Raw genomic sequence first — 115,343 nt, forward strand, 5'->3', positions numbered from 1 at the left:
CAACTTCACGGCCCTGTTCACCTTGGCCACGCGGCTGGTTCCAGCCATGGCAAAGCGCGGATGGGGGCGCGTGGTGGCGACCGGCAGCGTGATGGCGAGGCGGCCGCGCGCCGAAACGATCGTCTACGCGTCGCTGAAGGCGGCGCAACTGACGGCGGTGCGCGCCATGGCGCGTGACGTCGCGCCGCACGGCGTCACCATGAATGTGGTATCGCCCGGCGCGATCGAGACGGAGGCCACCGCCGAGCGGTACCGGGACGCCGCTTTCCGCCAGGCGGTTGCGGCGAAGATTCCCGCCGGACGCCACGGCCAGCCCGACGACGTCGTCGGCGCTTTCGTTTTCCTGTGCAGCAACGCCGCCCGCTACATCACCGGTGCCGACATCCCCGTCGATGGCGGTTGGACGATCGGTGACGCGCCCGGTGCCTTGCCAGGAGCGACAGCATGACCACACGCCGCCGGCCGGGCCATTGATATCGCGCCCACAGTTGTTGAGTGACCATCAGCGTTTCGGGAGGAAATCATGAAGACCGCAATCAAGCTCGCACTATCGGCCGTGGCGCTGTGCGCCCTATCGGCACAGTCGATGGCCCAGGAACTCCGGATGACGGTGTGGACCGGCAACGAGGCCCATCTCAAGATGCTGAACGGCATCGCCGCGGGTTTCATCGCCAAGCACCCGGGCGTCACGGTGAAGTTCGAGACCGTTCCGGTCGCCGACTATACGCAGAAGCTCACCTTCCAGGTCGCCGGCGGTAACGCCCCCGATATCGCCTGGATGATGGAAGATGCCGCACCGGCCTTCGAGAACGCCGGCCTGCTCATGGACATCGGCCCGACGCTGAAGGCGACCGAGGGATACAATTTCGAGGATTTCTCCGAGCCGGCGATGGCGCTCTGGCAAAACGACGGCAAGGTCTACGGCATGCCGTTCTCGACCTCGCCTTTCCTGATCTACTACAACAAGGACATGTTCGACAAAGCGGGTCTCGAAGATCCCAACCAGCTTGCCGCGAAAGGCGAGTGGAACATGCAGAAATTCCAGGAGGTCGCCAAGAAGGTCACCGACGCCAATCCCGGCAAATGGGGCTTCGAGTTCAAGGACGGCGAAGGCTATGCATCGCGCATGACGCACGCCTTGCTGCCACCCGTGCGCGCCTATGGCGGCGATCTGTGGGCCAACGGCCAGTGCGGCCTGGACAAGCCGGAAGCGGTGGCCGCCGTCAAGCAGCTCCACGACATGGTGTTCAAGGACAAGTCGATCGTGCCGCCGGGGGAACAGGGCGACTATTTCTCCGGCAATTCGGCGATGACCGTGAACCAGATCTCACGGGCCTCGAAGATGCCCGAGGCGGGTTTCAAATGGGGCATCGCTCCGCTGCCTTCGGGACCGGCCGGCGAGGCTCCGGTCATCGGCCAGGCCGCGCTGACCGTCTTTGCATCGGGCAAGAACACGGAGCTCGCCGCCCAGTTGGTCGCCGAGATGACCAGCAAGGACAATGTGGCTGTCATGGCGCAGTTCTTCCCGCCGGCCCGCAAGAGCGTCCTGGAGAGCGACGCCTTCGTCAATTCCAACAAGCTGATCCCGCCGGAACAGATGAAGAGCGTGGCCGCCGCGATCGTCAACGGCCGCGTCCATCCCTCGCATGAGCATGTGCCGCAGATCTTCGCGGCGATGGCGCCGCGCGTCGACGCATTGTGGCGGGCCGACGCCAATGTCGAAGAGGCGCTGAAGGGCGTCTGCGCAGCCATCCAGCCGCTGCTCTGACAGGGGCTCCGCTTCGTGGCCGGCAAGGCATTCCGGGACAATGCGGCGCGCGCTGCGGGCGCGCCGTGGCTGACCTTGAAGACCAGGGAAATGCTGGAAGCGTGGCTGTTCGTCAGCCCGACGCTGATCGGCTTCCTGATCTTCTTCCTCGGCCCGCTGGTCGCCATTTTGTACTATTCGACGACCGAGTGGAACCTGCTCAGCCAACAGGCGACGTTCGTCGGGCTCCGCAATTTCCACAACGTCCTGCTGGAGAACCCCGACTTCTGGCATGTCGTGCGCAATTCCGTGATCTTCGCGCTGGGGCTCGTGCCCCTGAACATGGCATTGGCGCTCTCGCTTGCGCTGGCGCTGTCGCGGCCGTTCTTCGGCGTCGTCTTCTTTCGCACGGTATTCTTCGCGCCGGTGGTCACGTCGGCGATTGCCTGGGCGATCGTCTGGAAATTCATGCTGCAAGGTGAAGGCGGCGCCGTGAACCAGATGCTGGCCTGGATCGGCATAAACGGTCCGAACTGGCTGCGCGAGCCCAACTGGGCGATGGCGGCGGTCATCGTCACCCGCGTCATCAAGATGGTCGGGCTCAACATGATCCTCTACATCGCGGCGCTGCAGTCGATACCGCGCGACTACGAGGAAGCGGCGACGCTGGAAGGCGCTTCGCGCTGGCAGGTCTTCCGCATGATCACCTGGCCGCTGCTTGCGCCAACGACGCTCGTCATCATGGTTCTGACGACGATCGGGTCGTTCAAGGTGTTCGACCACATCTACCAGATGACCGGCGGCGGCCCGGAAAACGGCACGCTGGTACTGGCGTTCTACATCTACCAGCAGGGCTTCAAATTCTTCAACGTCGGCTACGCGGCCGCACTGGCGCTGATCATGTTTATCATCGTCATGGCGCTGACCCTGGTGCAGGTGATGCTGCGGCGGAGGGATATGGAGTGACCGCGCGCCGGACCGAAATCCTCTATCGTATCTGCTGGACCGTGGCCCTGCTGCTGCTGGCGGTGCCCTTCGTGTTCCCGTTCCTGTGGATGATTTCCGGTGGCTTCAAGAGCACCACCGAAATCTTCGGCACGCCGACCTTGATCCCGCGCGTCTGGCGCTTCGAGAATTTTGCGGAAGTGTTCACCTATCAGCCCTTCGCGCGGCAGTATTTCAACTCGCTCTACATTGCCGCGACGGTGACGGCGTTGACCCTGTTCATCGCCTCGCTGGCGGGCTATGCGCTGGCGCGCATCCGTTTTGCGGGTGCGGGCCTTTTGATGCTGTTCCTGGTGATGGCGCTGATGGTGCCGGAAGAGGTCACCATCATCCCGAACTTCTTCCTGATCCGCGCCATGGGCCTGATCGACACGCACTGGCCGCTCATCCTGCTGCCGGTCTTCGGCCCGCAGGGTGTGGTGGCGACGTTCCTGATGCGCCAGTTCTTCCTGGCGCTGCCCAAGGAACTCGAGGACGCCGGCAAGATGGACGGGCTGTCGCGCTTCGGCGTCTGGTTGAAGATCGCGCTGCCCATGTCGCGGCCGGCGCTTGCCGCAGTCGCGATCATCACTTTCCTGCATTCGTGGAACCTGTTCCTCGAACCGCTGATCTTCCTCAGTTCGCTGGAGAAGTTCACGCTGCCGCTGGCGCTGTCCAATTTCAACGACAGCTACGGCCTGCCGCTGTGGAACCTGCAACTGGCGGCGACGAGCCTGGCGGTGGTTCCCATCCTCATCATCTATCTGATCGCCCAGCGCCAGATCATCGAGAGCTTCGCCCTCTCCGGCGTCAAGGGATAAGGGACGTCATGACAAAGGTTCTGCTCAAGGACATCCGCAAGAATTTCGGTACTGTCCAGGTCATCCGCGGCGTCGATCTCGAGATCGAGGATGGCGAGTTCGTGGTCTTCGTCGGTCCCTCGGGATGCGGAAAGTCGACGCTGCTGCGGCTGATCTCCGGCCTTGAGCACATCAGCGACGGCGAACTCCACATTGGCGGCCAGTTGGTCAACGAGGTGCCGGCGGCCAGGCGCGGCGTGGCCATGGTGTTCCAGTCCTACGCGCTTTATCCGCATCTGACGGTCCGCGACAACATGGGTTTCGGTCTCAAGGTCCGCAAGGTGCCGGCCAGCGAACGCGCCCGCCGTGTTTCGGAAGCCGCCGCGACGCTGAAGCTCGAACCGTTGCTCGACCGCTTTCCTCGTCAGTTGTCGGGCGGACAGCGTCAGCGCGTGGCCATCGGCCGGGCCATCGTCGGCAATCCGGACGTCTTCCTTTTCGACGAGCCGCTCTCGAACCTCGATGCCGAACTGCGTGTCCACATGCGCTCCGAGATCGCGGCGTTGCACCAACGCCTGTCGACGACGATGATCTATGTGACCCACGACCAGATCGAGGCCATGACGCTTGCCGACAAGATCGTGGTGTTGCGCGACGGCAGGATCGAACAGGTCGGCTCGCCCCGCGACCTCTACGACAGCCCGCGGACCATCTTCGTCGCTCAGTTCATCGGCAGCCCCAAGATGAACATTCTGCCACTTGCCGACGGACAGCCGATCGCGCTTGGCGCGTCGGTCCCCGCGACGGCCACGTCGGTCGGCATTCGACCCGAGCACCTGTCGCTGGGCCAGCCCTCGAACAGCACGTTGCGCGGCAAGGTAGGGCTGGCGGAATATACCGGCGCCGTCACGCTGCTCCATGTCGCGCTGGATGGGGGCCAGACCTGCCTCGTCATCCACAATCAAGGACCGGCGCCCGAAACCGGCGCCGAGGTCGGCCTGCGGGCCGAACCCGGACATCTGCATTTCTTCGACAAGGAAGGACGGGCGGTCTGATATCTGCCGCGCGATCAAGCAGCGCGACGCTCCTGCGATCCGTGCCTTACGATCTATCCCGCCGCCAGCGCCGTGACTTCCCGCCGAAACGGCAATGCGTCGCCGATGTCGGGTTCGTCCAGCTCGCGGGCGAAGCGGTGGCCGGCATAGGTTGCCCATGCGATGGGCCCCGGTGCTTCGGCGTCGCCGATGACCTTGACCGAACGGATGCCATTGTCGGCCCACTCGTTTTCCCGGACCTTGAGATCGCGCCAAACGGCGTCGTCCTGATTGCGAGAGGTGACCAGGACGACGGCGTCCGCCGCCAGATTCTGCGTTGCGCCGGTGTAGACGCAAGCCGTCACGACACCGCCTGAAGCGACACTCACGACGCTCCTGTTGAGCACGATATCGACCCCGAGCTCCGCCAGGCGGCGGTGGATGGCACCCTGCTCCAGCGTGTTGCGGGTCCAGTCCGAGACATAGGCCGATGGCGTCACCAAGGTCACCTTCGTTCCCTGACGGGCCATCAGCTCGGCGAGTACGCCGCCCATGTAGTAGTGGTCGTCGTCGAACAGCACGACCTTGCCGGAAGGGACCTTGCCGTCCATCAGATCGTCAGGCGTGTAGACCGGCATCGCGCCGTCGATCGGCATCGGCACGACATGGGCACGCGCGACGCCATCGCGGCGCCACGTCGATCCGGTGGCGATGGCGATGTTCTGGAAGCCGAAGGATAGGATGTCATCCGCCGTCAGTTGGCTTTCGAAATAGATGTCGACATCAGGCATCTGGCTGAGCTGATACTGCCGATAGTCGCGCACCCTGCCCCAGGCCGACAGGCCCGGAAGTTTGCTTTCGCGCGCCACGCGCCCGCCAAGCTCGGTACCGGCTTCCGCGATGGCCACCTTGTAACCGCGCAGGCCGAGCGCACGCGCGGCCTCCAGTCCGGCAGGCCCGGCGCCGACGATCAGCACGCTGTCGCTGTCGCCCTTGGCCTGCATGCGCTCCGGATGCCAACCCTTGCGCCATTCCTCCATGAAGGTCGGGTTTTGCGTGCAGCGCGAGATCGACATGGTCATGTCGCCGGTGATGCAGATGTTGCAGCCAATGCATTCGCGGATGTCCTCGATGCGGCCCTCCTCGACCTTCCTCGGCAGGAAGGGATCGGCGATCGACGGGCGGGCGCAACCGATGAAGTCGAGCGTGCCTGACCTGATCATTCTCACCATCACGTCGGGCGAGGTGAAGCGGCCGACGCCGACGACCGGCTTCGAGGTCAGCTTCTTGATGCCCGACACCAGGTTTTCCTGCGCCGCCTCTTCCTTGAAGCGCGACGGGCCGGAGCAATCCTCCCAGGCGCCGTGCGCGAGATCCCACAGATCGGGCAGGTCGGCATGCATCTCGATCATGTCGCGGACTTCCGAATTGGCAAAGCCGAGCTCGCCGATCATCTCGTCCAGCGACAGCCTGAGCGTCAGGCCGCAGGTGTCGCCGATCGCGTCGCGCCCTTCCTCGATCAGCTCGCGCATCAGCCGCGAACGGTTTTCCAGCGAGCCGCCATATTCGTCGCCGCGTTGATTGGTGGCCGTCGACAGGAAATGCTGGATGATGCCGAAACCGTGCGCGCCATAGAGGCACACCAGGTCGAAACCCGCCTGCTTCGCGCGTTTGAAGGCATTGCGGTGCCAGCGACGCAGGTCGCGGATGTCCTGCTTGTCCATGGCGCGTGCCTGCACCGGATCGTTGGTGAAGGTGCGGATCGGCAGGGCCGACGGCCCTCGCGGCACCTCCTTGGTGTAGAGGTTGGGACCGTTGATCCCGGAATAGGCGAGCTGGATGCCGGCCAGCGCGCCGTGTTCGTGCATGGCTCTCGCCATCTTGGCCAAGGCCGGAATGTCGGCGTCGTCCCATAGCCGCAATTCGATGAAGGGCGTGATCTCGGAAGTGTGGTGCATCTCCGTCTGCTCGGTGAAGATGACGCCCCATCCGCCTTCCGACTTGATGCGGCGCATCTCGGCCGCGGCCGACGGATCGCGATAGCCGCCGCCATTGCAATGCGGAACCTGATAGAAGCGGTTCTTGGCCGTTACCGGACCTATCTTCATCGGCTCGAACAGGATGTCGTAGCGTGGGTCGCGCATGGTGCTTCCTCCGTGCAGGCCCGGTACCGCCGGTCCCGCCGAGACTACTCATAAGTTGGAGCCGGCGCGGGAAAACTACGGATTTCTTCTGCGCCGATTAGGACGCGCCTAATCGCGCGCGCCGGCGCGGATTAGTCTGTGTTGAACCGGGGCTGAGTGAAATGCGACTTCAGGGCATTGGCGGCATGGTGCTAGACAGCCAGGACCTCACAGCGAGACTGGAACATGGACAGTATCAGGATACTCGAAAGGCTGATTGCATTCCCGACGGTGAGCCGCGACTCGAACCTCGACCTGATCGGCTATGTGACCGACTTGCTCGAAGCGAACGGCGTTGCCTGCCAGATCGTCCGCAGCGCGGACGGACACAAGGCCAACCTCTTTGCCACCATCGGCCCGGCCGACCGGCCCGGTGTCATGCTGTCGGGCCACACCGACGTCGTTCCCGTCGACGGCCAGAACTGGACGCTGCCGCCGTTCGAAATGACCAAGCGCGACGGCAAGCTTTACGGACGCGGCGCTACGGACATGAAGGGTTTCGTGGCCTCTGCGCTCGCGGCCTGTGTCAAGGCCTCCAAGATGGCGCTTCGGACGCCGCTGCATTTGGCGCTCTCCTATGACGAGGAAGTCGGCTGCCTGGGCGTGCGCGACCTGATCGAAATGCTGAGCGCGGCGCCGCAACGCCCGCTGCTGTGCATCGTCGGCGAGCCAACCAACATGCAGGTGGCGACCGGGCACAAGGGCAAGCTTGCCGCTCGCGCCATCTGCAGGGGACGCGAAGGCCATTCGGCGCTCGCCCCACTGGCGCTCAATGCCATCCATCTCGGCTGCGATTTCGTGCGCGCCTTGCGCGACGAACAGGAGCGGCTGGCCCGCGACGGCGCCCGCGACGGCGACTACGACATTCCCTACACGACGGTGCATGTCGGCAAGATCAATGCCGGCGTCGCGCTCAACATCGTGCCCAACCTGTGCCAGGTCGATTTCGAGATCCGCAACGTTGCCGCCGACAATGCCGCCGGCATTCTCGACAGGCTGCGCATTGCCGCGGCGCGCATCGCCGAGGACGCGGCTTCGATCGCGGCCGAGGCCGCGATCGAAATCGAGATCACCAATACCTATCCGGGCCTCGACACGCCGGCCGCATCGGCGGCGGTGGCTTTCGTCAAATCGCTGACTGGTGCCAACGACACGATGAAAGTCGCGTTCGGCACGGAAGGCGGCTTGTTCAGCCGCGATCTCGGCACGCCTGCCGTCGTCTGCGGGCCGGGCTCGATGGCGCAGGGACACAAGCCGGATGAATTTGTCAGCGTCGAACAGCTGCGGGGTTGCGACGGGATGCTGGACAGATTGCTGGAACGGCTCACGGACGGCTGGCCGTGACCCGAATGGCAGCCCCTCACTTCACGATGCGTTCGGTGCCGAAGACGCCCTGCTCGACGACGAAGCGGCGGCAGTGGTCGATGAAGGCCTGCACCGTCAGCGTGCGATGCTCGGCGTTGGGCAAGGCAATGCCTATGGTCAGCGGCCTGAGGTCCCCCAACAAAGGCACGAAGACCAGCAATTTTCCGTCCGGCGACATGGTGTTGAGCGGCCGCATATTGGCGATACCGTAGCCGAAGCCATTGGCAACCATCGAGCGCATCACGGCGATGTCGCCGGTGCGCTCGACGATCTTGGGCCGCAGGCCCCTGGGCTGGAAAGCCGACAGGAAGTATTCGCGGCTGTAGGGCAGATCGAGCAGCACCATCGGCTCATCGACCAGTTCCTCAGGGGAGATGCCTGCCTTCGCCGCCAGGCGATGCGCGGCCGGAAGCATCACATAGGCCGGCAACTGCATCAGCGGCTCGAAGGTCATGTCCTGCGACAGCTCGAGATCATAGGTCAGCGCGGCGTCTATCTCGCCACGCTGCAGCATCTCGAACAATTGGCCCTGGTTGCGTTCGAATTGCCGGACGCGCACATCGGGATAGGCATCCTCGAATTTCTTGCGCAGCGCCGGCAGCACGATCTGCGCGAAAGTGAGCAGGCAGCCGATCGCCAGCGGTCCGCGCACCTTTTCGGCGATGTCGCCGGCAATGTCGTGCAGCGCGTCGGCGTCGTTGAGCAGGCGCGCGGCTTCCTTGAGGAACAGGCGCCCGCCCGCGGTGAGCGCCAGGGCATGCGAGTGCTTGCGCACGAAAAGCTGGACACCGAACTCGGCTTCGAGCTGGGCGATCGACGCCGAGATCGACGGCGGCGAGACGTTCACCTGCTCGGCCGCCTTGGCGATCGAACCCGCTTCGCCAACGGCGACGAAATATTCGAGCTGTCTGAGCGTGAAGCGGAGCGGCATGGTTCTATGTTGCCGGTTTGCGGCTGGTGATCAAGTCGCGCCCACTCCTCAGTACTTGATCCAGGTGGTCTTCAGCGCGGTGTATTTGTCCAGCGCGTGCAGCGACAGGTCGCGCCCGAAACCGGACTGCTTGAAACCGCCGAAGGGAGTCATCGGGCTCAGCGCATCGACGGTATTCACGGAAACCGTGCCCACGCGCAGCCTTTCCGCGAGGCGATGCGCCCGCGACAGGCTGTCGGTCCACAGCGATGCAGCCAGGCCGTAGACACTATCGTTGGCGATGCGAAGCGCCTCGTCTTCGGTGTCGAAGGCGATCACCGACAGAACCGGACCGAAGATCTCGTCGCGGGCAAGCGGGTCGTCGGGCGAGACGTTGTCGAAGATCGTGGGCTGCACAAAACTGCCGCGCCCGTCGACGGCGACCCGGTCGCCACCGGCCACCAGCCGTGCCGACTTCCTGCCGCCATCGATGAAACGCATGACGGTCGCGGCGTGGCGCGCGTCCACCATCGCACCCATCCTGGATGCTGGGTCGAGCGGATCGCCGGGCTGGGTCGCGGTTGCGCGCTCTGCCAGTTTCTCGACCAGCGCATCCTTGATGCCGCGTTCCACCAGAAGCCGGGAATTGGCCGAGCAGACCTGTCCCTGGTTGAAGAAGATGCCGAAGGCGGCCATGTCGGCGGCCGCATCCAGATCGCCGCAATCCGCGAACACCAGATTGGGGCTCTTGCCACCGGTCTCCGGCCAGACCTGCTTCATGTTCGACTGGCCGGAATATTGCAGGAACATCTTGCCGACAGCGGTCGACCCCGTGAAGGCAAGGCAATCCACATCCATGTGGCGGCCAAGCGCCTGGCCAGCCGTCTCGCCGAGGCCAGGCACCACATTAAGAACGCCGGCGGGCAGGCCCGCTTCCATGGCAAGCTCGGCCAGCCTGAGCGCCGAGAATGGCGATTGCTCGGCGGGTTTCAGCACCACCGAATTGCCCGCCGCCAGCGCGGGCGCGCATTTCCAGGTCGCCATGTCGAGCGGAAAGTTCCACGGCACGACGGCGCCCACGACCCCAAGCGGCTCACGCCGCACCAAGGCGAGGTCGCCCGGGCCCGTCGGCGCCACCTCGTCATAGACCTTGTCTATCGCTTCGGCGTACCACTGGAAGATCGCCGCCGACCCCGGCACGTCGATTGTCGCCGCGTCCTTGACCAGCTTGCCCATGTCCAGCGATTCCAGCAGCGCCAGCTCCTGCAGGTTCTCGCGCAGCGATTCCGCCAGCCGCAGCAGCACCTGCTTGCGATGCTGAGGGCTCGCTCGCGACCAGACGCCAGCCTCAAAACTGCGCCGCGCCACAGCGACTGCGAGGTCGATGTCCTCTTCGCCGCAGGAAGCAACCTCGGCGAGCGTTGCGCCCGTGGCCGGATTGATGCTGGCGAAGGTCCGGCCGGAGCGGGCGGGCACCGCCTTGCCGTCGATGAACGCCCTGTCGCGAAAGCGGATCGCCGACGCCTTGCCGATCCAATCCTTATGACTGAGTTCGCTCATGCCGGCTCCAGATGTCGGACTATTCGTCACCCGGAACGCCATAGCTCGGCGCACCGGACGGATTGAGAGCGCGCGTGACATAGGCGTCGAGCTGGGGCTTGTAGATCTCCCACAGCGCCGCCAGCTGCTCGATCGGACACGACTCGGTCCAGTCGCAACGCAGGTCCGCGACCGGCCATGAAACATCGCGCACCAGCTTCATGCCGGCGGAGCGGATAGGTCCCGCCTCCCCGCCTGCATCGAGCGCGGCCCGCATGGTGGCGATCAGCCGGTCGCCGAGATCGCCTTCGGAGGCGAGAAAGGCGTCGACCATGGCTTGCGGAACCCTGTCGCTGGCAAGCAGGTTGCCGCCGCAGGCGACGTCCTCGCCGCGCGCCTCGGCCCAGATGCCGAGTGCTTTCGGTCCCGAATGGATTGCGCTGCCGCCGGCCGCGTCGACCGCCAGCACCTGCCGGTATTCGCTAAAAGCGGCCGTGCGCTTCAGAATCGCGACGGCTTCAGCGGCGGAGGCACCCCGCGCCATCAGCTCCAGCGCCCGTGGCCCGAGCGTCGGGTCCGTGACGTTCTGGCTGGCAACCGCGCCGACGCCGGCCCGCGCATAGGCGCAGCGTGCCGCGACGGCGGGAGACGACGAGGATACCGCCACCCCGAACATGCCCGTGCGCCGGCAGCGCGCTACTATCGAGAAGGTCATGGCCTAGTCCGGGATGATGGCTGTGCATCATCCGGGATTACGGCGGTGCCGTCGATCTCGACCAGCCATTCCGGCCGCGCCAAGGCCGATACGACAAGGCCGGTCGAAACCGGATGCACGCCTTTGATGTATTCGCCCATCGTCCGGTAGACGGCTTCGCGATGGCGCACGTCTGTCAGATAGATCACCACCTTGACCAGATGCTCCATCGTGCCGCCGCATTCCTCGATGAGCTGCTTGATGTTCTGCATGACCTTGTGGGTCTGCTCGACCGGATCGTGGCTGCCGATGTTTTTGGCGGTGTCGAGATCCTGCGGGCATTGGCCGCGCAGATAGATCGTGCGGCCACCTCGCGTGACGACCGCCTGGCAAAGATCATTGTCGAGCTTCTGCTCGGGATAGGTATCCTTGGTATTGAAGGTGCGAATTCGCGTATGCGCCATATTGGTCTCCATCAGGTCGGGCTCGCGGCGTCGTCGGCTTTGGTCAGGCGTCCACGGGCTCGCGTTTCGCGGCGGCGTGATAGGCCAGATATTTGCGCTGCGTCGAAATACGGTCGGCCACGTGCTTGGCGTCGTGCCAGACGCCCCAGATAAAACTGGAACCCCTTCTCGATTGCCAGGGCAAGCCCAGGAAATAGATTCCGGGCTCGGTCGAGACGCCGCGGTGGTGCCTTGGCCTTCCCTTCTCGTCAAAGGCATCGACCTTCAGCCAACTGTAATCGGCGGCAAAACCCGTCGCCCAGATGATCGCCGCTATCCCCGCCTCGGCCAGGTGCAGTTCGCGGATCGGATTGGTCATGCATTCGGGATCCGGTTCGATCCGGCGGGCAGCGGGCTCTTCGGGAAGGTCGAGACCGTTGCGCGCCACATAGGCGTCGGCCTCGTCCAGCAGCGACATCAGATTGGCATCACCGCGGGCAATGTTCTTCGCAAGATCAGGCGCGAAGCTCATCAGCCCGTCCTGATAGGTCCTTGTCATGCCGACCAGGGTGAGCCCTTGCTTCGCCAGTCGGCGGAAATCGATCGTTTCGCCGCCGCGCGCGCCGCTCACCGCGATCGTCACATGTTCCGTGCCGGGTCCAGGGGTTTCGAGGTCCCATTTGCCGAGAACGCCCAGCCACCAGCAGAAGTCGCGCCCGCGATAGGCCCGCGGCGGGCGATCGTGCGGGCCGACCGAGAGGTAGACGCGCTTGCCAGCGCGCTGGAGTTCGTCGGCGATCTGCACGCCCGAGGATCCCGCGCCGACCACCAGCACCGAGCCTTTTGGCAGCTGATCGGGATTGCGGTAGGCGCTGGAATGGATTTGCAGGATGCCTGCCTCCTTGGGGACGAGAGGCGGGATGACGGGGACCTGGAAAGGTCCGGTCGCGGCGACGATGCTGTTTGCCTCGATCAGGCCATCGGACGTCTCGACGCGGAATCCGGGCCGGCCGACATTTCTTTGCACAAGCCTGACCTCGACGCCGCTACGGATCGGCGCATCGATCTGCTTTGCGTAAGCGACAAAATAGTCGGCAACCTCCTCCTTGGAGGGAAAGCCATCGGGACCCGTAATCGGAAACTCCATGCCCGGGAAGCGGTCGTGCCAGGCCGGGCCATTGGCAACCAGGGAATCCCACCGCTGCGAGCGCCAGCGCTCGGCAATGCGGCCGCGTTCGAGAACGAGATGAGGCACCCCGCACTTGCTCAGGTGCTCGCTCATGGCCACCCCCGCCTGGCCACCGCCAACGACAAGCGTGTCTATCGTCTCAACCGACATGCCCAGTCCTCTCCTGACCATCCGACAGCTCCTGCCGCACGGGACGAAAGCCGATTTCCGGCGGCTGGCAGACGCAGCCCGGCGTGATCCATTTCGCCGTGTTCCGGACAAGCCGCTTGCGCCATCCGGTCTCCCTATTGGCGCTCACAAGTAGCAGCACGTGGCGGTGGGCGCCCATAACGAATCTCCGAAGTCACGCGTAACCATTTCCGAATTTCTCGCGCCGACAGACGCATCTACAGTTTCAGCGATCGGGTCCGCGGCGCCGCATGAGGTGGCGGGCGAAGCCGGGCACGGGTCGGCACGGAACTGGTTGCGGAACAGGATGCGCTACCGCGGCGGCCCGTTCCGCAATGCCTCGCGCGCCGGCATTCTCGAGGGGCTGCCATGAAGGCTGAACGCTATGATCACATTGTCGTCGGCGCGGGTTCGGCCGGCTGCGTGGTGGCCAATCGGCTGAGCGCCGATCCGTCGGTCAGAGTGTGCCTGATAGAGGCAGGCGGCAGCGACAACAGCCTGCGGATAAAGGTGCCGGCAGGCATTCTGGCGCTCTATGGCAACCCGAACTACGACTATTGTTTCGTCGGCGTGCCACAGCCCCATCTCAACAACCGCAGCATTCCAGTCAACCGGGGCAAGGCGCTGGGCGGATCGAGTTCGATCAACTCGATGGTCTATATTCGCGGCGCCGCTGAGGACTATGACGAATGGGCCGGGCTCGGCTGCGCCGGCTGGGCCTATGGCGACGTGCTGCCTGTGTTCAGGAAACTGGAGCGCAATCTGGTCGCCCAGGACCCGCGCTATCATGGCACGGACGGCGAGCTTATGGTCGACAACCCGCGCGATCCGAACGTGCTTTCGGGCATGTTCGTCAGGGCCGGCGAACATGCCGGCCTGCCTGCCAACGAAGATTTCAATGCCAAGAGCCAGTTCGGCGTCGGGGTCTACAACGTCACGCAGAACCGGGGCCAGCGCCTCAGCAGCTTCACCGCTTTCATGCGCCCGGTGCTCAATCGCAAGAACTTGACCCTGCTCAGCGCATGCGAGGTGATCGACCTTGTCATCGCCGAAGGGCGCGCGACTGGACTGCGCGTGCGCCATGACGGCCAGGAGAAAATGCTCTCGGCCAGCCGCGAGACCGTGCTCTGTGCCGGGGCCATCAACTCGCCCAAGATCCTGATGGCGTCCGGCATCGGCCCCGCGGACGAGTTGCGGCGGATCGGCATCACGCCGGTTCTCGACCTGCCCGGCGTCGGCAAGAACCTGCAGGACCACATAGACGGCATGATCACCGTGCGCTCCAGGAGCACCAGGACGCTCGGCCTGTCGCTTGCCAACCTGCCCCGCATCGCGGCAGCACCGTTCCAGTATTTCGCGCGCCGCAAGGGCATGCTCACCACCAATTATGTCGAGGCTGGCGGCTTCGCGAAAACCAGGCATGCGAACGGCCTGCCCGACATTCAGTTCCACTTCGTGCCGGGCTATCGCAGCCACCGCGGCAGGCTCATCGAATATGGCCATGGCTATGCCATCCACACCTGTGTGCTGAGGCCGAAAAGCGTGGGCGAGATCAGGCTGTCACGCGACAGCTCCCGTAGGGACGTCCTGATCGACCACCGCTTCTTCACGGATGAAGACGACGCCATGGTGCTGGTCGAAGGCATCAAGATCGCGCGCCGGATTTTTGCCTCGTCCGAGTTCGACGCGGTGCGCGGCAAGGAGATGCTTCCGGGCAAGGACGTCCGCAGCGACGACGAGATCCTCGCCTATCTACGTGCCGAGGCGCTGACCGTCTACCACCCGGTCGGGACCTGCAAGATGGGGACCGACGCGATGGCGGTCGTCGATCCGGCGACGCTGAAAGTGCGTGGCGTGGATGGCCTCCGGGTGGCGGATGCGTCGGTCATGCCGAAGCTGATCCGCGGCAACACCAACGCGCCAAGCATGATGATCGGCCAGAAGGTTTCGGAGATGATCCTCGGCTCGGGACATCGCGGTGGCAAGTAGGCCATCGCTGTTCTGGTGAACCGTCGCAAACGTCCAGAATTGTCTTAAGCCCTCCAAACGTCGTCATTCTATGGCGGAGCAAGGAGCGAAGCGACGCGCGCAGACCATAGAATCCATTCCGTTACGCTAAGGCGTTGCTACCGTGCAGAATTCTGCTCCGCTGCGTCGCTCGGCCAAGGTCACGGAATGGATCCTCGGGTCTCCGCGTCCGCTTCGCTCCCGCTCCGCCCGTGGATGACGAAGCAGAGAGGCTTCCGCCAATTCCCAGCATCCGCGCTGAAAGCCTGCAGCCTTTTCAGAGGCCCCATGTCGAGAGACTGGTTCAGTGGTCCTCGTCGATCTCGTCGTGCAAGAGGCCGAGGATGCGGCGCTTGAGCGCGATGAACTCGGGTTCGAGGATCACGTCCATCGAGCGCGGCCTGGGGATCTCGACCTTGATCTCGGCCTTGATCTTGCCGGGCCGGGCCGTCATCACCAGGACGCGATCGCCCAGGACGAGCGCCTCGTCTATATCGTGGGTAACAAACAGCACCGTCTTCTGCTGCCGCTCCCAGACGCGCAAGAGCAGTTTCTGCATGGTGCCGCGGGTCTGGCTGTCCAGGGCGCCGAAGGGCTCGTCCATCAACAGAACTGCCGGGTCGTTGGCAAGGGCACGCGCAATCGCCACGCGTTGCTTCATGCCGCCGGAAAGCTGAGCGGGGTAGTGGTCGGCAAAGGGCGCGAGGCCGACCTCGTCGAGATACTGGTCGACGATCTGCTTGCGCTGCCCCGCCGGCAGACCCTTGCGCCTGGGCCCATATTCGATGTTGGCGCGCACCGTGAGCCAGGGAAACAAGGTGTAGCTCTGGAACACCATGCCTCTGTCGGGGCCAGGCTCGATCACTTCCCTGCCATCGACCTTGATGCTGCCCGAAGTCGCGTCATTGAGGCCGGCCGCAAGGTAGAGCAGGCTGGATTTGCCGCATCCCGAAGGGCCGACGATGACGCAGAATTCATTCCTTGCCACCCCCAGCGACACATCGTCCAGCGCCAGCACGCCGTTGGCGTCGCCGTAACGCAATGTCACGTCTTCGATGGCCATCGTCGTGCCGGTCGGGCGCGGATCGCCGGTCGTCGAGGCCGTGCCGGCCAGATTTTTCGCCTTGATGGTTTCGGTCATTGCCATCCTTGATCCGACTGCGGTTTGCGAGCTTGCGTTCAAAATCAGGGTGCCCATGGCGCGACCCTTGCCCGCACGATGCGGAACGCCGTGTCGGTGATGAGCCCGAGAAGCCCGATCGCGGCGATCGCCATGAAGATCACATCGACCTGGAAGCCTCGCATCGCCTTCAGGCTGATATAGCCGAGGCCGCTCGACGCGGCGACGAGCTCGGCCACCACCAGATAGGTCCAGGCCCAGCCCATGGTGACGCGAAGCGTGTCGAGGATCGCTGGAAGCGCGGCCGGGAAAATGACGTGCCACACGGCTTCGCTGCGCTTGGTGCCCAAAGTGTATGAGGCGTTGACCAGATCCCTGGATACGCTGCGCGCACAGTCGGAAATCATCACGAGTTGCTGGAAGAAGGTGCCGAAGAAGATGACCGCTATGCGCTGTTCGATGCCGATGCCGATCCAAAGGATGAACAGAGGCACGAAGGAGGTCACAGGCAGGTAGCGGATGAAGTTGACCAAGGGCTCGAGCGGCGCCTGCACCACCCGGTAGGTCCCCATCCACAGTCCCAGCGGCACCGAGATCAGCGAGGAGACGATGAAGCCCAGGATCACCACCTTGGCACTGGTCAAGGTGTGGTAGAAAAGGCTGCCGTCCAAAGACATGCGATAGGTCGTCTGCAGCACGGTTCCGGGCGTCGGCAGGAACATGTTCGGCACGACGCGGCCATAGGACAGCAAAGCCCAGCCGCCGATCACGACCACCCACATCGCCAGGGCCAGCGTTGTCGCCGTGCTGGCGGGAATGTTGGCGAATGGGGTCGTCAGGCGCGTCCACGCCGTCCGCCTCTGTGCCATGGGATGGTCTCCGTTGATCTTCTGAAGCGCGAAGTTCTGGCCTGTCGGAAACCGGGTTCGGCCCACACGGACCGACCCGGCTTCCCGAAGGCTCACTGTTCCCTGATGAAATCGGTGTCGAGGATTGTCTTCGCGTCGATCGTCATCTTGAGCTTGCCGGCCTTGCCCCAGATGTCCTGCGCGAAGTTCACCAGGTCGGACGCCTCGCTCTTCTGCGGCGTGCCGAAGAATTCCAGGTTGCGATCGCGGTCGTAATAGCGCACGCCCTTGGCGCCGGCGGCGAAATCCTCGGGCTTTTCGAGATAGCCGCCAATGCCCTTGGCCATGATCTCATAGGCCTTTTCCGGATTGGTCTTGATGTATTCGACCGCCTTGTAATAGCCCTTGACGAGGGCCTTCACGTCTTCGGGATGCTTTTCGATCAGATCGCATTTGAGGGCGATCACATCGACGATCAGGCCGGGGGTGGTCGTGGAATCGATCAGCACCTTGCCCTTGCCGCCCTTGCGGACTTCGGTGAGGTGAGGCTCCCAGGTCACCGCGGCGGGAACCTGGCCGGCGATGAAGGCGGTCGCCGCGTCATCGGCGGTCATGTTGGTGATGGTGACGTCGTCCTCGGTCATGCCTTCCTTTTTCAGGAGCACGTTGAACCAGAATTCGGAAACGGAGCCCTCGTTCAAGGCCACTTGCTGGCCCTTCAGATCCTTGAGCGCCTTGACGTCGGGCTGCGTCACGACGCCATCACCGCCATGGCTGTCGTCCAGCGCCAGGACGTATTTGAAACAGAGATCGTCGGAGCGGTACTTCATCAGCTCGTCGACGGTGGAGGCGGCGCCATCGAGATCGCCGCCGGCGACCGCCGCCATGTAAAGTGCTGATTCTTCTATGATCTTCAGGTCGACATCGACGCCGGCCTCCTTGAAGTAACCAAGGTCGCGGGCAAGAAACAGCGGCCCGTATCCAACCCAGGTCGTCATGCCAAGACGAATGGCGCCTGCGTTGGCTGGCGCCGCAAGCCCCAGGCCCAGCAGGCCTGCGCCGACCGCGCCCATCAGGCAATTTCGGAATGTCTTCATTGTCGTCGTTCCCCTATGGCTGTTGCCGACATCGGCCTCATGCAAACGGCGTATGCCGGCTGTGTTTCGGCAGCCGCTCTTGTTTGGGCGTCGCCTCCCAGCGAGCCTTGCGTGTTTTAAGGTCCGCAAGAGAGCATCCGGACCGGATCGCAAAAAGAAGTCTTTTTCTGCCCATTGCTTCGTCGAAACCGAAGCGCGGTCGATAGCCAAATCGGCGACCTAGTGCCGGTCTTCATGCATGGATTGCGGGAGCCAGCCGTTTGGTTATTTTCGTACAAATGTTTTTTCGTGACACGCTGGGCGGGTGGTTTTATGAATCCGGTGATCGATCCGCGCGTCCGGCATGCCTTCTGGTGCGCAATGCCTGATCGCTTCGGGCCGGTTCGAGACCAAAGGTGACGCCCATGCGGGAATTGCCGAAAGACATTGACGCCGATGTGGTGATCGAAATCAGCAGGTTGCTGGACGACAGCGCTCTTTTCGCGCCTGTCCGGGTTCATGAACTCACAGCAAGGGTAAGGCAGAAAGTGAAGACGGGTTTGCCGGACCGTTCAATTGAAGAGCTGATCGTGGAAATGGCCTCCTTGCGTCGGTTGGCCATGGCCTTCGAGCTGCCTGGATCGGAAAATGTGGTGCAAATTCCAGAGCGACTCCTACGCTGACCGGGTCACGCGCTCCACAAGGCGGTCAGGACAAGCGACGCCTCGAGCACCTGGGCACCGGTCTCATTGCGCACCTTGACGGTGATCTTGACCAGGTCGCGATCCGGCATTTCGTCACGGGCGACATCCTGCAAAATGCGAATGGCTTCTGCTCTCGCTTGTTCTCGCGATTCGAACGGCTGGCCATCGTCGTCCGGCACGAGGCCATCGCCGTTATAAAGATCGAAATGATACCGTTTCATTTTCGGGCAGCCTTGGACATCTCTAGCGTGCTAAATACTTGGCGACGCTGGAGGTTCCCTGTCGGCTCCGGCGTTTGCGCCAGAATGGGCGCAGGCTGTCAAATGATAGTGTCCGCCATCTTCCGAAGGCCTAGGGTCCGAGCGCTATCCTTGCGTCCGAGACAGTTGGCGATCGGCGTTTCAACCCCGATCCCTTCGAGGCCATCATGTTAGAGTCTCTCTATCTGCAACTCGGCCAGCACGACACAGTGTCGGACGAAGAGAAGGCCTTGTTGGCCGAAACGGTTTGTTTCGGACGGGAGTTCGAAAAGGGGCAGGATCTGGTCAAGGCGGGGTCGCGGCCAACCTATAGCACCATGCTGCTGGATGGCTTGGCGGCACGCTATAAGGTGCTCGAGGACGGCGGCCGGCAGTTCACGTCCTTGCAGGTGCCCGGCGACTTTGTCGATCTCCACGCCTTTTTGCTCAAGACCATGGATCACGGCATCGTCGCGCTGTCGCCTTGCCGGGTGATGTTCGCGGATCACAACAAGCTGAAAGCCATTACCGAACAGGCCCCTCACCTGACCCGGTTGTTGTGGCTGGACACGCTGGTCGATGGCGCCATTCATCGCGAATGGATCGTGGCGATGGGCCGCCGTTCCAAGACCTCGCACCTGGCCCATCTCATGTGCGAATTGTTCGTGCGCCTGCAGGCGGTGAAACGCACCAACGGCATGAGCTTCCATCTACCGCTGTCACAGGCCGAAATGGCCGACGTGCTTGGGTTGTCGGTCGTGCACATGAACCGGGTGATCGGGGGCTTGAAAAAGATCAAGGTGATCACCTGGACGAACCATGTGGTCACCATTCTGGACTGGGACCAACTTGCCAGGCTTGCCGAGTTCGATCCCACCTATCTGAGCATCAACAACGAACCGAGATAAACAGGCTTGGCTCAATTTGCGGTGCTGCTGTTCTCGTCAAAAAACTGAATGCCCCGCACAGCAGCCTTCTTGGTGATCAAGCCTTTCAGATCCGCATCCGATCGCTCTGTGCCGGTCCGCTCCCGCAGCATGGCTATGGCGGCTTGCATCGACGAAAAGGGACGGTCCTGCAACTCGTCGAGGATGGCGTCCACCGACGCCGCGACGTTTGTCGGTTCGGGATTTATCGACATGGCCTTACGTCCGACTCGCCTGCCTAATCGGCATGGCAGGTGTTTAAAGGCGCTTGATACCACCCAGCTTCAAGCGAAGCCTTTGGCCCTCGGCATAGGCCAGGGCAAAGGATTCGAGGTCGAATTGGCAGGTCGTTTCCTCACCGCCGCCGATCACACGGACGAACCATTCACCGCAGCCTTCGACGACCTCGATCCGGGTTCCGACTTTGCTTTTGTGCTGGGTATCGTGCACGGCTTTCCTCGCAAGCATCAGCCAACGCGGGATTCTCGCACCAGAACGAGGTTCCGTCATTTAAATTTGATGTCTTTGCGCTGTACGAGTTTTGCCAAACCGTGCCGAGCCAATCTGTCGCGCCGGCGGCATAAAACGCGGCTCGCACAGGATTAGGCTCGGGAGCCCTAAACAGAAGATCCAATAGCTTGGCAAAGCCGATGGTACCGTTGGCTGGGATCGAACCAGCGACCTCCGGATCCACAATCCGGCGCTCTAACCATCTGAGCTACAACGGCACGTCTTAACGTTGGTAGCAGGATCGAGGTGGAAGGTTCACTCTCCGCGATCCGCTCTGTCGTTCGGCGATGCGTCCATACGGGCTTATGGATTCTAATTCAAGGCTTTTGCAAAGCAAAGGCCACTTCCCCACAGCGGTGCAGCTTTCGCCGGGCAAAGAAAAAGGCCGGCGGGAGGAGGTGCCGGCCTTTTCCTGTTACGAGCCAGCGGGAGGAGGTGCTGGCTGGTCACCCCGGAGGTGGAGGGAGGAGGTTCCACCCGCCGGGTATTCGCTCGACCGTCACTATCTCACATCTATTTGTCCGACAAAATGCGACCTTTTGTTGCATCTGCGGACGATGCGCAATTATTAGGCGGCCTTGATTTCCTTGATCGCCTTCTCGAAAGCGGTCTTGATCGGCTTCGAGACATCCTCGGCCGCCTTGGAGGCGACAGCCTGGAAGTCCTTGGCCTGCTCGACGGTCAGTTCGACGCGCTTGCGCAGGAAGGCGGTCTGCAACTCGACGACTTCCGACAGCGACTTGGCGCCGATCAGGGCTTCGAGATGCGAGAAGCCGGCCTCGGCATTGGCGCGCAGCGCGGCAATGGTCTTGAGCGACAGGTCGCTGGAAACAGTCTTGGCGGTCTCGTAGGTCGACTCCAGAGCCTTCTGGGTCTCCTCGGCACCGGTCTTGAGCTTGGCGTAGGCCTCTTTCGACTGCTCAACGCCCTTTTCGGCGAAAGCGCGCATCTGGTCGGTGGCCTTGGAAGCGTCGAAGCTCGGGAATTCAACGCTTTCGATCGTCTCGGCAGTCTTGGTCCTGGACATTTTCCATCCTTTTCAGCGGCAGCGGCTTTGACAGAAAGCCGTCTCGTTCATGTATGATGGCAATATAAAGGCAAATTTTGTGCATTGCAATATCCTTGTTGCAGTGCACAAAAAAATGTTTTTGGCCGTTAACCAAACAGCCAGAATTCAGCCTTTGCACGTTCTGGCTTGTGGACCTTCGTGGCTGCGGCTTTTATTAACAAAGCGTTAACTGCAAATCGCCGCTCCGTAAGGGTCCGCCAAGCGCATGCCGTCCGAATATTCCTTCCTCGACGTCGCCGTGCTCGACGCGGTCCGCCAGCGGTTTGCCGCCGGCGACGCGATCGCGATCCTGTCGGTGGACCTCGAGCAGGTCATCTGGGCCAATGGGCCGGGCGCCGACATGTTCGGCTATCCCGATATCGAGGCGATCATCGGCGCCTCGGCGCGGCTGCCGCTGGTCGCGCGCCGCCAGATCATGGCGACCAGCGGTTTCCCGCAGATCGGCGGCGATCGCTCGATCACGGTGCGCCTGGCGACCGGCATGACCAGCCGCGCCGTCGGCTTTCTTGCCAGTGCCCTGACGCTGCCCGATGGCGAGCATGCCATCATGCTGGCCGTGCCGGCGGCGCAGACCGGCTCGCGCAGTGCCGCCGAGATCGCCAACCGGGCGATCAGCGGCCTTACCGAGGACGGCCATTTCATTGCCTTTATCGATGCCAAGGGCAATGTCGAGGCCGCCTCGCAGGGATTTTCGGCACTCGGCATCCAGCCCGCGACACTGGCGGCCCTGGTGGCCGACGTCGCGGCCGAGGGCGAGCGCATCGTCAAGCGCCTCGTTCCGGGCGGCAGAACCTCCTACCCGGCGGGCCTCGCCCGGCTGACGCCGGAGCGGCATCTGCTGGTGGTGATCGACGAGGATCAACTCGAGGACAGCGCATCTGGCGCTTCGGCGGACGGCTTGTCCGCGGCAACGGAACGCCCTGCCAAGGAGATTGACCGCACAACGGAGGCGGCGGAAACCGCCACGGTCGAATCCGGGTCTCGGCAGAACAATCAGCCGACGGCCGATGTTTCGCGGACGGAGGCGACCAAACAGCCCGCTGCCGCTGCCGAGACCGAACAGGCGCCCGCCCCTTCCGGGCCCGTGGCTGACGATAGGCCGGAACAGGCAACGCGGGAGATCGAGGAACCGACAGGCCCGACACCGGTCGCCGCCGACAATGATCAGCCGGCGGCGGGCACGCCGGCACAGCACGATCATTGGTATTTCCATGCTGGGGAAGACGACGCGTCAACCGCGCCGGAACCGAAAGGCGGGACCGAAGCGGTTGGCCCCGAAACTTCAGCGGACAGCGTGAAGCAGGCCATCTCGCCTACGGCCCCGGCCGCAACCGTGGCCACCCGCAGGATAGACCGCTCGGCGGCACCGTTGCGTTTTGTCTGGCGTACCGACGCCGAGGGCAAGTTCAGCGCGCTGTCGCCGGAATTCGCCGATATCGTCGGCCATCCGGCAGCCGACGTGATCGGTCGACGCTTCAGGGATGTCGCGGCGGCCTTCGGTCTTGATGCGTCCGGCGAGATCGCCGGCCTGCTGGAGCGGCGCGACACTTGGTCCGGCCGCTCGGTGCTGTGGCCGGTCGTCGGCACCGACCTGAAGATACCCGTCGACCTGGCGGCATTGCCCGTCTATGGCCGCAGCCGCGCCTTCGAAGGTTTTCGCGGCTTCGGCGTCGCGCGAACCGGGGATGCGGTCGTCGATCCGGAAGCGATCGGCATGGCACTGGTGCCCAATGGCGCAATGCCGGCGGGACCGAAACCCGAGGCCGTGAAGACGGCGCCTGAACAACCCGAGGCCGAGGGGCCGAAGGTATCGGACCCGTTCAAGGGCGAAGTGCCGGCGCTGACCATCGTACCGAAACCGGAGCGGCGCTTTGCCGACAAGGTCATCCGGCTGGCCGAACACCGGCAACCGGCCAATGACAAGGGACTGTCGACGCTGGAACGCAGCGCGTTCCGCGAGATCGGCGAGCGGCTGAAGAAAGAAAGTTCGCCGGAGGCTGAACCGGCCGAGCCGGCAAGGCAGGCGGACCCAGATGCCGGGACAGGCCCTTTGTCGGAGCCGCACCACGCGACCAAGCCCGCGACCGATGCGACGCCGCCGGCGGACATCGCCACCCCAGATACCAAACCAGCAGACTCGAGCCAGGAACCGGCGACCGGCCAGGCGCATGGTATGCCAACGCCTGATGCGCAAGACGCACCGGACGCGGGCGAACCCTCCCTGAGCGATGCCGAGGATCAAAGGGATCTTGCGCGGCTCGACGGTGCGCAAGCGGACCAGGTCGAACAACAGGCGCCGAGCTCCGAATCCTCGCCGCCGGCGGCCTCGGGCTCCCTGCTCGACTACGCCGATAAAGAGGACAAGCCTGCTGATGTCGCCGACGGCAGCGACGAGGCCACAGCGCCCGAGGCACAAGAGATAATCGCGACGAAAGCGATGGCCGAGGATCGCGAGGCGCCAGCGCAGGCAGGATCCGCCAAGTCACCGCCAGCTGATGACGACGACATGACGGCGGACGATTTACGCGACGCCGAAGACAATGAGGATTGGACCGACGAGGACGCGACTGCATCCGGCGAGGAACCGATTGCTGCCCCCGGCCGAAGCGGCGGCCCGGATGATGCGGCCGGGACATTTGCCGAGCGGCCACGCCTGCAAGTGCCACCACTCAAAACCGAAGGATTCATGCCGTCGGCCTTTTCCGTCGGTAGCGAAAACAAGACGCCGGATACATCGCTGCTCGGCAAGCTGCCCGTGCCGCTGATCATCCATTCGGGCGACCAGTTGCACTATGCCAACGACGAATTCCTCGACCTGACCGGATACGAGACGCTGGAGGACCTGGAGGAAGCGGGTGGCCTCGGCGCTTTGTTTGCCGATCCTTATGCCGATGACGGCGCTTTCGACGGCAGCGACCGGGCTCTGCGGCTGAAGACGCGCGACGGACAGGAATTTCCTATCGACGCCATCCTGCGCTCCGTGCCCTGGCGCGACGGCAGGGCGCTGATGCTGGTCGTTCGCCGTTCCGGCGAGGATGATGCCCCCGCGGCGGCGCACGCGATTGGCGAGGGGCCAACGCAGCCCGACATTTCCGAGCTCAAGGCACGCATCGCCGAGATGCGTACCATCATCGACACCGCCACCGACGGGGTCGTGCTGATCGGCAGCGACGGCACCATCCGTTCGATCAGCCGCCCAGCCGAGGCGCTGTTCGGTTTCGACAGCGACGAGGTGACCGGCAAGCCTTTCGCCTCGCTGTTTGCCATCGAGAGCCAACGCGCGGCGCGCGACTATCTCACCGGCCTGTCGGAGCCTGGCGTGGCGAGCGTGTTGAATGACGGCCGCGAGGTGATCGGCCGCGAAGCACAGGGGCGCTTCATCCCCCTGTTCATGACCATCGGCCGGCTGCCCAACGACAGCGGCTTCTGCGCCGTGGTACGCGACATCACACAGTGGAAGCGGGCCGAGGAGGATCTCACCCAGGCGCGTGCGGTGGCCGAACGCGCTTCCTCGCAGAAAACCGATTTCCTCGCCCGCATCAGCCACGAGATCCGCACGCCGCTCAATGCCATTATCGGCTTTTCCGAGCTGATGGTCGACGAGAAGTTCGGGCCGGTCGCCAATGACCGCTACCGCGACTACCTGCGCGACATCAACCGCTCGGGCAACCACGTGCTCGACCTAGTCAACGATCTCCTGGACATCTCGAAGATCGAGGCCGGCCAGCAGGAAATGGCTAATGAGGCGGTGTCGCTCAACGATACGCTGGCCGAAACCGTGGCGATGATGCAGCCACAGGCCAACCGCGAACGCGTCATCATCCGCTCCAGCTTCGCCTCGCGGCTGCCGGAAGTGGTGGCGGATTTGCGCAGCGTGCGCCAGATCGCGCTCAACATCCTGTCCAACGCCGTCCGCTACACCCAGGCCGGCGGCCAGGTGATCGTCTCGACCGCCTATGAGACCTCGGGTGACGTCGTCATGCGGGTGCGCGACACCGGCATCGGCATGAGCCAGGCCGAGATCGAGCAGGCGCTGAAGCCGTTCAAGCAGATCAACGCCCTGAAGCGCGGGCGCGGCGACGGCACCGGCCTTGGCCTGCCGCTGACCAAGGCGATGGTGGAAGCCAACCGCGCCCGGTTCACCATCAATTCGACGCCCGGCGAAGGCACGCTGGTCGAAGTCGCCTTCCCGTCGACCCGGGTGCTCGCCGAGTAAGGTGAGCCTCCGCGGCAGCGGTTCTGCCGCAAGCTTTGCAGTTTCCGCGCGGTGATATTGGCTGCCCGCCGAATCCGGGACCGTCGGGAAAATCGTTCGGCCGCCGGAACAAAGCCTGCAGGCGCTTGTTAGGCACACAGCACGATGTGTGCCTAACAAGGATCTATTCATGAAAAATCGGCTGTTACTGGCCGCGCTCGGCGCGGCCACGGCAATCACCTTTGCCATGCCTGCCCTGGCCGCGGACAAGGCGCAGGACTTCATCGACAAGGCGGCGTCCGGCGGGATGTTCGAGGTGGAATCGAGCAAGATCGCCGAAGGGAAGGCGCAGGATCAAAGCGTCAAGGACTTCGCCCAGAAGATGATCGCTGATCATGGCGCGGCCAATGCTAAACTCGAGACGATCGCCGGCGAGCAGAAGCTGCAGGTGCCGTCGGCAACGGACGCCAAGCACAAGAGCGATATTGACGCTCTGCAAAGCGCGAAGGATCCGGTCGACAAATCTTACGTGCAGATGCAGCGCGATGCCCATGCCGATGCGGTGAAGCTGTTCGACGGCTACGCCAAGGACGGCGACAACGCGCAGTTGAAGACGTTTGCGCAGCAGACCTTGCCGACGCTCAAGATGCATCAGGACATGATCGAGAAGATCGCTTCCACGATGGATGACAAGTCTTCCGCGACGGGTTCGACGACCCCTGCCGTCACCACGACCGACACGGCAAATCCGTCCGCCCCGGTGCCGGGCGCCAACAGCTTCACCGAAGATCAGGCCAAGAGCCGCATCCAGGATGCCGGCTTCTCGGATGTGTCCGCGTTGAACAAGGACGAACAGGGCATCTGGCGCGGACAGGCGACCAAGGACGGCAAGAAGACGGCCGTCGCGCTCGACTACCAGGGCAACGTCGTTGCCGGCACCAACTGAACAGCAAATCTGGAGATCTTGACCATGAAAACCGTGACCGGACTTTTCGACAATTATGATGACGCTTCCGATGCTGTCGGCGAGCTGGAGGCAAGCGGAGTGCCGCACGCCGATATCAGCATCGTCGCCAACAATTCGACCGAATGGTACGACGGGGATGACGACCGCTCCAATGCCGCCGAGGATGCCGCCAGCGGCGCGGGTGTGGGTGCCGTCATCGGCGGTGCGGGTGGCTTGCTGGCCGGGCTCGGCATCGTGGCCATTCCCGGCGTCGGCCCGGTGGTGGCCGCCGGCTGGCTGGCCGCCACTGCTGTCGGCGCCGTTGGAGGCGCTGTCGTCGGCGGAGCTGCCGGCGGAATCGTCGGGGCACTGACGGAGTCCGGAGTCCCAGAAAGGGATGCCCATGTTTATGCGGAAGGTGTGCGCCGTGGCGGCACGCTGGTGACAGCCAAGGTCGATGATCAGTTGGCTGGCCAAGCCGAGCGGATTCTCGGACAAGCCAATTCGGTCAATCTGGAAGACCGCCGCAGCGCATACGAGGCCGACGGCTGGACGGGTTTCGACAGCAGCGCCAAGGCCTTCACACCCGATGAGATCGAAAGCGATCGCGGGCGCTACGCCAATCGCCCTTGATCCCCTCGCCCGCCGCCAAAGGCGGCGGGGGAAAGTCTGCCGCGCGCAAGCCCGCATCGAAGCTCGAAGGAACACGCTAAATGGCCAAGGCACCACGCCGCAACGGCAACACCGCCGCTATTCACGATCAGACCTTGACGAGAGGTGATGGCGGTGAATTGCACCAGCGCGCCGAAAGCGACGGCGCGGTATTGACCACGGCCCAGGGCGGACCGGTCTCGGACGATCAGAACTCGCTGAAGATCGGACCGCGAGGACCGACGGTCCTCGAGGATTTCCACTTTCGCGAAAAGATTTTCCACTTCGACCATGAACGCATACCCGAGCGGGTCGTGCACGCGCGCGGCTACGGAGCGCATGGCTATTTCGAGACCTATGACTCGCTCGCCAAATACACCCGGGCCGACATTTTCCAGCGCGCCCGCGAGAAGACGCCAGCCTTCGTCCGGTTCTCGACGGTTGCCGGGTCGAAGGGCTCATTCGATCTGGCGCGCGACGTCCGCGGCTTCGCGGTGAAGCTTTATACGAAGGAAGGAAACTGGGACATTGTCGGCAACAATATACCGGTTTTCTTCATCCAGGACGCGATCAAGTTTCCGGACATGGTGCATGCCGTCAAGGAAGAGCCCGACCGGGCGTTTCCACAGGCCCAGTCCGCACACGACAATTTCTGGGATTTCATCTCGCTGACGCCAGAGTCCATGCATATGATCATGTGGGTCATGTCGGACCGCGCGATCCCGCGTTCCTTCCGCTTCATGGAAGGGTTTGGGGTGCACACGTTCCGGTTTTTGAACGCCAAGGACGAATCGACATTCGTCAAATTTCACTGGAAGCCGAAATTCGGCCTGCAGTCGGTGGCCTGGAACGAGGCGGTGAAAATCAACGGTGCCGACCCGGACTTCCATCGCCGCGACCTCTGGCAGGCCATCCAATCCGGCAATTTCCCGGAATGGGAACTCAGGGTTCAGCTCTTCGACCAGGATTTCGCCGACAGCTTCGATTTCGATGTCCTGGATGCGACCAAGTTAATTCCGGAAGAGGTGCTCGAGCCGATCCCGGTCGGCCGCCTGGTGCTCGACCGCATGCCCGACAATTTCTTCGCCGAAACCGAGCAGGTGGCGTTCATGACGCAGAACGTCCCGCCTGGGGTCGACTTTTCCAACGATCCTTTGCTGCAGGGCCGGAACTTCTCGTATCTCGACACGCAGTTGAAGCGCCTGGGCGGCCCGAACTTCACGCACATCCCCATCAACGCGCCGAAGTGCCCGTTCAACCACTTCCAGCAGGATGGGCATATGGCCATGCGCAATCCTGTGGGCAGGACAAACTACCAGCCAAATTCATTCGATGAAGGCCCGAGGGAATCGCCTCAGCGCGGCTTTCGTTCCTTCGCCGACGCCGAAGCCGGACAAAAACTACGCCTGCGCGCCGAGAGTTTCGCGGACCATTACAGCCAGGCGCGGCAGTTCTTCAACAGCCAGACCCCGCCCGAGCAGCGGCACATAGCGATGGCTCTGACCTTCGAGCTGAGCAAGGTCGAGACACCGGTCATACGCGAGCGAATGGTCGCCCATCTCATGAATATCGACGAAGGACTTGCCGTAACCGTTGCCGACAGGCTGGGCATCAAGGAATTGCCCAGACCGGCGGACGCCGCAATCGTGCCGAGGAACGATCTCGCACCGTCGCCGGCGCTCAGCATCATCCAGAACGGACCGGAAAGTTTCGCGGGCCGCAAGGTCGGCGTGCTTGTCAGCGCGGGCGCGGATGCCGCGCTTCTGAAGCGGCTGCAATCGGCGGTCGAGAAGGAGGGAGCCACCATGGAAGTGGTCGCCCCCAAGGTCGGTGGCGTCGAGGCCAGCGATGGAAGCTGGATCGAGGCCCGGCATATGATCGACGGCGGTCCCTCCGTCCTGTTCGACGCCGTCGCCCTCGTCCTGTCGGACGAGGGGGCGCAACGGCTGACCGGCGAGGCAGCGGCGCGCGACTTCGTCGCCGACGCATTCGCCCACTGCAAGTTCATCGCCTTCACGGCCGCTTCTGTGCCGCTGCTGCAGAAAGCGGGCGTCGACCCGAAGGCCGATGAGGGCATGATTGACCTGACCGACCCCAAAGCTGTTGCCGGCTTTGTGGAATCATGCCGCAAACTCCGTCTCTGGGGGCGGGAAATGGCTGTAAAACTGTGATCAGCCTGCGCCCTTCTGCGAGCCGAGTGCACCGACGAAGCCTTGGGAAGAGACTGCTCCGGTAAAAGAAAAGGCGCCCAAAGGACGCCTTAAGAGATGGGATTGCTGTCACAACGGGGGCTTGAGCTGAATTCAGCTCCTCGGGGGCTGAGGAACGGGATTTCTCCCTCAAGTTACATGCGACTATCGACGCCGGCCCTTAACAAGTCCTTACCGGGTCGCCAAAAAATTTACGAATGTGTACCACTCGTGAAATCTAGGTAAATTCGCGCGACATATTTCGTTAACCATGCCGGTTGCGGTCACTGCGCAAGTTGCGGCAGGTTCCTGAATAGCTCCAGCGCTTCCGGGTTGGCGAGCGCTTCCTTGTTCTTGATGGCGCGGCCGTGCACGACATCGCGCACCGCAAGCTCGGTGATCTTGCCCGACTTGGTGCGGGGGATGTCCGACACGGCGACGATCCGGGCCGGAACATGGCGCGGGCTGGCGCCGGTGCGGATCTTGGCGCGGATGCGTTTTTCCAGATCCTCGTCGAATTGGACACCAGCGGCCAGCCGCACGAACAGCACGACGCGCACGTCATTGTCGAAATCCTGGCCGATGCACAGCGCCTCCAGGATTTCGGGCATCTGCTCGACCTGGTTGTAGATTTCCGCCGTGCCGATGCGCACGCCACCTGGATTGAGCGTCGCGTCCGAGCGGCCGTGGATGACCATGCCGCCATGACCGGTCCATTCGGCGAAATCGCCATGGCACCAGACATTGTCGAAACGCTCGAAATAGGCGGCTTGGTATTTCTTGCCGTCGGGATCGTTCCAGAAGCCGATCGGCATGGACGGGAAAGCCTTGGTGCAAACCAGTTCGCCCTTCGCCTGCCTGACCGGCTTGCCGTCATCATCCCAGACGTCGACGGCGAGGCCGAGGCCCGGCCCCTGGATCTCTCCTGTCCAGACCGGCTCGATCGGCACGCCGAGCACGAAGCACGAGACGATATCGGTGCCACCGGACACCGAGGCCAGGTGCACATCCTTCTTGATGCCGTCATAGACGAAGCGGAAATCCTCGGGCGAAAGCGGCGATCCGGTGGAGGAGATGGCGCGCACCGTCGACAGATCATGGCTGCGGATCGGCTTGAGACCGGCCTTGCGCACCGAATCGATGAACTTGGCCGAAGTGCCGAAGAAGGTCATCTTCTCGGCATCGGCGAGGTCGAACAGCACATTACCGTCGGGATAGAAGGGTGAACCGTCGTAGAGCAGCAGCGTGGCGCCGGAGGCAAGACCCGATACCAGCCAGTTCCACATCATCCAGCCGCAGGTGGTGAAGTAGAAGAAGCGGTCGCCATCACCGAGGCCGGCATGCAGCCGGTGTTCCTTGGCATGCTGGATCAGCGTGCCGCCGGCCGAATGGACGATGCATTTGGGAATGCCGGTGGTGCCGGACGAAAACAGGATGTAGAGCGGATGCGAAAACGGCAGCCGCTCGAAGGTGACTGGTTTGACGGCGAAGGGCGACAGCGCCTCTTCCATCGCCACGGCCTTGTCGATGGTATCGGCAACATCCGCGGATGTGCCGAGATAGTCGACGAGCAGAACCTTGCGGACGCTGCCGAGCCTGGCCGCGACCGCCTTGACCTTGTCGGCGACCTCGATCGCCTTGCCATTGTACCAATAGCCGTCCGGCGCGATGAAGACGACAGGCTCGATCTGGCCGAACCGGTCGAGCACACCCTGCTCGCCGAAATCAGGAGAACAGGATGACCACACCGCCCCGATCGAGGCCGCGGCCAGCATGGCGGCGACGGCTTCGGGCATGTTGGGCATCATTGCCGCGATACGGTCACCCTTCTTCACCTTAAGCGACAGGAAAAGCTGCTGCAGGCGCGAAACCAGGCCATGCAATTCGTTCCACGACAGCCGCCTCTCGACCTTGTCCTCGCCGCGAAAGACGATTGCTTCGCCGGCACCGGTCTTCTTCAGAAGGTTTTCGGCGAAATTCAGCGACGCGTCCGGGAAGAACGAAGCGCCGGGCATCTTGCCGCCATCAAGTAGCAGTCGCTCGCCCTTGTCGCCTTCAAGTCCGCAGAAATCCCAGACGAGATCCCAGAACGCCTCCCGGTTCTCGACCGACCAGCGATGAAGATCGGTATAGGACGAGAACGGACTGCCGGTAGTCGTTGCCGCGGCCTTCATGAAGGCGGTCAAGGGGGAGGCATCAATCTGGTCTTGCGTCGGGGTCCAGAGCGGTACTTCGCCAGCCATGATCGATCCTCCCACGGTCGCCATCGCTTATGCATATCGCAGCGCAGCAGAGCAAGATTTTGTTGGGCCGATGCGCCCAGGTGTGCGCAAATGCCATCGCTGGGCCATAAAGACTTGAAATGCGTCAGCCCTAAGTCGTAGTGACGACAGGGTTACACCCGTCGGACGATCGGTTTTTATCGGAATGGAAGCATACGGGGCTATATGCCATCATCCTTGATCCGCCGCGGAGTGTGGGCGATCGGCGTTGCCGCCATCGTCATCGCGCTGGTGGTCGCGGCCCTGCCGCTGATCGCCTCGACGCGGATCGTGCGTGACCGCATCGCGTGGGAGTTAAGCGCCTGGAGCGGCTTTCGAGTTGCCATCGAAGGGTCGCCGCGCATCGAGGTCTGGCCGAAATTCCGCGCGATCCTGACCGATGTGACACTGTCGAAGTGGACCGACGGCGATGCCCCGCCGGTCGTCGAAGCCGAAAGGGTCGAGGTTGACCTCTCGGCCATGGCGGCATTGCAGGGCGATGTGGCGTTTTCCACGGCACGGCTGGTGCGGCCGACAATCCGGGTGCAGCGCACGGCGGATGGCCTGTTCCTGCCCACGGCGCCGACGGGCGGGCGCATCGCGCGCTCCATCGACGCGGCTCGCGGCGTGGTCAATGCCGACCCCGCCAAGCCCGATCTCGACAAGCTGCCAGCCGACACTTTCGGCACCGTCGAGTTCAGGGATGGCCGCATGGTGGCGTCCGTCAACGGCAAGGATGTGGAGATCCTGAGCAGTCTTAGCGGCCAGGCCACCTGGGCGGCGATGAACAGCAATGCGACACTGTCCGCGACCGGGATCTGGCGCGGCGAAAGCGTGACGGTGGATGCCGCCTCGCCGAGACCGCTGGTGCTGTTTGCCGGGGGCACGGCGCCGCTCACCCTGTCCTTCAAGGCAGCGCCCGCCACCTTCTCCTTCGACGGCACCGCCAGCATGTCCGAAAACGCCTATTTCGACGGCCAGGTGAAATTCGCGGCCCCATCGCTGCGCCGCGTACTGGAATGGTCGCAGGCCGGCATCGCGCCGAGCGCGGCAATCGGCTCGGTCAGCATTTCGAGCAAGGTCACGGCGTCGGCCGGCCGCATCAAATTCGAGAACACGGCGCTGGCGCTGGACAATAACCCGGGCATGGGCGCGCTGGACGTGTCGCTCGGCGAGACGCAGCCGGTGATTTCGGGCACGCTTGCCTTCGACACGCTCGACCTCAGGTCGTTCCTGTCCGCCTTCACGCCACTGGGACCGGCGACCAGCGCCGAGCCGGGCCAGGTCGACACGAGTTTCGCCGACCGGGTCAACCTCGATCTCAGGTTGTCGGCGGCCCATGCCACGGCGGGAAGCATCCAGCTTGCCGATGTCGCGGCCACCGCCCAGGTCAAGGACGGTCTTTCCGTCTTCGATATCTCCGACGCCTCGGCTTTTGGCGGCAACGTCCAGACCAGCCTTCGCTTCGACCGCAAACCCGAAGGCACCCAGGTCGAGATCCGGCTACTGGCCTCCGACGTCGATGGCGGCGCGTTCGGTACCGCGGCCGGGATGACCCGGCTGGTGCCGGTTGGCACGGGCACCGTTTCGGTCATCCTCAAGGGACCGGGAAGGACCTGGGATTCGATCTTCGAAAACGCCGACGGCTCGGTCTCGGCGACCTTCGGCCCTGGCGCGCTCAGCAAGTTCAACCTGCCGGCGTTTCTCAAGCATACCGAACAAGGCGGCTTCTTCGCGCTCGACGACGTCTCGGACGGGACGCTGCCCATCGATGGCGCCGAAGTGAAGGCAACCATTTCGAGAGGTGTGGCGAGACTCGACAAGGCAGAGGCCAATTCGGCGAAATACAAGATCTGGCTTTCCGGCATCGCATCCTACGCAGGACGCGGACTGGCACTGTCGGGCGGTGTTATCCAGCCGGATCAGCCTGCAACGCAAAAAACTGGCCAGCAAGGCCCCAACCAGTCGTCGTTTTTCGTCGGCGGAACGTGGAGCACGCCGTTCATTTCACCCATCAGCCGCGGCGTTTCGGGCGAATAAACGCGGCTTCCGCCGTGCTTTCGCTTGGCTGAGGATGACCTTGAGAAAGCCGGCTGCCACTTTTCGGAATCATGCTCACCCGCGTTGCGCCGCCTGTTCGTCGAGCTGGCGCTGCACCTCACGCCGCTTGTTGGCGAGCGAAGCGATGATCACGCCGACCGCGACGACGGCGATCAGGATGGTGCAGGCGGCGTTGATCTCCGGTGTCACGCCGAGACGGACCTGGCTGTAGATCTTCATCGGCAGCGTGGTGGCGCCCGGTCCGGAGGTGAAGCTGGCGATGACCAGATCGTCGAGCGACAGCGTAAAGGCCAGCATCCAGCCGGATACGATGGCCGGCAGGATGACCGGCAGCGTGATCTGGAAGAAGGTCTTCGCCGGCGTTGCGCCAAGGTCCATCGCCGCTTCCTCGAGCGAGCGGTCGAAGGAGACCAGGCGCGACTGCACGACGACCGCCACGAAGCACATTGTGAGCGTGATGTGGGCGAGCGTCACGGTAAAGAAGCCGCGGTCGAGACCGACCGCAACGAAGAGCAGCAGCAGCGAAAGGCCAGTGATGACTTCCGGCATCACCAGCGGCGCAAAGACCATGCCGGAAAACAGCATCCGGCCCCTGAACCGCGTGTAGCGCGTCAGGGTGAGTGCCGCCAGCGTGCCAAGCACGGTCGCGACCGTGGCCGAAATCACGCCGACGCGCGCCGTGACCCAGGTGGCGTCCATCAGGCCCTGATTGTGGAACAGGGACACATACCACTTGGTTGAGAAGCCGCCCCAGACGGTGACAAGCTTGGATTCGTTGAAGGAAAAGACGATAAGCAGCACGATCGGCAGGTACAGGAAGGCAAAGCCCAGCACGATCGAGGTGACGTTGAAGCGGCTCCAGGTGGTGTTCATTTGTCCTGCTCCTGGGCCTTGGCCTGTGCCTGCTGGAAAAGCATGATCGGCACCGTCAGCAACAATAGCAGGATGACGGCGACGGCCGAAGACACCGGCCAGTCGCGATTGGCGAAGAACTCGTTCCACAGCGTCTTGCCGATCATCAGCGTCTGCGAGCCGCCGAGCAGATCGGGGATGACGAATTCGCCGACGGCCGGGATGAACACCAGCAGGCAGCCGGCAATCACGCCCGGCAGCGACAGCGGGAAGGTGATCTTCCAGAAGGCACTGGTCGGTGGGCAGCCGAGGTCCTTGGCCGCCTCGATCAGCGAATAGTCCATCTTTTCCAGCGACGAATAAAGCGGCAGCACCATGAACGGCAAATAGGAATAGACGATGCCGATGAAGATCGCCGTATAGGTGTTGAGGATCACCAGCGGCTGATTGATGATGTGCAGCGACAGCAGCAACTGGTTGAGCAGGCCCTCGGGCTTCAGGATGCCGATCCAGGCATAGACCCGGATCAGGAAAGAGGTCCAGAACGGCAGGATGACCAGCATCAGCAGTGTCGGGCGGATCGTGGCCGGGGCGCGCGCCATGCCATAGGCGATGGGATAGCCAACCAGCAAGGTCAGCACCGTCGAGACGGCAGCGATGACGACGCTTGTGAGGTAGGCCCTGAAGTAGAGCGCGTCCTGCGTCAGCCAGACATAGTTGTCGAAGTTGAGGTCGCGAAAGCCGGCGAAAAAGCCGGCAACACCGTCTCTGAAGTCGAGCACCGGCGTGTAGGGCGGCATCGCGATCGCCGTCTGCGACAGCGAAATCTTGAAGACGATGACAAAGGGGATGAGGAAGAAGAACAGCAGCCAGAGGTAGGGGACGATGATGACGAGCCGGTTGACGAAGCCGGCGCCCAGCCGTGTCAGGAACGGTTTGGCGGCAGTCGAAGGCGCGGCGGCGTGGGTGACAGCGATGTTGGACATGGCCGCCACCTTAGCGTGCCAGCACGACGCCGGCGTCGGGCCGGAAGGACACCCAGGCGCGATCGTTCCAGGTCAGCGGGTCCTCGGTCACGCGCGCCGCGTTCAAGGCGCTTGCCCGCACGATCTGCCCGTCGTCCAGCCTGATGTGATAGACGGTCATGTCGCCGAGATAGGCGACGTCGTAGACCTCGCCTTCCAGCGCGTTGACGGCATCGGCCGGCTTCTTCGACGACACCTTGATCTTCTCCGGCCTGATGGCGAAGACGATATCGGCATTGGCGGCGGCGGCGCCGCCATTCTCGACGACGATCTGGGCTCCGCTCGATCCGGTGATGCGGGTGGTGTTGGCCGACCGCTCGGCGACCTTGCCCTCGAACATGTTCACGTTGCCGACGAAATGAGCCACGAAGCGCGACGCCGGCGCTTCATAGATTTCCGCCGGCGTCGCAACCTGCATGACCTCGCCCTTGTCCATGATGGCGATGCGATCGGCCATGGTCATCGCTTCTTCCTGGTCATGGGTGACGACGACGAAGGTGAGGCCGAGCTCTTGCTGCAGATCCATCAGTTCGAACTGGGTCTCCTCGCGCAGCTTCTTGTCGAGAGCGCCCAGCGGCTCGTCGAGCAGCAGCACCTTCGGGCGCTTGGCGACCGAGCGGGCGAGCGCGACACGCTGGCGCTGGCCGCCGGAGAGTTGGTGTGGCTTGCGCTTGGCGAACTGCTCGAGCTTGACCAGCTTCAGCATGTCGGCAACGCGCTTTTCGATATCGGGCTTGGCCATCCCTTCCTGCTTGAGGCCGAAGGCGATGTTGTTCTCCACCGTCATATGCGGGAACAAGGCATAGGACTGGAACATCATGTTGACTGGCCGGCGATAAGGCGGAATGCCGCGCAGATCCTGGCCATCGAGCAGGATGCGGCCGGCTGTCGGTTCCTCGAAGCCCGCAAGCATCCTGAGCAGGGTCGACTTTCCGCAGCCCGAGGCACCGAGCAGGGCGAAGAATTCGCGCTCGAATATGGTCAGCGACAAATTGTTGACGGCGGTGAAGTTACCGAACTTCTTGGTGACGTTGTCGAACTGGATATACGGCCTGGCGTTCGGGTCGTTCCATGGCGCGAAATCCCTGCGGATGCTGCCAAGCGATTTCATATCCCCACTCCGTCGTACTTTTGATGCCCCAAAAGAAAAGCGACCCCAGCAGTTGGCTGCCGGGGTCGTGTCATATGGCTTACTGACCGGTGACGATCTTGGTCCAGGTGCGCGTGATGATTCGCTGGGTCTTGGGATCGTAAGGCTGGATGGTATAGAGCTTCTGCAAGGTCGCGGCGTCCGGATAAACCGAAGGATCGTCGAGCAGCGCCTTGTCGACGAATTGCTGCGATGCCTTGTTGCCGTTGGCATAAAGGACATAGTTCGACGATTTGGCGATCACTTCCGGCGTCATCATGTAGTTGATGAATTCGAGCGCCTCGGCGACATGCGGCGCATCGGCGGGGATCGCCATCTGATCGAACCACATCTGGGCGCCTTCCTTCGGCACGGAATAGCCGATTTCCACGCCTTGCTTGGCCTCGACCGCGCGGTTGCGAGCCTGGAACACATCACCCGACCAGCCGACCGCCAGGCAGATGTCGCCATTGGCAAGCGCGTTGATGTATTCGGACGAGTGGAACTTCCTGATGTAGGGACGGATCTTGAGAAGAGCTTCCTCGGCCTTGGCGATATCGTCAGGCGAGGTGCTGTTGGGGTCCAGACCGAGATACTTCAGCGCCGCTGGTATGATGTCGGACGGAGAATCCAGCACATAGACACCGCAATCCTTCAACTTGGCCAGGCTGTCCGGATTGAAGAAGGTATCCCAGCTGTCGATCTTGTCGGTGCCGAGCGCTGCCTGCACTTTCTTGGTGTTGTAACCGATGCCGACCGTGCCCCACATGTAATTGACCGAGTATTCGTTGCCGGGGTCGTATTTGGCGGTGCGCTCCGTGACCGTATCCCACATGTTGGAGAGGTTCGGCAGCTTAGACTTGTCGAGCTTCTGGAACACGCCGGCCTGGATTTGGCGGGCGAGGAAACTGCCGCTCGGCACGACGACGTCGTAGCCGCTGCCGCCGGCGAGCAGCTTGGTTTCGAGGATTTCGTTGGAATCGAAGGTGTCGTAAACGACCTTGATGCCGGTCTTCTTGGTGAAATCATCGATGATCGAACTGTCGATATAGTCCGACCAGTTGAAGACGTTGACGACGCGGTCCGCGGCGTGACCGGCTGGCATCGAAAGCGCCAGAAATACCGAGGTTGCCGAAAGCCAGAGCGCTTTGCGGATCATGCTATTCTCCTTTGGTGAGTGTTCCATTGCCGGCGCGTCGCGACATGCTCGCGCGGCCGGGCATTTGCTTCAGACTATTGAGCTTTCCGGGGGCCGACAAGCGCCAACCGGCACGCCGCCCGCGGCCACCAGGTTGTTCGGGGCGGGAAGGAATTGCGGTGCCGTCAGAAGCTTTCGCCGCCGCGCGGACAGAGATACAAGAATGTGGTCCGGTCTCGATCGAGCCGCCGGGGAGACTTGGCAAGATACGCCTGTCTTGTTGTTGCCGTAGTCCCAGCCTGCCCGGGCGGCAGCGACATTGTCAATGGGCAAAGCTTCGGCGCCGGCATCAATTAGGCGAAGGCACTCCGGTGACCCCAGCCCGCTGCGGCCGCGCCTGGCGTTTGAATTCGAGCCCGATATGGACAAGCAGCGCCGTGACCACCACCGCGCCGCCTATGATGGTGCGCCCGGACGGCACCTCGGAATGGATGAGCCAGACCCATATCGGCCCCAGGATCGGCTCGAACGTGCCGAGCAGTGCCGCGATCGCCGCCGGGATCAGGCGCGCGCCGGTGGCGAAGAAAGCAAGGCCAAGGCCGAGATTGACCACACCAAAGACGAAGAGAAAGCCCATGTCGCCGGCCGATACCGTGAAGGTCGAGGCCTGCGAGGCAGCGAAGCCCGCGGCCAGGATCGTGCCGAGACAGGTCGCCGGCGTCATGCGCACGCTGGAGAAGCGCCGGGTGATGACGGTGGCGGTCGAGAACATGAATGCGATCAGCAGCGCCAGTCCGTCGCCTATGGGCGAGACGGAGCCGTCAAGAGATTCAGACACCATGATGGCGACGCCGGCGATGACGGCGGCAATCGCCATCCAGGTTGCGACGGTTACTCTTTCGCGAAACAGCGCCCAGGCAAACAGGGCCGCCAGGAGCGGCACGCCAGCCTGCATCAGGAGGATATTGGCGACTGTGGTATAGGCAAGCGCCACGACGAACGAGGTCGACGCAATGGCGAAGCAGAATCCCACCGCAATGCCCGGCAGGCCCATGTCCCGGAACGACTTCACCATGCCGCGCCAGCCGTCACGCCAGGCCATGAAGCAGAGCAGGAAGGCGGCAGCCCAGACTGAGCGCCAGAAGATAACCGTCCAGCTGTCGCCAACGCTGATGAAGCGGGCGATGGTGCCGCCGAAACTCCACATCAGCGCCGACAGGAAGACCAGCAGCATGCCGACGCGTTCCTCGCGCGGCGAGACTGTCGCGGTAGCAAGGCCGGGCGATGATGCTGTGTCTGTCATGGCGCGACTGTCGAGCTTTTGTGGACGGGACGATGCGCAAGGGGCGACAATAAACTGCTCTGTTCGCGTAACGCAAAGACTTGGGCCGCGGGTGATCCAGAGACCGGCGACGATTGTGGCACCTTTGCTGCAGCGTTACTGGAAATCGAACGCGCTCAGGCCGGTCACCATCTCGTCGAGGCCGAGCGGTCTGGTCACCGGCGGCTCTGCGCGCGCCAGGCAGCCGACACGCTCGCAAAGCCGGCAGGCCGGGCCGACTGGCGTCGCCGCGATGCCCGCCCCTACCTTTGCACCGACTGCCGTGCCGGGCAGGGCCGCACCATAGACCATGTCGTCGCGAAAGCCGATGTCGCAGCCGAGCAGCAGTGCCGTGCGGCGCGGGCGTTCGGAGAACGCTCCTTGCGGCCCCTCCAGGGTGCGGGCCATGCATAGGAACTCGGCGCCGTCGGGCATTTCCACCGCCTCGACGAAGATCTGGCCGGGCTGGGTGAAGGCGACATGCACGGGCAGCTTGGGACAGCCGCCGCCAAACCGGCTTTGCGGAAACCCCTGGCTGCCGGCCTTGCGAAAGCGGTTTCCGGCATTGTCGACCTCCAGCATGAAGAAGGGCACGCCAGAAGCCCCTGGCCGCTGCAGCATGGTCAGCCGGTTTGCCGCTTGCTCGAAGGAAACGCCAAAGCGCGAGCGCAGGACGTCGATGTCGTAACGTGAGCGAATAGCCGCCGCGTGAAAGGGCTGATAGGGCATCATCAGCGCATGGGCGGCATAGCGGCCGAGTTCGAAGCGGGCAAGGCGGCGCGCCTCGTCCGTACCCAGTCTCAGCGCCTGAATCTCGCCGGCGACCGCGACCGTCATGCGGATCAGGCAGGCCTCCATCGCGACTTCACGCAACTGGTCGAAAGGCGACAGGCGCTCGGAAAGGAACAGGCGCTGCGAATGGCGGTCGTAGCGACGGCGCCAGTTCGGCATGGTGGCGACCGGCAGAACCTTGACCACGATGCCGTATTCGCGCTTCAGCCATGCCTTCAAGGCGCCAGACAGGTCGTCACCGGGATCAAGCACCGAGGTGAACGCCTCGGCCTCTTCCTCGAGCGAGGAAAAATGGTTCGGTCGCCGCTCGAAAATCTCGTGCACCTCGTCGATCGGCAGGCGGGCGCCGGAGAGCGCGGTCGCCCGCCCTTCGCGCGCCAGAAGCTCGTTGAGGTCGGACAGCCGCTCGGCCTGCTCGCGATAGGCGCGGAACAGTTTTATCACCGCGGCGGAGGCATTGGGCGCCGCCTCGGCAAGCTCGATCAGTTCCTGGTCTCCCGGCAGTTCGCCGACAAGCAACGGATCGGAGAACACCTCCTTCAGGGCAGCGACCGAGCCCCTCGCCTCGCCCTGCAGCTCATGCGGATCGACCTTGTAGACGGAGGCCAGCTTCAGGATCAGTTGCACCGTCAGCGGCCGCTGGTTGCGCTCGATCAGATTGAGGTAGGACGGCGAGATGCCGAGCCCCTCGGCCATCGCCGTCTGGGTCAGGCCCTTGGCGCTGCGGATGCGGCGAATACGCGGCCCGGCGAAAATCTTCTGATCAGCCATCGACTATCCTTGACAAGATTTACACGACATCCGCCGCAATCCCAAAGCCGCTTTCCTTTACAGGATTGACAAATTTACAGTGCCTTCCTGTCAAACACAACACAGATTTTCTCTTATATCCGACCGGTTTTCCTAATTTTTCTGGCTCATCTCGCGCCAAAATGTAAATTCAGTCACATAGAAGCGCCCCAACAAATTGGCGCGCAGACATCATACAGAACCCTCCGGAGTGACCAATGACTGATTTTTACAACCTCGTTCCCTCGGCGCCTGAAGGTCGCTTCGACGGCATTGAACGCCCTTATTCGCCGGAGGACGTGAAGCGGCTGCGCGGTTCGGTGCAGATCAGGCAGAGCCTTGCCGAAATGGGGGCCAACCGGCTGTGGAAACTCATCCACGAGGACGACTTCGTCAACGCATTGGGCGCCATGTCCGGCAACCAGGCGATGCAGCAGGTGCGTGCCGGGCTGAAGGCAATCTATCTATCGGGCTGGCAGGTTGCCGCCGACGCGAACACCGCCTCGGCGATGTATCCCGACCAGTCGCTCTATCCGGCCAATGCGGCGCCCGAACTGGTCAAGCGCATCAACCGCACGCTGCAGCGCGCCGACCAGATCGAGACCTCCGAGGGCAAGGGGCTTTCTGTCGAGACCTGGTTCGCACCGATCGTTGCCGACGCCGAAGCCGGCTTCGGCGGTCCGCTCAATGCCTTCGAGATCATGAAGGCATTCATCGAGGCGGGCGCCGCCGGCGTCCACTATGAGGACCAGCTGGCGTCGGAGAAGAAGTGCGGCCATCTCGGCGGCAAGGTGCTGATCCCGACCGCGGCGCATATCCGCAACCTCAACGCGGCGCGGCTCGCGGCCGACGTGATGGGCACACCCACACTGGTCGTGGCACGCACCGACGCGGAGGCGGCAAAGCTGCTCACCTCCGATATCGATGAGCGCGACCAGCCCTTCGTCGACTATGATGCCGGCCGCACGGTGGAAGGCTTCTACCAGGTCAGGAACGGCATCGAGCCTTGCATCGCACGGGCCATTGCTTACGCGCCCCACGCCGACCTGATCTGGTGCGAGACCTCGAAGCCCGACCTGGCGCAGGCCAAGAAATTCGCCGAGGGTGTGCGCAGGCACCATCCGGGCAAGCTGCTCGCCTATAATTGCTCGCCGTCGTTCAACTGGAAGAAGAATCTCGACGACGCCACGATCGCCAAGTTCCAGCGGGAACTAGGCGCCATGGGCTACAAGTTCCAGTTCATCACGCTGGCCGGCTTCCACCAGCTCAACTACGGCATGTTCGAACTCGCCCGCGGCTACAAGGCGCGGCAGATGGCGGCCTATTCCGAGTTGCAGGAAGCGGAATTCGCCGCGGAAGCCAATGGCTATACCGCGACCAAGCACCAGCGGGAGGTCGGCACCGGCTATTTCGACGCCGTCTCGATGGCGATCACCGGGGGCCGGTCATCGACCACCGCCATGCATGAATCGACCGAGCACGCGCAGTTCAAGCCGGCAGCGGAGTGAGTTCGCAAAAAGACGACCAACAGAGGAACGCCCGAGAGGGCAAGGACATAGGAGAAGACCAATGGCATCGATAAGCCGTGTCAAGGAACGGGCGGAAGAGCAATCGACCACGATGAGCGTCGACCAGCAGGCGACGATCCGCATGCTGGCCAACGATCTGCACAGGCTGAACCAGTCGGTGATGAAGGCCGTCGAGGCGGGCGTCTCGGTGGAGCTCGTGCGCTCTGCAAGGCACCATGGCGGCGACGGCAATTGGGGCGATCTGCTGATCCCGGTGATCGTCACGCAGCAGAGCCACAGCTGATCGGAAATGGTCCAGGCGACCCTTCACCTGCGCAATGTATGCGCAGGTGAATTTTATTTTTACGTAACCAAGCCATGGACAGAGCAGTACAGTACTGTTGCTTGAATCCACTGTTGTGGAGAGTGCCATCCGGTTCTTTTATTTCAACTTGACATAGGGTCCGATCTCACGCCAATTGTCGCCCAGATTCAACTCTGCATTGAAATAGGGGCGAACTTCTTGGCCGACTTGGGTGCCCCGTGAAACGAGACGGCGAGACCGCAAAACATGTGAATCTGGTGACCCGGGATTCAAGTACCGAGACGATCCACGATCTCTCCCGGGTGCTTGTCGTCGGGAAGTCGCCGATCAACCGTGTCGTGGTATCGAAGATCGTCGAGCGATCCGGACTCAGACCAATCTCGGAATCGCCTGATATCGCGGCGAAAACCTTGCGAACGCTAGTGCCGGGCGCGATTGTGCTCGACGGCGGCCCCGACAACAAGGATTGCGACAACCTGATGCCCGGCATCGAAAAATTGCGCCGGGCCTCGGGCAAATCACTTCCTCCCGTGATCCTGCTTTCAACCAAGAACGGCACGCCGGAGAGCCTTGGCCTGGCGAATATCATCGATGCGGTGGTGGCCAAGCCGATCACGCCCGAACGGCTGCAACCGGTGATCGATCGTCTGATCAGCCGCTGAGGCAATTGCGGGAAAGTCGTGCAGCGGTTTTTCCCTCCGGAATTATGCAAAAAGCAAATAATCGAAGTCGCGATCAGCCCGGCTTCGCGATGCTTTCTATCAGTTCCGGCAATTGGCCGAGATCCGATATCTGGCGGAAACGCGGCTCGGCAACTGGCGCCTCGACGTGTTCGAGCACCCAGGTCAGTTCGTGTGGCACATGGACACCCCAGCCGCCGGCCTCGATGGCGGGCACCACGTCCGACTTCAGCGAATTGCCGACCATCATGCTCCTTGCCGGACCATCGCCATGGCGGTTGAAAAGGCGCGCATAAGTCGCGGCGGTCTTGTCGCTGACGATCTCGACGGCGTCGAACAGGTCGCCCAGACCGGAGCCGACCAGCTTGCGCTCCTGATCAAACAGATCGCCCTTGGTGATCAGGACGAGGCGGAAGGTGCCGGCGAGTTTCTCGACCGTCTCGCGTGCATGCGGCAACGGCTCGATCGGATGGCGCAGCATCTCGCGCCCGGCGTCCAGAATCTCCGCTATGACCGAAGCCGGTACGCGCCCGTCGGTGACCTCGATCGCCGTTTCGATCATCGAGAGCGTAAATCCCTTGATCCCGAAACCATAGATCGCAAGGTTGCGCCTCTCGGCCTCCAACAGCCGCGCCGATATCTGCTTTTCCTCGCCATGATCGGCCAGCATGGCGGCAAAGCGCTTTTCTGTCGTGCGGAAGAATTGTTCGTTCTGCCAAAGCGTGTCGTCGGCATCAAAGCCGATCGTGGTCAGTTCGCTGCTGGTTCGCATCGCCGGCTTCTCGATTGCGGGAAGGCGCCAAACCTAAGCCGACCGGCAGGCGGTTTTCAACCTGCACCGGCAATTGCCGGCGGCGGCTCCCCTTCCCTTCCATCACGCGGCACGGCTATACTCCGAAATCCGCAACCCAATCTGGTGAATGATGCCGCCTGCAAAAAAGGAAGTCCGTCCGTCGAGCCGCGGAGGACGGGCGCGCACGCCTGCCTTTGTGAAAAACCTGCGTGGTGTGAAGAACTGGAAGGAAGTCAGCGATTGGCTGGAATGGCGCGGCATCGAGGATATCGAATGCATCACGCCTGATCAGGCCGGCGTGGCGCGCGGCAAGATGATGCCGTCGAAGAAATTCACCTCCAACACCTCACTGGCGCTGCCCTCGGCCGTCTTCATGACGACGATTTCCGGCGGCTATCCAGAGGACGGCAACGGCTTCCACTATCCGGAAGACGACGGCGACCTCAAGCTGATGCCGGACCTGTCGACGCTGACAGTGGTGCCATGGGAAGAAGACCCGACGGCGGCCGTCATCTGCGACCTCGTCCACCAGGATGGTCGCTCGGTCGAGTTCACGCCGCGCAATGTGCTGAAGCGCGTCATTGCCGCCTACGACAGACTTGGGTTGAAGCCGGTCGTCGCGCCCGAGATCGAGTTCTACCTCGTGCGCAAGAATCCAGACCCGGACTATCCGTTGACCCCGCCCGTCGGCCGCTCCGGGCGCGCGATCGGCGGCGGCGCCGGCTATTCGATCGCCGGCGTCAACGAGTTCGACGAACTGATCGACGACATCTACCATTTCTCTGAAAGCCAGGGGCTGGAGATCGACACGCTCATCCACGAAGAGGGCGCCGGCCAGCTCGAGATCAATCTGCGCCATGGCGACCCGGTCGAACTTGCCGACCAGGTGTTCATGTTCAAGCGCACCATCCGTGAGGCGGCTCTCAAGCACGAGATCTACGCGACCTTCATGGCCAAGCCGATCCAGGGCCAACCGGGCTCGGCCATGCATATCCACCAGTCGATCATCGACAAGAAGACGGGCAGGAATATCTTTTCGGCCGAGGATGGTTCCGAAACCGAGGATTTTTTCCATTTCATCGGCGGCATGCAGAAGCACGTGCCGAACGCGTTGGTGATGTTCGCGCCCTACGTCAATTCCTACCGGCGGCTGACGCAGGCGGCATCGGCTCCCGTCAACAACAAATGGGGCTACGACAACCGCACCACGGCGTTCCGCGTGCCGCGTTCGGACCCCGCGGCGCGGCGCGTCGAGAACCGTATTCCGTCCTCCGACGCCAATCCCTACCTGGCACTTGCAGCCTCGCTCGCCTGCGGGCTGATCGGCATCACTAGGAAGATCAAGGCCGAGCCGCCGGTGCTGACGACCGCCAACGCCGACGAAATCGACCTGCCGCGCAGCCTGCTCGAAGCCGTCGACCTGTTCGAAGGCGACGAGGAACTCTGCGCGTTGCTGGGCAAGTCCTTCGCCGCCACCTATGCAGCGATCAAACGTGCGGAATTCGAAACGTTCATGGAAGTGATCAGTCCGTGGGAGCGGGAATACCTGCTGCTCAACGTCTGACCAGTCATGAACTATCAGTCCCCAATTTCTCCCGGCCGCTCCTGGTATGAGGACACTGCCGGCCCACGGCCTGAATATCCGGTGCTCGATGGCGACCGGACCTGCGATGTCGTCATCATCGGTGGCGGCTTTACCGGCCTGTCGGCAGCGGTTCATTTGGCCAAGGCCGGAGCGGACGTGGTGCTGATCGAGGCGCATCGCTTCGGCGACGGCGCTTCCGGGCGCAATGGCGGCCAGCTCGGCACCGGCCAACGCGCCTGGGCGGAGGATCTCGAGGCCGAATATGGCCTTTCCCGCGCCAAGGCGCTGTTCGATCTTGCCGAAGAGGCCAAAGCCCACCTGCTCGAATTCGCCGCCATCAACCACATCGATATCGACTACATACCGGGTCAGCTTTCGGTTGCGCACAAGCCGCGCTATGTCGACGACTACAAGGCGCATGCCGAACTCATGGCCGGCCGTTTCTCCTACCCGCACATCTCATTCATGGATGCGAAAGAGACCGCGGAGCGGCTGGGTTCGAGCGCCTATTTCGGCGGCACGCGCGACACCGGCACCGGCCATATCCACCCGATGAAACTGGTGATCGGCACGGCGCGGGTAGCGGCACAAGCCGGCGCGCACCTGTTCGAAGGGACGCCATCAACCGGCATCATCTCCGCCGGCGGCAAGGTCAGAGTTTCCACACCGAGAGGGACGATCTCGGCGGAGAAATGCCTGATCGCGGTCAATGCCTATGGCGGAACGCTCGAGCCGGTGAGTGCCGCGCACATCATGCCGATAGGATCCTTCATCGGCGCGACCGTGCCGCTGGGGTCGGATTCGAAAGTGCTGCCAGGGGGCGAATCGGTCGACGATTCCCGTTTCGTCGTGCGCTATTTCCGCAAATCCCGGGATGGCCGGCTGCTGTTCGGCGGACGCGAGGTCTATGGCGTCAACGATCCAAAGGATATCCACATCCATATTCGCCGTCAGATCGCAGAGCTCTATCCGGCGCTGAGCGATGTCGAGATCACCCATGGCTGGGGCGGTTATGTCGGCATCACGGTGCCGAGAAAGCCGTTCGTGCGCGAAGTGATGCCGAATGTGATCTCGGCCGGCGGCTATTCGGGTCACGGCGTGATGCTGTCCAACTTCTTCGGCAAACTCTATGCCGAAACCGTCACAGGTAACCGCGACCGGCTGAAGCTGATCGAGGACCTGAAAATTCCGCCCTTTCCTGGCGGCCGCCGGTTCCGAGCGCCGCTGCTTTTCCTGGCGCTCAACTGGTTCGCGCTGCGCGACAGGATTTAATGCGTCGCGCAAAAGTGCCCTCGCCCAGGACGAACGACGAGCATCAAAACAGATCTAAAGTGCGTTGTTATAAGTCCGGTTCGAGGCGACGTGCTTCAGGCAGGGATCGGATCGCCGTCATCTGATGCGATCACGATCTCATGTAATATTGTAATATCCATGTAACATTTGTTGCCCGGGCGACACATTGCGGAATTGCCGGCGAAGGCGCAGAATCCTCGGTAATGGCGTACTGATGCCACAATCGCGGACGAAAGGTCCGCATCTGGGCGATTGTTCGGGGATTGTTGCGGGCCTGCCCGCGTTTTGGGACCGATGCTGATCGAACGCATGATTTGCGAGATTTGATCGAAAGAACACCGGCCCGCTTATGGAGGTGGCAAGAGTGAGAGAGCCCTTCAGTTTCGGTGCTCCGGAACGTCGGCGCTTTGCCATGCAGTTCGGCTATGACATGCGCCCGTCATTCTGGCAGGGTGTCCGTTCGAACTCGCACCTGGTCATTGCCGCGGTCGGCACCGCCGCACTGCTTGGCGTTGCCGCGGTTGCACTCTGGCTGGCATTGCCGACCAGCGAGAGGCAAGCGGCCGCCAGCCCCGAGCAGAGCATTCCGGCCATTCCAGTGAAGACGACGAAAGTTTCCCCTTCGGGGACTACGGTCACCGCAGCTGCCGTGACACCGCAGGCGGAGCGCAAGTCCAGCCAGGTGTCACCGATCATGGCAGCGGCGGCGGGCAACATACAAGCGCTTGCGGCCAATGATCCCCGCTGGACCGGGGCACAGCCAAAGGCTGCCGCCGCGGCAGCTGATCCCGATCAAGCGGCTGCCCCCAGCCAGATAGCCAAGCAGCCCGAGCCGTTGCCTGACAAAACAGCGGCATTCGCCCAATCGTCTACCGATACCGATGCCACCGACGAGCTTGCCAAGGTCGCAGCGCCGAGCCCGCCTGCGAACAGCAGCAATCCCGATGGCGCGCAGACCGCCGGCATTCCGGAGACGCAGCCGCAAGTACCGGAACAAAAACCTGCAAATGCACAAGGCGAAGATAACGCAGCCAAGGCGAAGCCGCGCAAGGTGGCTGCGGCGGGCAGCGGCCGTATTCTCAGGACTGTCACCATGCGCAGTGCTCCGAAGAAGGGCGCAGCCTCCATCGGCACGGTGCCTGCCCGGACTTCAGTGCAACTGATGGGCTGCAAGCAGTGGTGCGAGATCGTCTACAACGGCAAGCACGGCTGGGTGTACAAGAGCTACGTCAAGCCCGACGCGTAACACCCGACGATCGCCGCATTCAGATGCAGCGCCCGCCATCGACTTCCAGCGCCACGCCGGTGATGAAGGCGGCCTCGTCCGAGGCCAGCCATAGAGCCGCATTGGCGATATCGAGCGGGGTCGACAGCCGGCCGAGCGGGATCGAGGCGCGGAATGTCTCGCGGATTTCGGGCGTATCGGCGCCCATGAATTTCTCCAGCATGCCGGTCTCGCCGGCGACCGGGCAGAGGCAGTTGACGCGGATATTTTTGGGCGCGAGTTCCACTGCCATCGATTTGGTGGCGGTGATCGCCCAGCCCTTCGAGGCATTGTACCAGGTGAGGCCAGGCCGTGGCCGCAGGCCCGCGGTGGACGCCGTGGTCAGGATGACGCCGCCGCCCTGCCGCTCCATGATCGGTATGACGGCAAGGGCGGCGTGATAGATCGCCTTCATGTTGACTGAGGTGATCAGGTCGAAGGTTTCCTCGTCGACCTTGAGCATATCGCCGTTGCGATGGGTGAACCCGGCATTGTTGACCATGATGTCGATGCGGCCGAAGGCGCTTTTGGCCGCATAGACCATCTCGTCGAACTCGGAGCGCAACGAAACATCGGTCTGCGTCCAGATCGCCGCCGCTCCGATCTCGCCAGCGACACGTTCCGCCCCCTTGGCGTTGAGATCGGCAACGACGACCCTGGCGCCCTCTTGCGCAAAGCGCTTGGCCATGCCTTCGCCGAAGCCGGATGCCGCACCGGTGATAATAGCGACCTTGTTTTCCAGACGCATGCGTCTAACGCTCCTTGGGTTCATCGCGCAGCCTGCACGAAAGGGCTGACAGCCCGGCCGGCGCCGGCACATACAGCGCCGATTTCTCCCTTAGCTTTCGTCACATTCACGTTCTATGCTGCAAGTGCGAAAGCTTCCGGAGTCTTCGTTCATCGACAAGCCTCCCGGCGGCGCCAGTGTCAAGCGCACAGGTGGATCCAATCGATCTCCAGCGATTGGTCCTCGATGTGACACCATGGCACTGGAAAATTTAAATCGATTAGAATATATCAGCCGCGTACTCGCGACCGGCGTCAAAGCGGACAGACCATGACCAGCCAGATCATCCCCGTCGACCCTTTCGACTTCATCATCTTCGGTGGTACCGGCGACTTGTCGGAGCGCAAGCTGCTGCCGTCGCTCTACTACCGGCAGCGCGACCATCAATTCTCCGAGCCGACGCGCATCATCGGCACGTCGCGCTCGAAAATGAGCGACGAGGAGTTCCGGGCCTTCGCCAAGCAGGCCATTTCGGACCACGTCAAGCCGGCCGATATCGATGCCAAGGAGTTGAAGACCTTCCTGGCAAGGCTTTCCTACGTTCCGGCCGATGCGACGAACGGCGCCGGCTTCGACAAGCTGAAAAAGGCGATCGGCGAAAGCGATCACATCCGCGCCTTCTACCTGGCCGTTGCGCCGGCGCTGTTCGGCGATATCTCGCACAAGCTCAAAGAGCACAATCTGATCACGCCGAATTCGCGCATCGTGCTGGAGAAGCCGATCGGCCGCGACTTGGCCTCAGCGCAGGCGCTCAACGACCTGGTCGGCGACGACTTCCACGAAAGCCAGATCTTCCGCATCGACCACTATCTCGGCAAGGAGACGGTGCAGAACCTGATGGCGCTGCGCTTTGCCAATGCGCTCTACGAGCCGCTGTGGAATTCCGCCCATATCGACCACGTGCAGATCACCGTCGCCGAGACCGTCGGCCTGGAAGATCGCGTCACCTATTACGACAAGGCAGGTGCGCTGCGCGACATGGTGCAGAACCACATGCTGCAGCTGCTTTGCCTCGTCGCCATGGAGGCGCCGTCGTCGATGGACGCCGACGCCGTGCGCGACGAGAAGTTGAAGGTGCTGCGGGCGCTGAAGCGCATCAACGGCAACGAGGCGCCCAAGCACACCGTGCGTGGCCAGTATCGTGCCGGTGCGTCGGCCGGCGGACCCGTGAAAGGTTATGTCGAGGAACTCGGCAAGGACAGCAACACCGAGACCTTCGTCGCCATCAAGGCCGAGATCGGGACCTGGCGCTGGGCCGGTGTTCCCTTCTATCTCAGGACCGGAAAGCGGCTGGCGACCCGGGTTTCGGAAATCGTCATCGAGTTCAAGCCGATCCCGCATTCGATCTTCGGCGACAGCGGCGCAGGACCGATCTTCGCCAACCAGTTGGTCATCCGGCTGCAGCCGGACGAAGGCGTCAAGCAGTTCATCATGATCAAGGATCCAGGCCCGGGCGGCATGCGGCTGCGCCAGATCTCGCTCGACATGAGCTTCGCGCAGTCTTTCGACGGCCGCGCGCCGGACGCCTATGAGCGGCTGATCATGGATGTCATCCGTGGCAACCAGACCCTGTTCATGCGTCGCGACGAGGTGGAAGCCGCCTGGAAGTGGATCGACCCGATCCAGAATGCCTGGGAAGGCGCCAAGCAGGAAGCACAGGGCTATACGGCAGGCACATGGGGGCCGTCGGCCTCGATAGCGCTGATCGAACGTGACGGGCGGACATGGCACGAGAGCAATTGAACAGCGCCAGATACAACTGGAATGCCTTTCCCGACCGTCCGCAACTGGCCTCGGCGCTGGCTTCAAAGGTGGCCGATCGCCTAGCGAGGGCGATCGACCGGCGTGGCACGGCGTTACTGGCTGTCTCCGGCGGCACGACGCCGGCAAAGTTCTTTGCCGCGCTCTCCGCGGCGCCGATCGCCTGGGACAAGGTGATCGTGACGCTGGTCGACGAACGCTTCGTGCCGGCCTCCTCGCCGCGATCCAATGCCGGGCTGGTTGCCGCAAACCTGCTCCAGAACGCGGCCAAGGCAGCCCGTTTCGTTCCGCTCTACCACGAGGCATCAGGCATCGAGGATGCCGCGGCTTCCGATGATGCGGCATTGCGATCCCTGCCCTGGCCGCTCGATGTCGTGATCCTGGGCATGGGACCGGACGGCCACACCGCCTCGTTCTTTCCTGACGCCGACGATCTGCCGAGGCTGCTCGACCCGGCCTCCGACAGGATGATCCTGCCCGTCCATGCTAAAAGCGCCGGCGAGCCGCGGCTGACCCTGACGCTCGCCCGCATCATCGATGCGGGTTTCCTCGCCTTGCACATAGAGGGCGAGGACAAGCGCATCGCCTTCGACAACGCTGTCGCGCCCGGACCGCGCAAGCCGATCCGCGCCGTGCTCGACGCATCGCCCAGGCCCGTGGAGGTTTTCTGGGCGCCCTGACTTCAAGTTTACAAGTGGTCCCGGCAACGGCGGGAGGATGTTTCCGGGACCTCGCCTGAAAGGACCTGATGCCATGACCGCAAGACGCGACATCGAAGCCATCACCGAGCGGATTCGCCAGCGCTCCAAACCGGGCCGAGAACGCTATCTCGGCCGTATCGCCGAAGCGTCGAACCAGACCGCCAACCGGTCGGTCTTGTCCTGCGGCAACCTTGCCCACGGCTTTGCGGTGTGCAGCCCCTCGGAAAAGCTGGCGCTCGGCGCGGACAAGGTGCCCAATCTCGGCATCATTACCTCCTACAACGACATGCTGTCGGCGCATCAGCCCTTCGAGAGCTTCCCCGCCCTGATCAAGGAGGCCGCGCGCGAAGCCGGTGGCATCGCCCAGGTCGCCGGCGGCGTGCCGGCGATGTGCGATGGCGTGACACAAGGCCAGCCGGGCATGGAGCTGTCGCTGTTCTCGCGCGACGTGATCGCCATGGCGGCCGCGATCGGCTTGTCGCACAACATGTTCGACGCCGCCGTCTATCTCGGCGTGTGTGACAAGATCGTGCCGGGACTGGTGATCGCCGCGCTCACCTTCGGCCATCTGCCGGCGGTCTTCATTCCGGCCGGGCCGATGACGACTGGCCTGCCCAACGATGAGAAGGCCAAGGTCCGGCAGCTATATGCCGAGGGCAAGGCAGGACGGGCCGAACTCCTGGAAGCCGAGTCCAAGTCATATCATGGGCCGGGCACCTGCACCTTCTACGGCACGGCCAATTCCAACCAGATGCTGATGGAGATCATGGGCCTGCACACGCCGGGCGCGTCCTTCGTCAATCCAGGCACGCCGTTGCGCGATGCCTTGACCCGCGAGGCGACGAAGCGGGCGCTGGCGATCACCGCGCTTGGCAATGCCTATACGCCTGTCGGGCGGATGATCGACGAACGCTCGTTCGTCAACGGCGTCGTCGGCCTGCACGCCACCGGCGGGTCCACCAACCACACCATCCACCTGATCGCCATGGCGGCGGCCGCCGGCATCGCGCTGACCTGGCAGGATATTTCCGATCTTTCGGAGGCAGTGCCGCTGCTGGCACGGGTCTATCCGAACGGGCTGGCCGACGTGAACCATTTCCATGCCGCGGGCGGGCTCGGCTTCCTGATCCGCGAGCTGCTCGACGAAGGCGTTCTGCACGAGGATGTGCAGACGGTGTGGGGCGAAGGCCTGCGGCCCTATGCGGTCGAGGCAAAGCTCGGCGCCGACGGCAGCGTGGTGCGCGAGGCGTCACCGCGTGCCAGCGGCGACGAGAAGGTGCTGGCGCCGTTCAACAAGGCGTTCCAGCCGACCGGCGGCTTGAAAGTGCTGTCGGGCAATCTCGGCCACGCGGTCATCAAGACTTCGGCCGTCAAGCCGGAGCGACGTCTCATCGAGGCGCCGGCCAAGGTGTTCGACAGCCAGCAGGGGCTGAACGACGCCTTCAAGGCCGGCACGCTCACCGGTGATTTCATCGCCGTCATCCGCTTCCAGGGGCCGAAGGCCAACGGCATGCCGGAACTGCACAAGCTGACCACCGTGCTCGGCATCCTGCAGGATCGCGGCCAGCGTGTCGCGCTGGTCACCGACGGGCGCATGTCGGGCGCTTCCGGCAAGGTGCCGGCGGCGATCCATGTGACGCCGGAAGCGGTCGAGGACGGGCCGATCGCGCGGATCCATGACGGCGACATCATCCGCCTCGACGCCGATGCCGGCACGCTGGAAGTGCTGGTGCCAGGGACCGAATTCGCGCTGCGCCGCACGGCCGAGGCCGACCTGATCGGCAATGAATTCGGTTTCGGCCGCGAGCTGTTCGCTGGTTTCCGCCAATTGGTGGGCCGCGCCGACCACGGCGCCAGCGCCTTCGGAACCGCCTGAGGCAATCTGTGCGGCATGAAAAAGGGCGGCTCGCGGCCGCCCTTTTTGCCGGTCGAAATCGCAATCCTTATTGCACCGTCAGTTCAACCCGCTCTCCAGCCTTCACGGTCACGGTGCCTTCCTTCTTGCTGTTGTCCGGCTTCTCCGAGACCACCGCGTAATCGCCCGCCGCTATCGCCGCCTGATACTTCTCGTCATAGGCGTAGCCGATCGACTTGCGATTGCCATTGATGTCCTTCTTGGTCTCGAAAATCTCGATCTTGGAGGTGCCGGGAGCCGTGATTGCCAGCACGCCGGCATTCATGGCGACCTTGAGATCCTGGAACTCGCCGACCTTGACGCTGAAAGGCTGTTCCACGACGGCGAGGTCAACCGTCGCGATCAACACATAGTCGTCGGGCGGCAAATCGAACTTGCTGTCGGGGCCATAGGCATACGTGACCTCGTCGCGGGTGCCATCGATCTTCTTCTTGGCCTTGAGCACCTTGAAGCCGACGCCTGAACCATCGGCCTTGTCGCCACCGGCCGCATAATAGGCGTTGGCAACGACATGGCCGACGCCGACGATGATGTCCTTGTCTATCACCCGGCCGGCAGCGAGCGGAATCGTTTCGGTGACCGCGCCCTGTCCGATCGTGACGGTCACTTTCTGGTCGCCGGCCGGCAACACTGCTTTCGTGTCTCCATAATAGGTCGGGGGGTTGTCGGCCCCCGGATAGGCGATCACGACAGCCGCCCCACTGGCCACATCGGCACCTTGGCTGGGACGCGGATGCAGGATGAGCGTGCCGGCATTCAAGGTGAACAGCGGCTTGTAGACCTGGCCCGCCTCGATCTTGATCTTCTGCTCCGCCTTGGCCTCGCCGTCGCGCGCGACGATGACGTAGTCGCCGGGTTCCAGATTGGCTTTGTACTCGCCGTATTCGGTGGTGATGTTGTCGCCGCGCGTGCCGTCCGATTTGGCCTTGTAAACTTCCCAGGCATTGCCGTCAGTGACGGGATCGCCGCCCTCGGCCAGCACCACGGTCGGCATGAAATTGAACTCGGGCTTGGCCGGCTCCGGCGCTGGTGCCGGAGCGGGGGCCGGTGCCGGCTCGGGCGCCGGTGCCGGCGCTGCGACGGTCTCGACCAGCGCTTCCTGCAGCGCCTTCTCGTCGGAAGCCTGGATGTATTTGCCGCCGGTGCTGTCGGCGAGGCAGGCAATCTGCTTGCCTTCGTCGGCGGTCAGGCCGAAGCCGACGACGTCGGCGGTGAAATCGACGCCGGAGGCTTCGAGTTCCTTGCCAAGCGCACAGGGGTCGCCGCCGCAGGTTTCGAGCCCATCGGTGATGAGGACGACCGTCGCCTTGTCCTCGGTGTATTTCAGCGCTTCGGCCGCCTGCTTGACGGCTGCCGTCAGCGGCGTCTTGCCGAGGAATTTCATACTGTCGGCGGCTGCCGAGATGGCGCTTGCCGAGCCAGCCTGAGGCGGCACGATGAGCTGGATGTCGTCGCAGCTGCCCTTCTCGCGATGGCCATAGGCCATAAAGCCGATCTCGTCGTCTGCGGGAACCGATTGAAGCACGGTCCTCAGTGATTCACGGGCGATTTCCAGCTTGGGCTTGCCATCGATCTGCGCCCACATCGATCCCGACGCGTCGAGGATGATGATGACCTTGTTGGCGGCAAAGCCGAATGTCGTCATCGACAAAAGGAGGATCGCCGCAGCAACGCTCCGTGCAAGTCCCGCCATCGAAATCTCCTGAGTTAGCCCCCTCGTCGGCACGTGAAAGCTATTTGACGGGGCGTCGGGACACAAGCCCGCAGGCATGGCCCCGGCATGCCCGACCAAGCAAATCACTCAGTATGTCGTACGGCGCTCTTCCGAGGGCGGGCGGCCAAATTGCAGCCGATAGCTCTGGGCAAAATAGGAATGCGAGGTGAAGCCGGTCGCGATCGCCACGTCGAGGATCGGCATGTTGGTCTGACGCAGCAATTCACGCGCCCGCTCCAGCCGCAGCCGCATATAGTAGCGCCCGGGCGTGACGTTGAGATGGCGCAGGAACAGCCGCTCCACCTGGCGCACCGAAAGGCCCGCCGACTTGGCGAGCTGTACCGCCGACAGCGGTTCGTCGAGATGGTCGGCCATCAGTTCGACGATGCGCCTGAGCTTCTCCGACTTGCCGGTCAGGTCACGCTCCGGCCCGACGCGCTGGCGGTCTCCGGCGGAGCGGATGCGCTCGTGCTGGAACTGGTTGGCGACGCCATTGGCAAGGTTGGAGCCGAAATCGCCACGTACGATCTCCAGCATCAGGTCGATAGAGGTGGTGCCGCCGGCGCAGGTGTAGCGTTTGCGGTCGATCTCGAAGACATTGCCCGTGCAGTTGATATCGGGAAAGCGCTCGACAAAGCCGGCGCGGTTTTCCCAATGGATGGTGCAGCGATAGCCTTCGAGCTGGCCGGCCTCGGCCAGCAGGTAGGATCCGACCGACAAGGCGCCAAGCGCGTTGCCGCGCCGGCCCCAGCTGCGCAAGGCCGCCAGAACCTTGCTCTTGCCCGGAAATTCCGTCGTCAGGCCGACCGAAACGAAAAGAATATCAACCGGCGGCAGGTCGGCGACGGCGTAGTCGATCTTGAGCGGCAGACCGTTGGAGGCCATCACCGGATCGCCATCGGCGGAGACCGTCGTCCAGCCGTAGAAATCGCGTCCAAGCAGGCGGTTCGCCGACCGGAACGTGTCGATCGCGGCCGCCAGCGAGAACATGGAAAACTTGTCGACCAGCAGGAAGGCGAACTGCCGGCCACCTTGAACGGGATCATTCGTGACCGGCCGTTCCGGGGAAATAGTGGGATTCGGCAAAGCTGCGGCTTTCAGGGTCAACCCGGGCTCAGAAGGAAGGCCGCTTCAATCCGGCCGCAAGGTAGGCCGAAGCTAACGTATTGGCCATCAGCATGGCAATGGTCATCGGACCGACACCGCCGGGCACCGGGGTGATCGCGCCCGCCGCCTTGGCCGCTTCGGCATAGGCGACATCGCCGACGAGACGCGACTTGCCCTCGCCCTTCTCGGGCGCGGGAATGCGGTTGATACCGACATCGATGACGGTGGCGCCAGGCTTGACCCAATCACCCCTGATCATTTCCGGCCGGCCAACCGCAGCGACAAGGATGTCGGCCGTGCGGGCAAGCGCCGGCAGGTCCTTGGTGCGGCTGTGAGCGATGGTGACGGTGCAGTTGGCGGCAAGCAGCAGATTGGCCATCGGCTTGCCGACGATGTTGGAGCGGCCGACGACGACGGCGGTGAGGCCGGACAGGTCCTTGCCGCGCACGCGCTCGATCAGGAGCATCGAGCCGGCGGGCGTGCAGGGCACGAAGGCCGTGTCGAGTTCACCAGTGCCGAGCTTGCCGACATTGATGAAATGGAAGCCGTCGACATCCTTCTGCGGCGCGATGGCCTGGATGATCTTGCCGGCATCGACATGGGCGGGCAGCGGCAGCTGGACCAGGATGCCGTTGATGGCCGGGTCAGCGTTGAGTTCGGCGATGAGCTCGAGCAGTGCCGCCTCGGACGTCTCGGCCGGCAGCGTGTGCTGGAGCGAATGAAAACCGCATTCCTTGGCGGTGCGGGATTTGGAAGCGACATAGACCTGGCTGGCCGGATCCTCGCCGACGATGACCACGGCGAGACCCGGCTTGGCCTTGCCCTTGGCGACCAACTCGGCGGTCAGCGCCTTGACCGATCGCACCACGTCTTCGGCAACGCTCTTTCCGTCAATCATTTCGGCCATGGACCACCCTCAATATCGTTCCGCTCAACGCTGCCTTCGGAAAACACAATGCAGCGGCGCAGGCAATCTGCAGCGCGGCATTGTCATGAAAATTCAAGTTCGCAATCCCGTCAAAGCGCCGTTCCATGCCGTTTACGTGAAACCGGCACGGTTTTGTTCGGCCTCCACACCCTATCTGGTGGCTCAGAAGTAGCGGCGACGGGTGCGGTTTTCCGTGAGTTCGCGGACCGCTTCGCGGAATTCACGCAGGCTGGCGCGAATCTCTTCGACCGATGACTGTTCGCCCCCCTCCTCGACCGACCTGGCATGGGGAGCGGCTGGATCGGCCGGTGGCTGCGTCGGGACGGGCGGCAGCGGGTACGGCATCGGCGCCGCATAGGGTTCCGCCAGCGCTTGCGTATAGGGATGACCCGCCTGTGACCGGGGCTGCGCCGGGGGATAGCCCATCGGCTGCGCATAGGGAGAGGACGGCAAGGGCGGAGCCGGATACATTGCCTGTTGCGGCATCAGCGGCGAGCGCGAGGGCGACGCCATTTGCCGCCCATATCCTGCCTCGGCGCCTGGCTGGAAAGGTGACTGCGAATAATCCCGGCCGGCCGTCGCACGAGGGCCGAAACCGGGCTCCGGATAGCCAGGGAATATCGGAGCGTTGGCCGGCCGTCCGTTGTCGGCAAAGGCGGGTAAGGCGAACTCGCTGGAGATGTCGCCGTCGGCTTCGGCCGAGGGTTTGCGGGACATGGCCTTGCGCAGTCTCGATATGAGTGCGCCGATCCTCCCGGAGCCTTCGGCGGGAGCGGCCTCGGTCCTCGTGGCCGGCGGCGGTGGCGCGGGAGGCGGCGCTACAGGCGCTGTCGGCATTGGCGGAGCGGGTGGAGGCTCCGTCCGGAATGCCTGCGCCTCTAGAGGCGCCCTCTGTTCATCCAACTTGCGTTCGTCCAGCTTGCGCTCGTACGGCTTGCGCTCGCGGCGTGAGCGCGAGCTTGCCGTCTCGCGCAGGCTGTCATAGGTCCCGCGCAAGGCGCCGAGACCAACACCTGCGCCAAGGCCAAGCAGCAGCCCGGCCAATGCCACCAAGGCACGCGAGGGTCCATTTGGCTCAAGTGGAGCTTGAGCGGAGGTGATCACGTTGATGTTGGTCGTGTTGATACCCGTCTGTTCACCGGTCTCCTTGGCGCGCAGAAGATATTGCTCGTAGACGGAACGCTTGGCGGTGGCCTCGCGCTCCAGTTCGCGCAGGGCAACCAGGTCGCTGTTGACGTCGCCGCTTTGGACCTTGGCCTGAGCCAGCCGAGACGCGAGGTCCTGTTCGAGCTGGACCGCGCGCTTCAGGTCGACCTGTAGCGAAGAGGCGATGCGGCGCAGTTCATTGGCAATGCGCTCGCGCGCGCCGGCAATCTGGGCGTCGAGAGCCTGGAGCTCGGGATGGCGCGGCCCCAGCCGAACCGCGGCGCGATCGGCCTCCTGCTTCAGCGTCGCATATTGCGAGCGCAGATCGCTCATGGTGTTGGAGTTGATTTCTTCCGGCAACGTGCCGGTCAGAACGGAATTGACGTCCAGCGAACGCGCCGACGCCGCCCGGGCATTGAGTTCCAGCGTGCGGGCGCGGGCGACGGAGAGCTGCTCGTTGAGCTTCAGCATCTGATCGTCGCTGATCAGATGGCCTTGCGCATCGACGAGACCATGCGTGGCCCTGAAATCCTCGACCTTGCGCTCGGCCGCCTCGACCCCCTTGCGCAGATCATCGAGCTTGGACGTCAATTCGTTCGTCGCGCGTCCGGCCATGTCGGACTGGTATTTGGCGGCCTCCTGCTGAAAGACGGTCCTGGTCGTATTGGCGATGAGCGCCGACTTCTCGCCGTTCTGGGTTACAGCGCTGACGGAGATGACAAAAGTCTTGCCGGTGCGTTCGACCGACAGGCTCTTGGCCAAATTGCCAACGGCCAGCGCCTGGCGGCGAACCTCGTCGACACCGCCCGGCCCATCGTGGCGTGACACAATCGAGCGGATAAGCGACATGACGCCAAGGCCGCCGGAACCCTGGCCGTTGAACTCCGGATCGTTGACTAGATTGAGATTCTTGACGACCTGATCGAGAACGGTGCCCGAGGTGAGCATCTTGATCCGGGTTTCGACGACGGCCAACGCGGCGTCGGGCTGGCCTACCGGTTGCGTGAGATCGCGGTCGGAGAGCTTCAGGTCGCCCGGCTCGATGATCAGTTCGGTCGTGGCTTCGTATTTCTTCGGCATCGACAAGGCGATGGCAATGCCGAGCCCGGCGCCCAGTATCGTGGTCGCAACGATCAGCAGCTTCGACCTGGCGACGCCGCGAACGACCAGCATCGGATCGATCAATGGCTTCCATTGCTGACCGTCCGCACCGCCATCGGAGGAGGTATCGGCTCCGTCCGTGGCGCGGGATCCAATTGCATCACGAGCGCGACCCGTCCCTGAAGGTTCTTCCGGCGCCGGCCTTGCGCGCGGCATGTCGGGAGGAAGATCGCCGGCGCCGGTCTCCGCCCGGGAACGCCAGGCGCCGTCGGCTTCAAACGGCTGCTCCCCGTCAGGAGGGAACGGCACGGCATCACCGGCGGCAAGCGGCGACGGGCTCGCCTTGGTCTCGCGCCGGGAACGGGCCAGGCGATGGCGCGTGGCGGCATCCTCGCGCCATGAAGGATCCGCGCGATCTCCTATCGACACCAGCGAAGCGTCGTCCTCGCCACGCACGGCGTCGCCAAGCGCCAGCAAGGAGCGCTCGCGCTTCCAGTCCTCACGGTTTTCCCTGTCGACCATTATCGTGGAGCTTTACTCTTGGCCGCTTGGGAGCGGCGGTCGGCCATTCGTTAAGCCACGCTAAACAGGCATAGGAAACAAAAGGTTAATTTCCGGAAGACGATGGCAGGAATTCACGTCATGATTGCAAGACCTTTCAACACAGCTGAAAGCTTCAGAACGGCACGTTAAACTTTCCGGCCTATGCATTTCCTTGACCTATGACTGAGGCGAGCGACATACCGCAAAGGCGGACCTTCGCGCGGATCGGCACCTTCATGGCCGAACGACGCGGGCTGGTGCGCGACTATTTCTCGGCGATCAGCGGTGCCGGCGGGCGACTGGTGTTTTCACTCGCTTATTTCATCGCGCTCGCCAATACGCTCTCGATCGCCGAATTCGGCATGTTCGCCACTGCCTCGGCGGCCGGCGTCATGCTGTCGCGAATCCTCGCCTTCGGGTTCATTTCGGCGCTCTATCGCACCGCTACCATCCGGCCCAATCTGATCGGCACCTTCACCGCCGGCTTCCTGGTGCTCGGCGCCGCCTCGCTGCCGCTTTTGGCCACCGCCTCGTTCGGCGTCTACCTGACCTTCTTCGCCGGCACCGTGCCGCTGTCGGTGTTCACGGCGATCGTCTTCGCCGAGGCGCTGCTGTGGCGACCGGTGGAAGTGGCGCTGATCGTCAACAACGGGCTGGGCAAATTCGGCCGCGCCGCCATACTGGCGATCCTGGCCACGGCACTGCGGGCGCTTGGTGCGGTGTTATTCATGGTCTCGGCACAGCACGGCATCTGGGTGTGGTCGTGGTTCTACATCGGCGCCAACGCCGCCTCGCTGCTGCTCGCGTTTGGGTGGTTTTATCCGCGCCAGAGGCTGCGGCTGCGCGTCGAGCTCTATCCGCGGCGGCTCGCCGATTCCATCTATGTGGCCGGCGCGGAGGTGCTGTTCTACCTGCAGATGGAGTTCGACAAGCTGCTGGTGCTGGCGATCGGCGGACCACATCTGGCCGGCATCTATGCCATCATCATGCGCCTGGTCGACCTGACGGCCATTCCCATCCGCACCTTCTCGATGATGCTCGTGCAGCGCATGATGCGCGCGCCCGAACTCCTCTCACGGCTGGCGGTCAAGAGCGGCATCGAGGGCGGTGTGTTCGCGGTCTCGACGCTGGCGCTGGCGGCGCTCGGCATCGTGCTGCATTTCTTCCCCAACGCGCTCGGCAGGAATGTCTCCGAGGCCGCGCCCCTGGTGGCGCTGGCGATCTGCGTGCCGGGACTGCGCAATCTGGTCGAATACCAGGCCGAGCTTCTGTTCGCGCGCGGCCAGACGCTGGTGCGGGCGCTCAATCTGGGCCTGCTCGCCGCCCTCAAGGCGCTGCTGCTGACCTATGTGCTGACCACCATTACCGAGACATCTGATCTGGTGCTGTCGCTCAACATCGTCTTCCTGCTGCTCTATCTCGCGTCGATGCTGCTGACCTATTCGGCGCTGCGCCGACCGGCGAAGGCAATCTAGGACAAGTCAGCGATCAAGCCCGATCAGGCGGCGGATGCGGCCGATATCCGTGCCGATAAAGGACTGCATGCCGATCGCCACCTGCTCCGGCGCCATGCTGGCGACGAAGCGGCGGAACTCATCGTCCGACAACGCCTCGCCCGTCCAGTGGACACGGCAGAATTCCTCCGAACCGTGGAAATGGCCGGCTCCGTCCAGCAGATCATCGACATAGCGGCCGTAGATCATGCATTCGGAGAATTTGCGCGCCGAGCCGATGACCTCGACCCAGTCGCGACCATGGACCTTTTCGATCCGGCCGCACATGGCCAGCACCGTGTCACGGCGCCAGGCGATCAACGTCGAGATATAATCATGGACCGACGCCTGGGACCGGTCGATGCCGAGTGCGGCGCCGGCATTGCGCGACCACACGCGATGCTCGTCATGGCCGTCATCGGCGAGCACGCCATCGCGGCGGAACAGGCGCGCGCTGCCATCGCGCCAGAAGACACCGCAATCGAACGCCTTCAGGAAAGCGACGTCGGAATCGCAGAAGATCAGCACGTCTTCCCCGGCGTGCGCCGATATGGCGATACGGCGCAGTTGCTGCACGTGCCAACCGCGCAGCGGCTGGGTCTTCATGCTGAGCCAGACGCGCCGGCGAAACAGGCTGAACGGATCGTCGAAGGCTCGCAGCCAGCGCGGCAGGAGATCCCGCTCATCGACGATCGAGCGGCGGCTGGTCGCCAACTGACGGAAAAGCGCGAGGTCGCGATGTTCGACCAGAATGTAGTGGTGCGCAGCACCCGAGACATGGCGGTCAAGCGTTTCGCACAGCAGGCGGCAGCGCTCGAAATCCGGGGCGTAGCTTGCCGTCACCACCGCCGCCGTTGGCGTCTTCGGCAACAGGCCCGGGCCGGCAAGCGGGTCTGGGACGAAGCGCTTGTTCAACGAAACTCTCCGGGAGCATCTGCGGCGGCCTCGGCGCCGCGCGACCATTTCTGCTTGACGACCCGCCAGAGGAACAGGGGGTTGCCGACCACGTAGCGGCGCCAGAGCCGGCCGGGCTCGACCGCCAGCCGGAACAGCCATTCCAGCCTCAGGCGGCGCATCCATAGCGGGGCGCGCGGCACCGAGCCGCTCAGGAAATCGAGCAGCGCGCCGACCGCGACGGGCAGCGTGCAATGACGTTCGTCGATGTGGCGTTCAATCCACAGCTCCTGGCGCGGCACGCCCATCGCGACGAGCAGCATGTCAGGTCGCAATTTTGCGATCCGACCGATGATCTCCGGCTCCTGCGCGGCGGAGAAATAGCCATCGTGAACGACCACGAAGCTGTGCTGCACGGCAAGCGCCGCCAGCTTCAGCGACGCCGCCTCGGCGTTGACACGCGTCGCACCGAGCAGCCCCACGGTCAGCGGCCGCTTGGAAGCCTGCAGGAATGCGGGCACGAAATCGGTGCCGTTGAGATTGTCGGGAAATGCCGCGCCGTAGAGAAGCTTCGCGGCGAGATCAACGCCGATGCCATCCGGCAGGATGAGGAAATCGTCGAGCGCCTCGGCGAAGACCGGGTCGGTATAGGCGATGTTGGCATTGTGAGCGTTGAGGAAGCTGACCTTGGTGAAGCGCTTCTCGGCAAGCAGGCGATTGAGCAGGGCGATCGCATCGTTCCAGCGGATGGCGAGCACCGGGATGCCGAGGATCATTTTCAGACTGTCGAGCCCGAACGCGGCGCGGGTGGCGTGCATGTTCATGCAAACACCTCCCGCCGGACGGCGCCGATTTTTTCGAGACCGACACGAACCGCGGCGTCGAGCGCCTTGACCTGCCGGCGATGGAAGGTGGTGCCATCGACATCGTCGATATCGGCCGCGGCAGCCTCCAAGGCCTGGGCGAAGCCGGCCGGATCGTCGGTGACCACGCAATTGGCCGGGCGGTGGTCGATGCCGCGCAGCGAACGGCTGGTGGCGACCGAGGGCAGGCCAAGCTCGAAGGTCTCGATGGTCTTCAACTGTACGCCGCTGCCCGCGGTGCTGATCAGCGGGATGACGGCCGCGCCACAGACGAAAGCCCGGGCATCCGGAACGCGGCCGACGAATTGGACGCCCGGATGCGTCGAGGTGACGCCGGCAGGCATGTGGCCCGCAATGCGGATACGGAAACCAGGCCGCAGGTGCGGCACCACCTTGCCCAGGAACCAGTCGAGGCCGATGCGGTTTGGCTGCCAGGTCCAGGTGCCGATCAGGGCCGCGTCGCAGTCGATCTGGCGCCGGCCTTTCCGGACCGGCGCCGTGTCCCCGGTTACCAGCGGCAACACGGCCGAGCGGTCATCGGAGGCGACACCGAGCGCCACGCGATCCTCCTCGGCCAGCGTGAAGACGAAGCGCGCGCGGCGGCAGAGACGCTCTTCGACGAGCTTGAGCAGCCTTGCCTCGCGCCGGAACAGCAGGCGCTGGAAAATGCCGCCGGCGGCAGCGGCATTCTCGCGGGCGGAGAGATGCTCGACATTGTGGGCGACGAAGATCGAAGGCCGGTCGTCGAAGAGCTTTTCGAAAGCGCCGGCGAACTGCACGGAATTCAGCACATAGCCATCGAATGGACCGGCTCGTTCGATCGCGGCCTGAACGTCGTGGTCGGACACCGCACGCAACTTGACCGACGCGAAGGTGAGGCCCGAAAATATCGCCTTGCCGACCCAGGCGAGTTTTTGCAGCGGTGAAGCACTTTCGGTGCGCACGTCGATCGCACCAAGCACCACCGTGTTTTCGGGATCTATCGCGGCTTTCCCGGGCCAGGTGAAGCCGATGACCGTCACGCGCGCGCCGGCGCGCCGCAAGGCGGCGATGATCGCGGCGTTGGCGATCTCGTAGCCCGAGGCGAGAGCACCGTCGGGCACGATCGATGTGGCGAACAGCAGATGCATCTCACTATCCTGTGGTGTAGCCGGTAGCAAAGCGCGGTGAACCCTTGATTAAACGAGCACGGTCAACGCCCCAAAGCCCATGCCTGGCGGGCCTCTCCGTGCAAGGTGATTAACGAAACCTTATCATCGTGGTGCTACCAGAACGCGACTCAAGACGCGGCTGGATACGGATGATCCCTTTGCCATCGGACGGTTCGGTATCGATCGCGGGACGGTCTCCCCGGCTCGACGCGGAGGCCGTCGAAGCGATCGTCACCTTGCCGACTTTCAAGCGGCCCGAACAGGTGCTGGAGACGCTGGCGTCGCTGCGCCAGCAGCAAACCGGCAGGCGCTTTGCGGTCATCGTCATGGAGAACGAGGCCGAGGCGCGTGACGGTGCCAAGGCCGCGCTGCCGCTGTTCGAGCGCGGCGAGATACCGGGCATGGTCGTCATCGCGCATGAGCGCGGCAATTGCAGCGCCTACAATGCCGGCTGGCAGACGGCGATCCTGCATTTCCCGAACTTCAGGCATCTGCTGGTCATCGACGATGACGAGATCGCCGATCCGCAATGGCTGGAGCGGATGTGCCGCGCGGCCGAAACGCTCGGCGCCGATATCATTGGCGGGCCGCAGGTTCCCGTCTTTGCCGATCCTGCCCACGCGACATGGGCCGAGCATCCCGTCTTCGCGCCTCCCTACCGGGAGACGGGAAAGGTGCCCGCACTCTATTCGTCCGGCAATCTTCTGGTCGGGCGTAGCGTGCTGACCGCGATGGGGCCGCCCTTCCTCGATCTCAGGTTCAATTTCATGGGCGGCGGCGATGCCGACTTTCTCAGCCGGTCGGCGCAAAGGGGCTTCGCGCTGGGCTGGTGCGCCGAAGCCAAGGTGCGGGAGACCGTTCCGGCCCGGCGCGTCGAGACCGACTGGATCCGTGCCCGCAGCCTGCGCAATGGTGTCATCTCGACGCTGGTGGAAAGGAAGAAGCGCGCCGGCACGCCCTTCGCAGGTGCCAAAGTGTTCGCCAAGAGCCTGGCGCTCCTTGCCGTCTCGCCACTTCGCGGCATGATGCGGCTGGCGCGCACCGGATCGCCGGCGATCGCCATCTACCCCGTCCATGTGGCGCTCGGCCGCGTGCTGGCCGAATTCGGATATGCCAATGAGCAATACCGCCAGCCTGAGAAAAACTGAGCGCGCGCCGCTCGGCGCCGCGTTCACGCGCGAGGGCGTGGCGACCGCGATCGCGGCGCTGCTGTTCACCGTCGTCATGGTGTCCTTCCGCCCGTTCCAGCCGGCCGGCGCCGAACTCACCGGCGAAGGTGGCGACATCGTCAATCAACTCGGCTTCGGGTCGCTCGGCGCGGTTTCGATCTTCGCGCTGATGGCCTTCGCCGATCCGCGCGTCGTGCGCTCGCTGCTCGGCCCGTCCTGGATCCTGATGCTGGGTTTCTTCTTCCTGTCGGTGGTGCTGGCAACCGATCCGCCCTCGGCGATGCGCGCGGCGTCCTTCACCATGATCGGCATCCTGACGATGGCAACGATCCTGGCGCTGCCCCGTGACGCCGAGTCTTTCTCCAGGGTCATCATCTTCACCGCCGTCGTGGTGATGGGCCTATCCTATCTCGGCCTCATCGCCTTCCCGCACGAGGCGATGCACACCGCCGACTCGCAAGAGCCCGAACATGCCGGCCTGTGGCGCGGCGTGTTCACCCACAAGAACATCGCCGGACCGATCATGGCCTGCTTCAGTTTCGCCGGCCTTTATCTCTATCGGCGCGGTCAGCGCTGGTGGGGCGCTGGCATCTTCTGCGCGGCGATGATCTTCATGCTGCACACCGGCTCCAAGACCACCGCCGGGCTGGTGCCGTTCTCGATCCTGATCGTGATGTTTCCGAGCCTGATGGGCATGCGGCTCGGCACGCCGATCCTGTTTGCGCTGGCGATAATCGCCACGGCGGTCGGCACGCTGGGCATCGTCTTCCTGCCGCCGATCAAACATCTGGCGGCGATCTATTTTCCCGACATGACCTACACCGGCCGCACCACATTGTGGGAGTTCGCCGGCTCGATGCTGGCGAAGAAGCCGTGGACCGGCTACGGCTATGAGAGCTTCTGGGGCACGCCGCTGCTGTTCAACCAGGACCAGCCCTTCGATCGCCCCTGGGACATCAGAACCATCGTGCACGGCCATGACGGCTATCTCGACATTGCCGTGCTGATGGGCATCCCTGCCCTTTGCGTGGCGGTCTACACTTTCCTCATCGCACCGCTGCGCGACTACATGCGCATTCCGCAGCGCAAGGAAAACATCTTTCTCGGCGACTTCTTCATGATGGTGGTGCTGTTCACCGCGCTCAACGCCTTCCTCGAAAGCTTCTTCTTCCATCGCGGCGATCCGGTCTGGCTGTTCTTCGTGCTCGGCGTGCTGGGTCTCAGGCAAGTGTCGCTGCGGCCGATCGCGATGCGCACGCCCGTCCACCGGTCCTGAGAGGGCTTCCCCACCGATCCGCGAGCGTCTATGTCATGGCCTTTCCTCGGAGGGCTCTCGATGACGATCAGGCTTGTTCTCGCCGGCTGCGGCAATATGGGTTACGCCATGCTCTCGGGCTGGCTGAAGTCCGGCAAGCTCGCACCCTCAGCGGTTTTCGTGGTCGAGCCCAACGCGGACCTGCGCAATCGCGCCGCCGCACTCGGCTGCGGCACCGCGGCGGAAGCCGAAGCCATTCCGACGGATGCCGTGCCTGAACTCGTCGTCATCGCGGTGAAGCCGCAGGTGATCCGTGACGTCACCGCCGCCTACAAGCGCTTCGGCGATGGCCGCACCACTTTCGTCAGCATTGCCGCCGGAACGCCTTCCGCCACCTTCGAGCAAATCCTCGGCAACCGCGCGCCGATCGTGCGCTGCATGCCCAACACGCCGGCTGCCATCGGCAAGGGCATGATGGTGGTGTTTTCCAATCCCCTGGTTTCCGACGACGCCAGGCGTTTCGTCGCCGACCTGCTTTCGGCCAGCGGCGAAGTGGCCACCATCGATGACGAGAGCCTGATGGATGCGGTGACCGCCGTGTCCGGATCGGGTCCGGCCTACATCTTCCATTTCATAGAAGCGCTGACCGTGGCCGCCGAGAAGGCCGGCTTGCCGGCGGCGACCGCCAGGCTGCTTGCCATGCAGACCGTCTACGGCGCCGCGTCGCTTGCAGCGGAAAGCAGTGAGGACCCGGGTGTGCTGCGCCAGCAGGTGACCAGCCCCAACGGCACGACGGCGGCCGCGCTTGGCGTGCTGATGGGCGAGGACCGGCTGACCAAGTTGCTCACCGACGCGGTGGAAGCGGCGCGGCTAAGGTCGATCGAACTGGGGAAATAAGCGGGGACAGCTCGGGGTGTGTCAGGAATATCCCCACATGTCGCTGATCTCGTCCTTATCCATAGTTCGGCCACCCGCTCCTGCCTTGGCTCTAAGATCGTGAGCTATGATGGCAAGCCTTTTGGCGAGCGAGAGTTGCTTTCGCTGCAGTTCGGATTCAAGCGCTTTGAAGACCGCCTTGGCCATCGACGTATTGCGCAAGTCTGCAAGCCGTCTCGCCAATTCGCGTGCGCGCGGATTTCTGATGTAGAGTTTCATCTGGGTCCTCGACGCTATGATTTTGACAGAATAGAAGCCTGAGCGGTAGTTCCTAACGTCGTCATCCTAGGGCGAAGCAGGAGCGAAGCTCCGTCGCGGAGACCCTAGGATCCATGCCGGGAGCTCAATGGAAGGGCGCAGCGGAGCAAAATTCTGCCACCGCTGCAACGCCTCTAAATCACGGCATGGATCCTGGGGTCTGCGCCGCGTCGCTACGCTCCTTGCTTCGCCCCAGGATGACGAAGTTGCGGTTACCGCTTTCCCGGCAATGCGAGGCTAGCTTCCGTACAGCATTTCATCCTGCAGACGGCGCAGCGCAAACAGCCTGGTCGTCTGGTCGGGCGCGGCATTGTCGGCCGTCAGCAGATCACCTTTCCTGACTGGTTTCAGCACCTTGCCGCCCTCGAGCAGGCCGACCGGGACGGCGCGCTGAGCGCGGGCTTCGCGAACGGTCATCGTCCAGGAGCGATAGCAAGTTTCGCCGATCGCATCGAAGGTCTCGCCGACGGCGAGATCGCGCTTGGCAACGGCGCAGACCTCGGCAACCGGCCGCGGCAGCGGCACCATGTCCGGTTTGCCGAACAGCACGATGCGGGCGGCGGTGAGCGGCACTTCGAGCGACGTCAAATGGTAAGGCCGGAACAGGCTGTAATAAGGGCCGTGGCCGATATGCAGGTCGTCCATGCGTTCGATGATGCGCGGATGCGTCGCCTCGACGATGACGAAGACGCCGGGCGCCACACCCTTGCCGATGGTGTAGTCGACGACGCCCTTCTTCAGCAGGAGGCCACCGTCCTCGCGCGGGATCAGCACCTTGACGAGGTCGTCGCGGTCGGCCTTGGGACCATGCATGCCGGGCACGTCGGGCACCAGCCCGGTGGCGTTGGCGATGGCGCACATCTCGACCATGGTCTTGGAGCCGTCGACGAACTCGACCAGCATGCGCGGGTTCATGTTGCGGCGGATCGCTTCGTCGCGATAGTCGTCGGGCACCGCATCATGGTTGAGCGGGTTGTTCTTGCCCTTGCCGGCCGAGACGATGGTCAGGCCGAGGGCCGACGCAAATTCGATCAACTCCATGCAGCTCGACGGCTCGTCGCCGGCGCCGACCGAATAGACGACGCCAAGCCGGTCGGCCTGCTGCTTGAGATAGCAGCCGATGGTGACGTCGGCCTCGACATTCATCATCACCAGATGCTTGCCATGCTCCATCGCCATCAGGTCGAAATCGGCGGCAACGCCCGGCTTGCCGGTCGCGTCGATGACGACGTCGATCAGTGGATTGGTGACCAGCATCTCGTTCGAGGTGATGGCTATTTTTCCCGACTCGATCGCCGCAGTGACTTTCGATGCGGTGTCGGCTTCAACCGCCATCGCCTCGTCGCCATAGGCGATGCGGATGGCATCGCGCGCGGTGTGCGGGCGCCGGGTCGAGACGGCGCAGACCGCAATGCCCGGCATCAGCATGCCTTGCGTGACCAGGTCCGTGCCCATTTCGCCGGAGCCGATGACGCCGATGCGCACGGGGCGGCCCTCGGCGGCGCGTCTGGCGAGATCGCTGGCAAGTCCCGTCAAGGCGACATTGGTCATGCAGGGATGTCCACAGCTTCTTGATTCGAGGCCGGATTAGCAGGGACGGGTCCGCTGTGCCAATAAAACCGCTCGCGGCCGGCGATTTCCAATGGAATCGCCGGGAAACGGCGCATTCGCCGCGAATTATTGGCCCAAAGGGTTGCAATTGACATTGTCGTGAACAGCCACAATAAAACATTCGTTTGCTAACAAAGGCAAATGTTCACTCCGAAACACCGCTCGGACGAGCATTTCGCCTCTCGTTAGATTTGGGGAGGCCTTTGCGCCAAGGCGCGGCAAAGGCGTGGACGAGACAACGGAGCACCTTCGGGCAGAGCCCGTGGCTCCAGGGGAGGAAGAATGGATACTCTACTCGCTGGCCTCAAGGGGGCCATCGACACGCTCGGCGCGACAATCCTGCTGCCGATCGTCATTTTCATCATCGCCGTGGTTTTGGGCGCCAAGGTCAGCAAGGCCTTTCGCGCCGCCGTCACCATCGGCGTCGCCTTCATCGGTATCAACCTCGTGCTTGGCCTGATGTTCACGTCGATCGGCGACGTGGCCAAGGCCATCGTCACCAACACCGGCATCCATCGCGACATTATCGATGTCGGCTGGCCCTCGGCGGCCGCGATCGCCTTCGGCTCATCGGTCGGGCTTTGGGTCATCCCGGTCGGCATCCTGGTCAACATCGTGCTGTTGCTGACGCGCATGACGCGCACGCTCAATGTCGACGTCTGGAATTTCTGGCACTTTGCCTTCGTCGGCTCGCTTGTCGTGGCCGCCACCGACAATCTGGCCTACGGCATTGCGATCGCGGCGCTCGTCGCGGCGCTTTCGCTGCTTTTCGCCGACTGGTCGGCGCGCGCGGTGCAGCAGTTCTACGGCGTTCCCGGCATTTCGGTGCCGCATCTCGCCTCGGCGCAGATCCTGCCGATCGCCATCATCCTGAACTGGATCATGGACCGTATTCCCGGCATCAACCGCATCAACATCAACACCGAAACCATCGAGCGCCGCTTCGGCGTGTTCGGCGAACCGGTCGTGCTCGGCCTCATCATCGGCCTCGTGCTCGGCGCCATCGCCTTCTACAATGCGGGCGATCTCAGTGTGGTCCTGGCCAAGGTGCTGGGCACCGGCATGACGCTGGCCGCGGTGATGCTGCTTCTGCCGCGCATGGTGAAGATCCTGATGGAAGGCCTGCTTCCGGTTTCCGACGCGGCGCAGGAATTCGTGCGCAAGCGCACCGGCGACCGCGAGCTTCTGGTCGGCCTCGATTCGGCGATCCTGATCGGCCATCCCGCGGCGATCTCGTCGTCGCTGATCCTGGTGCCGATCGCGATCATCCTGTCGGTGATCCTGCCGGGCAACCGCGTCATCCTGTTCGCCGACCTGGCGGTCATCCCGTTCATCGTCGCCATGACCGCGCCGCTGGTCAAAGGCAATGTGTTCCGCATGGTGGTGATCGGCACGGTGACCCTGGCGATCGGCTTCTATGTCGCCAACGCGCTGGCGCCGCTGTTCACCAGTGCGGCCGTCGCATCGGGCTTCAAGCTGCCGGCGGATGCGCTGCAGATCACCTCGGTGGTCGACGGCTTCCTGTGGGTGCCCTACGTGATCATCGAGGCGATCCAGGGGCTTGGCCTTATCGGCATCATCATCATCGCGGTGGTCATCGCAGCGCTGTTCGTGCTCTACCGGCGCAATACGCTCGGCTGGGAGCGGGCGGCAGGCGCCGAGGACGAGCCGGCCGAACACACCGCCTGAGCCTTGGCGGCTTCAATCTGAAACGATCGTGCGCCCTCCCCGGGAGCACGATTCATCGACGGAGCAAGACATGTCCGACGGCCTCATGCAGCTTCTGGATCCTGAGGCGATCGTGCTCGGATCCGATGCCTCGACCAATGAGGAGATCATCCGCATCCTCGCCGGGCGGCTCGAGGCGCTTGGCTATGTCAAAAGCTCCTATGCCGACGCGGTCGTTCGCCGCGAAATGACCATCCCGACAGGGCTGCCGCTGGAACGCGCCGACAATGTCGCGGTGCCGCACACCGATCCCGAGCATGTGCTGAAGCCCGGCATCGCAATGGGCACGCTGAGAAAACCGGTGACCTTCGCCAACATGGAAGATCCCGACGAGAAGTTGCCGGTCGGCTTCGTCTTCCTGCTTGCCATCAATGACAGGGATAAGCAGATTGAAGCGCTGCAATCCGTCATGGAGACCATCCAGAACCCGCAGGCATTGGACGGCTTGAGGTCGGCCAGCAACCTCGACGACGTGCGTGCCGTGCTCGGCTGATAACCAAGGAGGAGCAGCAAATGTCCAAACAGAAAACCATTCTCTTTGCCTGCGGCACCGGCATCGCCACCTCGACGGCGGTCAACGTCGCCGTGACCGAGGCGATGAAGAAGCGCGGGCTTACCTTCAACGCGCAGCAGGCCAAGGCGACCGAAGTCACGGGGCTGGCCGACAGCGTCGACTTCATCGTCGCCACCACGCCGATATCGGCTTCGGTGACCAAGCCGGTCATCAAGGGCCTCGCCTTCCTCACCGGCATCGGCAAGGACAAGGTGCTCGACGAGATCGAGGCGCAACTGCGCAAGTAGGTCGCGGACGGCGCGGCCTTGTCGATATAGCCTCAGACCACTCTGAGGTAGCTGGTCATGCCTGATTTCTGGTGCTCGATGATGTGGCAATGCAGCAGCCAGTCCCCGGGATTGTCGGCGACGAAGCCAAGGCTCACCTTCTCATTGGGCTGGATGAGGTAGGTGTCGGAAATCAGCGGCTGAACCGCGCGCGTCGACGACGACAGCACCTTGAAGCTCATACCGTGCAGATGCATCGGATGCGATTGCGGCGTCAGGTTCTCCATGTCGATGATGTAACTCCTGCCGAGCTTCAATTCGGCCAAAGGCGCGGTTGGATCGGATGTATCGCCCGGCCACGGCACTTTGTTGATCGCCCAGAAACTGTAGCCGAGCGAGCCGCATATGCCGTCGCTCGGGACGTTCTCCGCCGTGGCGCTGAGCGTCAGCGAAATATGCCGGGCAGCGGTGAGATCGACCTCGGCCACCGGATTGGCCTCCAGCGGCGCGAGATCGCGAACATCCCGCTTCAGCGAACTGCCCGTCGCGCGCAACGTCGCGAGCACCTTGGGCTTGGTGCCCCTGACGTCTCGCAAGCTGACGATCGCGCCCTCTTCGTCGGGCATGCGGATTGCGAGTTCCATGCGTTGGCCCGGCCCCAGCAGCAAGGCATCGGGCGAAAAGCGCAGCGGCACCGGATTGCCGTCCAGCGCGATGACATCGGCCTCGGCGCCGTCGACGCGGAAAGCATAGATCCGGGTCACATCAGTGATCGCCAGCCTGAGCCGCACCAACCCGCCGGCCGGCGCGTCATATTGCGGCTGGTCGAGCCAGTTCGCGGTGCGCACCGTGCCGTAGGTGCCGGTTCTCGCCGCATCGCGCGGCCGGAACTGGTCGATGAACTGGCCGTCGTCGCCAAGGCGCCAATCGCGCAGATTGAGGACAAATTCGGCGTCGAATTTCGGATCGTTCGGGTTTTCGACCACGATCACGCCAGTCAGGCCGCGCCCCATCTGCTCCAGCGTATTGCAATGCGGGTGATACCAGAAGGTGCCGGCATCGGGCGGGGTAAAGGCGTAGTCGAAATGATCGCCGGTGTAGACGTAAGGCTGCACCAGGAAGGGCACGCCATCCATCTTGTTCGGCAGGCGAATGCCGTGCCAGTGGATTGTCGTCGGATCGTCGATGGCGTTGATCAGGCGGGCGGCGAAGGGCTCGCCCTTCTTCATCCTCAGCACCGGCGGCATTCCAGCGTTGCCATAGGTCAGTACATCCCTGGTCGGGCCAACATCCATCAGCTTGGCCTGGATTTTTGCCGTCCGCAGCACCACCGGCTCGGGCGTGGCCGCGGCCGAGCCGCCAATCCTGGCGACCGCGGCAAGCCCGACACCGCTCGCGCCAGCGATGGCGGCGGTTTTCAAAAGCCTGCGGCGTGTGATTAGGGTCATTCAGCGCTCCAACTGCAGGGTGACCCGCATCCAGTGCGCCTTGGATCACAGGCGAGCCACCGGCGCAAACGTCGACACATTGCACATTGGCGATTGCTTGCGCCATCACTTCGAAACCGAAGTCGGTTTCGTGCCCTCTGACACCAGGGCCGAGTCATTGCCTCCCCAGGATCCCGACGACTTATGCCTGATCGACGCTCGCCAGGAAACGAGCGAAGACAGGGTTGAAGCGGTCGGGCGAATCCCAGAACGGCGCATGGCCCGATTTGTCGAGCAAATGCGCCTTGCCTTCCCACAGGTTGGAAAACTTGACCGCCGCGACGAAATCGGTGTTGACGAAAGGCTCGTCGATGCCGTTCAGAACGGCGATCGGCGGTGTCTTGCCGGCGACGATCTCGCGCTGGTTGCGGCCGGTGCCGGCGGCGAATTTCTCGAACATCAGGCGTCGCGCCCGCCCGTCGGTGCGCGCGACCGTGTCGATGAGGAACGGCTCGAACGGTTCGCCGCAGGTGCTGCGCGCATAAGCCTCGACGTCGGCGGCGGTGAAGACCTCCTGTCCGGCAAGGTGCATATGCGGGCTCGGCTTGAAGCCGTTGCCGACTTCCTCGGGCGACACCGGCGGGGTGCCCGTTATCATCAGGCCGAGCAGGCCAGGATACCGGTCGATCATCTCCAGCCCGATATGGCCGCCGAGCGACCAGCCGAAGACGATGGCCTTGCCGACACCGAGCAGGCCGAGCACTTCGGTCATCGCGTCGGCGTAGCCCTCCATGCTGTAGGAGCGGTCCGGATCGATGGCATCGCCGGACGCGCCGTGCCCAGGCAGATCGGGAGCGATGAGGTGGTAGCGCTCGCCGAGCGGGCTCTCGAGCTGGTTGCGGAAGACCGCGCCGGAAGACGAATTGCCGTGGATCAGCAGCACGGCGGTGCCTTTGCCGTCGGTCTCGCGAACGGCGATCCTGCCGTGGCTGGTTTCAAGGGTGTTCTGCGAGATCGTCATCTTTGGCTCCGTCTGGAATTGCCCTGTTTCGAGGCAGTTGCACAACAAAGCGCCGCCACCTCCCCTAGCCCTGCCATAACATTTTCCCGGTCTCATGCCGTTGAAAAATCCTTTTCAAATAAGAACAATTATGCGTAGATTGTCAATTATCCAACTCCCGATGAACGGGAGGAAAACAGGGAACGGCACGATGAAATCCAAATCCGCAGGCAACAGAATCCGCCATATGCTGATGAGCACAGCGCTGATCGCAGCGTTTGCCACGGCGAGCGCACCGGCCTTCGCCGATGTCGTCAAGATCGGCCTGCTGGCGCCGATCACCGGCCCTGCCGCGGCGGACGGCCAGGAATTCCAACGCGGCGTGCAGATGGCGATCGATGAGGCGAACGCCGCCGGCGGCGTTGCCGGCAACACGTTCGAACTGGTGGTCGGCGACGTCAAGGATCAGTCCGCCGGCAACGTCACCAGCGCGGTCGAACGCCTGCTTGGCGATCCCGGCGTGCAATTCATGCTCACCGGCTACGCCAGCCTGACGAATTTCGAGATCGACAACATGGCGGAGGCCGAGATGCCCTACATGCTGGCGGCCACCTCTCAGCAGACCAGGGACATCATCGCGCCGAGCCCCGACAAATACATGTGCTGCTGGTCCCTGACGCCATCCTTCGACGCCTACAATACCGACGTCACCCTGTTCGTCGAGAAGCTCGCCGCCGACGGCAAGATCACCTTGCCGACCAAGAAGGTCGCCATCATCTCCTCCGACAATGCCTATTCGAAGACCATCTCCGAAGGCATGAAGAAGACCTTCAAGGAGAAGGGCTGGACCATCACGGTCGACGAGATCGTGCCGTTCGGCGAAGTGACCGACTGGCGCCCGATCCTGGCCAAGGTGCGCGAGAACGTTCCCGACGTCGTCATCAACACCGACTATCTGCCGGGCAATTCGGCGTCCTTCCTGAACCAGTTCCTCGAGCAGCCGACCAAGAGCCTGGTCTTCCTGCAATATGCGCCGAGCGTTCCGGAGTTCGTCGAACTCACGGGCAAGAAGTCGAACGGTGTCATCTACAATCTTCTGGGCGGTGCCCTGACGACGCCGAAGAACCCGCGCGCCGACGAGGTAGCGGCCAAATTCAAGGCCAAATACGGCGTCGAAAGCGGCACCTATGGTGTCGGCCTCTATGAAATGACCAATGTCTATTTCGACGCGGTCAAGAAGGTCGGCGGCGCATCCGACCATGCGGCGATCATGAAGGCGCTGTCGGAGACCGACAAGCAAGTCGCTGAAGGCCGGCTGAAATTTGATCCCGCCACGCATCTCGCAACGCAGGGCGACGACTATATCCCGATCACCTTCTTCCAGATCTGGGACGGCCAACGCACGCTGATCTCGCCGGAAAAATACGCCACCGGCGCCTTCAAGCCGCAGCCCTGGATGCAGTGAGGCATGGCTCTGCTTGAACTGGACGACGTGTCGAAGGCCTTCGGTTCGCTGAAGGCCGTCGATGGCGTGTCGTTCAAGGTCGAGGCCGGCGAAATTTTTGGCATCGCCGGTCCGAACGGCAGCGGCAAGAGCACGCTGTTCAACATCATCACCGGCATCCCGTTCGGGCCGGACAGGGGCCACATCCGTTTTGACGGGACCGCGATCAACGGCAAGCCTGGACATGCCATCGCGCGCCTTGGCCTTGCCCGCACCTTTCAGCGCGAGACCAGCTTCGACGGGCTGACCGTATTCGAGAACGCGTTGATCGGCGCCAGCTACGGCCGGCAGGAGAAAGCGGCGGCCGCCGCCCGAAACGCGGCGGCCGAGGCATTGGAATTCGTTGGGCTGGGGCCTGCGTCCTTCGGGCGGCTGGCCGGCGAGCTTTCCGTCTTCGAACGCAAATGCCTGATGCTTGCCACCGCCATCGCCATGAAGCCCCGCATGCTTCTGCTCGACGAGCCGGCGTCGAGCCTGACCAAGCCCGAGATCGAGACGTCGATCGGGCTGATCCGCCGCACCGCCGAGCGCGGCATCACCATCCTCCTGATCGAGCACGTGCTGACCTTTCTGATGAGCTTGTCGCGGCACCTTCTGGTGCTCAACAATGGTCGCGTGCTCGCCTCCGGTGAACCGGAGAGCGTGATTGCGGACCAGCGCGTCATCGAAGCCTATCTCGGAACCCGGAGGGCGGTGGCGTGAATCCCATCCTCACCGTCGAAGGCGTCACCGCCGGCTATGGCCGCGTCACCGTGCTGCACGACATTTCGATGGAGGCCGGCCGCTTCGGCAATGTCGGCCTGTTCGGCCCGAACGGCCATGGCAAGACGACGCTGCTGCGCGCCATCTCCGGTCTCCTGCGGCCGAAGAGCGGCCGCATCCTGTTCGACGGGCAAGACATATCAGGCCTCAGCGCCCGCGCCATCGTCGGCACCGGCCTGATCCACGTGCCGCAAGGCAACCGGCTGTTTCCCGACCTCTCCATCGCCGACTGCATGAAGCTGGGCGCCTATTCGCCGCGTGGCCGCCCACATGAGGCGGAGAACCGCGAGAAGGTGATCAGGCTGTTCCCGAAACTGGCGGAACGCTGGCGCCAGCGCGTGCGCACGCTGTCCGGCGGCGAGCGCCAGATGGTGTCGATCGGCACGGCGCTGATGAGCCATCCACGCCTGCTGATCCTCGACGAGCCGACGCTTGGGCTGGCGCCCAAGATCAAGGACGAGCTCTGCGCCTCCGTCATGGACATTTCGCGCGGCGGCGTGCCGCTCATCGTCGTCGAGCAGGACATCGAATTCCTGCTGGAGCTGACGCAGCAACTCTACCTCGTCAACCATGGCGCGGTGGCGACCGAGATCAAGCCGGGCGAAAGCCTCGACCACGGCGAGATCATGTCGATGTATTTCGGACACTAGGAACGTCGAATGAGCGCATTGGCGGAAATCCTGTTCGGCGGCCTGTTCCAGGGCTCGCTCTACGCCATGATGGCGGTCGGTCTGGCTTTGGTCTGGACGACGATCGGCGTGTTCAACTTCAGCCATGGCGTGTTCATGATGCTGGGCGCCTATATCGCCTGGCAGTTGGTCGAGCTCGGCCTGCCCGCGGCGGTGGCCTTTCCGATCGCTGTCGTCGTCATGGCCGGCGTCGGCTGGATCCTGCAGGCGAGCGTCGTGCGGCCGCTGATCGGCCGGCCCAACATCGTGCTGGTCGTCGTCATCACCACCCTTGCCGCCGGATCTCTGATCGAGAACGGAGCGCTCACCATCTGGGGGCCGCGTTCCAAGCAGATCCCGGCGCTGATCGACGGCAACGCCACCATCGGCGGCGTCGGCGTTTCGCTCCACCAGATCGCCATCATCGTCATCACGCCGCTGATCCTGGCGGCACTGTGGATGTTCCTCAACCGCACGCGGCTCGGATTGGCGTTGCGTGCGGTGGCGCAGAACGAGGATGCCAGCCATCTGGTCGGGCTGAACGTCACCGCGCTCTATGGGCTCGCCTTCGCCATCGCCGCATCGCTGGCGGGGCTCGCCGGCATCTTCATGGGCGGTTATCGTTTCATGTCGCCCGTCATGGGCAGCGACCCACTGCTCAAGGCGCTGATCGTCGTCGTGTTCGGCGGCATATCGAGCATATCGGGACCGATTTTCGCCGCCTATCTGATCGGCTTCTTCGAGGCCGCGTGCAGCTATTATTTCGGCCTCTACTGGACGCCGGCGCTGCTGTTCGGCGTGCTGATCCTGACCCTGATGGTGCGCCCCGAGGGCATTTTCGCCAGCCGCTCACGAGGCCTCGCATGACCGACATGACCTCACCGATCACCCAGATCCGTACAGCGGCGGCAACCCCGATCGCACCCGGCCGCACGCCGTGGAAGCACGAAGCCGTCGGCTTCGTGCTCGGTTTCGTCGTGCTGGCGCTGCTGCCGCTCGTCTTTGGCGACACCTATGCCCGCCACATCCTGATCATGGCCTTCATCTACGCCATCGTGGCGTCGAACTGGGACCTCAGCCTCGGCTATGGCGGCGTCTTCAATTTCGGCCATCTGGCGCTGTTCGGCATTGGCGTCTACGCCTACAGCCTGCTCACCAAGCTGGCCGGGCTCGACCCGTGGATCGCGCTTCTTGCCAGCGGCATCATCGCCACGCTTGCCGCGATCGTGGTGACCATCCCGATCCTGCGCCTGAAAGGCATCTATATCATCCTGGTCACCTTCGGCTTCGCGCAATTGGTCATGCAGGTGATCCTCAGCCAGTCCGACATCACCGGTGGCACGCAAGGGATCGTGCGTATCCCCGGCCTCTACTGGTTCGACCACAACATGGTCCGCGACGCCAAATTCGCCTATTTCTACATCGCGCTGGCGCTGCTGGTGGCGAGCACGCTGTTTCTGCGCGTGTTCGTGCGCTCGCGCGCCGGCGCCAGCATCGTGGCGTTGCGCGACAATGAGGAATATGCCATCAGCCGAGGCGTCTCGATCGTTCGCCAGCGCATGCTGACGCTGGCGGCAAGCGCCTTCTTCACCGGCATTGCCGGCGCCTTCTACGCCGCCTACCAACGCAATGCCTCGATCGACGTGTTCGGCATGAGCCTGGCGACCATCATCCTGTCGATGGTGCTGCTGGGCGGCACCAGCACCATCTATGGTGCCGTCGTCGCCTCCTTCGTGCTGACGATCTTCGCCGAGTGGATGGCCGATTTCGGGGCATGGCGCCCGATCATCACGGCGGTGCTGATCATCGGCGTCATGCTGGCCTATCCCAGCGGACTGGCCGGCATGATCAGGTCGGCATGGGGTGCGGTCGCCGGGCGGGTCAAGCGCCCGGCCTGACCGCCCGAAAAGTTAGCTCCGCTCAGCGCACGCCGCACCAGTCGATCACCGAAGCGGCGATCACCTTGGCGGTCTCGACAACCGATTCCACCTCGACATATTCGTTGGCGCCATGGAAGCCGTCGCCCGACGGGCCGAAGATGACGCCGTCGACGCCGGCGCCGGCATAATGCGCGGCATCGCACACGGCGACAAAGCCGCTTGCCTTCGGCGTCTTGCCGATAGCGGCCTTGCGTTTCATCAGCGACGTCACCAGCGGATGGTCGACCGGGGTGTTCATGGGCGGGAAATGCAGCCCGCCGAGCTCCCATTGGATGGTCGGCGGGTTGTCGCGCAGCCAGGCGTCGGCCTCGGCGAAATGATGGACGAACTCCTCGAAGTCGCGGCGGTATTCCGACGAGTTTTCGTCCGGCAGGAATTTCATGTCGAGGTCGAGCACCGCGACATCGGGAATGATGGCCGGATTGGTCATCACCGTCGGCAGGCCATGTTCGCCAAGGCCCGTTCCGCCATGCATGACACCGATGTTGATCGTGTTCATGCCGACCGGCAGCAGCGGATGAGATTTCGCCCGTGTCCGGTCCAACTCATATTGGCGGACGGCGGCGATGAACCGCGCCGCGATCTCGATCGCGTTGACGCCCGGCTTCAGCCGGCCCTTGTCGTGCCTCTGCGGATAGATTTCGTTGTAGCGCAGCGCCGAATGCGCGTTGCGGCCACGGATCGTCACCCGCGCCCACTCAAGCCCGCCCTCGACCGGCAGGACATCGCCCCAGGTCGGCTCGGCGACCAGCACCGCCTTGGCGAGCTTGCCCTTCTTCACCGCATCCATGGCGCCGAAGCCGCCGGCCTCCTCGTCGACGACAGAGTGGATCGCCAGCCGCCCCTGCAGCGTGATGCCTGCCTTGCGGATCGCGTGCGCGGCGGCGACGCAAGCCGCGACGCCGCCCTTCATGTCGACCGCGCCCCGGCCATAGAGCCGGCCGTCAGTGATCTCACCGCCGAACGGATCGACCGACCAGTCCTTCATCTCGCCGACCGGCACGACATCGATGTGCCCGCACAGGATCAGGCTGCGGTCTTCGCTTCCAGCCCATTCGCCGACCAGATTTGGCCGGCCGGGCAAGGCGTCCCACTGCTCGGTCTTGAAGCCATCGTGCTTCAAGATCGGCTCCAAGAGCGCCTGGACGTCCGCCTCGCGATTGATCGCCGGATTGGCTTCGAATTTGGGATTGACCGAAGGGATGCGGACCATGTCGCGGACCAGGCCGATCAGCCAGTCGCGGTCGGCCTCGATTTCAGCCTGCGCGGCATCGATGATGGTCTGGATATCGGCCATGATTGTTCCTTCCTCGCATCGCCGCGCCGGGCGCTTCGACGCTATTTCCTCGGGGTTCTTGGTTTGGTGGTTTCGGTGTCGAAGGGCGACAGGCCGGCATCGAGGGTAACGGCATTGGCGCTGCGGATCTTCTCGATGTCCTCGATGCGCTTGCGTACCCCGGCGCCATGGCCTTCCAACGCATGGGCAAAAACGGTTTCCATCTGCGCGACGGCGGTCGCCAGCGTGTCGAAGGGCGAGTTGGCGTCGATCGCCGCGACCATGGTCAGGTCGGCTACGTCAGCGATCGGCGACAGCCACACATCGGTGAACAGCAGGACGGAGACGCCGCGTTCTTTCGCCTGCTGTGCAAAACTCACCACGTCCGACTGGTAGCGCCGGTAGTCGAACACGACGAGAAGGTCGCGCTTGCCAAGGTCGATCAACAGGTCGAAATCGGCGGGGCTCAGCGAACCGATGTCGCGCACGCCGGAGCGGAACTGCAGGAGGTAACCGGCAAGCATGGAGGCGATGTGGCGGCTGAAACGGCCGCCGAGCAGCACGACCTGGCCCTTGGTCTCGAGCAGCAGGTTGACGGCGCGCGTATAGGCCTGCAGGGGCACCGCCGTGCGCGTACGCTCCAGACTGTCGGAAACCGAATGGAAATAGGCCAGTGCCGTGCCTTCGCTGGAGCCGCCCGGGCGCTTGGCCTCCATCATCAGCAGCGGCGAATGCAGCCGGGATTCCACTTCCGTGAGCAACCGCGCCTGGAAATCGGCAAAGCCGACATAGCCGAGCTTGGTCATCAGCCGCGTCACGCTCGGGTCGCTGACGCCGGCGCGACGCGCCAGCCGGGTCGCTGTTCCCAACCCCGACATCGGATAATCGGCAAGCAGGACCTGAACGATCTTTTCTTCCGCCGACGTGAACGCCAAGGTGGCGTTGGCCAGTTCTTCGCGGATCGACATGGTCATCGCCTCTCGCCGGGGAAAGAGGATTATCTTACAATTTCATGCCTGATTGTCAAATTTGGAAAATATCTTACAGCCTTGCGCGGTCGAGCTATTTGAAACTGGCGATGGGCAGGAATTTCACCGCGGAGCCGGTGAAGCGGCGGTGATCGGACGTCTTTCCTCGTGGCTGGAATCCATCGAGATAAACCTGCTCCGGCGCCGTGCGGATGAAATTGGCGGCAACGATGGGCGCCGCCATCGAGCCGGCTCCTGCGCTGCCGCGACCGCTTTCACGCGGACGGCCAGTCAATGCCGCAGGTACAATGACGGCGGTGCCCTTGGGGTCGAGACGTGGCTGGACACGGTCGGCCTTGGGGTTTGTCCTGGCACGATGTTCGGGTTTCGACGCCGGGACCGCAATCGGCTGGCCAGCCAGCGGATCGAGATTGTCATCGGCGTGATGCGTGGCGAGCAAGGCGCCGATTGCATCGGCGGGTTTGGCCGCCTCCGGCTGTCGCGCAGGCCCCGTCTGGCCTTCGGGCCGCCATGTCGGGACAGGGATGTTGAGCGCCACCATGTCCGGACCGGCAATCGCGAGAGCGGCGCCAGCCTTGCCCGAGGCAGTTTCGGCGCCGGCCGCCGGTTCAGCCCGCGCCGGAGATGCGCTGGCTACGCCGAGCGGCACGGTTTGCGGGGTTGGAATGCTGGCAGCGAGCCCGGTGCGCGGTGCGAAAGCGGGTACCGGCACCGTGCCGGGCGCCATCGCCATGACGATCGCTTCAGGCGTCCTCGCGGGCGTTTCTTCGGGGGAAACCATCTGAATGTCCGCCCGCTGGGCTGCCTCCGGCGCCACGATAGCGATGCCCAGTCCGGCCATCTTCGGTTCATCGGCCGTCTTGGGGTCACCGGCTGTCTTGGAGTCAACCGGCTTCGCCGGCTTGCGTGGCGCAGGCGCCACTTCCGCGGCATCGTCGGCTTCGTCCGTGCCGCGCCCACCTAACAGCGACGCCAGCAGGCCACGCGCCGGCCTGCGCTGGCCGCCGTCGGCGCTTGCCAGTTCGATGTTGGGCGTGCCGGCGGCCTTGCGCGATTTGTAGGCGGCAAACGCCTGCTCGTAGCCAGGCAGCGGTTTGCCGTCGCTCGGCACATGCAGCGTATTGCCGTTGGGGAAGACCCTGGCCAGTTCCTGGCGGCTGATGCCCGGCCAATGCCGCACATTGCCGACGTCCATGTGGATGAAGGGCGAACCGGAAGTCGGATAATAGCCGACGCCGCCGCCCTGCATCTTCAGGCCGATGTCGCGCAGCTTCTTCAGCGGCACATCCGGCAGGAAGAAATCCATGGCGCGGCCAACCATGTGCTGGCTTTCGCGGGCCACCCCTTTCGAGCGGCCGCGCAGCATGGCGTTGGTCGCCGGCGAGCGATAGGCGCTGACCACATGGATATAGCTGGTCGAGCCGCTGGCGCGGTAGGCCTGCCAGACGAGGTCGAGCAGGCGCGGATCCATCCTGGTCGGCTCGTTGCGGCGCCAGTCGCGCAGCATGAAGTTGATCTTCTTCAGGCCCGCCTGATCGTAACGCCCGTCGCGCTTGAAGACGATCTCGGCCTTCTCGCCCGTATGGAGATGCTGAATTCGCAGGGCGCGCGTCTCGGCGAACGCATCGGTGATGCACATGCAAAAGAAAGCGACCATGAAAGCCGGCAACCGGGTCCAGAAGCGGTAACCGCCGGGCGCGTTCTGTTGGCTTTCAATCACGTTCATGCCTTGCACATCGTTCCTGTTTCGGGCGATTTGACGTCCTCGCCGGAGGCGGAGCCTTCTTTTCAGCACCCTTCCCGGCGCTGCTGACCAGGCGGACAGGCCAGACTTGACCAGGCGGACAGGCCAGCCATTCCACAACACGTCATGTCGAAGAACAGCATCTTGGTTAACGAATCGTGTCATGCGGCTTTTCGACTGGAGGTTGCCGCCCCCCGCCTTTGGGGAAAGCCACGTTGTCTTCCGGCTGAACGCGCCAACACAGGCAGGCCGACCGACAGGAAACCTTTCATGCAAGTTGGCCGTTGTAGCTGGAAGAGAGGAGAAGTTGAATGGCATCCGTCCGGTACATCGTTTCGAACGTCGACAAGGCGGTCGCGTTCTATCGAGACAATCTCGATTTCAAGATCGACAAGCACAATCCGGGCAAGTTCGCCGCGCTGTTGCGCGACGACTTGACGCTGTATCTCAGCGCGCCTGGTGCTGGGAGCGGTGGTCAGGCGGGCGGCGATCCAAAGCCGGGCGGGTGGAACCGATTTATGATCATTACGACCGAGATCGATGTCCTCATCGAGCGGTTGCGCCGCACTGACGCAAGATTCCGCGGCAAGATCAGCGACGGCGGTGCCGGCCGCGCCATCTTGCTCGAAGATCCCTCCGGCAACGTCATCGAGCTATTCGAGTTCAAGAAGGATTGAGCCTGATTTAAAGCTGATGGCGGCGGCTGGCTTGATCGCCTTCACCGTGCTGACAATGTCAAGCTCATGTGTACCACCCGGCGTACCAGACAGGCGGCAAAAAGACCAAGGACGTCAGGTAGGTGTGCCCAATCAATGGGATAGACTGGTGCTGCGAGAGAGGATTGAACTCTCGACCTCTCCCTTACCAAGGGAGTGCTCTACCACTGAGCTACCGCAGCCGCTGATGGCGGGGCTTCTGCCATATCGAACCGGCAAGCGCAAGGCCAAGAACAACGCTTCTGTGAAAGCCTTTGCCGGATAGCTTTCGATGACATGGCGGTGCCACAATGTTGGCTATCCCTGAATGGCGGGTTGGCTGGCTGCCAGCCGGGGCAGGACGATGAACGACACGACAAATCCACCGAAAAGCAGCGGAACGACCCGCAAGGACCGGCTCGCCGAGCAGTTGCGCGCCAATCTGCAGAAGCGCAAGGTGCAGTCGCGCTCGCGCCGTAGTGGCGACGCCGACAAGCGGCGCGCCGGGGAGGCCGACCAGCGGCCCGACGGGCTTGGCGCGGCAAAGGAAATGCAGAAAGATTAACTCAAATCGGCCACTCTTGGACCGGGGTGGGCGAAATCCTATTTCTTGAACCAGATTGGCCAATGGTCTAGACGGGCCGACACTCAAACGATTGAACCGGCCTTTTCTGGCCGAGAGGGACATTCTCCAATGGATCGCATCAGAATCGTCGGCGGCAACAAGCTTGCCGGAAGCATTCCGATCTCGGGCGCGAAAAATGCCGCCCTGCCGCTGATGATCGCCTCGCTTCTGACCGACGACACGCTGACACTCGAAAACGTGCCGCATCTGGCCGATGTCGAGCAACTGATCCGCATCCTCGGCAATCATGGCGTCGACTATTCGGTCAATGGCCGCCGCGAGAAGCAGAATGAGGGCTATTCGCGCACCATCAACTTTTCCGCCCGCAACATCGTCGACACGACAGCTCCTTACGAGCTGGTGTCCAAGATGCGCGCCTCGTTCTGGGTGATCGGGCCGCTGCTGGCCCGGATGGGCGAGGCCAAGGTGTCGCTGCCCGGCGGCTGCGCCATCGGCACGCGCCCGGTCGACCTGTTCCTCGAAGGCCTGCAGGCGCTGGGCGCCGATATCGATGTCGACACCGGCTATGTCATCGCCAAGACCCGCAATGGCCGCCTCGTCGGCAACCGTTACATCTTCCCCAAGGTCTCGGTCGGAGCAACCCATGTGCTGATGATGGCGGCATCGCTCGCCAAGGGCGAGACGGTGCTGGAAAACGCCGCCTGCGAGCCCGAGATCGTCAATCTCGCCGAATGCCTCAACGCCATGGGCGCCAGGATTTCCGGCGCCGGCACGCCGACCATCACCATCGACGGCGTCGAAGCGCTGTCGGGGGCGCGCGTGCGCGTCATCCCCGACCGCATCGAGACTGGCACCTATGCCATGGCCGTGGCGATGACCGGCGGCGACGTCGTGTTGGAAGGCGCACGGCCGGAGTTGCTGCAGACCGCGCTCGACGTGATTTCGCAGACGGGCGCGGAGATCACGCAGACCAATTCCGGCATCCGCGTGAAGCGAAATGGCGCCGGGATTTCGCCGGTCGACGTGACGACGGCGCCCTTCCCGGCCTTCCCGACCGATCTGCAGGCACAGTTCATGGGCCTGATGACCATGGCCAAGGGCAAGTCGCGCATCACCGAGACGATCTTCGAAAACCGCTTCATGCACGTCCAGGAACTGGCGCGGCTCGGCGCCCACATCACGCTTTCGGGCCAGACGGCGATCGTCGACGGCGTGGCGAAGCTGAAGGGCGCGCCGGTCATGGCGACCGATCTTCGCGCTTCGGTCTCGCTGGTCATCGCCGGTCTGGCCGCCGAAGGCGAGACCACGGTCAACCGCGTCTACCATCTCGATCGCGGCTTCGAGCGGCTGGAGGAAAAGCTTTCCAATTGCGGCGCGGTGATCGAGCGGATTTCTGCCTGACGATCCGCGGTCGCTTGGCGAAATCATCTGCAAAGCGTTCCTTCTCCCGTCACCATACGGGGAGAAGTGCCCGGCAGGGACGATGAGGAGTGCGCAAAACCTGCGGCAAATGCCTCTGGCGGTATTCCTGTCGCGGTTGCACCGATCGGAAAGACCGCCTAACAGAAAGGCTGATTGCCAACCTCTGGGTGTGAAATCCGCATGGCCTTAAAACTCATTGCGCTCGACGATCAGGATCTGGGCATCGTCTCGGCCCACCTCCAGGACGCCGTGATGAAGGTCTCGGACCTCGAATTCCTGCCCAAGGCCAAACGGTTCGTGCTGACCATGAACCGTTTCGTGTGGGAGGCCAAATCCGGCCTGTTTCGCCAGCACAATGAGCGGCGGCAGGCGGTGCTGCATTTCGACCGGGTGCTGGGCGCCAAGACCAACGGCATTGCCCGCGACAAGCCGGCCGAAATCCTCTCCCTGCTGGCGATCAGCTTCATCGAGATCAGCAAGCCGGCCGGCATCGTCGAACTGATCTTCTCGGGTGGCGGTACCATCATGCTCGACGTCGAATGCATCGAGGCCCGCCTTGCCGATATCGGCGGTGCGTGGGAAGCCACGTCGCGCCCCATCCACAGAGCTTGAGCATACAATGGCCATCACGCTTCGCCAGTCCGACGCCGATTTCGAGCAGCGTTTCGCCGCCTTCCTCATGACCAAGCGCGAGGTATCGGCCGATGTCGACGCCGTGGTGCGCGACATCATCGCGCGCGTGCGCGCCGAGGGCGACACGGCACTGATCGACTACACGCAGAAATTCGGCGGAGGCGACCTCGCCGCGCTAGGCATTGCCGTCTCGGCGGAAGACATCGCCCGCGCCTATGCCGAGGCCGATCCGGCCACGGTCGAGGCGCTGAAATTCGCACGTGACCGCATCCGGTCCCATCACCAGCGGCAAAAGCCGCAGGACGAACGCTACACGGATGCCGCCGGCGTCGAGCTCGGCTCGCGCTGGACCGCGATCGAGGCGGTCGGACTCTATGTGCCGGGCGGCACGGCAAGCTATCCGAGTTCGGTGCTGATGAACGCCGTGCCGGCCAAGGTAGCAGGCGTCGAGCGCATCGTCATGGTCGTGCCGGCACCGCACGGTGTCGTCAACCCGCTGGTGCTGGTGGCGGCGGATATATCAGGCGTCTCCGAAATCTACCGCGTCGGCGGCGCGCAGGCGATCGCCGCACTTGCCTATGGCACGCAGACGATCAAGCCGGTGGCCAAGATCGTCGGCCCCGGCAATGCCTATGTCGCCGCGGCCAAGCGGCGGGTGTTTGGCACCGTCGGCATCGACATGATCGCGGGGCCGTCGGAAGTGCTTGTGGTGGCCGACGGCGGCAATGATCCGGAGTGGATCGCGGCGGACCTGCTTGCCCAGGCCGAACATGATGTGTCGGCGCAGTCGATCCTGATCACCGACGATCCGGCGTTCGGCGAGGCGGTCGAACGGGCGGTCGAGCGTCAGTTGCAAAGCCTCTCGCGCGGCGATACGGCGGCGCAGAGCTGGCGCGATTTCGGCGCCGTCATCCTGGTTCCGACGATCGAAGCGTCGCTGCCGCTGGTCGACCGCATCGCGGCCGAGCATGTCGAACTGGCCATCGACGATGCCGAAGGCTTTCTCGCGAAGATGCGCAATGCCGGTGCCGTCTTCCTCGGCCGCCACACGCCGGAAGCCATCGGCGACTATGTCGGCGGCTCCAACCATGTGCTGCCGACGGCGCGCTCGGCGCGCTTCTCGTCGGGCCTGTCGGTCCTCGACTTCGTCAAGCGCACCTCGGTCCTGAAACTCGGGCCGGAACAGTTGCGCATGCTGGCACCGGCGGCGATCGCACTCGCGCGGGCGGAGGGGCTCGACGCGCATGGCCGCTCCGTCACTATCCGGCTGAACATGTAGGCCGGCATGACGGGCTCCGGTCAAACCCGCGCAAAACTGATCGATGTCGAACTCGATGAATCGATCGGCCGTTCGACGCCCGATGTCGAGCATGAGCGGGCGGTGGCGATCTTCGACCTGATCGAGGAGAACCGTTTTCAGCCCGTCAACGACAGCGGCACGGGTCCTTACCGGCTGAAGCTGTCGCTGGCCGAGTCCCGCCTGGTCTTTGCCGTGGCGCGCGAGGACGGCGCCGCCGTCGTCACCCACATCCTGTCGCTGACGCCGCTCAGGCGCATCGTCAAGGACTACTACATGATCTGCGAGAGCTATTACGACGCCATCCGCTCCTCGACGCCGAGCCATATCGAGGCGATCGACATGGGCCGCCGTGGCCTGCACAATGAGGGCTCGCAGACGCTGATGGATCGGCTCTCCGGCAAGATCGACATCGACTTCGACACGGCGCGACGGCTGTTCACGCTGGTCTGCGTGCTGCACTGGCGGGGCTGACCCTGGCCCCCGGCGCCCTGCCCCGCTCGGTCCTGTTCCTGTGCGGCATGAATGCCGTGCGCTCGCCGATGGCCGAGCAGCTGGCGCGCCGGATGCTGCCCCCCACCATTTTCGTCGCCTCGGCCGGTGTGCGCGCCGGCGAGCGAGACCCGTTCGTCGATGCCGTGCTTGCCGAGGACGGCCTGACGCTTGGCGAACGTCATCCACGGACGCTGGAGGATCTCGAGGATGACTATTTCGACCTGATCGTCACACTGGCGCCGGAGGCGCACCATGCCGCGCTCGAACTCACCCGCTCGCTTGCCGTCGAGGTGGAATACTGGCCGACGCCGGACCCCACCGACGCCGGCGGCACGCGCGAACACATCATGGCTAGCTATCGCGACGTCCGCGAGCGGCTGAAGTTGCGCATAGGCCGACGTTTTTTGCTTCCAGGAGCAAAAAACGCGACGGATTAAGCGTGTTCACAAGCGAACGATTATCATATAGGTTCCGCCGAAATTCCGGCCAGAGTCGGAAGTAGAGCATGATCCGAAAACCGCGTCACACTTTCTCGGCATCATGCTCTAGCGCCGAAACTGCCATCCAAGCAAAGGTATCGAATGCCGAAGGAAGAAGTCCTCGAGTTTCCAGGTATCGTCACGGAATTGTTGCCCAACGCGATGTTCAGGGTGAAGCTCGAAAACGAACACGAGATCATCGCCCATACGGCCGGCCGCATGCGCAAGAACCGCATCCGCGTGCTGACCGGCGACAAGGTTCTGGTCGAAATGACACCCTACGACCTGACCAAGGGCCGCATCACCTACCGTTTCAAGTAAGATCAAGACCCGAGCGCGATGAGCATTTTGCAGAAGCTGGTGCTTGCCTCGGGTTCGCCGCGCCGCATCGAACTCTTGCAGCAGGCCGGCATCGAGCCTGACCGTATCCTGCCAGCCGATATCGACGAAACGCCGCTGCGTGCCGAGCATCCGCGCTCGCTGGCCAAGCGCTTGTCGAAGGAAAAGGCCGAGAAGGCGTTCGCGTCGCTGAAGACCGAGACCGACTATGCGCCGAGTTTCGTGCTGGCCGCCGACACGGTGGTTGCCGTTGGGCGGCGCATCCTGCCCAAGGCCGAAACGCTGGACGATGCCGCCAACTGCCTCGGGCTCTTGTCCGGCCGTTCTCACCGGGTCTATTCAGGCATCTGCCTGATCACGCCGGGCGGCAAATTGCGCCAGCGGCTGGTCGAGACGCGGGTGCGTTTCAAGCGGCTTCCGCGCGAGGAGATCGACGCCTATGTCGCCTCGGGCGAATGGCGCGGCAAGGCCGGCGGCTATGCCGTGCAAGGCCTCGCCGGCTCCTTCGTCGTCAAGCTCGTCGGCTCCTACACCAACATCGTCGGCCTGCCGCTCTATGAGACGGCGGCGCTGCTGTCGGGCGAAGGTTTCAGGACCCATCAAAACTGGTCGTCCGCGCGACCATGAGCCTGGACGACAAAGTCACGCCGCTGCGGCCCAAGCGCCCGTGCCCCGAATGCGGCAAGCCGTCGGCGCGCGAGACCTATCCGTTCTGCTCGAAGCGTTGCAAGGACATCGACCTCAACCGCTGGCTGAAGGGCGCCTATGTCATCTCGGCCCGCGACGACGAGGAAGAACCCGACGCCGACGAGCCAAAATAAGGCCAGGCCATCAGCGCGGGCCAGACTTTCGATCAGGCTTCTGGCGAGCCCGCAGGGCCATTGGAGTCCGACTGCAAAAAGAATCTGTCGAGGAGGGGAATGCAGGCCGCCCCAAGGCCGGCTGCCTGCCGGTCCGACGTGCCCTCCCTGACGAAGAGAGACGCAAGATCGCTGGCGCCGATGGCCGTGAGCTTTTCCCTGATCTCCCTCACCAGCTCGGCTCTCACCCATTGCGGCATGAGGCCGTCCAGAACGATGCCCCTGAATGTGGCAAGCGCCGACGCCGAATGGACCGCCAGCGATATGCTGGACGAGGTTGCCTCAATCCATTTCCTGAGTTGCGGGTCAGGGGCGCGAGACCCTGGCGCCAGGCCGACATCGTCAACCGAAACCGATGTGCCGAGCGGTGCCACGCCGCCGGTCGCAGATGGCACCAGGATACGTCCGATCCCAGGCCTTGCATCGCGGCGCGAGAAGCCGAGCCGACCATGTTGGACAATGCCTCCGTCAAGCGAATGCCCGATGAAGATATAGAGGAAGTCGGGCGCGCCTCCGGCCAGCCCATAGGCCAGTTCCGCGCTGCATGCCGCCACCGCATCCCGGTCGAGATAGATCGATAGATGTGTTTCCTTGCCCATCTGCAGGGCCAGGTCCTCAAACTCGGCCCACGCGCTCTCCGGACCGTCCGTGCCCTTGCCGTTGGCAACCGCCGCAAGAATATCAGAAGCTACCGCTATGCCGATGTCCTCCAGCCTCGCGTGCTGGGCTGAGGTCAGGCGCGAGCGCATCTCGGCAATCGCTGTATATGCGATGCGTGCTATTTCACCCATTTCGCCCGCGCCGTACGACAGCCTTCGCTGCTCCAGGACCCCGCCGACAAAATCGACCAGTGCGATGTCCGCATGGCGCAGCCCCAGCCGCAGGCCTAGAAACAGCGCTCCCTCGGGATTGATCGACATCGGGACCGACGGCTGTCCGACCTTGCCTTTGATGGGCCTTCCCGCCACCAGCAGTCCTTCCGCCTCGAGGGAGCGGACGATGACGGACGCGGTCTGCTTGGTGAGCCCGGTGATCTCGGCGATCTGAGCTTTGGACAGTTGACCGTGTATCCTGATCAGCGACAGGGCAAGACGTTCATTCGACGCGCGGAGGCCGACCTGGTTCGCGCCCCTGTAACCTGAATAAATACCGTTCGGGCTCGTTCGGGCAGAGCTTGCGCCACCTATACGTCCGGTCACAGTGATACCCCAATAAGGACGCGCCCGCCGACCTTGGTGTTGGCGGACGCAGATACGACCCTTGGCAAGGATTTGCAGGAGGAGGGTAAATAAGTCAATCGAAATTACCTATTGACTTGGTCTGCGACCTGAAAGTAGCTGGCATGGACCAAAGACGAGGGAAGCGAAGATGATACGCGGCGACTGGATCGCAACATGGACTGCCAGCCCTATGAATGTCTGGGCCGCCGACATGGTGATCCCAGGGTTCTACAACCAGACGGTTCGCGAGATTGCCCGCATCAGCGTCGGAGGCCGGCGGTTAAGGATACGGGTGTCGAACGAGTTCGGCAGCGCACCGATCGTCATCAACGCGGCGCACGTCGCACTTGCGGGCGAGGACGGAGCCATCCAGCCCCTGACAAGCCGCCCCCTCACCTTTGGCGGCGAGGCGACCGCCTCGATTGCGCCCGGCGCTCCACTGTTCAGCGATCCCGTGGAACTGGCAACGCCCGCGCTGTCCCGGCTTGCCTTGAGTTTCTATGTGAGCGGCCATCTTCCGGTGGAAACCCATCATTACGAGGCGCAGCAGACGGCATTCATATCCATACCGGGGAATTTCGCCGCCTCCGAACTCCTGCCGCTTCAGCAAACCACCACCAGCCGCTACTTCGCTTCAGCCATCTATGTCGACGCAAAGGAAGGATCGCGCGCGATTGCCTGCTTCGGCGACTCCATCACCGACGGCTACGGCTCGCAGATAGACGGCGACAGGCGGTGGCCGGACATTCTGAGCGAGCGGCTCAGCGCCGGCACCGCGACGCAGGACCTGGCCGTGCTCAATCTTGGTATCGGCGGCAACCGGCTTCTGAGCAATCGCCGCGGCACGAAGGCTTTGGAGCGGTTCGACCGCGATGTGCTCAGCCTGCCCAGGGTGTCGCATCTCGTCATTCTGGAGGGCGTCAACGACATAGGCTGGCCCAACACCGCGCTTGCGGGCGCCGATGAGGCCGTAACGGCAAAACAAATCATATCGGCGATCCGGCAGCTTGCCGTGCGCGCCGAGACTGCCGGCATTCGCGTCATACTGGGGACCCTGACCCCATTCGAAGGAACAACATCGGAATCGCCGGTCGGCGATTTCTACACGCCCGAGAAAGAGAAGGTTCGCGGCGCCGTCAATGCATGGATCCGAAAGGCCGAGGGCGTCTACGGCTTTGTCGACTTTGATGCCGCCGTTCGCGATCCCGGCCGGCCAACCAGGCTTCTCCCAGCCTATGATTGCGGCGATCGCATCCACCCGAGCGACGCAGGCTACAGGGCCATGGCGCAAGCCATCGACATGGCCCTGTTCGAATAGGCGGACAATTAGTAAGTCATTATGACTTATTATTGACACCCGCCATTGTTTGTTGCATAACGTCCTCGAACGCTGGCGAGCCGTGACTGCAAGCGTCAATGGCAGGATTTCATGCGAACCAATAGTCTGCGGTTGTCGCGCATAGCGCTGGCATGCACATTGAGTGCCTTCACCGCCTTCGGACCAGCGGCTGCTGGAGCGGCGGACCTTTCCTCGATCCTTTTCGTCAACCCGCTGCCCAAATATCCGGCGTGGCGGCTGATCGGCGACTGCGTCGCCAATCGGGCGAAGGAGCTGAACATTCCCACGACCGAATCCGGTCCGACCACCGGCAATCTCGATGCCACCGTCATGATTCAGCAAATTCAGCAGGGCATCGCCAACAAGGCGGGAGCGATACTGACTTTTCCGGCGACGGCGGGATTTGTTCCCGTGCTCCAGCAGGCGGGGAAGGCCGGCATCATGGTCGGCACGTTCTATGGTGCTTCCGGAACGGAATCCGGTTCGAACGTGAACATCGGTGCGAACTTCACACGGGTCGGCGAAATCTTTGTCGAAGCGATAGCAAAGCGCGAGGGGCCGCAGCATGTCGGGCTGATGGCGCAGGGACCAAGCGGCGCGGCCAAAGCCTTCGTCGACGGGTTCACCGCGGCGGCCGCGAAGACCCAGAACGTCACCGTGTCCGCTGTGGTCTACACCAACGACGATGCCAGCAAGGCGCTTGACCAGGCCAATGCCCTTTTGACGGCGCATCCCGAGGTCAACGTCATCGCCTCGCATATGGGAACCGCCACGCAGGGCGGGACCGCTGCCATCAAGTCAAAAGGCCTGACCGGCAAGGTCGTATTCGTCGCCAACGGGACGGCAGGTGGGGGCGAGCAAGGACTTGCCGACGGCACCGTCTACAAGTTGATGCTGCAGGATCTCTGCACGGCGGGTTCCAAAATGGTCGATTCCGTCGCGGCCATCGCTCGCGGCGAGGCGGTTCAGCCGCAGATCGATGTTGGCGTACGCATGTTCGACGCGAGCGACTACAAGGCGTATCTCGCCAAGGGATGGCAGTGATGGCAATCGCCCAGCCGGACATTCCGGCACCCGCGCTGGAGATGCGCGGGGTGGGCAAGTCGTTCGGCAACGTCAAGGCGTTGTCGAATGTCGATATCACCGCCGGGGTGGCCGAAATCCATGCCATTGTCGGCGACAATGGCGCGGGCAAGTCGACCACGCTCAAGATCATGTGCGGGATTTTCCGTCCGGATCAGGGGCAACTGCGACTGGGCGGAAAGTCGGTTGAGATACGGGACGCGTCGGCGGCCCATCACCTCGGCATCTCGGTTGTTCATCAGGACCTCGCCCTTGTCGAATGCCTGGACATCGCCACGAACATGGCTTTGGGAGCCATTCCGCGCAGGGGGCGCTTCCGGCTGGACCGTCGCCGCATGGAGACGGAAGCCGCCAAGGTGCTGGACGACCTGAAGATAAGGGTCGGCTCGGTCCGCACGCAGATTGGGCTCCTTTCTGGTGGCGAACGTCAAATCGTCGCCATAGCCCGTGCGGTTCGGATGGATCTTCCGATCATGCTTCTCGACGAGCCGACCGCGGCACTGGGAGTCCGGGAGACGGCCCATGTGGGAGAAATCCTCGGCGAACTCCGGCAGCAGGGGAAAGCCGTCATCTGCATCAGCCACGACATGGATTTCGTGTTCCGCAACAGCGACAGCATCACTGTCATGCGGCTGGGGCGCTCGGTCGCGACGCGACGCACCAAGGATACCAGCCGTGATGAAATCATCGGACTGATTACAGGTGCGATCCAGGGCGACACTGCCAGTTCCGATCCAACTTTTGCCTGAACGAGGGAACCAGACCGTGGCCAGCGAACAGGCAGAACACCAATCTTCGACAGCCTCTCAAGGTGTCCTTTCGACATTGATGTTGCGTCAGGAAACGACATTGCTGGCGGTCATCGTGGCGGTTGGGATCGTTGCCACGCTTCGCAACCCCGCATTCCTCAACCCGGCAAATCTCACCGACATCGCCCGCGCGGCGGTGATCTATTTCGTCATGGGCTGCGGCGCTTCACTGCTCATGATCGGAGGCGGGCTCGATTTCTCCGTGGGCGCCGTCTTTACGCTTGGCGGCATCATCTGCGCGTGGTTGTTGGTGTGGGGAGCGCCCTGGCCGCTCGCCGTCCTAGCGGGCGTGGCGGCTGGTGCCGCCGTCGGATACGTCAACAGCGTGATCATCGAGCGGCTGCACGTGCCTCCGATCATAGCGACGCTCGGCACATTCTTCATCGTCGGCGGGCTATGTGTCCAATTCACTGGCGGAGAAGACATTGTCCCGCTGCCCGAAACGTTTCAGGCCCTGGGTCAGGGAGCCGTGCTCGGCGTCCCCTACATCGTTCTCTATGCCATCGCGCTGGGACTGCTTTTCTGGTTCCTGCTCGAGCAGACGCCGTTCGGTGTCGAGACACGCGCGCTGGGTGGCAATCGCAAGGCCGCGATCGCCAACGGCCTCAAGGTCAACAGGCTCGATACGATCCTCTACGTCACCGCCGGCGCCACCGCCGGCCTTGCCGGTGTCATCTACGCGGCGCGCGTTGGAAGTGGCCAAGTTGCCGCCGGCGGACCCTCGGTCACACTCTCGGTCGTCACGGCCGTGCTCATAGGGGGTATAAGCTTGCTCGGAGGCTTGGGCACAATCACCGGCGTTGCGGTCGGGGCCCTCTTGCTATCGGCGATCGATAACGCCCTCATCGTTGCCAGCGTGCCGCCCCAATACAACAGCATCATCATCGGCGCGATCCTTATCTGCGCAGTGGCGGTTGATCACATGCGCAGGGAACGTCTGTACAAGCGCCGCCGGTGAGGTCTTCCCGGAGTTGCCCTGCTCAGGCCGCGTGGGTCTTGCGGCTTGTCCGCGCCCAGGCCGGCAGCCAGTCGCCGTGGGCGGCCAAGAGATCATCGACCAGCGACCAGATCTGGTCGAGGTCGAGTTCGGCCGCCGTGTGCGGATCCATCATCGCCGCGTGGTAGAAGTGTTCGCGGTTTTCCGTCATCAGCGCCCGCACCGTCAGTTCCTGGACATTGATGTTGGTACGGATCAGCGCCGTCAGTTGTGGCGGCAGGTCGCCTATATAGGTCGGCTGAATGCCGGACGCGTCGACCAGGCACGGCACTTCGGCGGCGCAATCGCGGGGCAGCGAGGTGATGCAGCCATTGTTGCGGACATTGCCGTAGATCACCGACGGCTCGCCGGTCCAGACTGAATTCATGATCGAGGAGGCATACTCCCTGGACTCCTCGACCTCGATGCGCTGGGCCGAGCGGTAGGCCTGCGCCTGGTCCTTCCAGCGCTCGATCTGCTCGACGCAGCGCTTGGGATATTCATCGAGCGGAATGCCGTATTTCTCGATCAGATCGGGGCGGCCGTCCTTGATGAAATAGGGCGTGTATTCGGCGAAATGCTCCGAGCTTTCGGTGACGAAATAGCCGAGCCGGGTCAGCATCTCGTAGCGTACCTTGTTGGGGCAGCGCGGGTTCCAGCCGGGCTTCGGCGCGCGGCCCTCGCGATAGGCGCGCACCAGGTCGGGATAAAGATCGCGGTAGGATCCGTCCGGCTGGCGATGCTCGAACTTCAGATAGAAGGCCATGTGGTTGATACCGGCCGAGCGGTAACGAATCTCGTCGTAGGGAAGGTCGAGGTCGTGCGCCAGTTCCATGGCCGTGCCTTGCACCGAGTGGCAAAGCCCGACCTGCCGGATCTCGGGATATTTCTCCGATATCGCCCAGGTGTTGATCGCCATCGGGTTGACATATTGCAGCATGATCGCCTGCGGGCAGACGGCGAGCATGTCCTCGCAGATCTTCCACAGATGCGGCACGGTCCTGAGGCCGCGCATGATGCCGCCAACGCCGAGCGTATCAGCGATGGTCTGGCGCAGGCCGTACGTCTTCGGCACCTCGAAATCGGTGACGGTGCAGGGCTCATAGCCGCCGATCTGGAAGGCGACGACGACGAAATCGGCGCCCGCCAGCGCCTTGCGCTGGTCCGTGTAGGTCTCGGCCTTCGCCTTGACGCCAAGCGTGGCGATCAGCTTGTTGACGACGACCGCGCTTTCTTCCAGCCGCTGCGGGTTGATGTCCATCAGCGCGATCGTGGCGCCCGAAAGCGCCGGCCGCTGCAGCACGTCGCCGACGATGTTCTTCATGAACACCGTCGAACCGGCGCCGATGAAAGTGATCCTGGGATGTCTTGCCACGTTAACCTCCGGCATGTGTTCAGGCCACGTCGAAAGCGGCCCTGACGAGCCGTTCGGTGTAGGCGGTCTTGGGATTGGTGAGGACCTCGTCGACGGGTCCCTGCTCGACGATCTTGCCGTGCTGCATGACGATGACGCGGTGGCACAGCGCGCGCACCACCTTCAGGTCGTGCGAGATGAACAGGTAGCTCAAGCCGCGCTCGTCCTGCAACTTGCGCAAGAGATCGATGATCTGCGCCTGGACGGACAGGTCGAGCGCCGATGTCGGCTCGTCGAGCAGGATGAATTCGGGTTCGAGCGCGATGGCCCGCGCAATCGCGATACGCTGGCGCTGGCCACCGGAGAATTCATGCGGAAACCGCGACAGGATATCGCCCGGCATGCCGGCGCTGACCAGCGCCTCGCGCACCCGCTCTACCCGCTCGCGCCGCGTCGCGCCGATGCTGTTGACGATCAGCCCTTCCTCGATGATCTGGCCGATCGTCATGCGCGGGTTGAGCGAGGAGAACGGGTCCTGGAAGACGATCTGCATGCGCGAGCGCAGCGGCCGCATCTGCGTCCGCGACAGGCCGTGGATCGGCTGGCCGTCGAAACGGATCTCGCCGCGTTTGGCGTCGGTCAGCCGCAGCAACGCCTGGCCGAAGGTGGTCTTGCCGGAACCGGATTCGCCGACCAGTCCCAGCGTCTCGTGGCGGCAAAGCTTGAGATCGAGATCGTCGACCGCGACCAGTTCACGCCAGACCGGTTTGAGAAACGTGCCATGGCGCAGCATGAAGCAGACGCGCACGCCATCCGCCTCGAGGATGGTGCCTGAGCCCTCCGGCAACGGTTGCGGGCGTCCCCTTGGCTCCGAGGCAAGCAGCCGCTGGGTATAGGGATGTCGCGGATCGGCGAACAGCCGTTCGGTGACGTTGTGCTCGCACATTTCGCCATGCTGCATCACATAGACATAGTCGGAAAACTTGCGCACCACGGTGAGATCATGGGTGATCAGGATCACCGCCATCCGCAGCTCTTTCTGCAGATTGCGGATCAGGTTGAGGATTTGGGCCTGCACCGTGACGTCGAGCGCGGTCGTCGGCTCGTCGGCGATCAGCACGTCGGGATTGTTGGCGAGCGCCATGGCGATCATCACGCGCTGGCGCTGCCCGCCCGAGAGCTGGTGGGGATATTGCTTGAGCCGCGCTTCGGGTTCGGGGATCTGCACATGCCGCAAAAGTTCGAGCGCCCGCGCCCAGGCTTGCTTGCGGCTCACCTTGCGATGCACCCTGATCGCCTCGACGATCTGGCTGCCGACCGTATAGATCGGGTTGAGCGAGCTCATCGGCTCCTGGAAGATCATCGAGATGCGGTTGCCGCGCAGCTTGCGCCGGGCGCTCTCGGGGAATTTCAGGATGTCCTGTCCGTCGTAACAGATGCTCGATTTCGGCGACACGGTGGCCCGCCGCGACAGCAGGCCCATGACGGTGCGCGCCGTCACCGACTTGCCGGAACCGGATTCGCCGACGATCGCGATCGTCTCGCCGCGATAGAGCTGGAACGAGATGTCCTTGACCGCTTCGACCACGCCGTGTTCGACCTTGAAGGCGACCTCGATGTTGCGGGCGTCGATGACGGGCTCTCCCTGGCGCCCATCATGGTCGAGGCGGAAGGCTGGTGCGAAGGGCTCGGCGAGTACGATGGTCATCCCGGTCCCCTCAATACGGATCGACGGCGTCGCGCAGGCCGTCGCCCAGCGCGTTGAAGGCGAACACGGTGACGAGCACGAAACCGACCGGTGACAGGATCCAGGGATAGGTGCCGATGACCGAATAGGTCGCGGTGTCCTGCAGCATCAGGCCCCAGGAGATCAGCGGCGGCTTGACGGCGAAGCCGAGGAAACCGAGGAAGGATTCCAGCAGCACTACCGTCGGGATCGCCAGCGTCACGGCGACGATCACATGGCTCATCACATTGGGGAAGATGTGCTGCAGGATGATGCGCTGGTCGGTGGCCCCGACCGCCATGGCGGCGCGCACATATTCGATGCGCGCCAGCGCCAGTGTCTTGCCGCGCACCTCGCGCGACATCTGTGCCCAGCCGAGCGCCGACATGACGATGATGACGAAGGCGAGGAACACATTGGTCGGCGCGGTGACCGGGATCAGCGTCGTCAGCGCGAGATAGAGCGGCAGTTGCGGGAAGGCCAGCACCAATTCGACGAAGCGCTGCATCCAGACATCGAACCGGCCGCCGAAATAGCCTGACACCATGCCGACTGTGGTGCCGATGACGGTGATGATGAAGACGACCGTCAGCGCGATCATCAGCGAAACGCGCGAGCCGTGGATGGCGCGCGACAGCACATCGCGGCCGAATTTATCGGTGCCGAGGAAATGCACCGGCTGGCCGTCCGTCGAGGCAAAGAAATGCCGGTTCGCCGGGATCAGCCCGAAGAGCCTGTAAGGCGCGCCCTCTACGAAGAAGCCAAGCAGCCTTGGGTGGTCGTAGTCGGGACCGACGATGGGCTGAAAGGTGACCGGATCGAGATCGGCCGAATCGGCCAGCGCATAGACCCTCGGCCGCGCGACGAAATTGCCGTCCTTGTCGTGGAAGGAAGGCAGCTGCGGCGGGGCGAAGCCGACATCGGTCGCCTTCGGATCCATCGGCGCCAGGAATTCGGCGAAAACGGCCATGACCAGGAGCAGCACGACCAGCCAAAGCCCGGCCATACCGGTCCAGGAGCGCTTCAGCCGGCGCCAGACAAGCGCCATGTAGCTCTCATTGCCGCGCGCGGGTGCCACTGTGGCTCGCTCGGCCGGCAAGGGTGGTGGTGAAGGGTCGCGCGCCAGCATCTAGCCCTCCCCGAACTGGCGCACGCGCGGATCAAGCAGGACCAGCAGCATGTCGGCGATGATGTTGCCGACGATCAGCGTCGCCGACAGCACCATCATGAAGGTGGCGGTGACATAGACATCGCCGACCGCCATCGAGCCGACGATCGCCGGACCGACGGTCGGCAGCGCGAAGATGATCGCCGTCTCGATCTCGCCGGTTAGCATATAGGGCAGCACCACGCCCTGATACATGACCAGCGGATGCAGAGCGTTGGGCACGGCGTGGCGCATGACGACGGCGCTGCCGGTCAGGCCCTTGGCCTTGGCTGTCTCGACATATTGCGCGTTGAGCGTGTCGAGCAGATTGCCGCGCATGACGCGCATATTGTAGGCGAGGCCGCCGAAGGTGGCGATCGCCACCACCGGCCAGACATGCTTGACCAGGTCGACGAACTTGGCCCACGACCATGGCGCGCCGCCATATTGCGGCGAGAAGAATGAACCGATCTCCGAGACGTTGAACTGGAAGACGAGGAGATAGACGATGATCAGCGCCATCAGGAAGCGCGGCACCGTCATACCGAGGAAAGAGATGGCCGAAAGCGTCGAGTCGATCCAGGTGTATTGCCGGGTCGCCGCCCATATGCCGAAGGTGATGCCCAGCACCGAGGCGAGCAGATGGCAGACCAGCGCCAGCAGCAGCGTGCGCGGCAAGCGCTCGCCGACGACCTCGGCCACTGGCTTGTTGTAATAGAGGCTGTAGCCGAAATCGCCGCGGGTGACGATGCCGCCGATCCAGTTGAGATACTGGACGGGCAGCGGCTTATCGAGGCCGTGTTCGACGCGATAGGCCTGGGCTTGAGCGTCGGCCTCGGCGAAGGAGGCCCCGCCCTGGTTGATCAGCTGCGAGCGAATGTAATCGGCGTAGTCGCCAGGCGGCGCCTGGATGATGGCAAAGGTGACGAGGCTCAGAATAGCGAGAACCGGTATTGCCGACGCTATGCGCGTGAGCAGGAATCGCAACATCGACGGTCCGCTTCCTCATCTCGCCGGACGCTCCCCTGGAGGGGCGCTCGGAGGGTTGGTTTGTCCCGGCCGCGCCAGCGGCGCGGCCGGGTTTCTCTCAGTCAGGGAGGTAAACTTACATCGGGCCTTTAATCTTACATCGGACCCTTGTCTCCAGGCTTGCCGGGAAGCTCTTCCGGGAACAATTCATATTTCGCCTGCTTGTCGGCCGCGACGAAGACCCGTTCGCGGATGATGGAATCCTCGGCCCAGTTGAACATGAAGATCGGCGTGCCCTGCGGAATGTTCGAGAAGCGCTTGTTGACGATCAAGGCGCCGGGATATTCCGTCAGGCCGATATTGTAGACGTGCTCGGTCGAGATCTTCTGGAAGTCCCGCATCAGACTGGCGCGCTGGTTGTTATCCGCCGACGAGACGAATTTGTTGACGATGTCGACGAGGTCCTTCTCGAAAGGCATCAGATCGACCTCGCCGCTTTCCGGCGCGCGATGATCCCAGCTGGTCTTGGGGCCGACTGGAGCGAGCTGCACGGTGTTCTGCACCACGGAGGTCAGCTCCTGCTCATTGCGCCGGATCAGCCAGTCGAAGCGGCCTGAATATTGGGTGGCATCGCGCTGCGTGCCGTTAAGCCCGTTGAGCACGATCCGGAGACCAAGCTTCTCCATCTGCGCCACCACGCCTTCGGCGAGGCTCTTGTCGGTCGTGTAGTCGTTGTTGACCAGCATCACGATTTCGACGTTCTTGCCGCCGGCGGTGCCGGCTGGAAAGTTGACGAAGCCGTCGCCGTCTGTGTCCTTCAGACCGGCCTTGGCGAGTTCGGCCTTGGCGCCCTCGAGGTCGAAAGCATAGTAGACGGTGGATTTGCGGTCGTAGAAGCTGGTGCCCGAGGAGAGGCCGCCTGGATAGATCGCGGTGAACGGCCCCTTGACGAGGGAATCGCCCAGCGCCTTGCGGTCAAGCGCCATGGTGACCGCCTTGCGGAAATCCTCGTTGCGGTTCAGTTCGCGGATCGCTTGGCCGCGCTCATCGGGGTTGCCCCAGCCGTTGGCGGAAAAGTTCAGGCGCAGATTGTAGCCGATCAGCCGTGGGCCGAAGGCCAGACGCGCCGGCGCATTCGGCTCGGCCGCGCGCTTCAGGGAGGCAACGAAATTTTCCGGCTGCTCGAGATTGGAGAAATCGCCTGCGCCGGCGACCGCCTGAACGTCGCGGTCGGCCCAGGTCGACAGTTTGTAATGCAGCTCGTTGAGATAGGGCAGCTGGTTGCCCTTCTCGTCCACCTTCCAATAGTAGGGATTGCGCCGCATGACGATGATGTCGTCGGCCCGATATTCGACCGGCACCCAGGCGCCCATGACAGGCATGTTCATATATTCTGGCGGGAAGGCGTTCTTGAACTGGTCGTAGGTGTTCTTCGAATATTTCGGGTGCTGCGGCTTCAAGATGTGCGCGGGACCGGGGCAGAACGTGCCATAGGCCATTGCGTAGAGGTGCTGCTTCGGGAAGGCGTCCTTGAAGGTCCACTCGACGGTGTAGTCGTCGATCTTCTTGAGCGTCGTGCCGACGCCGAAGGTTTCCTGGGTGGCGCCATTGAGCGGCGAGACGTTGGGATCCATGACCTCGTCGTCCCAGTAGAACATGACGTCGTCGGCGTTGAATGGCACGCCGTCGGACCATTTGGCGCCTTCGACGAGATGCATGGTCAGCTTGTGACCATCGGCCGACCAGTCCCAGCTTTTGGCGAGGTTGGGCAGCGGCTCGGTGTCCTTCGCCTCGACCTGGAACAGCGGCGCGGTGCGCGTCAGGCACTCGGAAAGGCCGATGTCGATGCCGCCCCAGCCCTGGGTCTGGCCGGCGCCGTAGTTCCAGCCTTCCGGCCGGCCGCCGATGACGTGGCGCATCGTATCGCCGTAGACGCCGATACCGTCCGGCATGTTGGCGGTCTTGAAGACCAGCGGCTCTTTCGGCAGCCGGTCTTTCACCGGCGGCAGCTTGCCGATCTTGACGTATTTTTCCGTCACCCAGCCGGGCTCGTGATACTCGGGCAGCGCCTTGAACTCCAGGACCGAGTCGCGCGCCACGTATTTGATCTTGCCCTCGGCCGGAAACGTCGCCGGGACCGGCGGCACGGTCGGTTCGGAAGCGAAAGCGCTGAGCGCCGGAACGGAGACGCTCAGCGCCAGTCCAGCGGCAATGCCAATGCTGCGTAGGTTCCTCATGGTCTCCTCCCTCGTGTTCAGACGTCTGCTGCTGCTTGTCCTGTTAGGCCTCGACGCAATTCCGGACGGAGATTCACCCTTCTCCTGGAATTGCTCCGGCACGCCTGACTGCGGTGGACCTGCCTCCCTGGATCCACTGGCGCGCCCGGTTTTCAGCCGGCCTGTTTCAGCGCGGCCTTTTCGGCGCGCAATTCCTCGATCGAGCGTACGCTTCGGCGCGCGGCACCCGCCCATTCGCGGGTCTTGACTGCGGATTTCGACAGTCGTTCCTTGGCCGCCGGAACCGCATGGGCATATTGCGGCAGCCATTGCGCCTGGGCGACGACCATTTCGTCCACCATCTGCCAAACCTCCTCGGGCGTCGACACGGCGCCGACCAGCGGATCGTGCAGCACGGCAAGCTTCAGAAGATCGATGTCGCCAGATATGGCGGCATGGACCGACATGCGCTGGACGTTGATCGAGGCTATGCAGGTGGCGGCGCAGGCTTCCGGCAACGTGATGCCGGCAGCCATGTTGATGCCGAAGCGGTCGACGAAGCCGGGCGACTCGATGATGGCGTCGCGTGGCAGATTGGTGATCACGCCGTCATTCTTGACGTTGAAGTGGCCACGATAGACGCGGTTGGTCTCCAGCGCCTCCAATATGTGGCTGGCATGCTCGTTGGAGCGCTTTTGCGGATCGATTGGCTTCGACGCCGCTTCGAGGAATTGCGGATATTCGGTCTCGAACCAGTTGCGGGTTTCCGTGGAATAGCGGAGGTAGCCGCCGGTCTCGCCGTGGATCCAGTCCGACATGTCGATCCAGCGGGTGATCTCGTCGGGACGCTTGCGGTACCAGGGCAGATATTCGGAGAGATGTCCGTTGCTTTCGGTGGAATAGACGCCGAAGCGCTTCAGCACATCGATGCGCAGCTTTTCCTGCCGGGAATAGACCGGGTGCGCCTCGAAGGCGGCGACCAGTTCGTCCTTGCCGATTTCGCGGCCGTTCAGCCTGAGCTCGATGAACCAGGTCTGGTGGTTGATGCCGGAACAGACATAGTCGAGTTCCCCAGGCGATTTCGCGCCCAGCACCTCGGCGATCTGTTCGGCGCCGTGCTGGACGCCGTGGCAGAGCCCAACCGTGTCGACCTTGCCGTATTCGATCGCCGCCCAGGTGTTCATCGCCATCGGGTTGGCGTAGTTGAGGAATTTCGCGTTCGTCTCGGCAACCTCGCGAATATCCCGGCAGAAATCCAGGATCACCGGAATGTTGCGCTGGCCGTAGAGGATGCCGCCGGCGCAGATCGTGTCGCCGACGCACTGGTCGATGCCGTATTTCAGGGGAATGCGGATATCGTCGGCATAAGCTTCGAGGCCGCCGACCCGCACGCAGCTGATGATATAGCGCGCGCCCTCGATTGCCTTGCGGCGGTCTGTTGTCGCGGTCACCCTGGTCGGCAATCCGTTCGCCTCGACGATCCTGTCGAGGATCGCCTTGATCATCCCCAGATTGTGCTCGCTGACGTCGGTCAGGGCGAATTCAATGTCCTTGAATTCAGGCACACACAGAATGTCGGTGAACAGCTTCTTGGTGAAACCGACGCTGCCGGCGCCGATAATAGCGATTTTGAAACTCATCACCTTCACCTCGATCCAATCGAATGCTAGGCAAGGAGCAGCAAGGGAGGAAAATGGCCACACGCCTTGGTGTGCATGCCATTCAAGCCGGAATCCGGCTTTCTTTCCTCCCGCCCGCTCCTCGATCGCGGGTTGTTCGCGTTCTTCGAGGCGGGATTATGCGCTTATTCGCGGTCACGGCCAGAGAAGGATTATGCTTTCAGGGGTAATTTTGTGCTGCGTGATTTGATCGCCAACGGACAATCGATGCGGACGGTCTCGCTGCCGCGCGGCCGCCAGCGCCTGCATGCCATGCCGACGAGCACAGGCTATGAGTTACGCGAGGACGTGACCTATGACTGGGATGGGCGCAAGCGCGGCCAGACGCCGTTCACCGTGCTCCAGCACACGATCAGCGGCACCGGCCGGCTGCGCTACGAGAACCGCGACTACCGCCTGCAGACGAACGACACGCTTCTGGTGCTGGTGCCGCACAACCACCGCTACTGGCTGGCCAAGGACGAGCGCTGGGAATATTTCTGGATCTCGATGAACGGCGAGGAGGCGTTGCGCATCCACAAATCGATCCTCGACGTGTCGGGGCCGGTCTTTCGGCTGCAGCCGGCGACGATCGACCATCTCGCCGATTGCAGCCTGCGTCTCATCAAGGGGGCCGCTTCGCCAGGTGCTGCTTCGGCCATCGCCTACGAGGCCGCGATGGCGCTTTATGACGATGTGTTCGGCTCGCACGCCTTTGCCGAAAAACAGAGCGCCATGCAACCTGTCATCGATCACATCAACGCCAATCTCGACAAAGCCCTGCCGGTGGCGGACCTCGTCCAGATCAGCGGGCTCAGCCGGGCTCATTTCTCGCGCTGCTTCGCCGAGAGCGAAGGCCTGCCGCCCGCCGAGTTCGTGCTGCAGCAGCGGCTGCAACGGGCGGCGAAGCTTTTGACGAAAGCGGACTTCCTGCCGGTGAAGGAAGTGGCCATCCTGTGCGGTTTCGAGGACGCGAATTATTTTTCGAAGGTCTTCCGCCGGCTCTACGGGACGACGCCCAGCCAGTTCCGCACCACCGGCATGTATGCCAGCTTGCAAACCCCGGCCAGGCGCGGCGCCAGACTGTCGGACGACGAGATCTGACGCCGCTTCGAGCCTCGTGCCATCAGGCCGCGTGCAGGCTGCCGCCGTCCAGCCACTCGCGTTGGGCGGGCGAAAGCGCGATGTCCAGCGCCCGCAGGCTGTCGTCCAGTTCGCCCAGCGTGCGCGGCCCAATCAAGGGAACCGACGGGAAAGGCTGATTGAGCACATAGGCCAGCGCAATGTGGATCGGGCTCTTGCGCAGCCGGGCGGCGAGTTCGATCGCGCGGTCGCGGCGGCCGAAATTGCGCTCGGAGTACCAGACCCGCACCAGTTCCTCGCTGTCCAGCCTGTCGCGCCCGGCGCGATCGGTGAAGAAGCCGCGTCCCTGGCTCGACCAGGCGAAGTTGGGCATCTGCCTGGATGTCAGCCAGGCCTTCCAGTCATCGGTAGAAGAGGTGATGCAGCCGGCCCAGATCGGTTCCAGCATCTCGGCCAGCGAGAAATTGTTGGAGAGCACGCCCGGCTTCTGCTTGCCCGTGCGCTCGGCATAGGCAATCGCCTCGTCCATGCGCTGCATCGTCCAGTTCGAGCCGCCGAACGGTCCCCGGATGCGGCCGGCCCTCACCTCGCGATCCATCGCGTCGACGAACTCACCGACCGGCACGTCCGGATTGTCGCGGTGCATGAAATAGATATCGACATGGTCGGTCTGCAGGCGGTCGAGCGACTGGGCAAGCTGCTTGCCGATCACGTCGGGATAGCAGAGCGGCGAATGCGCGCCCTTGGCGATAACGACCGATTGCTCACGCACGCCACGGTTCCTCAGCCATTGGCCGAGCAGCGTCTCGGTGTAGCCGCCCCCATAGACATAGCCGGTGTCGAACAGATTGCCGCCGGCTTCGAAGAAGGCGTCGAGCAGGATCGACCCGGAGGAGAAGGTGCGGAAATCCTCGAAACCGAGCGCCACCACCGAAGCCGGCTTCGCCACGCCCGGAATGGTGCGCTTGCCGATCGCCGTGCCGCCCGAACGCAAGGGCCGGCCTGAGATGGTGTTGGTGCGCAGCGAGGCCTTCTCGATCTCATATTCCAGTCCCACGGCCGCACGCCATCTGTCGAGCACGCGCAAGGTGCCGAGGCTGTCGGCCCAGCCCATGCCCGGCCAGGCGAATTCCTGCCGCCCGGCGCGGATCGCCTCGCCGGCGGCATCGACCTCGAAGGAATAGACGTGGCGCTTCTCGTTGACGCTGATGGTCTCGCGCGTACCGTCGGCGCCGATCACGTCGATCCGGCCGAGGCCGACATCGCGGTCGCCGCCGGCGAACCAGAAGTCGGGAACCTCAATACGCCCCTTTGTGCCGAAGATACGCAGCACATTGTCCTGGTTGAGCGAGATGCTGCAGGAAACTTCCGCGACGATACCGCCTGGAAAATGCAGGACAGCGGAGGCCCATTCGTCGACGCCGGATTGACCAAGATGGGCGGTGCCGGCGACGTTGTCGGGTTCGGCGAATGGCTCTCCCGCGGCGGCGCCGGCAATGAGGCGCACCATCGAAACGGGATAGCCGCCGACATCGAGGATGCCGCCGCCGGCAAGATCGTTGGCGTAGAGCCGATGTTCCGGCATGAAATCAGGCATGGCGAAGCCAAAGCTCGACTTGATCATCCTGATCTCGCCGATGACGCCCGACTTGACCAGGTCCACCAGTTGCAGCGTCTGCGGGTGGAGCCGGTACATGAAGGCCTCGCCGAGGAAGGTGCCGGCCTTTCGCGCCGCATGCATCATGGCGTCGGCCTCGAAGGCCGTTAGCGCGAGCGGCTTTTCGCAAAGCACATGCTTTCCCGCTTCCGCAGCCCTGATCGCCCATTGCGCGTGTCCGGGATGCGGTACCGCGATGTAGATGGCGTCGATTTCCGGATCGGCAAGCAGCGCTTCATAGCCTTCGAGGATGCGGGCGCCGGGGAAGCTCTCGGCCAGGCCCGGCTTGCCGGGGTTGCGGGCGCCGATGGCGACCAGTGTCCCTGTGCGCGACCCGGCGACGCCGCCGGCAAAGGCCTTGGCAATGCCCCCCGGCCCGAGGATGCCCCAGCGAATGGGCGTTGATACAGTCATGTCATTCTCCTTGCGGGCTTGGAAAGGGGCGGCCGGTCAGCGCAGCCGCAGCCCCTTTTCGTCGAACAGGTAGGACTTGCGGATGGAAACGGTGACCTTCGATGTCTGGGGGACCTTTGCCGCGGCGCGCTGGATCACGATGTCCTCGCCATGGCTCGTCCTGGCGTAAAGGAAGCTCGTGCCGCCGAGGTGCTCGACCACGTCGATGGTGGCGGTGAGGTCGGCGTCGCCTTCACCGGCGCTGCCAAAATGTTCGGGCCGCACGCCGACGATGACCTTGCTCCCAGGTTCCGGCGCGGCAACCGTCAGGGGCTGTGTGATGCGGGTTTGCTCCTCGCCCGCCAGCTCGACCACGACGCCTTTTGCATCACGCCCGACAATGTGGGCCTTGATGAAGTTCATCTTCGGCGAACCGACAAAGCCAGCCACGAAAATATTGTCGGGATTGTCATAGAGATCGAGCGGCCGGCCGATCTGCTCGACATGGCCGCCGCGCAGCACGACGATCCGATCGGCGAGCGTCATCGCCTCGGTCTGGTCGTGGGTGACATAGACCATGGTGGCGCCGAGCTCCTTGTGCAGTCTTGAGATCTCGACCCGCATCTGCACGCGCAGTTCGGCGTCGAGATTGGAGAGCGGCTCGTCGAACAGGAACACTTGCGGCTCGCGCACGATGGCGCGGCCGATGGCGACACGCTGGCGCTGGCCGCCGGAGAGTTTCTTGGGACGGCGGTCCATCAATTCGCTGATGCGCAGGATCTCGGCCGCGCGCTTCACCCGCCGCTCGGTGTCGGCCTTGGGGTTGCCGGTCATGCGCAGCCCGAAGGAGAGGTTCTGTTCGACGCTCATATGCGGATAGAGCGCGTAGGACTGGAAGACCATAGCGATGCCGCGATCGGCCGGCTCGACATCGTTGACCACCTTGCCGCCGATGGCGATCTCGCCGCCGCTGATGTCCTCGAGCCCGGCGATCATCCTGAGCAGCGTGGACTTGCCGCAGCCTGACGGGCCGACGAAGACGACGAACTCGCCATCGGCGATGTCGATGTTGGCGCCGTGGACGACCTCGAAGGCGCCGAAGCGCTTGGCGACGTTTGTGAGCGTGACGGTTGCCATTCTGCTCCCTATTTGACCGCGCCCGCGGCGATGCCGGCGATGAAATGACGCTGCAGGAGCACGAAGACGACAAGCATCGGCATGGTCAGCATCACCGCGCCCGCCATGATGCCGCCCCAAGAGACTTTGGTCAGGCCGATCAGCGTGCCGAGCGCCACGGGTGCTGTCATCGAACCCGGCTGGCTGTTGATGAGCAACGGCCAGAGATAGTTGTTCCAGGAGGCAAGGAACAGGATGATGCAGAGCGCGGCCAGCATCGGCCGCGCCAACGGCAAGGCGATGAAGACGAAGATACGCCACTCCTTGACGCCCTCGACGCGGGCGGCATCGAACAGGTCGTCGGGCATCATGGAAAAACTCTGGCGCATGAACAGCACGCCAAGCGAATTGAACAGCGGCGGCACGATCAGCGCCACCCATGTGTTGGCGAGCTTGAAGTCGCGCGCCACCATGATGAATTGCGGGATCAGCACCACCGCATAGGGCAGCGTGATGGTGCCCAGGATGATGGCGACGACCACGCTTTTGCCGAAGAACTGGTAGCGGGCCAGCGCCCAGCCGGCCATCGAGGTCAAAAGCACCGACAGGACGGTGTAGGTCACCGCCACGCAAACGGAGATGACGATGGCGCCGACGAAGTCGGTGTCATGCTGCAGATTGTTGAAATTGTCGATGAAATTGCCGTGCGGCAACAGTTCGATGCCGGGGCTGAAGATGCCATTGTCGGGCATGGTCGAGAACACCACCATCATCCACAGCGGAAACAGCCAGATCAGCGCCAGCGGCGTCAGGAAGAGGTGCAGCGCGATGCTTCGTTTCAGTCTTGCCGATGAGAGCGAGCTCATTTCGGTTCCCTCGTCAGCCACAGCTGCACCAGCGTGATGGCGATCGCCAGCCCCGCCATGGTGTAGGCCACGGCCGAGGCATAGCCGAAATTGAGCGAGCGGAAGCCCTGGCGGTAGAGCAGCAGGCCGAGCGTCTCGGTGCCGCCGCCCGGCCCGCCGCGCTCGGTGATCAGGAACGGCTCGGTGAACAATTGCATGGTGCCGATGATCGACAGCACGGCGCAGAAGACGATGACCGGCTTCAACAGCGGCAGGGTGATGTGGAAGAATTGCTTGAGCTTGCTCACCCGGTCGAGCGTCGCCGCCTCATAGACATCCTCGGGAATGGATTGCATGCCGGCCAGCAGGATGATGGCGTTGTAGCCGGCCCAGCGCCAGGTGACCGCGATCATGATCAGCGCCATGGCCGGCGTGACGTTGGAGAACCAGTCGACCTTGGGCAGGCCGATGCTGTTCAGGAGCTTGTTGACGATGCCGAAATCGAGGCTGAACATCAGCCGGAACACAGCGGAATAGGCGACCTCGCCGACCACCACCGGGGCGAAGAAGGCGAAGCGGTAGAGGCCGCGCGCCTTGAGCAGCGGCGAATTCAGAAGCACCGCCATCACCATGGCCAGCGCGATCATCACCGGAACCTGGATGACCAGGATGAGCAGCGTATTCTTCAGCGCGTTGAAGAAGGCGGGGTCGCCGATCAGCCGGCCCCAGTTGAAGCCGGGCGCGAAGCGCCAGGGCACGGTGCGCGTCGCCTGGAACGAGATCAGGAAAGAGGAGATGATCGGCCACACCCAGAAGATGGCGAAGATCAGGAGATAGGGCGTGAGAAAGCGATAGGCCGTCGCATTGCGGTTGCGCATCTTTTCTCCTCCTCCTTTCTGTTTTTCCGGTTTGTGAGGCAGCAATTGCCGAAGTAGGCGCCGCCCCTCATCCGCCTGCCGGCACCTTCTCCCCGTATAGTGACGGGGAGAAGGAAGCTGTCAGCACCTCAGGACTTGAAAGCTGTCAGCACCTCAGGACTTGACCGGCAGCCCGGTCGCCGAGGCGATCTGGCTGGCGGCATCGTCGAGTGCCGCCTTGGCGTCGGGATAGCCGCCGGCGAGATATTTGGTCTGTACCGCGCGCACGATGATCTCCGCATCGCTCTGGAACTGGGTGCCGCGGCTCGGAACAACCTTGGGCAAGGTGCCGAGAATATCCTTCCACACCGCCTGGCCACCCCAGTAGGGCAGGCCCTGGCCGACATAGGGGTCGTTCAGCGCCGAGACCAGCGAGGGGACGAGGCCGAACTCCTTCAGCATGGTGATCTGGCCTTCATTGGTGCCGAGGGTGTATTTCAAATACTCGTAGGCAGCTTCCTTGTTCTTCGACGCCGAGGTGATGGCGAGCGAGGAGCCACCGAGATTGGCGGCGCGCGGGCCGTCCGCGGTCAGGCTCGGCATCAGATAGACGCCCCATTTGCCGTTTTCGCCCGCCGATTCGGTGCGGATGGTGCCCTCGTACCAGCCGCCATAGACCTGGGTGGCGACGGTTCCGGCGGTGTTGTTGGTGATCTTGGTGCCCCAGTCGGCAGACGAGACGATGCCGGCGTCCTTCATCTCCTTGAGCTTGGTCATGGCGTCGACGCATTTGGGCTGGTTGACCGTGATCGACTGGCCGTCCTCGGCGAAATAGGCGCAGCCCTGTTCGTTGGCGATCATGCGGAAGAATTCACTGTCGCCGTTGAAATCGGCATTGGTCATCGAGACGCCCGGATTGGCGGCCTGGATCTTCTTGCCGGCGGCGATGAAATCGTCCCAGGTCTTGATCGATGCCGGATCGACGCCGGCCTTCTCGTAGAAGTCGCGACGATAGAAGGCGGCGACCGGACCGGAATCCCACGGCATGGCATAGGCCTTGTCGCCGACTTCGAGTTCGGTGCGCTTGAAATCGGGGAATTTCTTCTGGTCCTCGGCTGTGTAGCCCAGCGTGTGCAGGTCGACGAAACAGTCGGGGAACTGGCTCCAGTAATTCTCGGCCTCGCCGTTCTCGATGGTGACGACGTCGGGCAGGCCAACGCCGCCGGCCGCGCATCCGGCGATCGACTTGTCATAGGTCGGCTGGTTGCCGAGATCCTGGACGGTGACCTTGATGTCGGGATGCAGCTTGTTGAAACCGGCAACCGTTGCCTTCAGCGACGAGGCGGCGACATTCCAGCTCCAGATCGTGATTTCGCCGGATTGCGCGAAGGCCGGGGCTGAGCCCAAGGCAAGCGCGAGCACGGCGCAGGACAGTGTGATGCGCATTGAAATCCTCCCATTTCATTTGCTCTCTCTGCGAGCCTGGCTAGACTAGGCACCGGCAAGGGCCTGTCCCCGACAAAGGGAATACGAAATTGGCGGAAAGTAAGATGCCCGAACGGCCGTTTTACCAGCCTGGTGCCAGCAGCGTGGAAGGCCTGCCGTTGCTGCTGCAGATGTTCCACACCAGCCCCCTGGTGATGCTGAAGCCGCATTGGCATGCCCAGGTCGAGGTGAATTTCATCGTCCGCGGCTCCGTCCACTACCGCATGAACGAGCACGAAATATCGCTTTCGGCCGGCGAGATGTGCCTGTTCTGGGGTGGCCTGCCGCACCAGATGGACGATTTGAGCGACGACGCCGTCTATGCCGGCGCGCATCTGCCGCTGGTGCATTTCTTTCGGCTGCACCTGCCCGCGGACATACGCCACCGGCTGATGACGGGTGCGACGCTGGTGACCAGCGCCACCGATCAATCCGACAACGACAATTTCGCCCGCTGGAACCGCTATGCCCGCTCGGGCGATCCGGCCAAGGCCGAGCATGCCGTCAACGAACTTCTGCTGCGGCTGGAACGGGTAAGGTTCGAGCCCTACCGGCTGGTGCCGGTAAACACCGCCGGACAGGAAGCGGGCAACCCCTTCGACCAGCAATCGTCGCGCAATGTCGGGCGCATGTGCGATTTCATCGCCGAGAATTTCCTCTACGACATCGATTGCGTGAACATAGCGGCGGCCGCCGACATCCACCCCAAATACGCCATGAGCCTGTTCAAGAAATCGACCGGCATGACGCTCAACGAATATGTCAACCTGTTGCGGCTGAGCTATGCGCAGGCACTGTTGATGCACCAGGACGCCAACGTGCTGCGCGTCGCCATGGACTCCGGCTTCGGCTCGCTCAGCGCCTTCAACAAATCCTTCCGCAAGCTGGCCGGCATGACCCCATCCGACTTCCGCAAAGGCCTGGCAGGCGCCAGATAGGCGGGCGCACGGCATGCAAACCGGCCCATCGGGCGGCATTTCTTTTCCTGCGGGAAATCCACACCTGGGCGCTGGACAGGCCGAATTCCCGTGCTATAACCCACGCGCTTTCAAGGGGGCGCCCACGGTGTCTTCATGAAATCCGGAACACGACTTTTCGTTAGCCGGAGCAGGCCCAGATAGCTCAGTTGGTAGAGCAGCGGACTGAAAATCCGCGTGTCGGTGGTTCGAATCCGCCTCTGGGCACCATCCCCTGTTCTCCCGATAATCTCCTTCGCCGAAGCTTCTACGCTTCTGTTTCTGCAAGCAGCGGAAATCGTTGCCGATTTTGGCACACAAGGTGCAGTTGGTCGGGTCTTGTAGAATTTCGGGGTAGTTGGTCCAACGAGGCGGAGGGCTGGTATTTCTGCTGGTATTGGACATTCTGATGGTATCGTCCAGCCAAATGGAGCCCCGAAAATGGCCCTTTCCGATGTGAAATGCCGAAATGCCCGACCCACTTCCAAGCTCATGAAATTGTCTGACGGTGGTGGGCTCCAGCTTTGGGTGCAGCCTACCGGATCTCGCCTTTGGCGCCTCGCCTATCGTTTTGGCGGCAAGCAGAAACTTCTGGCGTTGGGCAGCTATCCCCTAATCTCCCTCGCTGAGGCACGCGAGGCGCGCGATACGGCCAAACGCCTACTCCTTCGTGGCATCGACCCGGCACAGGAGCGTAAGTTGCAAAAGTTCCATTCGGCAAAGGACACGTTTCGCTCAATCGCGGAGGAATATGTCGACAAGCTGAAGATGGAAGGACGTGCCGATCGGACCATCACCAAAGTCAAATGGTTGCTCGATTTTGCCTATCCATCCTTTGGCGACAAAGGCGTCCGGGAGATCGATTCGGCCACAATTCTTACCGCTCTAAGGAGCGTGGAAGCTCGCGGTCGATACGAGTCGGCCAGGCGACTGCGCTCCACCGTCGGGAGCGTGTTGCGGTACGCAATCGCGACCGCACGCGCCGAGGCAGATCCGACTATCGCTTTGAGGGGCGCACTCATCAGCCCGACAGTCACGTCGCGTGCCGCAATTACCGATCCTAAGGCCTTGGGAGGCTTGCTGAGGGCGATCGATACATTTGACGGACAGGCTACAACCCGAGCCGCCCTGAAGCTGATGGCGCTGCTGTTTCCCCGGCCCGGCGAGTTGCGCGCGAGTGGATGGGACGAGTTCGATTTCGAAAGCTCGGTGTGGACCATCCCTGAAGGACGGATGAAGATGCGACGGCCGCACCGCGTATCCCTTTCAAGGCAGGCCGTCAGCGTCCTGACCTCACTTAAAGAAATCTCTGGTGGTGGATCGCTGCTGTTTCCTAGTGTTCGATCGGTTTCGCGTCCGATTTCCGACAATACGCTTAACGCCGCCCTGCGCCGTATGGGCATTGGCAAGGAAGAAGCTACGGCGCACGGTTTTCGAGCAACGGCATCAACTCTGCTAAACGAATGCGGGAAATGGCATCCGGACGCCATAGAGCGTCAGCTGGCCCATATTGAGAACAACGACGTTCGTCGTGCGTATGCCCGGGCAGAGCACTGGGAAGAGCGGGTCAAGATGATGCAATGGTGGGCCGATTATCTGGATGAACTGGAGAGCAAAAACGCGCGAGTGATCTCAATCGGGAACCGTGACATCATTAACTGAAGGCTCAGTTGGAGAAGGGAAGTAGCAGCCAAACTGCATGCGCAATGATCTCGCCAGGAAAACGATGGCGGCGATAGAGCGGATCTCGAACAATCTTCAACATCGTGACCTGATGCGGTGGACGGCCTCCGCTCCCGGCATCGCAATGTGCCAAAGTGTGGCTGTCGAAAGTCACATAAGGGAGAGCCGTCCATGGAGAAGGTTAGCACAGTCGGTTTGGATATAGCCAAGCACGTCTTTCAGATCCGCGGCGTAGAAGCGTTGGGCGTGGCAGTCCTCCGCCGAAAGCTGCGTCGTGACGATGTCGCTGGTTCCTTCAAGGTGTTGCCGCCGTGCCTGATCGGAATCGAGGCGTGCGCGACCGCACACTACTGGGCTCGGGTCCTAATGGCGCTGGGTCACGAGGTTCGGCTCATGCCGGCGTCGTACGTCAATGTGAAGAGGCAGAAGAATGAGGCGATGGATCCCGAGGCGATCTGCGAA

Annotated in this window: 100 protein-coding genes, 3 tRNA genes and 2 pseudogenes (2 of these 105 running past the window's edge); 54 read left to right on the forward strand and 51 right to left on the reverse strand. The window is 63.2% G+C overall.

Features of this window, described 5'->3' with window-relative positions:
• The 5 genes from EN850_RS26255 to EN850_RS26275 all read left to right on the forward strand — a co-directional run.
• On the forward strand, positions 1–448 hold the 3' portion of the coding sequence (locus tag EN850_RS26255) for an SDR family oxidoreductase (protein ID WP_136092591.1). It extends 338 nt beyond the left edge of the window; only the last 448 of its 786 coding nucleotides appear in the window; its start codon lies beyond the left edge, outside the window; the stop codon is at positions 446–448.
• 75 nt (positions 449–523) lie between these two features.
• Positions 524–1,768 (forward strand): sugar ABC transporter substrate-binding protein, encoded by a 1,245-nt coding sequence (locus EN850_RS26260; RefSeq protein WP_136092592.1) that lies wholly within the window; start codon positions 524–526, stop codon positions 1,766–1,768.
• A gap of 90 nt (positions 1,769–1,858) precedes the next feature.
• Complete coding sequence (locus EN850_RS26265; protein WP_136092637.1) at positions 1,859–2,713, forward strand: sugar ABC transporter permease; 855 nt, start codon at positions 1,859–1,861, stop codon at positions 2,711–2,713.
• Positions 2,710–3,552 (forward strand): carbohydrate ABC transporter permease, encoded by an 843-nt coding sequence (locus tag EN850_RS26270; protein ID WP_136092593.1) that lies wholly within the window; start codon positions 2,710–2,712, stop codon positions 3,550–3,552. The genes EN850_RS26265 and EN850_RS26270 overlap by 4 nt, the downstream gene beginning before the upstream one ends.
• An 8-nt stretch (positions 3,553–3,560) precedes the next feature.
• Entirely contained in the window at positions 3,561–4,586 is a 1,026-nt protein-coding gene (locus tag EN850_RS26275; RefSeq protein ID WP_136092594.1) for an ABC transporter ATP-binding protein, read from the forward strand.
• A gap of 53 nt (positions 4,587–4,639) precedes the next feature.
• On the opposite strand, the gene EN850_RS26280 is transcribed toward EN850_RS26275, so the two are convergent.
• On the reverse strand, positions 4,640–6,709 hold the full coding sequence (locus EN850_RS26280) for an FAD-dependent oxidoreductase (protein WP_136092595.1): 2,070 nt from the start codon (positions 6,707–6,709) through the stop codon (positions 4,640–4,642).
• Positions 6,710–6,934: 225 nt separating this feature from the next.
• Between EN850_RS26280 and argE the strand changes: the two genes are divergently transcribed.
• A complete protein-coding gene (gene argE / locus EN850_RS26285) occupies positions 6,935–8,092 on the forward strand; it encodes an acetylornithine deacetylase (RefSeq protein ID WP_135930416.1) in 1,158 nt (385 codons plus the stop codon).
• A 16-nt stretch (positions 8,093–8,108) separates the two neighbouring features.
• Here argE and EN850_RS26290 read toward each other — a convergent pair whose 3' ends face one another.
• Genes EN850_RS26290 through EN850_RS26310 form a run of 5 tightly spaced genes read right to left on the reverse strand, consistent with a single transcriptional unit; the run spans position 8,109 to position 13,038 of the window.
• Positions 8,109–9,044 (reverse strand): LysR family transcriptional regulator, encoded by a 936-nt coding sequence (locus EN850_RS26290; RefSeq protein ID WP_136092596.1) that lies wholly within the window; start codon positions 9,042–9,044, stop codon positions 8,109–8,111.
• A gap of 48 nt (positions 9,045–9,092) precedes the next feature.
• Complete coding sequence (locus tag EN850_RS26295) at positions 9,093–10,583, reverse strand: aldehyde dehydrogenase (RefSeq protein WP_136092597.1); 1,491 nt, start codon at positions 10,581–10,583, stop codon at positions 9,093–9,095.
• A gap of 19 nt (positions 10,584–10,602) precedes the next feature.
• Positions 10,603–11,277: a DUF1028 domain-containing protein gene (locus tag EN850_RS26300; protein WP_127280565.1), complete on the reverse strand. Its 675-nt coding sequence runs from the start codon at positions 11,275–11,277 to the stop codon at positions 10,603–10,605.
• Positions 11,274–11,720 carry a RidA family protein gene (locus EN850_RS26305; protein ID WP_127870873.1) on the reverse strand — a complete coding sequence of 149 codons (447 nt, stop codon included), beginning with the start codon at positions 11,718–11,720 and terminating at the stop codon, positions 11,274–11,276. The genes EN850_RS26300 and EN850_RS26305 overlap by 4 nt, the downstream gene beginning before the upstream one ends.
• A 43-nt stretch (positions 11,721–11,763) precedes the next feature.
• Positions 11,764–13,038 carry an NAD(P)/FAD-dependent oxidoreductase gene (locus tag EN850_RS26310; protein ID WP_127276946.1) on the reverse strand — a complete coding sequence of 425 codons (1,275 nt, stop codon included), beginning with the start codon at positions 13,036–13,038 and terminating at the stop codon, positions 11,764–11,766.
• A 387-nt stretch (positions 13,039–13,425) separates the two neighbouring features.
• Here EN850_RS26310 and EN850_RS26315 point away from each other — a divergent pair, with 387 nt between their 5' ends.
• Entirely contained in the window at positions 13,426–15,045 is a 1,620-nt protein-coding gene (locus EN850_RS26315; protein WP_136092598.1) for a GMC family oxidoreductase N-terminal domain-containing protein, read from the forward strand.
• 322 nt (positions 15,046–15,367) lie between these two features.
• On the opposite strand, the gene EN850_RS26320 is transcribed toward EN850_RS26315, so the two are convergent.
• From EN850_RS26320 to EN850_RS26330, 3 genes are all read right to left on the reverse strand, one after another.
• Entirely contained in the window at positions 15,368–16,126 is a 759-nt protein-coding gene (locus tag EN850_RS26320) for an ABC transporter ATP-binding protein (RefSeq protein ID WP_245511674.1), read from the reverse strand.
• Positions 16,127–16,248: 122 nt separating this feature from the next.
• Positions 16,249–17,052: an ABC transporter permease gene (locus EN850_RS26325; RefSeq protein ID WP_136092599.1), complete on the reverse strand. Its 804-nt coding sequence runs from the start codon at positions 17,050–17,052 to the stop codon at positions 16,249–16,251.
• 92 nt (positions 17,053–17,144) lie between these two features.
• A complete protein-coding gene (locus EN850_RS26330; RefSeq protein ID WP_127870868.1) occupies positions 17,145–18,128 on the reverse strand; it encodes an ABC transporter substrate-binding protein in 984 nt (327 codons plus the stop codon).
• A 404-nt stretch (positions 18,129–18,532) separates the two neighbouring features.
• Here EN850_RS26330 and EN850_RS26335 point away from each other — a divergent pair, with 404 nt between their 5' ends.
• Positions 18,533–18,790 (forward strand): hypothetical protein, encoded by a 258-nt coding sequence (locus tag EN850_RS26335; RefSeq protein WP_127276936.1) that lies wholly within the window; start codon positions 18,533–18,535, stop codon positions 18,788–18,790.
• Between the two features lie 5 nt (positions 18,791–18,795).
• Here the strand turns inward: EN850_RS26335 and EN850_RS26340 are convergent, their stop codons facing one another.
• Positions 18,796–19,032 carry a hypothetical protein gene (locus EN850_RS26340; RefSeq protein ID WP_127276934.1) on the reverse strand — a complete coding sequence of 79 codons (237 nt, stop codon included), beginning with the start codon at positions 19,030–19,032 and terminating at the stop codon, positions 18,796–18,798.
• A gap of 206 nt (positions 19,033–19,238) precedes the next feature.
• Between EN850_RS26340 and EN850_RS26345 the strand changes: the two genes are divergently transcribed.
• Positions 19,239–19,958: a Crp/Fnr family transcriptional regulator gene (locus tag EN850_RS26345; protein ID WP_127276932.1), complete on the forward strand. Its 720-nt coding sequence runs from the start codon at positions 19,239–19,241 to the stop codon at positions 19,956–19,958.
• 11 nt (positions 19,959–19,969) lie between these two features.
• Here EN850_RS26345 and EN850_RS26350 read toward each other — a convergent pair whose 3' ends face one another.
• From EN850_RS26350 to EN850_RS26365, 4 genes are all read right to left on the reverse strand, one after another.
• Positions 19,970–20,191 (reverse strand): hypothetical protein, encoded by a 222-nt coding sequence (locus EN850_RS26350; protein WP_127870867.1) that lies wholly within the window; start codon positions 20,189–20,191, stop codon positions 19,970–19,972.
• A 43-nt stretch (positions 20,192–20,234) separates the two neighbouring features.
• Positions 20,235–20,426 (reverse strand): hypothetical protein, encoded by a 192-nt coding sequence (locus tag EN850_RS26355; protein ID WP_245464296.1) that lies wholly within the window; start codon positions 20,424–20,426, stop codon positions 20,235–20,237.
• Between the two features lie 201 nt (positions 20,427–20,627).
• Positions 20,628–20,704: transfer RNA gene (locus EN850_RS26360), tRNA-His, on the reverse strand.
• Between the two features lie 350 nt (positions 20,705–21,054).
• Complete coding sequence (locus EN850_RS26365; RefSeq protein ID WP_127870866.1) at positions 21,055–21,513, reverse strand: phasin; 459 nt, start codon at positions 21,511–21,513, stop codon at positions 21,055–21,057.
• A gap of 247 nt (positions 21,514–21,760) precedes the next feature.
• Here EN850_RS26365 and EN850_RS26370 point away from each other — a divergent pair, with 247 nt between their 5' ends.
• The 4 genes from EN850_RS26370 (at position 21,761) to EN850_RS26385 (ending at position 29,518) form a co-directional block, all read left to right on the forward strand.
• Positions 21,761–25,771 (forward strand): PAS domain S-box protein, encoded by a 4,011-nt coding sequence (locus tag EN850_RS26370; protein ID WP_136092600.1) that lies wholly within the window; start codon positions 21,761–21,763, stop codon positions 25,769–25,771.
• Between the two features lie 169 nt (positions 25,772–25,940).
• Positions 25,941–26,696, forward strand: coding sequence for a DUF4142 domain-containing protein (locus EN850_RS26375; RefSeq protein WP_127870864.1), 756 nt, complete (start codon positions 25,941–25,943; stop codon positions 26,694–26,696).
• Between the two features lie 24 nt (positions 26,697–26,720).
• Entirely contained in the window at positions 26,721–27,329 is a 609-nt protein-coding gene (locus EN850_RS26380; RefSeq protein ID WP_136092601.1) for a general stress protein, read from the forward strand.
• 80 nt (positions 27,330–27,409) lie between these two features.
• Complete coding sequence (locus tag EN850_RS26385) at positions 27,410–29,518, forward strand: catalase (RefSeq protein ID WP_127870862.1); 2,109 nt, start codon at positions 27,410–27,412, stop codon at positions 29,516–29,518.
• Positions 29,519–29,820: 302 nt separating this feature from the next.
• On the opposite strand, the gene EN850_RS26390 is transcribed toward EN850_RS26385, so the two are convergent.
• Entirely contained in the window at positions 29,821–31,779 is a 1,959-nt protein-coding gene (locus EN850_RS26390; RefSeq protein ID WP_127870861.1) for an acetoacetate--CoA ligase, read from the reverse strand.
• 204 nt (positions 31,780–31,983) lie between these two features.
• Between EN850_RS26390 and EN850_RS26395 the strand changes: the two genes are divergently transcribed.
• Positions 31,984–33,837 (forward strand): AsmA family protein, encoded by a 1,854-nt coding sequence (locus tag EN850_RS26395; protein WP_127277036.1) that lies wholly within the window; start codon positions 31,984–31,986, stop codon positions 33,835–33,837.
• 75 nt (positions 33,838–33,912) lie between these two features.
• On the opposite strand, the gene EN850_RS26400 is transcribed toward EN850_RS26395, so the two are convergent.
• The 6 genes from EN850_RS26400 to EN850_RS26425 form a co-directional block, all read right to left on the reverse strand.
• Positions 33,913–34,731 carry an ABC transporter permease subunit gene (locus EN850_RS26400; RefSeq protein ID WP_136092602.1) on the reverse strand — a complete coding sequence of 273 codons (819 nt, stop codon included), beginning with the start codon at positions 34,729–34,731 and terminating at the stop codon, positions 33,913–33,915.
• Positions 34,728–35,696 carry an ABC transporter permease subunit gene (locus tag EN850_RS26405; RefSeq protein ID WP_136092603.1) on the reverse strand — a complete coding sequence of 323 codons (969 nt, stop codon included), beginning with the start codon at positions 35,694–35,696 and terminating at the stop codon, positions 34,728–34,730. Before EN850_RS26405 ends, EN850_RS26400 begins: the two co-directional genes overlap by 4 nt.
• 10 nt (positions 35,697–35,706) lie before the next feature.
• On the reverse strand, positions 35,707–36,846 hold the full coding sequence (locus EN850_RS26410; RefSeq protein WP_136092604.1) for an ABC transporter ATP-binding protein: 1,140 nt from the start codon (positions 36,844–36,846) through the stop codon (positions 35,707–35,709).
• A 79-nt stretch (positions 36,847–36,925) separates the two neighbouring features.
• Positions 36,926–38,023 carry a polyamine ABC transporter substrate-binding protein gene (locus EN850_RS26415; RefSeq protein ID WP_136092605.1) on the reverse strand — a complete coding sequence of 366 codons (1,098 nt, stop codon included), beginning with the start codon at positions 38,021–38,023 and terminating at the stop codon, positions 36,926–36,928.
• Between the two features lie 328 nt (positions 38,024–38,351).
• Positions 38,352–39,305 carry a DMT family transporter gene (locus EN850_RS26420; RefSeq protein WP_135861898.1) on the reverse strand — a complete coding sequence of 318 codons (954 nt, stop codon included), beginning with the start codon at positions 39,303–39,305 and terminating at the stop codon, positions 38,352–38,354.
• 135 nt (positions 39,306–39,440) lie between these two features.
• Positions 39,441–40,886, reverse strand: coding sequence for an XRE family transcriptional regulator (locus EN850_RS26425; RefSeq protein WP_136092606.1), 1,446 nt, complete (start codon positions 40,884–40,886; stop codon positions 39,441–39,443).
• Positions 40,887–41,122: 236 nt separating this feature from the next.
• Between EN850_RS26425 and aceA the strand changes: the two genes are divergently transcribed.
• The 3 genes from aceA (at position 41,123) to EN850_RS26440 (ending at position 43,399) form a co-directional block, all read left to right on the forward strand.
• Positions 41,123–42,412, forward strand: a complete 1,290-nt coding sequence (aceA, locus tag EN850_RS26430) for an isocitrate lyase (RefSeq protein WP_127870858.1) — start codon at positions 41,123–41,125, stop codon at positions 42,410–42,412.
• 61 nt (positions 42,413–42,473) lie between these two features.
• Positions 42,474–42,716, forward strand: a complete 243-nt coding sequence (locus EN850_RS26435; RefSeq protein WP_023766759.1) for a hypothetical protein — start codon at positions 42,474–42,476, stop codon at positions 42,714–42,716.
• Positions 42,717–42,955: 239 nt separating this feature from the next.
• Positions 42,956–43,399, forward strand: a complete 444-nt coding sequence (locus tag EN850_RS26440) for a response regulator (protein WP_135880998.1) — start codon at positions 42,956–42,958, stop codon at positions 43,397–43,399.
• 73 nt (positions 43,400–43,472) lie between these two features.
• On the opposite strand, the gene EN850_RS26445 is transcribed toward EN850_RS26440, so the two are convergent.
• Positions 43,473–44,189 (reverse strand): HAD family hydrolase, encoded by a 717-nt coding sequence (locus EN850_RS26445; RefSeq protein WP_127870856.1) that lies wholly within the window; start codon positions 44,187–44,189, stop codon positions 43,473–43,475.
• A 148-nt stretch (positions 44,190–44,337) separates the two neighbouring features.
• On the opposite strand from EN850_RS26445, the gene EN850_RS26450 reads away from it, so the two are divergent.
• The 3 genes from EN850_RS26450 (at position 44,338) to EN850_RS26460 (ending at position 48,334) form a co-directional block, all read left to right on the forward strand.
• A complete protein-coding gene (locus tag EN850_RS26450) occupies positions 44,338–45,774 on the forward strand; it encodes a glutamine synthetase family protein (protein ID WP_167531254.1) in 1,437 nt (478 codons plus the stop codon).
• 6 nt (positions 45,775–45,780) lie between these two features.
• Positions 45,781–47,067 carry an FAD-binding oxidoreductase gene (locus EN850_RS26455; protein WP_136092607.1) on the forward strand — a complete coding sequence of 429 codons (1,287 nt, stop codon included), beginning with the start codon at positions 45,781–45,783 and terminating at the stop codon, positions 47,065–47,067.
• Positions 47,068–47,452: 385 nt separating this feature from the next.
• Positions 47,453–48,334: an SH3 domain-containing protein gene (locus EN850_RS26460; protein ID WP_189524533.1), complete on the forward strand. Its 882-nt coding sequence runs from the start codon at positions 47,453–47,455 to the stop codon at positions 48,332–48,334.
• Between the two features lie 19 nt (positions 48,335–48,353).
• Here the strand turns inward: EN850_RS26460 and EN850_RS26465 are convergent, their stop codons facing one another.
• Positions 48,354–49,100: an SDR family oxidoreductase gene (locus EN850_RS26465; protein ID WP_127870853.1), complete on the reverse strand. Its 747-nt coding sequence runs from the start codon at positions 49,098–49,100 to the stop codon at positions 48,354–48,356.
• Between the two features lie 309 nt (positions 49,101–49,409).
• On the opposite strand from EN850_RS26465, the gene zwf reads away from it, so the two are divergent.
• From zwf to edd, 3 genes are all read left to right on the forward strand, one after another.
• Positions 49,410–50,882, forward strand: coding sequence for a glucose-6-phosphate dehydrogenase (gene zwf / locus EN850_RS26470; RefSeq protein ID WP_136092608.1), 1,473 nt, complete (start codon positions 49,410–49,412; stop codon positions 50,880–50,882).
• Entirely contained in the window at positions 50,864–51,580 is a 717-nt protein-coding gene (pgl, locus tag EN850_RS26475; RefSeq protein WP_136092609.1) for a 6-phosphogluconolactonase, read from the forward strand. The genes zwf and pgl overlap by 19 nt, the downstream gene beginning before the upstream one ends.
• Before the next feature lie 73 nt (positions 51,581–51,653).
• Positions 51,654–53,477, forward strand: coding sequence for a phosphogluconate dehydratase (gene edd, locus EN850_RS26480; protein ID WP_136092610.1), 1,824 nt, complete (start codon positions 51,654–51,656; stop codon positions 53,475–53,477).
• A gap of 67 nt (positions 53,478–53,544) precedes the next feature.
• Here the strand turns inward: edd and EN850_RS26485 are convergent, their stop codons facing one another.
• The 4 genes from EN850_RS26485 to EN850_RS26500 form a co-directional block, all read right to left on the reverse strand.
• Complete coding sequence (locus tag EN850_RS26485) at positions 53,545–55,209, reverse strand: VWA domain-containing protein (RefSeq protein ID WP_136092611.1); 1,665 nt, start codon at positions 55,207–55,209, stop codon at positions 53,545–53,547.
• A 108-nt stretch (positions 55,210–55,317) separates the two neighbouring features.
• On the reverse strand, positions 55,318–56,316 hold the full coding sequence (locus EN850_RS26490) for a GlxA family transcriptional regulator (RefSeq protein ID WP_032922464.1): 999 nt from the start codon (positions 56,314–56,316) through the stop codon (positions 55,318–55,320).
• A 28-nt stretch (positions 56,317–56,344) separates the two neighbouring features.
• A complete protein-coding gene (folD, locus tag EN850_RS26495; RefSeq protein WP_136092612.1) occupies positions 56,345–57,244 on the reverse strand; it encodes a bifunctional methylenetetrahydrofolate dehydrogenase/methenyltetrahydrofolate cyclohydrolase FolD in 900 nt (299 codons plus the stop codon).
• 183 nt (positions 57,245–57,427) lie between these two features.
• Complete coding sequence (locus tag EN850_RS26500) at positions 57,428–60,034, reverse strand: GumC family protein (protein ID WP_136092613.1); 2,607 nt, start codon at positions 60,032–60,034, stop codon at positions 57,428–57,430.
• Between the two features lie 200 nt (positions 60,035–60,234).
• Between EN850_RS26500 and EN850_RS26505 the strand changes: the two genes are divergently transcribed.
• Positions 60,235–61,530, forward strand: a complete 1,296-nt coding sequence (locus tag EN850_RS26505) for a lipopolysaccharide biosynthesis protein (RefSeq protein WP_136092614.1) — start codon at positions 60,235–60,237, stop codon at positions 61,528–61,530.
• A gap of 6 nt (positions 61,531–61,536) precedes the next feature.
• On the opposite strand, the gene EN850_RS26510 is transcribed toward EN850_RS26505, so the two are convergent.
• From EN850_RS26510 to EN850_RS26520, 3 genes are read right to left on the reverse strand one after another with little or no spacing between them, the layout of a single operon-like run.
• A complete protein-coding gene (locus tag EN850_RS26510; protein ID WP_127870846.1) occupies positions 61,537–62,463 on the reverse strand; it encodes a DUF6492 family protein in 927 nt (308 codons plus the stop codon).
• Positions 62,460–63,266: a WecB/TagA/CpsF family glycosyltransferase gene (locus EN850_RS26515; protein WP_127870845.1), complete on the reverse strand. Its 807-nt coding sequence runs from the start codon at positions 63,264–63,266 to the stop codon at positions 62,460–62,462. Before EN850_RS26515 ends, EN850_RS26510 begins: the two co-directional genes overlap by 4 nt.
• Positions 63,263–64,435 carry a glycosyltransferase family 4 protein gene (locus tag EN850_RS26520; protein ID WP_136092615.1) on the reverse strand — a complete coding sequence of 391 codons (1,173 nt, stop codon included), beginning with the start codon at positions 64,433–64,435 and terminating at the stop codon, positions 63,263–63,265. The genes EN850_RS26515 and EN850_RS26520 overlap by 4 nt, the downstream gene beginning before the upstream one ends.
• A 170-nt stretch (positions 64,436–64,605) precedes the next feature.
• On the opposite strand from EN850_RS26520, the gene EN850_RS26525 reads away from it, so the two are divergent.
• The 3 genes from EN850_RS26525 to proC are packed head-to-tail and all read left to right on the forward strand — an operon-like array spanning position 64,606 to position 67,777.
• On the forward strand, positions 64,606–65,604 hold the full coding sequence (locus EN850_RS26525; protein WP_136092616.1) for a glycosyltransferase: 999 nt from the start codon (positions 64,606–64,608) through the stop codon (positions 65,602–65,604).
• Entirely contained in the window at positions 65,573–66,901 is a 1,329-nt protein-coding gene (locus EN850_RS26530) for an O-antigen ligase (RefSeq protein ID WP_136092617.1), read from the forward strand. The genes EN850_RS26525 and EN850_RS26530 overlap by 32 nt, the downstream gene beginning before the upstream one ends.
• Positions 66,902–66,961: 60 nt before the next feature.
• Positions 66,962–67,777, forward strand: coding sequence for a pyrroline-5-carboxylate reductase (gene proC / locus EN850_RS26535; RefSeq protein WP_135881013.1), 816 nt, complete (start codon positions 66,962–66,964; stop codon positions 67,775–67,777).
• A gap of 21 nt (positions 67,778–67,798) precedes the next feature.
• Here the strand turns inward: proC and EN850_RS26540 are convergent, their stop codons facing one another.
• Together EN850_RS26540 and EN850_RS26545 are read right to left on the reverse strand one after the other, a co-directional pair.
• Entirely contained in the window at positions 67,799–68,035 is a 237-nt protein-coding gene (locus EN850_RS26540; protein WP_127278914.1) for a type II toxin-antitoxin system VapB family antitoxin, read from the reverse strand.
• A 276-nt stretch (positions 68,036–68,311) separates the two neighbouring features.
• A complete protein-coding gene (locus EN850_RS26545; protein WP_136092618.1) occupies positions 68,312–69,625 on the reverse strand; it encodes an NAD(P)H-dependent oxidoreductase in 1,314 nt (437 codons plus the stop codon).
• Positions 69,626–69,967: 342 nt separating this feature from the next.
• Here EN850_RS26545 and EN850_RS26550 point away from each other — a divergent pair, with 342 nt between their 5' ends.
• The 3 genes from EN850_RS26550 to EN850_RS26560 all read left to right on the forward strand — a co-directional run bounded on the left by EN850_RS26550 (position 69,968) and on the right by EN850_RS26560 (position 72,214).
• Positions 69,968–71,374 (forward strand): PTS transporter subunit IIC, encoded by a 1,407-nt coding sequence (locus EN850_RS26550; RefSeq protein WP_127278916.1) that lies wholly within the window; start codon positions 69,968–69,970, stop codon positions 71,372–71,374.
• Positions 71,375–71,444: 70 nt separating this feature from the next.
• Positions 71,445–71,906 (forward strand): PTS sugar transporter subunit IIA, encoded by a 462-nt coding sequence (locus EN850_RS26555; RefSeq protein ID WP_127278917.1) that lies wholly within the window; start codon positions 71,445–71,447, stop codon positions 71,904–71,906.
• 20 nt (positions 71,907–71,926) lie between these two features.
• The gene (locus EN850_RS26560) at positions 71,927–72,214 is read left to right on the forward strand and encodes a PTS sugar transporter subunit IIB (RefSeq protein ID WP_136092619.1); all 288 of its coding nucleotides are present in this window, start codon (positions 71,927–71,929) and stop codon (positions 72,212–72,214) included.
• Between the two features lie 32 nt (positions 72,215–72,246).
• Here the strand turns inward: EN850_RS26560 and EN850_RS26565 are convergent, their stop codons facing one another.
• The gene (locus EN850_RS26565; protein WP_136092620.1) at positions 72,247–73,641 is read right to left on the reverse strand and encodes a multicopper oxidase family protein; all 1,395 of its coding nucleotides are present in this window, start codon (positions 73,639–73,641) and stop codon (positions 72,247–72,249) included.
• A 181-nt stretch (positions 73,642–73,822) separates the two neighbouring features.
• Positions 73,823–74,641, reverse strand: a complete 819-nt coding sequence (locus EN850_RS26570) for an alpha/beta hydrolase (RefSeq protein WP_135881018.1) — start codon at positions 74,639–74,641, stop codon at positions 73,823–73,825.
• A 190-nt stretch (positions 74,642–74,831) separates the two neighbouring features.
• On the opposite strand from EN850_RS26570, the gene EN850_RS26575 reads away from it, so the two are divergent.
• The 5 genes from EN850_RS26575 to EN850_RS26595 are packed head-to-tail and all read left to right on the forward strand — an operon-like array spanning position 74,832 to position 79,452.
• Positions 74,832–76,085: an ABC transporter substrate-binding protein gene (locus EN850_RS26575; protein WP_135881019.1), complete on the forward strand. Its 1,254-nt coding sequence runs from the start codon at positions 74,832–74,834 to the stop codon at positions 76,083–76,085.
• 3 nt (positions 76,086–76,088) lie between these two features.
• A complete protein-coding gene (locus tag EN850_RS26580; protein WP_136092621.1) occupies positions 76,089–76,826 on the forward strand; it encodes an ABC transporter ATP-binding protein in 738 nt (245 codons plus the stop codon).
• A complete protein-coding gene (locus tag EN850_RS26585) occupies positions 76,823–77,536 on the forward strand; it encodes an ABC transporter ATP-binding protein (RefSeq protein WP_136092622.1) in 714 nt (237 codons plus the stop codon). The genes EN850_RS26580 and EN850_RS26585 overlap by 4 nt, the downstream gene beginning before the upstream one ends.
• Positions 77,537–77,545: 9 nt before the next feature.
• Positions 77,546–78,421, forward strand: a complete 876-nt coding sequence (locus EN850_RS26590) for a branched-chain amino acid ABC transporter permease (RefSeq protein ID WP_027045159.1) — start codon at positions 77,546–77,548, stop codon at positions 78,419–78,421.
• Positions 78,418–79,452 (forward strand): branched-chain amino acid ABC transporter permease, encoded by a 1,035-nt coding sequence (locus EN850_RS26595; RefSeq protein ID WP_135916965.1) that lies wholly within the window; start codon positions 78,418–78,420, stop codon positions 79,450–79,452. Before EN850_RS26590 ends, EN850_RS26595 begins: the two co-directional genes overlap by 4 nt.
• 22 nt (positions 79,453–79,474) lie before the next feature.
• Here the strand turns inward: EN850_RS26595 and EN850_RS26600 are convergent, their stop codons facing one another.
• From EN850_RS26600 to EN850_RS26610, 3 genes are all read right to left on the reverse strand, one after another.
• On the reverse strand, positions 79,475–80,791 hold the full coding sequence (locus tag EN850_RS26600; RefSeq protein ID WP_136092623.1) for an ArgE/DapE family deacylase: 1,317 nt from the start codon (positions 80,789–80,791) through the stop codon (positions 79,475–79,477).
• Positions 80,792–80,832: 41 nt separating this feature from the next.
• Positions 80,833–81,738, reverse strand: coding sequence for a MurR/RpiR family transcriptional regulator (locus tag EN850_RS26605; RefSeq protein WP_127870837.1), 906 nt, complete (start codon positions 81,736–81,738; stop codon positions 80,833–80,835).
• 94 nt (positions 81,739–81,832) lie between these two features.
• Entirely contained in the window at positions 81,833–83,485 is a 1,653-nt protein-coding gene (locus EN850_RS26610; RefSeq protein WP_136092624.1) for a DUF882 domain-containing protein, read from the reverse strand.
• Positions 83,486–83,814: 329 nt separating this feature from the next.
• On the opposite strand from EN850_RS26610, the gene EN850_RS26615 reads away from it, so the two are divergent.
• Entirely contained in the window at positions 83,815–84,180 is a 366-nt protein-coding gene (locus tag EN850_RS26615) for a VOC family protein (protein WP_136092625.1), read from the forward strand.
• A gap of 146 nt (positions 84,181–84,326) precedes the next feature.
• On the opposite strand, the gene EN850_RS26620 is transcribed toward EN850_RS26615, so the two are convergent.
• Positions 84,327–84,401, reverse strand: a tRNA-Thr gene (locus tag EN850_RS26620).
• A gap of 161 nt (positions 84,402–84,562) precedes the next feature.
• Between EN850_RS26620 and EN850_RS26625 the strand changes: the two genes are divergently transcribed.
• The 9 genes from EN850_RS26625 (at position 84,563) to yacG (ending at position 90,270) form a co-directional block, all read left to right on the forward strand.
• Positions 84,563–84,763, forward strand: a complete 201-nt coding sequence (locus EN850_RS26625) for a hypothetical protein (RefSeq protein WP_135930385.1) — start codon at positions 84,563–84,565, stop codon at positions 84,761–84,763.
• A 129-nt stretch (positions 84,764–84,892) separates the two neighbouring features.
• Positions 84,893–86,185, forward strand: a complete 1,293-nt coding sequence (gene murA, locus EN850_RS26630; protein WP_127279570.1) for a UDP-N-acetylglucosamine 1-carboxyvinyltransferase — start codon at positions 84,893–84,895, stop codon at positions 86,183–86,185.
• Between the two features lie 201 nt (positions 86,186–86,386).
• Positions 86,387–86,818 (forward strand): DUF2948 family protein, encoded by a 432-nt coding sequence (locus tag EN850_RS26635; protein WP_135916967.1) that lies wholly within the window; start codon positions 86,387–86,389, stop codon positions 86,816–86,818.
• Between the two features lie 7 nt (positions 86,819–86,825).
• Positions 86,826–88,118, forward strand: a complete 1,293-nt coding sequence (gene hisD, locus EN850_RS26640; RefSeq protein WP_136092626.1) for a histidinol dehydrogenase — start codon at positions 86,826–86,828, stop codon at positions 88,116–88,118.
• 6 nt (positions 88,119–88,124) lie between these two features.
• Positions 88,125–88,610 (forward strand): UPF0262 family protein, encoded by a 486-nt coding sequence (locus tag EN850_RS26645; RefSeq protein WP_135881025.1) that lies wholly within the window; start codon positions 88,125–88,127, stop codon positions 88,608–88,610.
• Positions 88,598–89,068 carry a low molecular weight phosphatase family protein gene (locus tag EN850_RS26650; RefSeq protein WP_135881026.1) on the forward strand — a complete coding sequence of 157 codons (471 nt, stop codon included), beginning with the start codon at positions 88,598–88,600 and terminating at the stop codon, positions 89,066–89,068. Before EN850_RS26645 ends, EN850_RS26650 begins: the two co-directional genes overlap by 13 nt.
• 144 nt (positions 89,069–89,212) lie before the next feature.
• The gene (infA, locus tag EN850_RS26655) at positions 89,213–89,431 is read left to right on the forward strand and encodes a translation initiation factor IF-1 (RefSeq protein WP_006329283.1); all 219 of its coding nucleotides are present in this window, start codon (positions 89,213–89,215) and stop codon (positions 89,429–89,431) included.
• Positions 89,432–89,449: 18 nt separating this feature from the next.
• A complete protein-coding gene (locus EN850_RS26660; RefSeq protein ID WP_127870834.1) occupies positions 89,450–90,076 on the forward strand; it encodes a Maf-like protein in 627 nt (208 codons plus the stop codon).
• Positions 90,073–90,270: a DNA gyrase inhibitor YacG gene (gene yacG, locus EN850_RS26665; protein ID WP_127870833.1), complete on the forward strand. Its 198-nt coding sequence runs from the start codon at positions 90,073–90,075 to the stop codon at positions 90,268–90,270. Before EN850_RS26660 ends, yacG begins: the two co-directional genes overlap by 4 nt.
• Before the next feature lie 32 nt (positions 90,271–90,302).
• Here yacG and EN850_RS26670 read toward each other — a convergent pair whose 3' ends face one another.
• On the reverse strand, positions 90,303–91,508 hold the full coding sequence (locus tag EN850_RS26670) for an ROK family transcriptional regulator (protein WP_127870832.1): 1,206 nt from the start codon (positions 91,506–91,508) through the stop codon (positions 90,303–90,305).
• Positions 91,509–91,677: 169 nt separating this feature from the next.
• On the opposite strand from EN850_RS26670, the gene EN850_RS26675 reads away from it, so the two are divergent.
• The 4 genes from EN850_RS26675 to EN850_RS26690 all read left to right on the forward strand — a co-directional run bounded on the left by EN850_RS26675 (position 91,678) and on the right by EN850_RS26690 (position 95,718).
• On the forward strand, positions 91,678–92,847 hold the full coding sequence (locus tag EN850_RS26675; RefSeq protein WP_136092627.1) for an SGNH/GDSL hydrolase family protein: 1,170 nt from the start codon (positions 91,678–91,680) through the stop codon (positions 92,845–92,847).
• 111 nt (positions 92,848–92,958) lie between these two features.
• On the forward strand, positions 92,959–93,912 hold the full coding sequence (locus tag EN850_RS26680) for a sugar ABC transporter substrate-binding protein (protein ID WP_127276810.1): 954 nt from the start codon (positions 92,959–92,961) through the stop codon (positions 93,910–93,912).
• The gene (locus tag EN850_RS26685) at positions 93,912–94,700 is read left to right on the forward strand and encodes an ATP-binding cassette domain-containing protein (RefSeq protein WP_210212409.1); all 789 of its coding nucleotides are present in this window, start codon (positions 93,912–93,914) and stop codon (positions 94,698–94,700) included. Before EN850_RS26680 ends, EN850_RS26685 begins: the two co-directional genes overlap by 1 nt.
• Before the next feature lie 16 nt (positions 94,701–94,716).
• Positions 94,717–95,718 carry an ABC transporter permease gene (locus EN850_RS26690; protein ID WP_135916971.1) on the forward strand — a complete coding sequence of 334 codons (1,002 nt, stop codon included), beginning with the start codon at positions 94,717–94,719 and terminating at the stop codon, positions 95,716–95,718.
• Between the two features lie 22 nt (positions 95,719–95,740).
• Here EN850_RS26690 and EN850_RS26695 read toward each other — a convergent pair whose 3' ends face one another.
• The 6 genes from EN850_RS26695 to EN850_RS26720 form a co-directional block, all read right to left on the reverse strand.
• The gene (locus EN850_RS26695; protein WP_136092628.1) at positions 95,741–97,111 is read right to left on the reverse strand and encodes an alpha-glucosidase/alpha-galactosidase; all 1,371 of its coding nucleotides are present in this window, start codon (positions 97,109–97,111) and stop codon (positions 95,741–95,743) included.
• Between the two features lie 19 nt (positions 97,112–97,130).
• Entirely contained in the window at positions 97,131–98,798 is a 1,668-nt protein-coding gene (locus tag EN850_RS26700; RefSeq protein WP_136092629.1) for an ABC transporter ATP-binding protein, read from the reverse strand.
• A 10-nt stretch (positions 98,799–98,808) separates the two neighbouring features.
• Entirely contained in the window at positions 98,809–99,945 is a 1,137-nt protein-coding gene (locus EN850_RS26705; RefSeq protein WP_127276818.1) for an ABC transporter permease, read from the reverse strand.
• Complete coding sequence (locus tag EN850_RS26710; protein ID WP_127276820.1) at positions 99,946–100,953, reverse strand: ABC transporter permease; 1,008 nt, start codon at positions 100,951–100,953, stop codon at positions 99,946–99,948.
• A 134-nt stretch (positions 100,954–101,087) separates the two neighbouring features.
• The gene (locus tag EN850_RS26715; protein ID WP_135881032.1) at positions 101,088–103,169 is read right to left on the reverse strand and encodes an ABC transporter substrate-binding protein; all 2,082 of its coding nucleotides are present in this window, start codon (positions 103,167–103,169) and stop codon (positions 101,088–101,090) included.
• A 152-nt stretch (positions 103,170–103,321) separates the two neighbouring features.
• Entirely contained in the window at positions 103,322–104,788 is a 1,467-nt protein-coding gene (locus EN850_RS26720; RefSeq protein WP_135881033.1) for an alpha-glucosidase/alpha-galactosidase, read from the reverse strand.
• Positions 104,789–104,854: 66 nt separating this feature from the next.
• On the opposite strand from EN850_RS26720, the gene EN850_RS26725 reads away from it, so the two are divergent.
• Positions 104,855–105,910: an AraC family transcriptional regulator gene (locus EN850_RS26725; RefSeq protein WP_348630941.1), complete on the forward strand. Its 1,056-nt coding sequence runs from the start codon at positions 104,855–104,857 to the stop codon at positions 105,908–105,910.
• A gap of 22 nt (positions 105,911–105,932) precedes the next feature.
• Here the strand turns inward: EN850_RS26725 and EN850_RS26730 are convergent, their stop codons facing one another.
• The 5 genes from EN850_RS26730 to EN850_RS26750 all read right to left on the reverse strand — a co-directional run bounded on the left by EN850_RS26730 (position 105,933) and on the right by EN850_RS26750 (position 112,203).
• Positions 105,933–107,960, reverse strand: a complete 2,028-nt coding sequence (locus EN850_RS26730; RefSeq protein ID WP_136092630.1) for an aldo/keto reductase — start codon at positions 107,958–107,960, stop codon at positions 105,933–105,935.
• Between the two features lie 36 nt (positions 107,961–107,996).
• Positions 107,997–109,076 carry a sn-glycerol-3-phosphate ABC transporter ATP-binding protein UgpC gene (gene ugpC / locus EN850_RS26735; RefSeq protein ID WP_135932875.1) on the reverse strand — a complete coding sequence of 360 codons (1,080 nt, stop codon included), beginning with the start codon at positions 109,074–109,076 and terminating at the stop codon, positions 107,997–107,999.
• A gap of 8 nt (positions 109,077–109,084) precedes the next feature.
• Entirely contained in the window at positions 109,085–109,921 is an 837-nt protein-coding gene (locus EN850_RS26740) for a carbohydrate ABC transporter permease (protein WP_136092631.1), read from the reverse strand.
• Entirely contained in the window at positions 109,918–110,778 is an 861-nt protein-coding gene (locus tag EN850_RS26745; protein WP_127870823.1) for a sugar ABC transporter permease, read from the reverse strand. The genes EN850_RS26740 and EN850_RS26745 overlap by 4 nt, the downstream gene beginning before the upstream one ends.
• Positions 110,779–110,931: 153 nt before the next feature.
• A complete protein-coding gene (locus EN850_RS26750) occupies positions 110,932–112,203 on the reverse strand; it encodes an ABC transporter substrate-binding protein (protein ID WP_127276327.1) in 1,272 nt (423 codons plus the stop codon).
• A gap of 104 nt (positions 112,204–112,307) precedes the next feature.
• Here EN850_RS26750 and EN850_RS26755 point away from each other — a divergent pair, with 104 nt between their 5' ends.
• The 3 genes from EN850_RS26755 to EN850_RS26765 all read left to right on the forward strand — a co-directional run bounded on the left by EN850_RS26755 (position 112,308) and on the right by EN850_RS26765 (position 114,860).
• Positions 112,308–113,180: a helix-turn-helix domain-containing protein gene (locus tag EN850_RS26755; RefSeq protein ID WP_127276325.1), complete on the forward strand. Its 873-nt coding sequence runs from the start codon at positions 112,308–112,310 to the stop codon at positions 113,178–113,180.
• Positions 113,181–113,353: 173 nt separating this feature from the next.
• Positions 113,354–113,429, forward strand: a tRNA-Phe gene (locus EN850_RS26760).
• Between the two features lie 210 nt (positions 113,430–113,639).
• A complete protein-coding gene (locus tag EN850_RS26765; RefSeq protein WP_127310301.1) occupies positions 113,640–114,860 on the forward strand; it encodes an integrase arm-type DNA-binding domain-containing protein in 1,221 nt (406 codons plus the stop codon).
• Between the two features lie 25 nt (positions 114,861–114,885).
• Here EN850_RS26765 and EN850_RS37275 read toward each other — a convergent pair.
• Positions 114,886–114,963 (reverse strand): annotated as a pseudogene (locus EN850_RS37275) (IS6 family transposase); the annotation flags it as partial.
• Positions 114,964–115,052: 89 nt separating this feature from the next.
• Here EN850_RS37275 and EN850_RS26775 point away from each other — a divergent pair.
• Positions 115,053–115,343: pseudogene (locus EN850_RS26775) on the forward strand (transposase); it runs 354 nt beyond the window's last position.

The sequence above is a fragment of the Mesorhizobium sp. M8A.F.Ca.ET.207.01.1.1 genome, from assembly GCF_004794715.1.
Classification (GTDB): Bacteria; Pseudomonadota; Alphaproteobacteria; order Rhizobiales; family Rhizobiaceae; genus Mesorhizobium.

Bases quoted from the DNA above. Each gene is read 5' to 3' on its own strand.
- EN850_RS26260 (WP_136092592.1), top strand. From the start codon at position 524: ATGAAGACCGCAATCAAGCTCGCACTATCGGCCGTGGCGCTGTGCGCC.
- EN850_RS26265 (WP_136092637.1), top strand. From the start codon at position 1,859: ATGCTGGAAGCGTGGCTGTTCGTCAGCCCGACGCTGATCGGCTTCCTG.
- EN850_RS26275 (WP_136092594.1), top strand. From the start codon at position 3,561: ATGACAAAGGTTCTGCTCAAGGACATCCGCAAGAATTTCGGTACTGTC.
- EN850_RS26280 (WP_136092595.1), bottom strand. From the start codon at position 6,709: ATGCGCGACCCACGCTACGACATCCTGTTCGAGCCGATGAAGATAGGT.
- argE (WP_135930416.1), top strand. From the start codon at position 6,935: ATGGACAGTATCAGGATACTCGAAAGGCTGATTGCATTCCCGACGGTG.
- EN850_RS26290 (WP_136092596.1), bottom strand. From the start codon at position 9,044: ATGCCGCTCCGCTTCACGCTCAGACAGCTCGAATATTTCGTCGCCGTT.
- EN850_RS26295 (WP_136092597.1), bottom strand. From the start codon at position 10,583: ATGAGCGAACTCAGTCATAAGGATTGGATCGGCAAGGCGTCGGCGATC.
- EN850_RS26300 (WP_127280565.1), bottom strand. From the start codon at position 11,277: ATGACCTTCTCGATAGTAGCGCGCTGCCGGCGCACGGGCATGTTCGGG.
- EN850_RS26305 (WP_127870873.1), bottom strand. From the start codon at position 11,720: ATGGCGCATACGCGAATTCGCACCTTCAATACCAAGGATACCTATCCC.
- EN850_RS26310 (WP_127276946.1), bottom strand. From the start codon at position 13,038: ATGTCGGTTGAGACGATAGACACGCTTGTCGTTGGCGGTGGCCAGGCG.
- EN850_RS26315 (WP_136092598.1), top strand. From the start codon at position 13,426: ATGAAGGCTGAACGCTATGATCACATTGTCGTCGGCGCGGGTTCGGCC.
- EN850_RS26320 (WP_245511674.1), bottom strand. From the start codon at position 16,126: ATGGCCATCGAAGACGTGACATTGCGTTACGGCGACGCCAACGGCGTG.
- EN850_RS26325 (WP_136092599.1), bottom strand. From the start codon at position 17,052: ATGGCACAGAGGCGGACGGCGTGGACGCGCCTGACGACCCCATTCGCC.
- EN850_RS26330 (WP_127870868.1), bottom strand. From the start codon at position 18,128: ATGAAGACATTCCGAAATTGCCTGATGGGCGCGGTCGGCGCAGGCCTG.
- EN850_RS26335 (WP_127276936.1), top strand. From the start codon at position 18,533: ATGCGGGAATTGCCGAAAGACATTGACGCCGATGTGGTGATCGAAATC.
- EN850_RS26340 (WP_127276934.1), bottom strand. From the start codon at position 19,032: ATGAAACGGTATCATTTCGATCTTTATAACGGCGATGGCCTCGTGCCG.
- EN850_RS26345 (WP_127276932.1), top strand. From the start codon at position 19,239: ATGTTAGAGTCTCTCTATCTGCAACTCGGCCAGCACGACACAGTGTCG.
- EN850_RS26350 (WP_127870867.1), bottom strand. From the start codon at position 20,191: ATGTCGATAAATCCCGAACCGACAAACGTCGCGGCGTCGGTGGACGCC.
- EN850_RS26365 (WP_127870866.1), bottom strand. From the start codon at position 21,513: ATGTCCAGGACCAAGACTGCCGAGACGATCGAAAGCGTTGAATTCCCG.
- EN850_RS26370 (WP_136092600.1), top strand. From the start codon at position 21,761: ATGCCGTCCGAATATTCCTTCCTCGACGTCGCCGTGCTCGACGCGGTC.
- EN850_RS26375 (WP_127870864.1), top strand. From the start codon at position 25,941: ATGAAAAATCGGCTGTTACTGGCCGCGCTCGGCGCGGCCACGGCAATC.
- EN850_RS26380 (WP_136092601.1), top strand. From the start codon at position 26,721: ATGAAAACCGTGACCGGACTTTTCGACAATTATGATGACGCTTCCGAT.
- EN850_RS26385 (WP_127870862.1), top strand. From the start codon at position 27,410: ATGGCCAAGGCACCACGCCGCAACGGCAACACCGCCGCTATTCACGAT.
- EN850_RS26390 (WP_127870861.1), bottom strand. From the start codon at position 31,779: ATGGCTGGCGAAGTACCGCTCTGGACCCCGACGCAAGACCAGATTGAT.
- EN850_RS26395 (WP_127277036.1), top strand. From the start codon at position 31,984: ATGCCATCATCCTTGATCCGCCGCGGAGTGTGGGCGATCGGCGTTGCC.
- EN850_RS26400 (WP_136092602.1), bottom strand. From the start codon at position 34,731: ATGAACACCACCTGGAGCCGCTTCAACGTCACCTCGATCGTGCTGGGC.
- EN850_RS26405 (WP_136092603.1), bottom strand. From the start codon at position 35,696: ATGTCCAACATCGCTGTCACCCACGCCGCCGCGCCTTCGACTGCCGCC.
- EN850_RS26410 (WP_136092604.1), bottom strand. From the start codon at position 36,846: ATGAAATCGCTTGGCAGCATCCGCAGGGATTTCGCGCCATGGAACGAC.
- EN850_RS26415 (WP_136092605.1), bottom strand. From the start codon at position 38,023: ATGATCCGCAAAGCGCTCTGGCTTTCGGCAACCTCGGTATTTCTGGCG.
- EN850_RS26420 (WP_135861898.1), bottom strand. From the start codon at position 39,305: ATGACAGACACAGCATCATCGCCCGGCCTTGCTACCGCGACAGTCTCG.
- EN850_RS26425 (WP_136092606.1), bottom strand. From the start codon at position 40,886: ATGGCTGATCAGAAGATTTTCGCCGGGCCGCGTATTCGCCGCATCCGC.
- aceA (WP_127870858.1), top strand. From the start codon at position 41,123: ATGACTGATTTTTACAACCTCGTTCCCTCGGCGCCTGAAGGTCGCTTC.
- EN850_RS26435 (WP_023766759.1), top strand. From the start codon at position 42,474: ATGGCATCGATAAGCCGTGTCAAGGAACGGGCGGAAGAGCAATCGACC.
- EN850_RS26445 (WP_127870856.1), bottom strand. From the start codon at position 44,189: ATGCGAACCAGCAGCGAACTGACCACGATCGGCTTTGATGCCGACGAC.
- EN850_RS26450 (WP_167531254.1), top strand. From the start codon at position 44,338: ATGATGCCGCCTGCAAAAAAGGAAGTCCGTCCGTCGAGCCGCGGAGGA.
- EN850_RS26455 (WP_136092607.1), top strand. From the start codon at position 45,781: ATGAACTATCAGTCCCCAATTTCTCCCGGCCGCTCCTGGTATGAGGAC.
- EN850_RS26465 (WP_127870853.1), bottom strand. From the start codon at position 49,100: ATGCGTCTGGAAAACAAGGTCGCTATTATCACCGGTGCGGCATCCGGC.
- zwf (WP_136092608.1), top strand. From the start codon at position 49,410: ATGACCAGCCAGATCATCCCCGTCGACCCTTTCGACTTCATCATCTTC.
- pgl (WP_136092609.1), top strand. From the start codon at position 50,864: ATGGCACGAGAGCAATTGAACAGCGCCAGATACAACTGGAATGCCTTT.
- edd (WP_136092610.1), top strand. From the start codon at position 51,654: ATGACCGCAAGACGCGACATCGAAGCCATCACCGAGCGGATTCGCCAG.
- EN850_RS26485 (WP_136092611.1), bottom strand. From the start codon at position 55,209: ATGGCGGGACTTGCACGGAGCGTTGCTGCGGCGATCCTCCTTTTGTCG.
- folD (WP_136092612.1), bottom strand. From the start codon at position 57,244: ATGGCCGAAATGATTGACGGAAAGAGCGTTGCCGAAGACGTGGTGCGA.
- EN850_RS26500 (WP_136092613.1), bottom strand. From the start codon at position 60,034: ATGGTCGACAGGGAAAACCGTGAGGACTGGAAGCGCGAGCGCTCCTTG.
- EN850_RS26505 (WP_136092614.1), top strand. From the start codon at position 60,235: ATGACTGAGGCGAGCGACATACCGCAAAGGCGGACCTTCGCGCGGATC.
- EN850_RS26515 (WP_127870845.1), bottom strand. From the start codon at position 63,266: ATGAACATGCACGCCACCCGCGCCGCGTTCGGGCTCGACAGTCTGAAA.
- EN850_RS26520 (WP_136092615.1), bottom strand. From the start codon at position 64,435: ATGCATCTGCTGTTCGCCACATCGATCGTGCCCGACGGTGCTCTCGCC.
- EN850_RS26525 (WP_136092616.1), top strand. From the start codon at position 64,606: ATGATCCCTTTGCCATCGGACGGTTCGGTATCGATCGCGGGACGGTCT.
- EN850_RS26530 (WP_136092617.1), top strand. From the start codon at position 65,573: ATGAGCAATACCGCCAGCCTGAGAAAAACTGAGCGCGCGCCGCTCGGC.
- proC (WP_135881013.1), top strand. From the start codon at position 66,962: ATGACGATCAGGCTTGTTCTCGCCGGCTGCGGCAATATGGGTTACGCC.
- EN850_RS26540 (WP_127278914.1), bottom strand. From the start codon at position 68,035: ATGAAACTCTACATCAGAAATCCGCGCGCACGCGAATTGGCGAGACGG.
- EN850_RS26545 (WP_136092618.1), bottom strand. From the start codon at position 69,625: ATGACCAATGTCGCCTTGACGGGACTTGCCAGCGATCTCGCCAGACGC.
- EN850_RS26550 (WP_127278916.1), top strand. From the start codon at position 69,968: ATGGATACTCTACTCGCTGGCCTCAAGGGGGCCATCGACACGCTCGGC.
- EN850_RS26555 (WP_127278917.1), top strand. From the start codon at position 71,445: ATGTCCGACGGCCTCATGCAGCTTCTGGATCCTGAGGCGATCGTGCTC.
- EN850_RS26560 (WP_136092619.1), top strand. From the start codon at position 71,927: ATGTCCAAACAGAAAACCATTCTCTTTGCCTGCGGCACCGGCATCGCC.
- EN850_RS26565 (WP_136092620.1), bottom strand. From the start codon at position 73,641: ATGACCCTAATCACACGCCGCAGGCTTTTGAAAACCGCCGCCATCGCT.
- EN850_RS26570 (WP_135881018.1), bottom strand. From the start codon at position 74,641: ATGACGATCTCGCAGAACACCCTTGAAACCAGCCACGGCAGGATCGCC.
- EN850_RS26575 (WP_135881019.1), top strand. From the start codon at position 74,832: ATGAAATCCAAATCCGCAGGCAACAGAATCCGCCATATGCTGATGAGC.
- EN850_RS26580 (WP_136092621.1), top strand. From the start codon at position 76,089: ATGGCTCTGCTTGAACTGGACGACGTGTCGAAGGCCTTCGGTTCGCTG.
- EN850_RS26590 (WP_027045159.1), top strand. From the start codon at position 77,546: ATGAGCGCATTGGCGGAAATCCTGTTCGGCGGCCTGTTCCAGGGCTCG.
- EN850_RS26595 (WP_135916965.1), top strand. From the start codon at position 78,418: ATGACCGACATGACCTCACCGATCACCCAGATCCGTACAGCGGCGGCA.
- EN850_RS26600 (WP_136092623.1), bottom strand. From the start codon at position 80,791: ATGGCCGATATCCAGACCATCATCGATGCCGCGCAGGCTGAAATCGAG.
- EN850_RS26605 (WP_127870837.1), bottom strand. From the start codon at position 81,738: ATGTCGATCCGCGAAGAACTGGCCAACGCCACCTTGGCGTTCACGTCG.
- EN850_RS26610 (WP_136092624.1), bottom strand. From the start codon at position 83,485: ATGAACGTGATTGAAAGCCAACAGAACGCGCCCGGCGGTTACCGCTTC.
- EN850_RS26615 (WP_136092625.1), top strand. From the start codon at position 83,815: ATGGCATCCGTCCGGTACATCGTTTCGAACGTCGACAAGGCGGTCGCG.
- EN850_RS26625 (WP_135930385.1), top strand. From the start codon at position 84,563: ATGAACGACACGACAAATCCACCGAAAAGCAGCGGAACGACCCGCAAG.
- murA (WP_127279570.1), top strand. From the start codon at position 84,893: ATGGATCGCATCAGAATCGTCGGCGGCAACAAGCTTGCCGGAAGCATT.
- EN850_RS26635 (WP_135916967.1), top strand. From the start codon at position 86,387: ATGGCCTTAAAACTCATTGCGCTCGACGATCAGGATCTGGGCATCGTC.
- hisD (WP_136092626.1), top strand. From the start codon at position 86,826: ATGGCCATCACGCTTCGCCAGTCCGACGCCGATTTCGAGCAGCGTTTC.
- EN850_RS26645 (WP_135881025.1), top strand. From the start codon at position 88,125: ATGACGGGCTCCGGTCAAACCCGCGCAAAACTGATCGATGTCGAACTC.
- infA (WP_006329283.1), top strand. From the start codon at position 89,213: ATGCCGAAGGAAGAAGTCCTCGAGTTTCCAGGTATCGTCACGGAATTG.
- EN850_RS26660 (WP_127870834.1), top strand. From the start codon at position 89,450: ATGAGCATTTTGCAGAAGCTGGTGCTTGCCTCGGGTTCGCCGCGCCGC.
- yacG (WP_127870833.1), top strand. From the start codon at position 90,073: ATGAGCCTGGACGACAAAGTCACGCCGCTGCGGCCCAAGCGCCCGTGC.
- EN850_RS26675 (WP_136092627.1), top strand. From the start codon at position 91,678: ATGATACGCGGCGACTGGATCGCAACATGGACTGCCAGCCCTATGAAT.
- EN850_RS26680 (WP_127276810.1), top strand. From the start codon at position 92,959: ATGCGAACCAATAGTCTGCGGTTGTCGCGCATAGCGCTGGCATGCACA.
- EN850_RS26685 (WP_210212409.1), top strand. From the start codon at position 93,912: ATGGCAATCGCCCAGCCGGACATTCCGGCACCCGCGCTGGAGATGCGC.
- EN850_RS26700 (WP_136092629.1), bottom strand. From the start codon at position 98,798: ATGACCATCGTACTCGCCGAGCCCTTCGCACCAGCCTTCCGCCTCGAC.
- EN850_RS26705 (WP_127276818.1), bottom strand. From the start codon at position 99,945: ATGCTGGCGCGCGACCCTTCACCACCACCCTTGCCGGCCGAGCGAGCC.
- EN850_RS26710 (WP_127276820.1), bottom strand. From the start codon at position 100,953: ATGTTGCGATTCCTGCTCACGCGCATAGCGTCGGCAATACCGGTTCTC.
- EN850_RS26715 (WP_135881032.1), bottom strand. From the start codon at position 103,169: ATGAGGAACCTACGCAGCATTGGCATTGCCGCTGGACTGGCGCTGAGC.
- EN850_RS26720 (WP_135881033.1), bottom strand. From the start codon at position 104,788: ATGAGTTTCAAAATCGCTATTATCGGCGCCGGCAGCGTCGGTTTCACC.
- EN850_RS26730 (WP_136092630.1), bottom strand. From the start codon at position 107,960: ATGACTGTATCAACGCCCATTCGCTGGGGCATCCTCGGGCCGGGGGGC.
- ugpC (WP_135932875.1), bottom strand. From the start codon at position 109,076: ATGGCAACCGTCACGCTCACAAACGTCGCCAAGCGCTTCGGCGCCTTC.
- EN850_RS26740 (WP_136092631.1), bottom strand. From the start codon at position 109,921: ATGAGCTCGCTCTCATCGGCAAGACTGAAACGAAGCATCGCGCTGCAC.
- EN850_RS26745 (WP_127870823.1), bottom strand. From the start codon at position 110,778: ATGCGCAACCGCAATGCGACGGCCTATCGCTTTCTCACGCCCTATCTC.
- EN850_RS26750 (WP_127276327.1), bottom strand. From the start codon at position 112,203: ATGCGCATCACACTGTCCTGCGCCGTGCTCGCGCTTGCCTTGGGCTCA.
- EN850_RS26755 (WP_127276325.1), top strand. From the start codon at position 112,308: ATGCCCGAACGGCCGTTTTACCAGCCTGGTGCCAGCAGCGTGGAAGGC.
- EN850_RS26765 (WP_127310301.1), top strand. From the start codon at position 113,640: ATGGCCCTTTCCGATGTGAAATGCCGAAATGCCCGACCCACTTCCAAG.